The following is a 115,343-nucleotide window of genomic DNA, read 5'->3' as shown; positions in this document are numbered from 1 at the left end:
GGCGCTGTACTTCGCGAGCGTATATTTCACCATCTGGACGATGGCGCCCGTGTCGCCGCCGCCGTCGTGCTTGAGCGATCTCGTCGAGCCCGCGTCCCAGCAGTTCTGCCCCGTGGCCTCCGGGAAGATCATGATGAAGCCGCTGGTGTTCGCTATGGAAACCAGGCTCGACATCTCGCTGAACGTGCCCGGGCCAGTTCCCTGGCAATGATGGGGAGCGACGACGATGGGAGGCTTGGTCGCCAGCTCGTCAGGCACGTAAATATACATGTTGACGTAGCCGGGAAGGCCGTCCACCCCCCATTCGCCCTGGTTGACCTTTTGTAGCGATGCCCCGCGCGCAGGCGGCGCGGCGAGCAGCGCCAACGAGAGCGATGCGAGCCCGAGGACATGAATCTTGAATCGGTTCATCGGGCGGAAATGCTACACAACGCCAGCCTGGTACGCAAGCCGATATCGCCATGCCTCGGGCGTGGACTCGGGCCGTGCCAGACTCGGTTGAAGACCGCTTTAGAATTGACTCAAGAAGTTCCAGACTTCCTGGGGCATCCACGACGTGTTCTGCCCGGCGTCGTTCGGCGACGGAGTATGACCGCCGTCGTAATCGCACCAGCGGGTGGGATGGCCCGCGGAGCAGCCCTCGTAGTCAGAGCAGGCGTGGCCGCCTCTCGGCGCCTTGGCCAAGCTCTCCACCGTGCATCCATTCTGCTTGGCGAAGAAATCGCTGTTGGAGGTTTGTCCGGCGCCGCCGCTCTCCTGCTGACCGAGCGAAGACATGAAGGCGATCGGCTGACAGCTCGCGGGACGGGCGAGGCCGCCGCCGGAGTGGACCACGGCGGCGCGGAAGACGTTCGGGCGCGCACAGGCCAGCGTCCACGCCATGGCGCCGCCCTGGCTGAAGCCCTCGAGCTCGATGCGCGAGGTGTCGATGCAGAGATCGTCGGTGACCTGCTTGAGGATGTCGTCGACGAAGGTCACATCGTCGTCGGCTGACCAGAACCCGCCGACAGCGTCGGGCGCGATGAAGATGGTGCTCCCCTCGGAGAGCGACCAGAGCCCGAAGTACGAGGGCGCAACCTGGCCGCTGTTGCCCGTGGCCCCGTGGAAGGAGAGAATCAGCCGGTAGGGGTGGTCGCTATCGTAATCGTCGGGGGCGTGCAGGGTGTACTTGCGGCTCTTCCCGCCGCTCTGCACGGTGCCAGCGCCGTTCTGGATCGTGCGCGTCTTGCCGCACCCTGCGGACCTCATCACGTCGCCCCCATCCGTACCTCCGGCGCCGCCGGCCCCGGCAGCGCCTGCGCCGCCTGCGCCGCCCGCGCCGCCGGCGCCGCCCGTTCCAACCGAGCTCGATCCACCCGCGCCCCCGGTCGCCCCGCCGCTGCCAGCGGCATCGCCGCTGCTCGTGCTACCGGAAGCAGCGCCGCCGCCGGAGCCGCTCGAGGAGGTTTCTCCGGCGGCCGGTCCGTCAGCGTGGCCGTTGTCGCTACAGCCGAGGCTGAGAGCGGCGCAGAGGCCCAGGCCGCCCCAGACCGGTGGCCGCCAACGCGAGCGATGGTGAACGCGATCGGAGCTCACAGAGCCAACGCTGGACGACATGGGCGCTCTCCTCGTTGATATCCAAGCCACGGGATACGAACCAGGCGTGGCGCGGACGGGGGACTTCATGACGCCCTATCCACGGCAAGGCGAAAGAAGCTCCGGAGCGGCGAATGTGAGCGCTAACATGGCCGGCGTCAATCATAAATTTGGCGCGCGGCGACCGCCGCCGAGCGCGAGGTCCGCGTTCGGCGGGGTTTCATAAATTTGGCGCGCGGCGACCGCCGCCGAGCGCGAGGTCCGCGTTCGGCGGGGTTTCGCACACGGTCGCCGCGACCCTCGACACGAGCGCCGCGAACGCCGGCGCGCGCGGCGCTCCCCGCCGCGCGCGCCGGCGGGGCGCTCAGCAGATGTGGTAGAGCTCGGAGAAGTACGCCTGCGAGAACCGCGCGTCCACGAGGAGCCCGCTCGCGTTGAAGCACCGGACGCCGACGCGGATCGCGTCCGGATCCGCGGAGGGGTGCTCCCAGCCGACCACGTTGCAGTAGTCCGAGCCCGCCCCGACCGCGGTGGCGAGGGCCGCGCCGCGGGCGACCCCCGCGAGGCCGCCCATCTCCGGATACGTGATCTGGTAGCGCCCGGGCGAGATCCGGTGCACGGCGACGGTCTCGCTCCTGTCGTTGCACTCGGACGTGATGAGGTGGTACTGGTTCGCGGGCGTGTAGTCCGCCGTCGTCGGCTCGTTCGCCACCACGTAGCCGCCGCTCTCGTACGGGGCCTCGCGCGGCTCGCGGAGGTACCGGAGCGAGAAGCTCGTGTCCGCCGGCGCGCCGCCCTGGCCGAAGCAGAGCACATCGATGTTCGTGCTCCCGAACGGGCTCGACCAGGTGAGCGGCTTGCAGTACTCGGGGCCGCTGCCGACCGCCGTCACGAGCACGGAGCTCTCGACCGATCCGTTGCCGGCGAGCGTGATGGTGTAGCGGCCCGCGCTCGTCCGCGTGACGGACGCCGGCGCGCCCCACTGGTGCTCGCTCGAGAGCGCGCCGCCCGTCGGCCGGTTCATCAAGAGATAAGCGCCCGCGCTCGAGACCGCGGTGCCGCCCGCGAGGCGGGCATAGGAGACGACGAACGGAGAGCTCGTCGGCGCGCCGGCCGCCGTGTGGCAGCGGATGTGGACCTTGAGCGCCGTGTCGACGGTCTGCCACGAGGACACCTTGCACCGCTGACCCTCTCCGCCCGTCGAGTTCACCTGGACGTTGCCGCCGCTGCCGCCCAGGTCGTCGAACGTGACCGTATACACCCCGACCCCCGAGAGCGCGACGTGGTTCGCGCCGCCCGTCGAGTTGAACGACCTCGCCGAGAGCAGCCGAGTCCCGTCGAAGAAGGCCCAGCCGGAGGCGTCGCCCGAGCGCAGCGCCTCGTCGCTCGCATCGATGCGCTCGTCCATCGGCTCCTCCACGGGCGCCGCGACGCACGCGGGCGCCGCCGCCGCGAGGAGCAGCGCCAGAAGAGAACGGAACCCACGACGAAGCGACCCATTGTTCAGATTCGTGATCATCTCTCTCTCTCCCATCCTGCCATTGCGGCCGTCCGCGGCCGCACGACCTGACGACGGAGCTGCCCTGTCACCCACGAGCACCCCCGTCCGCCTTGCACGGGGGGTCGCAAGAGCAACGGGCATACCAGCGCGATGCAGCCGGCTTTTCGCGGCGCCGCGCCGCCCCGTGCGGCGCCGTTGCGCGAGGCGCCGCTCAACTGCGCGGGGGCCCGCTCAAGCGAGGTGCAGATCGCTGCCGCGGAGCAAGCGCAGCCGCGCGCGGCAAGGCAAGGAGCGGAGCGCCGGCCCGTCATCACACGTGAGGCGGTGCGGGCCATCACCACGCCTTCCTACGGTGTGGGCCATCACCACGTCTTGACGCAGTGCGGGAATCCCCGACCCGGCAACGTGACGCCCCGACAGCGTGACGCTGAGATGTAGAAAGGTTCACCGCTGTTGCATATCGGCCCCTCCGGAAATTGATCTTTCAAGGTGCGACGGGAATGTGCTAATAGACTGCTCATGCTTCGTTTCCCGCGCCCGGGGGTCGTCTCCGGGGCAGCGGGCGTTATCAACGTTACTTAGCCAGGAACCGGTCGCGCGTCGGCGTCTCACGCTCCGACCCCGCGACGCTCGTCACCTCTCTTCGCGCTGCGCCGGCTCGCGCCTGGACCCAGGCTGTCGGCCCCCTTGCGCCGCGACGAGATCGGGAGAGCGGCTCGCGAGGTGCTCTCTTGCTCCGGCGCGCCGCGTGCCCCTGGCTCTCCGGGAGGACGGGATGATGAAGAGCGCGCTTTGGGGGATGCTGACGGGCTCGGGCCTCCGGCTCGGGCTGTGCTTCGCGGCGGTGCAAGCGGCCGCGCTCGCGGGCTGCGTGGCGCCGTCGGACACGGGCGAAGGCGAGGCGATCGAGGGCGAGCTCACGGAAGAGCAGTCGTATGCGGCCTCCACGAGGCCGGTGGACGTGCACGGCAGGCTCCAGATCGTGGGCAAGGAGCTCCGGAACCAGAACAACGCGCCGGTCCAGCTGCGGGGCATGAGCCTGTTCTGGAGCCAGTGGGGCGGCTCGTTCTACAACGCGAGCGTCGTCAACTCGATCGCCGACAGCTGGGGGGCGACCGTGGTCCGCGCCGCGATGGGCGTCGAGTCGGGCGGGTACCTCACGAACCCGACGGCCGAGAAGAACCGGGTGAAGACCGTCGTCGACGCGGCGATCGCCCGGGGCATCTACGTGATCATCGACTGGCACGATCACAGCGCCCAGGACCACAAGGAGCAGGCCAAGGCCTTCTTCCGGGAGATGGCGCAGACCTACGGGAACCAGCCCAACGTCCTGTTCGAGATCTACAACGAGCCGGACAACGAGCCCTGGAGCACGATCAAGCCCTACGCGATCGAGGTGATCAACACGATCCGCAGCGCGGGCTCGAACAACGTGATCATCGTCGGCACGCCGACCTGGTCGCAGGACGTGGACATCGCCGCGAACGACCCGATCACCGGGTTCTCCAACATCGCTTACACGCTGCACTTCTACGCCAACACGCACAAGGAGAGCCTGCGCGCCAAGGCGAGGACGGCCATGGACAGGGGCCTCGCCCTGTTCGTGACCGAGTTCGGCACCTGCGACGCCTCCGGGAACACCGGGCTCAACCTCAACGAGTCCCAGACCTGGATCAACTTCCTGAACGCCAACAAGATCAGCTGGGCCAACTGGTCGCTGTTCGACAAGAACGAGACGGCCTCGGCGCTCACCCCCGGCGCCAGGACCACCGGCAACTGGCCGGACTCGGAGCTCACCGAGTCGGGCAAGTGGGTCAAGGCGAGGATGCTGGAAGGCACCGGCGGCTCGGGCAGCGGAAGCAGCAGCAGCACGAGCAGCAGCAGCAGCAGCGGGACCGGCGGCTCGGGCGGCAGCGGCGGCTCAGGCGGCGGGGGCGGCTCCGGCGGCGGCACCACGACCTCGGGGTTCCAGTTCACCGTGTCTCCGAACGTCAACCGGTGGTGGATCCAGGTGAAGGTCGTCGAGCCGGGGTACCGCATCACCGGCGTCACGGCGCGCGTGAACAGCACCACGCACAGGCTCGAGCCCCAGTCCTGGGGCGAGGGCGAGTACGCCATCAGCAAGGAGGTCCCCGCGGGCACGCGGGTCGTCTTCACGGCCACGGACAGCCGGGGCGTCGCCGCGAGCTTCACGTCGAACCCCTGGCCGTGACGCGCCGCGCGGCGGCGGTGCGCGCGGCCCTCTGAACAGGAAGGCCGGGGCCCTGGGCTCAGCGCCGGGCCGCCGGCGCGCGCCCGTCGAGCGGGCCGCCGACGACGACGCGCAGCTCGGCGAGCGCCGTCCGGTACTCGCGCACGAGCTTCAGGAGCTTGACCTGCGCGGCGGCGCGCCGCTCCTCCAGGCTGAGCGCGCGCACCGCGTCGATCTGGCGGCTCTCGAGGGCGCGCGCGACCTCGATCCCGGCGCGCTCGACGGCGGGGAGCGCGCGCGCCCGGAACTCCTCGACGAGCGCCCCCGCCGCGCGCGCCTCCCGGAGCCGATCGCGCACCTCGCGCGCGACCCGCTGGACCTCGGCGGCGAGCGTGCGCTGCGCCGCGATCGCGCCGGCGTCCGCGGCGGCGATCTCGCTCGAGCGCGTGTCGAAGAGCGGCAGCTCGAGCCCGGCCTCGAGGGTCCAGCCCAGCGGGTCGCGCGTGGCCGGCGAGAACTCGTAGCCGAACTCGATGAACGAGAGCCACGGCCAGCGCGTCGCGCGCGCCAGCGCGCCCTCCGCGCCGGCGCCGTCGATCTCGGCGGCCGCGAGCGCGATCTCCGGGCGGTTCCTCAGCGCGGCCTCGATCAGCGCCTCCTCGGACGCGAGGGCGACGAGCGGCGCGGACGCGACCGGCTCGCCCACGAGGCGCACCGGCGCGGCGGGGTCGACCCCGACGCGCTCGAGCAGCGCCGCGCGCGCGACCTCGCGGCGCGCGCGCGGCGCGGCGCCGTCCTCCTCGGCCACCGCGGCCGACAGCGCCGCCATCGCCTCGTCGACCGCGGTCCCCTGCGCCGCGCTGACCCGGGCCCGCTCCTGGTCCGCGAGGCGGCGGCGCGTCGCGGCGACCGCCTCGAGCGCCTCGATCTCGGCGTCGAGCAGCAGCACGTCGTCGAACAGCCAGCGGACCTCGGCCTCGAGCTCGAGCTCGGAGACGCGGGTCTCCGCGCGCGCCACGTCGACGTCCGCGCGCGCGACGTCCGCGGCCGCCCCGGCCTCGCCGGGCCGGGGAGGGCGGATGCGGACCCCCGCCGCGAGGCGCGGCTCGTGATCGAGCACCTGATCGAGCCGGAGCTGCGAGACGCGGATCTCCGGGTTCCGGTAGGTGCCCGCCGCGTCGGCGTCGACGCGCGCCCGGGCCGTGGCCTCGCGCGCGCGCATCATCGCGAGCGTCGCGCTCCGCTCCTTGGCCATGGCCACCGCCTCGTCCGCGCTGAGCTCGCGCGGCGCGGCGCGGCGCCCCGCCCCGAGGCCCGCGCCCCCGCGCGGCTCTGCCTGCGCCTCTGCCGCGCGCGCCTCGCGGTAGAGCGCGATCGCGCGCTCCGACCCCTCGAGCTGCGCGGGCGCCGCGCAGGCCGCGAGCGAGAGGCACGCGATCGACGGCCAGACCGGCGACCTCGCGCGCGGGAAGGCGGAGGCGGCGGAGGAGGAGGAGCGGCGGCGACGAACGGAGAAAACCTCAGCGATCTTCATGCCTGACGGATTCCGTGGAGAGCCCTCGGGGCGACGGCGGCGCCGCGGCGCGGGCTCAGCCCTGCCACGGCAGCTCGAGGAAGGAGGGCGCCTCGGCGCCGGCGTCGAACACGACGATCAGCTTGCCGGGGGACAGCGCGAGCGAGATGCCCTCCGGCTTCTGGCCGGGGAAGCGCCGCACGAGGCTCGGCGAGAGGACGCCGCCCTCGGGGCGCAGCACGTGGAAGAGCGACCCCGCGGCGCCGTCGGCGGTCGACGGGGTCGAGGCGATCGCCAGCGAGCCGTCCGGGAGGAAGCACAGATCGGAGATCCCCCCCGGCGTGGGCGCGCCGTTGAGCTCGACGTCGACGCGCGCGCGCGCCCACAGCGAGAGGCCGGCGCCCTCGAGCCGCCGCCCCTCGAGGAGCGCGCGGGGCGCGCCGAGCCTCCAGATGAGCGCGTTGCCCTCGGCGTCGAGCGGCGACTTCAGCCCGAAGTAGAGCGCGCCGTCCCGGTAGGCCATGCCCTCGATCTCGAGCGGGCGCGTGCCGCCCGGGAGCCCGAGCTCCGCGAGGGCCGCGGGGCCCGCCGCGTCGAGCAGCTCCGCGAGGTAGGCCTCGGCGTCGACGCGGAAGCCGCGGCCATCCTGCTTCAGCCGGAGCAGCGCGGTGCGCGCCTTCTTGCGCTTGCCCTTCGCGCTGTAGCCCTGCGACGAGAGCAGGTACACGTCGCCCCCGTCGCCGGCGGTAATCGACTCGATGTCCGCGAGCTCCTTGACGCCGAGCACCGGCACCGGCTCCGGATCGACGGCGCCGGCCGCCGACATCGCGAACAGCCAGGGCACGCCCTCGTCCTCCGCGTCCTTGTGGCCCGTGTCGTCGCTGACGAGGAGGTACCGCCCCTCCGTGGGCCGGGGCAGGATGCCGGACGGCTCGAAGCGCGACCGCTGCCGCAACGCCGCCGGCACCGTCATGCGGATCGCGTCGGCGGCCCCGGCCGGCGGCGCCGCCGCGGGCGCGCCCTGCGCCGCGGCGACGACCGGCGCGCCGGGGGCCGGCGGCGCGGGGGGCGGGGACGCCCCGCGCGTGAAGGCGACGTCGAACGCCTGGCCGGCGAGCAGCTCGACCGGGTGATCCAGCGCGATCGTCACCTCGCGGCCCCACACCGGCACGTTCAGGTCCGTCCAGCAGCGGAGCGGCAGCTGGCCCACCACCGGCCCGACCGTGACGGCCCGGCCCGTGAGCGGCGCGCCGTCCTGGCCGCGCGCCCAGATCGTCGCGACGTCGCCCGCCTCGACGTGGAGCGCCGCGCGCTCCGGGACGCAGGCGATGACCCGCCCGGGCGCGCTGGAGATCTCGACGATCGGGTCGCCCGCCACGGCGACGTCGCCCGGCCGCTTGCGCACCGCGGAGACGCGCCCGCCGTGCGCCGCGCGCAGCGTGTGCTGGGCGCGCTGCGCCTCGAGCTGCTCGATTTCCCGCCGCGTCACCGCGAGGTCCGCCTCGATCTTCGCCGTCTCCGGGCCCGCCTGCTGGAGGAGCCTCTTCCGGCGCTCCTCGGCCGCCGCGATCTGCGCGCGCAGGAGCTGGATGGTGCGGGGCTTCTCGGTCGCGATCGCCTCGACGCCCGCGCGCTGCACGTCGAGCGACCCCAGGGCGTCGTGGCTCGCCTGCTTGTCCTCGATGAGCTGCTTCACCCGGGAGACCTCGCTGGCGAGCACCTCGCCCTCGGCGCGCGCGCGGCGCTGCTCCTCGAGCTCGCGCGCGAGCTCGAGCTTCAGCTGCTCGACGCTCGCCTCGAGCTCCTGATCGATCCGCGCGTGCTCCGCGGGGATCATCGCCCGGAGGCGCGCCTCCTCGGCGCGCGCCACCGCGAGCTCCGCGTCGATCGCGCCGCTGTCGAGCGCGACGAGCACCTGACCCGGCGCCACCACGTCGCCGACGTCGACCTCGATCGAGGCCACCCGCCCGACCTCGACCGTGGCCACCATCTCGGTGTCGGCCTGCGCGAAGGCGAGGATGCCGTCGCTCGGGCTCGAGGAGCGGCTCAGCCACGCCGCGAGGCCGAGCGTGCCCAGCATCGTGAGCGCGGGGGTCGCGGAGGAGAGCGCGGATCGGATTCGCCAGAGATGCATGGCTAGAGGTCCAGCGTCGGCTCCTGGAGCATCAGACTCACGTCCTCGACTCCGGGGAGCGCTTGAAGGCTCGTCACGAGGCGCGCCCGGAGCTCCGGGTGGCGCACGCTGATCTGGTAAGCGTGCTCCATGACGGTGCCCTGCGCCGCCTCGCGCAGGGTGACGAGCGAGAAGGAGCCGCAGTGCTCGCGGAGGATGCCCGCGATCGCGCCGGCGAGCTCCGCGCCGGGCTGTCCGGCCGGCGCGACGAACCGGAGCAGCCCGTCGGGCTGCCGGCGCGACCCGTAGCCGGTGACGTGGAGCATGAGCGTCGCGCCCGCGAACATCGCCGCCCCCGCGATCGCCGCGCCGTAGGCCTGCGCGCCGCTCGCCATGCCGATGGCGAGCGAGGCGAAGACGAACACGACGTCGCGCGGATCGCGCATCGTGGTGCGGAACCGGATGGCGGTGACGCCGCCCGCGATCCCGATGCCGGCGGCGATGTTGTTGCCGACGGCGAGCATCAGCGTGCACGTGATGATGCTGCCGAGCGCCATGCTCTGGACGACGGTCCGCGAGTACGAGAGGCCGCGGAACGTGAGCATGTAGACGCCGGCGATGCCCTGCGTGAGCCCGAAGGCGACGAGGAGGGAGATGAGCGCCTTGCGCCACTCGACGGCCTCGCCGTGCGAGAGCATCGACAGCCACTCCGTCATAGCCGCGGCCCTCCCTCGATCCGGGCCGAGCGCGCGTCGGGCAGCATCAGCTGTGCGTTGACGCTGTAGCAGTACTTGGAGAACGAGCGCCGGACGAGCTCGAGGCGCCGCACGAGCGCCACCATCCACGCGGGCGGCCTGCGCTCGAACTTGAGCTCGAGGACGCAGACGGGCTCGTGCGTGTTCGTCTGGACCGGGTGGTCGACGGGGCGCCACCCGCGATCGGACGCCTCGAGATCCAGCGCCTCCTTGCGCTGGCAGACGACCCTCCGGTCGAACGTGACGCGCGCGTACTTGTCGAGCGTGCTCTCGTACGCCTCGCGCTCGTAGTCGACGAGCATCGTGGGCCGGAGATCGTGGCGGTGGACCGCGCCGATGAACTTCTCGGCGCCCTTGCGCACGCCCGGCGGGAGCCGCTCCAGCGCGGCGGGGTTGCCGCGCTCGACGAGCTCCCGCCACTCGTCCGCGGGCACGCAGGCGCGCGACTTGACGATGACATCCTGGACGCGGCGCTTCACCTCGAGGAACACGGGGCTCTTCTTGCCGGGGTAGGTGCGCGCCCGCACCTTGAAGCGGTCCCGCTGCTCCCGGGCGTTGGCCCAGTAGAGATCGTGCCCGCGCGTGTCAAAGTAGAGCGAGCGGATGCGGTACGAGCCGTCCTCGTTCGCGTACTTGTCCGCCCGGCCGACGGACCGCGCCGTGGCCCGGATCGCCGGGACGAGCCGCTCCGGCACCAGGTACTTGAACTCGTAGCGTTCGATGACGTCCAGGATGACGGTCTCCTCGATCGTCAGGGGTCAGGGGCTAGGCGCCCGGGTGGGTTGCGTCGCGCCGCTGCGTGCGTCGCGGATTTGTTACGGTATCCCCGCGATAATGACACAACCGCCGCCGAATGCCGCAAGCGGAATCCTGCGCAAGCTCTCGATATCTCCCCGGTATCCCCGCGCGTTGCATTCGAGTCGCAAAGCTACAGCGCGGTGGCTTTCGCGGCTCGGGCTCGCGGCGGCGCTGCTCGCCGCGGGCTGCCGGGGCTCGGGGCCGGGGCCGGCGAGGGCGGCGGCGGCGGCGGTGCGGACCTCGGGCTGCCCCCGCTGCGGCGGGGCCGCGCGGATCGGCGCGCTGCCGCGCGGCGATGCCGACGAGTGCTCCGGTGTGGTCGCCGGTGCGGTGCACCCGGGGACGCTGTACCTCCACAACGATTCCGGCGACCGCCCGCGTTTCTTTGCGATCGGGCTTGACGGCGCGCCGCGGGGCGAGATCGAGGTGGCGGGCGCGCGCGGGGTCGACTGGGAGGGCGCGGCGCGGGGCCCGTGCGGCGGGGGCGGGGGGAGCTGCCTCTTGTTCGGGGACATCGGCGACAACGACCGGGAGCGCGACCGCTACGCGCTCTACGAGGTGAGGGAGCCGGCGGCGCTCGGCGGCGCTCGGCGCGCGGTGGCGGCGGAGGTGATCTCGCTCGCGTACCCCGACGGGAGCCACAACGCGGAGACGCTGCTGGTTCACCCGGTCACCGGGGCGATCACCGTGGTGACGAAGGTGAAGAAGAAGAAGAAGGACAGCGCCGGGATCTACGAGCTCTCGACGCGGCCCGCCGCCGGCCAGACGGCGACGCTCGTCGGCGCGGGCTCGATCGCCGCGCCGGTCGGGAGCCGGTCGTTCACGGGCGGCGACGTGCGCGCCGACGGCGCCGGCGTGCTGCTCCGCACCTACTCGCACGTCTTCTTCTATCCGATGGCGCCCGACCAGACGGTCGCGCAGGCGCTGACCGGCCCGCCGTGCGACATGCCGGCGGCCGACGAGGATCAGGGGGAGGCGATCGCGTGGCTGCCCGGCGGGTGGGACTACGTGACGATCGGCGAAGGGGACGAGGCGCCGATCCACCGCGTCTCCTGCCAGGCGCCCTGAGCGCCGCCCGCGCGGGGCGCGCCCCTCAGTCGCCGCGCGCCGCGCCGCCGAGGAGGGCCTCCATGCCGCCGTCGGCCACCGCGCGATCCGGCGGATAGCACGGCATCGTCACGGGCTCCGCGCCGTTCCCGCCGGTCCCGTCGCCGCAACCCGCGCCCAGGGCGGAGACCTGAAGCGCGAGCAAGATACGATATGTCCTTCTCATGAGCCGCTCCTCGCGGGCGGCGACGATAGTCGTGACGTTCGCGCGTCGACGATCGACGTCGGCGCGCCGCGCGCGCAGGGCGTCAGTTCTCCTTGTCGCCTCTCGCCGCTCGCGTACCCTCGCGGGGATGCGGAGCTCTTTTCCCCTGGGCATCGCGCTCGCGACCCTCTTCCTCGGGTGCGCCGATCTCCTCGGGATCGAGGACGTGACCCGAGACCCCGGTCCGGGCGGCGGCGCCAGCGCGACCAGCGCCGGCGGCGGCGGCAGCGGCAGCGCGACGAGCGCCGCCGGCGGCGGCGGCGGGGGCGACGGAGGGCGGCTCGCGCCGTCGACGCCGGTCCCGCGGCTGCCGGTCCAGGATGGCCCGGTCGGCTCGATGCTCGTGCCCGACACCCGGAGGCCCACGTTCGTCTGGGAGCCGTCGGCGTCGCCCGCGGGGGAAAGCGTCGAGTACACCATCGAGCTCGGCGAAGATCCCTCGTTCTCCGCCCTCCTCGCGAGCGAGACGACGGCGGCGACACGCTGGCGGCCGGCCGCCGATCTGGAGGGCTCGGCGGAGCCTCCGGTGGGCAGCCGGGTCTACTGGCGGGTCCGCGCGTGCTCGGCCGGCGCCTGCTCCGAGCCGTCCGCGGTCCGATGGATCAACGTGGGACGGGGCCATCACGATCTCAACGGCGACGCCTTCGACGACATCCTCGTGGGCGCGCTCCACTACGCGATCCCGGAGTACATCCCTTGCGGGGCCGCCTACGTCTTCCTGGGCGGCGCGGGCGACAGCGTCGATCCGGCGCAGGATGGAGTCCTGGCCGGGGTGAACCCGAGGACCGGCGGCGCCATCGAGGCGGCGGGCTTCGGCGGCGCCGTGGCGACCGCGGACGTGAACGGCGATGGCTTCGCCGACGCCGTGGTCGCAGCCACGACGTACGCAGACAGCAAGGGGATGGTCCGCGTGATCCTCGGGAGCTCGTCCGAGCCGGCGACGTGGACCCTGGAGCCGGACATGTCGGGGAGCTTGCCGGGCGATGAGCGCAGGTTCGGCCACGCCCTGGCCTCCGGGGACATCAACGGAGACGGCTACGCAGATCTCGTGATCGGCGCGCCGGGAGGCGGCCCCGATCACATCGAGCCCGGCAGCGCGTATGTGTACCTGGGCGGCCCCGAGGCCCTCGACACGGGCGCTGACGCGATGTTCACGGGGGTGCAGAACGCGAGCGAGTTCGGCGCCTCGGTCGCCTCGGCGGACTTCAACGGAGATGGCTTTTCGGACATCGCCGTCGGGGCGCCTGGCAGCCAGCGCGTCTATGTCTATCTCGCCTCGGCCGGCGCGCTCGACACGGTGCCAGACGGCCTCCTCGTGGGCGAGGGCGAGCTCGGTCGCGCGGTGGGCGCGGGCGACGTCGACGGGGACGGCTTCGCCGATCTCCTCGTGGGAGACCCGATGAACAGCGCGGCCTTCCTGTTCCTCGGCGGGCCAGGGGAGGCGTTCGACACGACCGCCGACCTGGAGCTCCACGGCGAGGCGGCGTCCGATCGGTTCGGTCAGACGGTGTCGTCGAGCGGCGACCTCGACGGGGACGGCTTCGCGGAGATGCTGGTGGGCGCGCCGGAGGTCGGCCTCGGCGGCAAGGCGTACGTGTTCCGCGGCGGCGAGCGCCCCGACACGGAGCCCGACGCCGCGATGAACCCGCGGTTCGGGGGCACGGCGGAGACGAAGATCTCGCGCGCCGGCGACTTCAACCGCGATGGGCTCGGGGACGTGGTCGTGGCCTTCGGCGGCGGCAGGGAGGTGCTCGTCTATCTCGGCGGCAGCCTCGGCGACGCGGCGCAGGCCTCCCTGAAGGGCGCGGGCGGGATGAGCGAGGAGCGCTTCGGCGTGGCCGTGTCGCCGTAGCCCGGCGCGGACGGAGGCGCCGCCGCGCGGCGAGGCGCGGCTATCCGGCGCCCGCGGTGGGGGGCGCCTCGAACGGGCGCGGCGGCGCGGCGCTCTCGTCAGCGTCGCGCGCCGCGCGCCGCGCGCGCCGCTGCTCCTGGACGAGGTGCACCGCCTGGTCGAAGACGACCGCGACCAGGATGACGGCGCCGATGATGATGAACGTCCAGTTCGGGTCGAGGCGCCAGATGCGCCGGACGCCGTCGTCGCTGTAGCGGATCTGGAACATGTTGATGCCGTTGTCGATGACCCGCATGATGGCCGAGCCGATGAGGATCCCGAGCGCGCTGCCCTCGCCGCCGCGCAGGGAGCAGCCGCCGAGCACCACCGCGGCGATCGCGTAGAGCTCGTAGCCCATGCCGACCTGCTGGGACATCTGGCCGATGTAGGACGCGTAGCAGACGCCGGCGATGCCGCCCGTCGCCGACGAGATCACGTAGGTGAGGACCTCGACCCGGCTCACGTCGATGCCGGAGTACTCGGCGGCCTCGCGGTTGCCGCCGATCGCGACCATGTAGCGGCCGAGCACGGTGAAGTGCAGGACGTAGGCGCCGGCCGCGAGGACGGCGAGGAAGATGACGAGCGGGTAGGGGATCAGCGCGTCGCCGCCGACGCGCAGGAGCCCGCCGTTCGCGAGGCGGAGGAACGGCGAGTCGCCGAAGCTCAGCGTGCCGCCCTCGGCCACGGACTGCGACACGCCGCGGACGAGCAGCATGCCGCCGAGCGTGACGACGAACGGCTGCAGCTTGAGCCGCGTGACGAGGAGCCCCTGCGCGAGCCCCACCAGCACGGCGGCGGAGAGCGCGACCGGCACGCCGACCCAGAGCGGGTAGCCCAGGCACCCCATCCCGGACGACGAGAGCTTGGCGAGCAGGACGCCCGTGAGGCCGATGACCGAGCCGATCGACAGGTCGATGCCGCCGGTGATGATGACGAGCCCCATGCCCATGGCGAAGATGCCGAGCATCGAGATCTGCCGGGTGGTGTTGACGACGTTGGACTGCCCGAGGAAATCGGGGTTCGAGATCCAGAGCCCCGCGCACATCAGGACGAGCACGAGGCCCATGCCCAGCTCACGCTTCATTCGGTCTCCTCGCCTCCCGCGGCGCCCGCGCTCCCCGTCATCAGCGCGGCGATGCGCTCCTGGGTCAGCCCCTCGCGCGGGAGCACGCCCGTGATCCGCCGCTCGTGCATGACGACGACGCGATCGCTCATGCCGAGGATCTCCTCCATGTCGGAGCTGACCATCAAGAGGGTCATCCCCTCGTCGACCAGCGCGGCCATGTGCCGGTAGATCTCGGCCTTGGTGCCCACGTCGATGCCGCGCGTCGGCTCGTCCAGGATGAGCACGCGCGGGCGCATCGACAGCCATTTTCCGAGGACGACCTTCTGCTGGTTGCCGCCGGAGAGGTTCACCGCCCGCTGATCGAGCCCCTTCGCCTTGATGCGGAGCCGGCCCACCTCGTCCCGCGCGGCGCGGCGCTCGGCGTCGCGGCGGAGCCACCCGAAGCGGCTGAAGCGGGCGAGGCTCGGCAGCGACGTGTTCTCGACGAGGGTCATCGGGAGCACGAGCCCGCGCCGCTTGCGGTCCTCGGGCGCGAGGCACACGCCGCGGTCGATGGCGTCGCGCGTGGAGCGCGGCAGGTAGGGCGCTCCCGCGAGCGTCATCGCGCCGCCGAGCGCCCGGGTCGCCCCGAAGATCGCCTGCATCAGCTCGGTGCGCCCCGAGCCGACCAGCCCCGCGAACCCGAGGATCTCCCCGCGGAGCGCGGTGAAGCTCACGCCCGCGGGGGCGCCGGGCACGAGCAGCTCGCGCACCTCGAGCGCGGGCTCGCGCGGCGGGCGCTCGCGCTTCTCCGGGAAGTAGCGGCCGCTGAGCTCCCGCCCGACCATCATCGCGACGATCCTGTCGTGCGTCGCCTCGGCCCGCGGGACGTCGCCGACGTGCCTGCCGTCGCGCAGCACGGCGATGCGGTCGGCGAGGCGCAGCACGTCGTCCATGCGGTGGGAGATGTAGAGGATGCCGATCCCCTCGGCGCGGAGCTTCTCGACGATCGCGAAGAGCTCCCGCGACTCGGCCGCGGCGAGCGATGACGTCGGCTCGTCCATGAGGATGATGCGCGCGTTCACCGAGAGCGCCTTGGCGATCTCGACCATCTGCATCTGCCCCGCGGTGAGCGCCGAGACGGGCGTCGTCGGCGGCAGCGAGAGGCCGACGCGCCTCATCAGCGCCGCCGCCCCCGCGCAGAGCGCGTCGCGCCGGAGCGGGGCCAAGAGGCCGCTCGACCCCTCGTTGCCGAGGAAGATGTTCGCGGCGATGTCGAGGTTCGGCGCGAGCATCAGCTCCTGATGGATCAGCGCTACGCCGAGGCGCCTCCCGTCGCGCACCCCGCGCAGCGCGACGGGCGCGCCGTCGATGGCGATCTGCCCCTCGTCGGGGGCGAACGCCCCGCCGAGGATCTTCATGAGCGTGCTCTTGCCCGCGCCGTTCTCCCCGACGACCGCGAGCACCTCGCCGGCGCGCAGGGTGAGGGAGACGCCGGCGAGCGCGGTGACGCCCGGGAAGCGCTTGACGATCCCGCGCATCGCGAGCAGCGGGGGAGGGTCGGGGAGGGGGAGCGGAGCGGGGGCGAACGTCATGTGCGGGAGGGGGCTCGAGGGCGGCGGGGCCGCCGCTCGCGCCGCCGGGGTCGCGCTACCTCGTGACCGCGTCCTGGATGCCCTTGAGGCGCTGGGCCGCGTTGTCGACGGTGCTGTTCTGCGGCATCTTGACGTCGACTTGAATCTTGGCCTCCTGCTCGTACTTCTTGACGCCGGCGATCGCGATCTTCCAGAACTCGCTGGATCCGATCGTCACGAACGCGAGCTTGACGACATTGGCCGTGTCCGGGCTGCTCTTGCCGTCGCCGCTGACCGCGCCTCCGCCCCCCTGATCGCAGCCTGCGATCCACGCCATGGACAGCGCGGCGAGCGCCGCACACGCGAGCTTCCAGAGGTTCTGTTGAGGTTTCACGTCAGCTTTCCTCGGTTCGTCCGCGACAAGCACGCGTCGAGACGATGCAGCCGATCCGCGACATCGGTGATGCCCGGGAGCGATGCTAGCGACTCACCACGACGATGTCGCGCCTCGTGTGGACGACCCAGGCAGAAACTTCGGGCTCGCGTTCGGGCCTCGCGCGCGGTGCAGGGACGAGCCGTGCACGAGCCCGCCTGCCTTGCAGAACAAGCGATGATACACAGCCCTCGCTGTGCGGCGCATTACGGTACTTTCAGGCTGCACGTCACCTGCCTGTGCGGTCGCCGCTGACGATGTGTTCGCGCGGCGGCGACGTGGTGCGCGCGAGGCGCACCGGGGGCCCTGTCGGGGTGGCGCGGACACACCTGGAGGAATGGTGAGGGGGACGTCGAGGGCACACGGGGGCCGCGCGGGAACGGGCGCCGCCGCGGAAGTCATGGTTGGATTCGCCCGGGAGAGCCTCTAGAATCACGGGCCGTGTCATCACCCAAGCAGGCGCAGAGCGCTTCTTTGTTCCTCTGCGTGACGTTCTTTCCGAACGAGCGGCTGGCCACGGCGGTCTTGCGGCTGGTGTCCAGCTTCTGCGGCCAGGTGCTGGACGACGCGAATGTGAGCTCGCGGTTCTACATGGCCGCGCACGAGCTCGCGGAGAACATCACGAAGTACTCCACCGGGCCTCGCGTCACCCTCGAGCTCGCGCTGGAGGAGGACGAGCGCTCGCACGTCATGAAGATCCGCGCGCGGAACGAGGCGTCTCCCGAGAGCCTGCGCGAGGTCGAGCGGCGGCTCGTGGCGCTGAAGACCGCGAGCGACCCGGTGAAGCATTACGACGATCTCATCACGGAGACGGCGATGATCGACGGGATCTCGGGCCTCGGCCTCGCGCGCGTCCGGGCCGAGGGCGGGCTCGACATGGACTACACGATCGAGGGGAACGAGCTGACGATCATCGCGCACGCGCCGATCGAGCGATGGGGGGCGAGCGGGCAGGCCGGAGGTTGAGCCCGTCGCGCGCGGGCCGCTCCGTGCCCGACGCGCGGCGGCTCCGGGCCGCGCTCGCCAGCGGCGGATCGGCGAGCCACCGGGCAGGCGAGCCGACGCGCGCCGCGTGCTCGATCAGTGACAGGCTCTCTTGAGCCCGGCGTACATGACGTCTTGCTGGCAGAGGAGGTTGCAGCTGCCGACCGGGCCTGGATCCCCGCACTTGACCTCCTCCACCAGGTACACGTTGGATTCGTCCCGGCAGGGCCCGGGGCTCTCGCAGCGGATCGCGGGGATCTGCGGCTCCTCCCGGCCGCTGCAGTCATAATCGAAGCCGCCTCCGGGGCGGATGGGGGTGTCATAGAACGTGTTGGGCTGGTCGGGGTGGACCTGCGCGTGCTTGTCGTTGCAGTCGGTGCCGCCCTCGCACGCGATCGACGGATAGCCGTCGCCGTCCGCGTCGCAGTCGACCATCCCGCCGCCGCTCCCGCCGGAGCCCGACGTCGCCTCGCCGCGCCCGCCGGAGCCCGAGGCCGCCTCTCCCCCACCGCCGCCGCCGGAGGCCGCCGCGCCCCCGCCGCCCGCCGCGCCCCCGCCGCCGCCCGCCGCGCCCCCGCCGCCGCCCGCCGCGTCCGACGACGGGGCGGCGCCCGCGCCGCCGGAGCTCGAGCCCGCCGGCTCGGTGAAGACGACATCGGGAAAGCTGCACCCCGCGCTCAGCGCGGCAGTCGCGGCGGGCAGGGCGACGAGCGCGAGAGCTCGATGAAGCGAGGTCATCCCTGCATTGGAGGGCATGGCTCCCTCCCGCGTCAACGGTCCGCCGAGGTGCGCCGCGCGGCCGTCCGATCACTGCACTTGGGTATCGTGTGGAAGTGTCGTAGGCGCGCTGCTCGGGACGAGCCTCGCCACCGGCCGCGGCGCCTCTCGTCGCTCGCCCCGGACCGGTCCGGGCCGCGTCGACCTGAGGCGCGCAAATCTTGCGAGCTCAACAATTTCTCGAAGGGCGGAAAGCCGTGGCGCCATCCACGCTCTGTCGGCTGATGAGGCCGACGCATCGAGCCTTCGTCTCGATGGTTTTCAGGAGGTTTCATGGTTCCCGGCCCATCTTGCTCCAGCCCGACGTTGCGCTCTCGAAGCGAGTCTCCCGCCGCCACGACGCGGCGGTGGGCGCGCCGCGCCGCGCTCTTTGCGCTCGCGCTCCCCACGGTCTCCTGCGCGGCGGGTGATCCGATGGAGGGCGAGCCGGACGGCGTCGCCGAGGCCGTCGGCGCCGACGCTCAGGCGCTCACCTTCCCGATCGAGCCCCGCAAGTCCCTCGTCGTCACGGACACCGACATCGTGTCTGCGTTCACGTTGAAGGACGTGCTGCAGCAGCTCGTCGACCAGGCCGACGTCCCGGGCCTCACGCCGCTGCAGGTGTTTCGTCAGATGTTCGACACGTACCGGAAGGCCGGCGAGGGGCTCGCCCTCGGCCCGCACTGCGACGATGTCGTGCTCTCCAACCCTCCTCCGCCGACGGAGGGCATCTTCACCGAGAGCTTCGACGGGTCCATCAACGGCTTCCCGGTGATCTGCAGCCGGGCCGTCGGCCAAGAGGCGGACACCGACCCGTTCGCGGGGCTGCCGGAAGAGTCGCTCTACATGGCCACGACGCTCGTGAACCGCTTCGATCTCGCGGACCCGCTGGGGTCCGATTGCGGCGAGCACCGCATCGTGTTCGCGCGGCGGGGAGGGCACATCCAGCTGAACGGCGGAATGCGCAGCTTCATCATCTTCGAGTCCAGGCTGCCCAACCCGACCCCCAGCCTCGGCCGCGAGGGCTGCCGCCCCGTCGTCGAGTTCTGGCACGGCCTGTCGGATCCGGCGAAGAGCGTCGAGGACCGGACGGCCGCGCTGCTGGACTTCTATTTCGACGGCCTCCCCGGGTTCTCGCCCGTCATCCACATCGACCGGTTCAGCGCAGGCGGCGGGCAGATCCGCGTCAACGACTTCCTGCGACCTCCCCCCTTCGCGCAGGATGACTGGGCGCTCCGGGAGTTCAAGCTCTCGCGCGACTGCGCCGGCAGCGCTTGCCAGCTGCTCGTGGTGCCGCAGCACGTCGACGACAACCCGTCCGCGCTGCTCTTCGACCCCGCCTCGACCGATCCTCGCGCGGCGAGCTTCCAGTCGTGGTTCGTCGACAACGCGGTGGCGGCGCTCGCCTCGTCGGGCGACATCAACCGGTTCGACTATCCGACGCTCGTGCCGGCCTCCTTCGGCGCCGGGGAGGCCCTCCTGATCACCGAGCAGAACAACTACCGGAACGCCGTCGGCAGCGGACCCTCGGCGTTCAGGACCGCCATCCAGCAGAAGCTCACCGCCGTGGGCAGCCCGCTCTCGCCCGACCAGCTCCTCGCGCGCGCCCAGTCCATCTCCTGCTCCGGGTGCCACCTGGTCAAGAGCCAGGGCAGCGGCGCGAACAACGACGTCGGCCTCTCCTCGCCGATCCCCGACAACACCTTTATTTTCACCCACACCTCCGAGCAGACGGAGGAGATCCCCGGCGAGCCCGGCAGGACGCGCTTCGAGATCTCGAACCTGCTCGCCGAGGAGTTCATCCCGTTCCGCCAGCAGGTCATGAGCGACTTCCTCTTCGGCAATCCGGTCCTCGGGTTCGAGCGGTCCGGCCTGTGGACGTCGTCGCAGGCGCCGCTCTCGTTCGCCACGGGCTGGGTGACCGAGGGGATCCGGTCGCTCCGGGTCGGGACGCCGAACGCGTGGAGCCAGATCAAGAGCGCGCCGTTCAGCACGGCGGGGACGGCGCCGGTGGGCGACAAGCTGCGCCTCGACTTCTTCACGTCGGCCATCCAGCCCAATCCGTCGTGGGTCGGAACCCTTGTCGCGCTGATCTCGATCCCGTCCAAGGGCATCCACAACCAGTTCGTCGGGTCGGCCGGCCTCACCCCCCTCCCCAGGAACGCGTTCTCGCCCCTCACGTTCACGCTCGCCGCGCCCACCGTGGCCGCGCTGAACGCGTCGCCGAGCGACGTGTCGATCACGCTCGAGCTCTCCGTGAACCCCGGCTCGGGGCCCTACTACCTGGACAACCTCCGCTTCACGAACTGACCGCGGCCGTCGCGGCGCGCCGCCTCCAGCAGCGGCGCGGCGCGGGCGTGGCGCTTCTCGCGAGCGGCTCGCCCTGGTAGGGTGGCCGCTCACGAGGGAGCGCGCGGAACGGCGCCTCTCGCGCGAGAGGAGGAGCGGATGGCGGACTCACCGAGCGAGGCTCGGGTCACCGAGGTGGCCGATGGCATTTACCAGCTCCACACGCCGGTGGGGGAGGGCAGAGCTGCGTTCTCGTTCAACCAGTATCTCCTGGTCGACGACGCGCCGCTGCTCTTCCACACGGGCCCGCGCCGCCTCTTCCCGGCGGTGCGCGCGGCGATCGCGCGGGTGATGCCGGTCGAGCGGCTGCGCTACGTGGCGTTCTCCCACTGCGAGTCGGACGAGTGCGGCGCCATGAACGAGCTGCTCGACGCCGCCCCGCAGGCGGAGCCGGTGTGCGGTCGGATCGCCGCGATGGTCGACGGGGACATGTTCGACCGCGCGCCGCGGGCGCTCAAGGACGGCGAGGTCCTCGAGCTCGGCCGGCGCCGGGTGCGCTGGCTCGACGCGCCCCACCTGCCGCACGGCTGGGAGTGCGGCTACCTGTTCGAGGAGTCCACCGCCACGCTGCTCTGCGGCGATCTCTTCACGCAGCCGGGCGCCGACCACCCGGCGCTCACGCGCGACGACATCCTCGAGCCGAGCGAGGCCATGCGCCGGGCGATGGATTACTACGCGCACGGCCCCGACGCGCCCCGGCTCCTCGAGAAGCTCGCGGCCACGTCGCCCCGCGTGCTCGCCTGCATGCACGGCCGGGCGTACGAGGGGGACGGGGCCGCGCTGCTGCGCGCGCTCTCGCGGTCGCTCGACACGGCGATCTGAGCGGCGCGCCGAGGCGCTGACGCCGAGGCGTCACTCCTCGATCGGGAGATCGCCCACGGGGTCGAGCCTTGCGCGCCACAGCACGTTCAGCGGGCTGTACGAGCCTGCGGCGCCGAGCACGGCCTCCGGGGCCAGCGCCCTCGCCGCGCGCGCCGCGAGGAGCAGCGCGTCGGGTGTACCTGCCCAGAGGAGCGCGCGCGTGGGCGCTCGCTCGATCCGCGGATAGGCGCACCGCTCCACGGCCAGCAGCGGTCGCGCTGGATCGTCGAGCCCAGACACAACGAAGAACTCGGACACCTCATCGCTCGCCTCGGCCACGCGCGTGGCCCCGAGCTGATCGCTCAGCGCGACGGCGATGTCGGCGTCCACGACCACCGGGCTCTCGCAGCGCATCGCGAGCTCGTCGTACACCGCGAGCTTCTCGAGGAGCAAGGCAGGCGCGCATGCCCACGGCCTTTCGTCCCCGGTTTCCTGATGCACCGAGTACATGTGGCCTCGACGGTCCACGAAGAGGGGGTTGTACCGGTCGAGCCAGCCGCACAAGAAGCCCTCGATCTCCGTGTCCGCGAGGCGCTGCACGGGATGCTCCAGCGCGAGAGCGGCGGGCAGGTCGCCTCGACGGAGCCGGCTGGCCTCGAGCAGCACCCGCGGCGCGACGAACAAGCCCTCGACGCCGCCCCACGGTCCAGCGCCCACGACGCCGCCGAGAGCGGCCTCGACGCCTGCGGCGACCGCACGCCAGTCGGCGAGGCCACGCGCGTCGAGCTCAGCCTCGAGCTCGGCTGGCTGTGCGAGGCGCTTGACGCGCGAGACCCGCCGGCGAGCCAGATAGGCCTGCACGCGGGGGCTCCCGAGCTGGCGATCGACCGAGGTCGACCAGCCGACCTCTCCCCGGCTCGCGACCCTCACGTCCACGACCTCTCCGAACGCGAGCCTCGCTTCGACGACAGCATCTCCTCGCAGCTCGAGCCGGAGCAGCGCCTCACCGTCCCACGCGTCGCGAGGACGCTGCCGCGCGAAGGCGTCCCGCGGGTCCAGCGCGAGGGCGCGCGGCGCCGTCCCAGGGGGCTCGTCGCACGGCGGGGCGGCGACGTCTTCGCGCAGCGTGAGCGGGAGCTGCCGTTGCTCAGCCGCGTCGAGCAGCCGCGTCACGGCTTCGGTGCACAAGCAGTCGATGTCGGTATGGCGGAGCACCTCATCGACGATGGCCAGCGCTCCTTCGTGATATCCATGCCATTCCGCCGAAGCGTCGCACCCGAGCAGCGCGGCGAGCTCGGCTCCGACCGCGGCGTGGACGCGGAACCGATAAGCGGCGCGGGCCGCGCGATCTCGCCGCACGAGGCGCTCCAGCGCCGAGCCCAAGGAAGGCGCGAAGCGTACTGTCTTCGCGGCGTGGGTCGCGTCGACGCCGTGATTCGTCGGCCGGAGGCGGACTCCGCCGGCCGCCGCCGCGACGCACGGGTCAGGGGTCTCCTCGAAGCCTGAGATGCTGCATGAGCCGAGCCGGTAGCCGGCGAGCACGGGGAGCTCGGCCCCCCCCATCACCTCGAGGAGCGCCCGCACGAACCCCGTCGAATCGCGGTTCGCCTCACCCTCGGGATCGGCCACGGGGCGTCGCTGCGCCTCTCGCTGGAGATAGGATGCGATGGTGGGATCGATCATGGCGCAGCCCTGTGCTCCTAGGATTGCCTCGGCGGTGCGTTCGGGCTCTGGTCCTGCCGCTGCCATCGGCCCTGGTCGTCGTGTCCAAAGACCCCCGCGTCCGGGACCGACGCACTGGGATCGGCGCCTGCCCACCTCCGTCTGCGGGCAGCCTGGTCCTGTGCGCTCGGCCCGCTGCCCCGCGGCGCCTGCTGCGCCGCCTGGACGGCTGCTCGATACCGAGCCTGGTTGGCCTGCGCGCCCGCCGGGCCAGCCGCCGCGAGAGGCGAGTTCGCGTCCATGCCCTCGTAGGCGCCCACCGTGCCATCGCGGCGCGCTCCGGGTATCATGTTCGCCGGGGTGCCGTGGTTTCGAGGCGTCTCGGGCAATCCTCGGCCGTTCTGCACCTGCGCGCGCGGTGGACCCATGCCCGCCAGGGCGTGTAGCCGGGAGATCGTCTGAGAGCAGTTCGGGCAGGGGGAGCGCCTCTCATCGGACTGTGTCGCCCCATAGGAGCTCATTTCCCGGAGAGCGCTGCGGAGGTTGCGGGAACCTTCCGGCGTCGCTGGATCGCAGGCCTGACCAGTCCGGTTCTCGTATTCCCAAAGGTGCTCGCTGTACGCCCATGGATCTGCGCATTGATCCACTTCGAGCGGCTCCTCGCGCGCCCGGATCGGCAGGGCGGCCGCGACGGCCGGGTGCATCGGGCGACGCGGTCGTGCGGGACCATCATTCACGGAGACCGAGCCGTTGGCGCCAGAGGTGGTAACAATGGATCCTCCCTGGCTTGATGTCGCTCGCGAGCGCATCCTCGCCAGGCCATCGGGATCGTACGCCCAGGGCACCTCATTGTCAGCGTACGCGTAGGGCTGCAAGCTCGCTTCGAGGCCGAGCGGCTCGGGAGACAGGAACAATCCCGTCGACGGATCGTAGATACGGAAGCCGTTGTCAGCCAGTCCTAGCTCTGGATCGTAGATCTGTCCGGGCAGCCGCAGCTCCGTTTCGGCTCCGGCGGTAGGGGACAGCGCGCCGAGCTGGTTCGAGCGGAATCGCCCGAGAAGCTGGCCGGCAGCGGAGGCGACCCCGAGCGGAACGAGCCCGAACGCGTCGGGGATGAAGTACTCCCAGCTCCCCTCTTTCTCGAGCGACGATACGCGTTGAGCGATGGGCTCGTTTGCATCCGCCACGTAGAGATACTCGCGGATGATGGTGCCCTGCTCCGACTCCTCGAGCGACCCGAGCAGGCGCCGCTCGTCCCAGATATAGCGCGTGCGCGCGACGAGCGCGCCGTCGCGAAAGGCACGTTTGTCAACGCGCCGGGCGAAGGCATCGTGCGTCAGCTCGACGCGAAGGTCGCCGCTGCTGGCGCGCTGCAGCAGGCCAGCGGCGCTCCACGCGTAGGTCCATGTCGCCGCAGAATCGGACCCGCCCGTGGTGCGGCGGGTCAGGCGCCCACAATGATCGTACGTGTAAACGGCGTCGCCGTCCCGAACCAGCCGTCCACCCGGAGCGTACTCGCGCCGGGGATCCGGGCGGCCGAGATCATAGCGCTCTCCTGCGACGCCGAAGCCATAGCTCTCGACCGTGCCTTGTTGATCGCGGATTCGAGCGAGGCGACCTCGTGTGTCATAATCATACTCGGCGGTGCCGAGCTCGGCGTCGAACCGCGCGACGAGCGAGCCCCCGAGCGACCACTGGAAGCTCTGACGCAGCGCGTGGCCGCTCCCGAGATCGCCGTCGACCAGGGGCGGCTCTGCGGGTGAGCGCGCGGCGCGCGGGACGCCGCGCACCGAGAGCGCTTGCACGGTCCCCGCTCCGTCGTAGGTCCACTCGATGGCCCCGCCGTTCGGCAGCACCCTCGCAGCCTCGCGCCCGGCAGCATCGAACACGAAATCCACGGCGGGCGCTCGGTCGACGAGGACCTTCGACACGAAGCCGCGCTGGTCGCGGGCCACCTCGATGCGCCGGGCCGCCGAGCCCGGCAGCCCCTCCACGGCGGTGCCGGTACGGCGCCCGCGGGAGTCGTACTCGGCCTTGACCTTGAAGGTACGTCCGTCGAACCGGGTCGCCTGCTCGATGAGATTCCCTCGAACGTCGTAACGAAACTCAGAGACCACGTCGCCAGCGGTGGCCCGGACGATGCGACCCGGTTCGTCGTATTCGTAGGCCTCGTTCTCGTCGCTCGAGTGATGTCGCTCGATCAGCCGTCCGAGCGCGTCGTAGACGAAGTCCGTCCTGTCGTTCCATCCGCGATCGATCCGGACAGTCCGCCCCATTGGATCGTGGCGGTACGCGATGGCTCTGCCGTCGAACGTGTGCTCCGCCACGATCCGGCCTTCGCCCTGTCGCACGATCCGGTGCTCGTGTCCAGCCTCGTTGATCACGAGCACGAGATCTTGTTCCCGGTCGTATGCATATCGAACCGTCGCGCCGTCGGGGCGGACGACGCGGATCACCTGATGATAACCACCATAGACGAGCTCCGTGGCCCTGCCGTCCGCGTCGACGATGCGGGTGAGGTTGCCGTCCGCATCGTAGTCGTATCGAACGACGCCGCCCCCCGGGTGCCGTACGGAGCGGAGCCGGCCGCACTCGTCATGGAAGTAGCGCACCTCCGAGCCCGTTGTATCGACGTAGCCGAGCGGGCGCCCGAGATCATCATAGTAGATCCGGCGTGCGGTGCCGTCCGGCTCGTGGACCTCCGTGCGGTTTCCGTGCTGATCGTAGCGCATGTAGGTGAGGGCGCCGTCTGGTAGAGAGGCTTCGACGGGGAGACCTCGAGCGTCGCGTAGAACGGCGCTCACGATGCCCGCATCGTCGCTGACGACGGTGAGATTTCCGGCGTCGTCGCGCTCGTAGGCGATCGTCCTCCCGTCGGAGTACGTCGTCTCGGCGAGCAAGCCGCCGTCGTCGTGTATGAGCGACTGATGACAAGCGGAAGCGGACCCCCAAGCGCCAAGTCGACGACTGGGAGTGTGTAGACGCGACCCGTGATGGGGTCGACGGGATCGCCGGCGTGGGTTCCTCCGCCCCCTCCGTGCGCGGGATTCGGGCAGCCGCCGCCGCTTCCGGGTCCGCAAGCGCCCGCATTCTTGCCCCCGCCGTTCGCGCCGTTCCCTCCGTTCGATCCCTGGCCCCCGCCGCTGTTCCTCCCGGCGCCGCCGCCTTTCCCATTCCCCCCGCCGCTGCCGCCGCCGCCGCCCATCACGAAAACGCCGGGGTTCATCCCAGGGATCGCGGGTATGTTCGGTACGGGGGCGGTACGTGCCATGCGGTGATCATAGCAAGGTGGCAACGATCAACGGACCGCGTTCCGTTCTGCTCGACGCGGGGTCTTGGATGCGCGTCCGGCTTCGCTTGGCACCTGAAGACGGGAGCTCGGTCGGCCCTTGCGGACCCTGGCGACGCGAAACCGCTCGGTGGATTCCGCTCTGAACAAACCCGGGGCGCATCGGATGCGCTGGCCCGCGCACCCGATGAGTGCGGCGCCATGAACGAGCTGCTCGACGCCGCCCCGCAGGCGGAGCCGGTGTGCGGGCGGATCGCCGCGATGGTCGACGGGGACATGTTCGACCGCGCGCCGCGGGCGCTCAAGGACGGCGAGGTCCTCGAGCTCGGCCGGCGCCGGGTGCGCTGGCTCGACGCGCCCCACCTGCCGCACGGCTGGGAGTGCGGCTACCTGTTCGAGGAGTCCACCGCCACGCTGCTCTGCGGCGATCTCTTCACGCAGCCCGGCGCCGACCACCCGGCGCTCACGCGCGACGACATCCTCGAGCCGAGCGAGGCCATGCGCCGGGCGATGGATTACTACGCGCACGGCCCCGACACGCCCCGGCTCCTCGAGAAGCTCGCGGCCACGTCGCCCCGCGTGCTCGCCTGCATGCACGGGCGGGCGTACGAGGGGGACGGGGCCGCGCTGCTGCGCGCGCTCTCGCGGTCGCTCGACGCGGCGACCTGAGCGGCGCTCGGAGGCGCGCGCCAGGGCGCCCGCGCTCTCGGCACACCAACCCGGAGGGACACTGCAGCGCGGGATCTTCAGCAAAGCACTGCACGCACGCGCCTTCGTGGCATCGCCCCGCGCCGGAGGAAGGACAGGTGACATCCTCGAGCGTGAGATGCCGCGGCTCGTCGACCTCGCAGATGTCGAGGGTGCACTGGTTGCCGTCATCGTAGACGTCATAGGCCGGCACGCGGACCACGCGCCCTTCGGCCGTGCACTCCTCTTCCTTGCAGTCGCCGCGGAGCTGCGACGCGATCGGCCCTCGCCATATCTCCACCTCGCACGCGCCGTCCACGCACCGCCCCACGCCGCAGCGCGGATCGGGCGGGCCGGCGCACTGAGTGTCGCTCTCGCAGCCCCCGGGCGGCACGGGCACCCCGGAGCACTCCGCCGTGTTCTCCGCGCATTCGTCGCAGCGGCGGCACGCGAGGAAGCAGTCCGGCTCCTCCTCGCCGCGCGCGCAGCAGATGACCTTCCCCGGCTCGCCGCACTCGCAGTGTCCGTCGAGGCAGACGGTCCCCGGCACGTTCTGGTCGTCCGACTGACAATGGTCCGTGGTCGCGCAGGTTCCACCCTGATAGGCGCCCTCACCACAGGCAAAGAACGATGCTGAGCTGATGAGAAAGATGGAAGCTACGGCGCAATGCGCGATGGGCCTACCCATGCGTCAGTCCTCCGGCACGAGGCTGCGGCGCTGACACCCAGGCGGCCCCAATCCGCCGGGGTGTCGTCTGCCAGGTCGTCTCAGGCGCGCAGTATGCCGCGCTCGACCCGGGCGCGTCACGCAAGTTTTCGTCAGAACGCCGCGCGGGCGCGGAGGCTCTCGGTCCGATCGGCGCACCGCCGAACGAGAGATCCGATCAGAAGGCGCTGGTCAGCGTGAGTCCCCTCGCGGTCACCGAGATCTCGGCCGGGCCGCGCGGATAAACGATGTAGCCGAGCGTGGCGGCCAGCGCGGCGCCGCCCGTGATGAGGCCGGCGATGCCCACGCCCCGGTAGGCGCGCGCGTCGTCGTAGGCCGAGGCCGACTCCTGGCACATCGGCCGGGTCAGCCGGAAGCAACGCGTTCAGATCGGCTCGGGGTCGGGCTCTACCTGCGCCTTTCTCTTGGCGTTGGCCGTGCGAGCGCGCTGCTCGGCGCGGCGCATTTCATCGGCCGCGTCCTCGTACGGCGAGAGCAGCCGGTCGCGGAGGAGCGCGTGCGTCTCGTCCCTGTCGTCGTCGTACTCGGCGTGCACGTGGACCATGAGCGTGCCGTAGGCCTCGTGCCACGCCTCCACGGCCTTGATCGCCGGATCCGCGCTCTTCGCCTCGGTGACGCCGAGCTTCTGGCCGTACAGGTCGGTCCAGCGCCGCAGGCGGCCCGCCTCGGCCGAGAGCCCGAGCCGCTCCACCGCCGCCTTCACGTCCTTGCGCTCGAGCGCCTTGATCATCGCGCTCATGCGCACCCATTGCTGGGAGTAGACGAGCCGGACGAAATCGATGCCCGACGACAGCACCTCGGAGCGCACGAGCAGGGCGTCGCTGCGGCGCGCCGCCTCGTTGTCCGAGAGCGGCAGGATGCCGTCGTGATCGAACGCGCGCTCGACGCTATCGAGCTGACTGTTGAATGCGCCGATGCACCGGTCGGCGCCGCGGTCGATCTCCGTCATCGTGGCGTCGGTGCTCCCGAGCGCCTCGATGGCCCCGGTGGCCGCGATGACGGAGTGGACCACCGCGTCGACCTTGGCAGACAGCTTGATCTTCTTCGACTTCAACGCCTCCCGGTGAGCGGCGAGCTTGGTTCCTGCAATGATACACCCGCTCGGCGTGAGCCGGCGGGCGAGAAATGCGGAGTTGGCCATGAGGCCGAAGTAACGCGGCCTGTGTGCATCGACAAGCGCTCAGCAGGTATCCGGCGGGGCGCTGCGCGTCGAGATGAGGCGAAGCGAGGCGCGGCGGGTCCCCCCCACGCGGCGCTGCAGGTTTTGGCGCGTCCCCCCACGCGGCGCTGCAAGTTTTGGCGCGTCCCCCCACGCGGCGCTGCAAGTTTTGGCGCGTCCCCCCACGCGGCGCTGCAAGTTCTGGCGCGTCCCCCCACGCGGGCGTGGGCAGGGTTGCTCGTACAGCTGGACTGGATGAATCCTGCACGCGCGGGGCTGAGGCCCTGCGGCGATGCCAGCCAGGGTTGGCCTGCCCGTGGCGCGCGGGGCTCCGCTGGGCCGCTCGCCATGGCGCCGCACGACGCGGCTGGGCGCCGGCTCTCCGTGCGAGAGGCGGGGGATTCGTCTCTGGTCAGGGCCGCTATCTGATGAAACTCACGGTGATTGGCGGCGTCTAGCCACCGAACGGCGCTCCGGATCTGCCTTTCGCCGGCACGTAACGTCTCGTGACGGCGAACTGGGCTGCGGCGGCCCCGAAGCCGTACCCAGAGTCTTGCAGGACCGCCACCCAGCGGGCGGATCCGTCGGGCTCCACGTACACCTTGATGACAGCGGTGCCTCTGTCGATGGCGTTCTTGTCTGCCTCCTCGGGATAAGGACACGCCCACGCCGAGCTACCCGATAGAGGCTAACGCGCTGCTTCCAGTTGCACAGCACCCGGTATGGAGGCCGTCGTGGCCTCGCCTCTGACGAAGTGGACGGTGATCGGCGGCGTCGTGGCCACGATCGGTGCTCCAGATCGGTCCTTTCCGGGAGTGTAATCCTTCCTCATGGCGCACGCGGCTGCGGCCTGCCCAAAGCCGTTCCCGGGATCGTGCAGGACCGTTACCGAGCTGGCGGAGCCGTCAATTCCCACGGAAGCCTGGAGGACAACGCTCGCCGTGTCGATGCCGTTTTTGTCTGCCTCGTCGGGGAACGGACAGGCCCACCTGAAACGAGTCGATGGAGGCGGGCGGGCAGCTCCTTGTTGCGCGGCACCTGCCATGGGAGCGGAGCGGTCTTGGCCGGTCAGGTGGTCGGGGACGGGCTGCTGGCCGGCGGCGGCCGCCGCAGGTGCGCTGGCGAGCATGAACGGCCGTGCGTTGATGGGGGCGCACGCCTGGTGCGGATCGGTGTGAAACATCCAGTGGAGATAGACCTTGCCGCCCGGGGACACGAGCAGCTGCGGCGGCGCCTCGAAGGGGGCCGCGCGTCGCACGGCCTCGAGCGCGACCATGTCGAAGGCGACGGAGCCGCTGGATCTGGCGACGCCCAGCCGGGCCAGGCGGCCATCCCCCTGGTTCACGGCGATCTCGAGCAGCACGGCCATGTCCGCCTCGCCGCGGAGCTGCGGGTACGCCTCGCGCGCAGCCGCCAGCTCCTCCTCGTATACGGGATGGATGCGCTCGTGCATGGAGTTGATGTAGAGGGCGAAGGGGACGTGGCGGATCTTGCCGAGCGCGGCGAGGTTCCCGGCCCGGACCTCGGGGACGTACGCGTCGGAGAGCGCCTGTGCGGATCGCCATTTTTTAATGTTCTGCCGGTGACGGATGGCGGTGGGCGTCGCCGACGGTGGAACTTCGGAGCCGCAGGCTGTGAGCAGCAGGAACGCCGCCAGCTCGAGCATGTGGCAGTGTGCTCTAGGGGCTGTGTCTTCGCTCATCTTGGACTCGCGGCGTCGAGCATTCGGTCAAGCCATTCTGCGAATGTCGAAGGGGCCCGCTTAGGCTCCTGATTCTCTCCTTGTTCAGGATCGCAAAGTGCGATAGGCGGCTCGTGCATGGTTGTGTTTGGGCAGACGGTCGTCCCAGCGGGGTCTCGACCACGGTTACGTTGTCCAGTGCGTTGGCGGTATCGACGGAAGGGTTTATGCGTCGTATGTCGCGTAATGGATGATTCGCTCGCACTTTTCGTTGAGCGAAGCGTCTGGGCGGCTGCGGAACTCTTCGAGTATCTGATTGATGGTATCGACCTCTAGGAAGTACTCATAGCCGAGAGCTCTTACCTCCTCGGGAACGCGATAGTCCTCGGTAAGCCGAGACGCGCTTGCTTCTGAGTCGGGGTGCCATTCCGGCTTTACGAAGATTACGTCCTCCCGATTCAGCTGATCGATTTTGGCAATCAAGTCCAGTAGCTTCGCCATGTTAGAACTCCTTTCCCCACAGAAAGAACCCGCCTCGGCCCTCGGGATGCATTAGCTCGTAGAAGCCGCTTCCCGCCGTGTGCTGCGCACGTGGGACCAGCTGTACCACACCAGGCCTCTCGGGCACATGGTGCCATGTCCAACCGGACGGAGAGAGTCCCTGGGCGGCACCGGAAGCAGACGTGGGCACTTCGATGCTCAAGCCTCGCATGGCCTGGGTCAGTTCCGAGCTCGCCCGCATGTCGGAGAGGAGCGCTTGGTTTGCTGCCCTGAAGTGTGCCGGTCGAGTGCCAGCGCCGAGCTTGGGGAGGGTTGTCTCGTATGCGACCGAGTACGCCCTTACTCCCACGGGCGCGGCTCCCGCCGCAACCGCCGACCCCTCGGCCGCCGCTCCGAGTCCCTTGCCCATCCCGAAGACGGTGGCCGCCGCGAGGATCATCGCCTTGGTCCCCGCCGCGCCCGCCTCCCGATAGTCGCCTCCGTCGATCGCGAGGGCCGTATCCGCGGCGCCCAGCCCGATATGGTAGAGCGGGTTCACGGCGTTGAGCGCGCCGAAGAACCCATCCTGAGCGTAGCCCGCCCAGATCGCCCCGCCGAGCTCATAGCCGCCGTACATCCCAAACGTCAGCGCGTGCAGCGTCAGCGACCGTGCGATGCCGAGACCGAGGTCGCGCGTGCCCTCCGCGGCGCCCAGCAAGGCCTGGCTGACGAGGGTGCCCGGGCCGGCGGCGCCTGCGTGCTCCGGCGAGGCGGTCACCAAGTACGACGCGAAGCCCGACGAGGTTCCGGTCGTGCCCACATCGACAGGCGCCGACATCGCTCCGACGCCTGCGCCCGCGGTATCGGCGTCGGCGTCGGCGTCTACCCACACCACCCAATCCGGAGGCGCGACGACCTCTACGTCGATCGGTGGCAGGCCGAGCGCTTCTGAATCGAGCACCCCGGCCAGCGGCTGCGCCGCGGGAGCGTGAGCTTCCGGCGATACCCCCTGAAACCCGCTCGGATCCACGTGGTCGAGCGGGCTGTTGCGCACGTAGCTGTACGGGTTCCAGCTCTGACCCGAGAGCGGCGCTTGCACGATCGGGTCGGTCGTCAAGAACCGCCCGAGCCTCGGATCGTAGATGCGGCCCTTCATGTTGACGAGCCCGAGCTCGTCGTCACCCTCGTGCCCGGTGAAGCCCCGGGTCGTCTCGCTGGCGAACGACGCCGGCGTGGGCTTTCCCCACACGGGGTTTCTGCGCTGGCCGAACGGATCGTAGCTCCGCCGCTCGATCACGTCGCCGTCCTCGTCGGTGAGCGCATCGACCGAGCCGAGGTGATCGACGTGCACATACCGGGTGCCCGGCTCTTGCCCGCCGCGGGTCACGATCGCCACCACCCGCTCCGGCGAGCGCACGTAATACCGGTGCTCGGCCCTCCCGGTCGCCGCGTCGGTGACCCGCTCGACCAGGTCGCCGAAGTAGATCGTCTCCTCATCCGGCGTGGTCTTGCGGATCCGCTGCTGGTCGCCGTCGTAGCCGAACGAGACGGTCCTCGCGCCCTGCGTGATCGCCCTCGGCAGGTCGAACGGCGTGTAGCTCACCCGCACCCCGCCCGGGCGTGCGATCTGGTTGCCGACGGCGTCATAGCCGAAGCTGTCCGCGCCCGCGCCGGTGACGGCGTGCGGGTGCAGCGGGTCGTCGTACGAGAGCGTGCCGGCGTCCGGCGCGAAGGTGAGGTTTCCGTTCGGATCGTGGTCGTAGCGGAGCGCGCACGGCGCCGTGTCGCTCTCGACGTCGCTGAAGTACGCGCACGTCAGCCGCTCGAGCGCGTCGTACCGAAACCGCTCGTTCCGGTGCTGCGGCTGCAGCGCGTCGGTGCGCCGCGTGAGGCTGAGCCGGTCGTCATAGCCGTAGCCGAGGTCCTGCACCGCCGTCGCGCCGCTGCGGGTGACGACGCCCTTCAGCCGCTGCTTGTCCGCGTAGTAGCTCCGCTCGGTGACGGCGCCGTTGCCGAACGCCTCCTCGCGGTAGCGGCCGGCGCTGTCCACGTCGGTCAGCCGCCAGTAGGCAGAGCGCGTCGCGCTGTCGCGCACGGCGAGCACGTGGCCGTGCGCGTCGTGGTCGTGGGCCACCACGAACGGCGCCGCGCCGGCCGGGGTGGGGTAGGTGAGCGTCTCGACGCGGCCGAGCTCGTCGTAGTCGAGCCTGCTCTCCAGTGCCGCGCGCTCTCCGTCGATGCGGAGCGCCACCGTCTCGAGCTTGCCATGCTCGGTGTAGCCGTACGTCTTCTTCCCGTCGGGGCTCTCCAGCACGTGGAGCTTGCCGATGCCGTGCTCCGCGGTGTCCCAGGTCCAGGTGGTCGTGAGCCGCTCGGCGCCGTCCTCGTCCACGCGCGAGGTGGTGCGCCCCAGGCCATCGTAGCTGAACGTCGCCTCCCGCCCGCGCGCGTCGGTCGACAAGACCAGCTCGCCGAAGCCGTCGTTGGTGAAGACGGTCGTGCCCCGATCGGGATGGTCGAGCTGCCGCACGCGCCCGAGCGCGTCGCGCGCCGTCCGCGAGATTGCCCCGCCCGGATCGGTGACCGTGTACAGCGCCCCAAACGGGCCATGCTTGTACCGCGTGACCCCCATCGCCGCGTCGGTGACCGTCACCGGTCGTCCCAGCGGATCATGCTCGACCACGGTCACGTGACCGAGCGCATCGGTGACCTCGGCCCGCAGGCCGTCGTACTCGGTCTCCACGACTGCGCCCCACGGCGTGGTGTGCCGCACCTCGCGGCCTACCGTGTCGTGCTCGTAGACGTCGTAGAGGAGGTCGTCTTGCGGCGTGCCTTCGGTGACCGGCACCGAGCGCCGCGCGACGCGCTCGCCGCGTGCGTCGTACGCGATCTCTTGCATCAAGCGCCGCGGCTCGCCCGTGGAACCTTCCACGGAAGGTCCGTACCAGAACCACCGGATCGGGCGGCCGAGGCTGTCGACTTCGACCGTATCGTCGGCGCCGCCGGCCGTCGTGGTCCGCTGCACCACCCGCCAGGCGTCCCGGTCCGGGCCGCCGTCCTTGGTGCGCGACAGCGCGATCGCCGTCTGCGTGCCGTCGGGCCGTATCTCGAGTCCCAGGCGACCGAAGCCGTCGTGCCTCCACTCGGTCACGAGCCCGTTCGGATCCACCCGCTCGACGAGCACGCCGAGACCCTCATCGAACGTCACGCGCGTGGTGTGGTCGGCCGCGTTGACGTGCGTCTCGGGGAAGATCCCCTCGGCGTCGTACGTCGTGCTCCACGCCCGGTGATGGCCGAACGCATCGTCCGCCGTCACCCCGGTGACGTTGCCGAAGGCGTCCCGCGCGATCGCGACATTGAGCTTCGTGTCCGGGATGCCTTCGTCGCTGTCGATCGACTCGGTCTCGATCTCGCCGTAGATCGTGGTCGTGCGCGCGAGCAGGCGGCACTGCGAGAGGCCCGCGGCCGCGCTGCATTCCTTCTCGGCCTGGAGCTGGCCGAGCACCCACCGATCGGTGTCGTTTTTGAAGGTGCGCGTCGTCTCCAGCGTCAGGTCGACGCCGCGGGTCGAGACCTCCTCGGCGCGTACGTTGCCGAACGCGTCGAAGTCCGTCACCTTCGCCGCCGTATCGCGCAGGATCGCCGCCTCGCGCTCTCCGCCCGACGCGACCTGCTCGACGTACGCCTCCACCGGTGGCGCCTCACCGCTCTCGGGCGGATACACGCCCTGCGCTCGCCGGAGCCGGCGCTCGGTCGGGAGCGTGAAATAGCTCGCGCCGTCGTTCGTGGGCACCATCTCCCGCGTCACATCGAGGAACGAGAGCTCGATCTGCTCCGGCCTGGGCTGGTCTGGCAACCCCGGAGCCCAGCGCCACTCTCGCGCCACCTGCCCCGCGAACGGAAAGACCTCGAGATCCTCGTCGAACGTGACGTTGTCGTACCGCTCGGCCGTCGCGGCGCCGGTGTCGACCTCGACGACAACGCGCTCCCCGAACCCGAGAAAGCCCCGCCCGAGCCGGTGGTAGCGCCCGTCACGATAGCGCACGTCGAAGCGCCGCGGCCGGTCCGCGCCGTTGTTGAGCGCGTAGCCGCGGACGACCCGCCGCGGCCCCACCGCGCAGCGGCGCGGATAGTCGCAAGCGTTCGCCGCGTCGTCCCGCGACACGTAGAGCATGCTCTCCCGCTCCGGAGCTCCCTCGGCGATGTCGTTCGTGATCGAGGCGTCGGTGAGGTGGCCATACGCGATGCTCACGTTTGGCACGAAGCCCGCTTCGCTCGGTTCGTGCGCGTTCATCCCGTCCGAGACCGCGACGAGGAGATCCCGATCGGCCGCGAGGTTCTGGAAGACGTTGAACACGCCCCCGAGCGGCAAAACCACGTCCTGCGCCCCGTCGCCGTCGAGGTCCCCGATGCGCGGCCCGCGCGGATCGGCCAGCGTGACCGCCTCGCCGACCGCCGCCTCGAACGGGAGCCCCGGGTCGACGAGCGCGAACGTCGGCCCGTCGCGCGCGCCGGTGGCCTGGAGGATCGCCCAGGAGGGCAGCGCGAGCGATGAGCCCGGCAGCATGCCCGGCGGCACCGGCATGAGCAGATCCTGCAGGCCATCGCCGTCGTAGTCCAGCGGCGCCGCCAGCCGGAAGAACGCGTCCTGCGCGCCGAGGCTCTCGAGGACGCCCGCCGGGCTGAGGCTCTCGACCGCCGGCGCGTCGAAGGTCGGCCCCGTGTTGAGGGTCGTGCGGAGCCCGCCGTGGCTGAAGCCCGATTGCACCGCGTCGGGCAAGCCGTCGCCGTTCACGTCGAGGAACACGGTGCGGCCGCCGCGAGGCGGCTGAGGCAGCTCGGTATCGAACACCTCCCAGCTTCCATGGTGACGCCGGGTGAGCGCCCCGTACGTCGGCGCGGGGAGCATCGTGCCATCGCTGAACGTCAGCACGGTCGCCACGACCAGATCGACCTTGCCGTCGGCGTCGAGGTCGAGCGTCTGGATCTCCATGTCGCACGGAAACCCGTTGAGCGGCTCCAGCGACTCCCCGGTGACGTCGAACCCCGCAGGCGTGCCGTTCCGCTCGGGCTTCCAGCGGTGGACGGTCCACGTCGCCTCGAGCGGGTTCTGGGTCAGCGTGCGGCTGTGGTCGTCGCACTGGATCAGGTCGGGCACGCCGTCGCCGTCCACATCGGCGAGGTGAGCGGCGCCCTCGGGCATGCGCAATCCGGGCGGCGCGGGACGGACGCCGAGCGGAAAGGGCCTCCGGATGCCCGTGTCGTGGATCGCGAAGGTCAGGTCCGGCTGGGCCAGCAGCACAAGCCAGGTATTGCCGGTGTCATGGACGTCGTGAAGAAAGACGTCCGTCCGGCCATCCTGGTTGAAATCCAGGGCCGTCCCGAGCTCCGGCTGAAGGAGCTCGGGATCCGAGGACCCGTGTGGATCGGCGATCACGGCCCAGTCCTCGAGGAGCGCCAGGGTCGCGGGCGCGAAGGAGGCCGCCGAGCCGCTCGACCCGCGATTGCGCGCGGCGAGCCAGCCGGTGATGGGGTTCTCTGGCGTGCTGAGCCCCGCGACCACGTCCGGGACCACGAGGTCGTCGAGCCCATCGCCGTCGATGTCGAACAGCATCGGGCTCGCCTTCCGGGAGGTCGGCGCGGCGACGTCCGTCGCGATCCTCCGGAACCCGGCCTCGCCGCGGCTGTACTGAAACCGCGTCGGCGGCTTGCACACCCCGTCGCCCGCGCACTCCTCGACCTGCGTCAGGAGCGTTCGTTTCGTCGCCTCGCTGACCTCGTACGTGAGCCCGTAGCGCCGGACCAGCGCGTCGTCCGCGCCGAGCATCTGGATCTCGTCGAGCCGCAATGAGCGCTGGAGCGCCATGCCGCCTGCGTAGCGCGTGCGCACCTCGCCCGGCGCCTTCGCCTCGTACACGAACCGCACCGCCCGCGACGGCGCGAGCGCCGGCTCGCCCTCGAAGCTCGTGTAGCGGATCTCGTCGATCGCGTACTCCGCGGTGAAGCCCTCCTCGGCGTCCGCAGAGCAGTACTCATACGTCATGGCGTTGCCGCGGCCGTCGCGCGCCTTAGTCGCGAGCCACGCGCGCGCGGCGCCACCGAGCGCGAGCGGCTTGCCGCTGTCGCTCTTGCCGTACTCGATGACGAGCCCGGACGGCATCATCGCCTCGAAGAAGAGCGCCTCCGCCGGCGCATCGTAGTGCCCGACCACCTTGACCATCGTGTCGGGGAACGTCCGGTACTCGATCGTCCCTGCTGCTCGTGCCACCGGGACAAGCCGCTTGTCGTCGAGGCAGAGCGCATCCTCGGCGTCGTAGCGGACGCCCCGGATCTCCCCGTCCTGCGCCAGGTTCTTCGGACATCGCGTGATCGCGGACAACCCGGCAATGGAGAACCCCGCCCCGAGGACGCCCTCGCCGGCGCTGCTGTCGTACTGGAGCGCGAGCCGCGGCTCCAGGCCCGCCCGCCCCGGGACAGCGGTCAAAGGCATCACGTACACGGCCTCTCCGCTGCTCGTGACCGAGAACGTCCCGGCCATCGCGCCGGCAGAGACGGTCTTCACCCCTGGCGCGCGGCCGGCCCTCGGCGGAGCGCTCGTGTCGCGCGTCCTGCAGGCGATGGTGCCGTGATGACGGACCGGCGGGAGCTCGGGGCTGCACGAGCACCCCGCCTGCGCGAGCACGCAGCTCACGAACATGAAGAGCGGGATCAACGCTCGCAAAGCACGTTGCGGAACCGGCGCCATCGCGAACCTCCGTGGCCCGGAGGGGGGCATGGGCAGCAGTTCGCGTCAAGCGCCCGCCGGAGCGCTGAAGGAGCTTCCCGCAAGGGTTCGTGTCGAGCGCCAGCCGAGGCGACGGAGGAGCTTCCCATAACAAGGAGAAGCTCCTCGCTTGCAACGTCAGGTCGAGAACCCCCAGGGCCTCACCGCGCGGCGCACCGTCCTCGTCGTCTCGGCGCCCGAGTAGACGTGGGCGTGGACATGCCCCTGGTGGCGCGCGCACCACAGGCTCGCTCCGCCGGTCCGGTTGCGCTCCGCGAGGCAGTCGGGGCACGGCGGCTCGATCTCCGGAATACGCCACGAGTCGTCGTGGTGCTTGTCCCGGACCACGCACACGGGACACCCCGCGGTGCGCACCACGCGCTCGGCGACCGAGCCGAGCAGCACGCGCTTCACGCCGGTGCGCCCGTGCGTCCCCATCACGATGAGATCCGCGTCGACGTGCGCCGCGAGCCAGACGATCTCCCGGGCCGGATCGCCCGTGAGCAGGTGCGTGACCACGCGCTCGACGTGCGGGGGCCGCGGCGGCACGGCGAACTCGTTGGCGACGCTCGTCGCGAGCTCCTGGAGCCGGGCCGCGGCGTCCGCCGCGCTCGAGGTCTTGGCGAGGCCCTGCAAGCCCAGCATCTCCCGGCCGCTGTCCGCCACCGCCACGACGTGCACCTCGCCGCCGGTCTCCTCGGCGTTCGCCAGCCACAGCGCCCGGAGGAGCACGCCCCGGCTCGCCGGCGAGAGATCCACCGCCGCCAGAACGTTGAACGGCCTGGTTGTGGCCGATGTGCTCGAAGGATTCGATTCCATGGCTTCCTCCCGTGACATGTCCTTGTTGGCTCGCGACCGAGTCGCAACGAGCGTGCCTCTCGCCGCCCCGCGCGCGGTCGCGCTCGGCGCGGCGCCGGAAGAGCCCGGGACGCAGGCAATGCGCTTCGCCGCGCACCCGATGCGTGGACGAAAGGAGCGTCGAAGGGAGCGGCCGCGGCCGAGCCCGCGCCGGCGGCCCGGAGCGCTCAGCCAGCGGCCGAGCCCGCGCGCCGGCGGCCCAGAGCGCTCCGCCAGCGGCCGAGCCCCGCGCCGCCGGCCGGGAGCGCTCAGCCGGCGGCCGGGCCGGCCTTCCGCTGCGCGCTGTCGCAGACCCAGCGGACCACGCCCGGGATCACCCCCTGCGCGATCGCGCTCACGCGCGAGCCGACGTCGGGGTAGATCTCGAACCGCCCGCGCGCCATGCCGTCGGCCATGCTGCGCGCCACCGCGTCCGGCTCCAGCGTCTTCACGTTGCCCGCGATGGCCTTGGTCTCCGCGGGCTTGTACCGGTTCTCGAACGCGAGCTGCGGCGTGTCGGTGTCGGGCGGCATGCACACGCTCACCCGGACGCCGTGCGGCCACATCTCCGCGCGCAGCGCCTGCGAGAAGCCGATCAGCGCGAACTTGCTCGCGGCGTACGGCGTGTAGCCGTAGATGCCGATCACGCCCGCCAGCGACGAGACGTTGAGCACATGGCCGCTCCCGCGCGCCACCATCGCCGGCAGCACCGCCTTGCACAGGTGGACGGCGCCGAAGAAGTTCACGTCCATCATGCCGCGGAACTCCTCGACCGGCAGCTCGAGGAACCGCCCCGGCATCACGGCGCCCGCGTTGTTCACGAGGTGATCGATCGGGCGCTCGGCGAGCAGCGACTCCACGGCCCGCGCGACGTCCTCCGACCGGCTGACGTCGAGCTCCAGGACGTCGACGCGCGCCGACGGGTGCTCCCGCCGGATGCCCACCGCCGCCTCGTCGAGGAGGGCCCGGCGGCGCGCGACGAGCGTCACCGCCGCACCGTAGCCCGCCACGAGCCGCGCGAACGACAGGCCGATGCCGCTCGATCCGCCGGTCACGAGGACGCTCTTGCCCTGAAAGTAAGTTCGGGTGTCCATCGACGGCGGAACCTACCCCAGGAGAGCGCCAGGCGCGAGACGCTCGTGCACGCCCGCGCCAGGACGCCTCAGCGGGCGCGCCGCCGCCCCTTCAGCGCGTCCTTCAGCAGGCTCCCCGCGGCGGCGCCGATCGTCTCCGACCGAGCTTGTCGAGCTTCCTCTTTTGCTGCTTGGACAGCTTCGCCTTCATGCGCTTCAGGTCAGCACGCTGCATGCCATGCATTCGAGTCCAGGCCGCCATCACGAAAGCGATGCTCCGCCGCGACGCGCGCGACGCCGATAGGACGTTTTGCCCCGCTGTGGTGAAAATGCGGGTCAACCCAACGGCGCGCCGCCCCGCCAGGGCGACAGGGCAGCGCGCGCCGGACGAGCCCGCGGGGGCGAGCGCGCCTCCGGGGGAGCGCCCGCCTCCCGGGACCCGCGCGCGGGCGCACCACCCCGCACGGCACGGCGCGCGCCGCCCGTGCCCGGACGGGCCGCGTTTGCTACATTACAGTGTCTGCGGTCGCCGCCGCCGGCGTGTCGCCGTGCCCGGCCGCTCCGGGCGGACTCGCTGGCGATCGGCGCCGAGTTCGTCTACTCACGTTGTAAGCAAGCTCATGCGAGATCTCAGGTAACACGGGGAGCCGAGATGCGCGTGGGAGACGTCATCGACCGTCGCTTCCGGCTCGAGGGCCTCGCCAGCTCCGGCGGGATGGGCGACGTCTACCGCGCCATCGATCTGGCCGCGAACGAGCCGGTGGCGCTCAAGGTCCTGCAGCGCCGCGGGCTCCAGGAGGCGATCCGGTTCGCGCGCGAGGCCGAGGCGCTCGAGGCGCTCACCGCGCTGCGGCACCCGGGCATCGTGCGCTACGTCGCGCACGGCGCGACCGACACGGGGCAGCCCTACCTCGCCATGGAGTGGCTCGCCGGCGAGACGCTGACCGAGCGCCTCGCCAGGCGGTCGCTCTCCGTCCGCGAGACCCTCGCGCTCGCCTCCAGGGTCGCCTCGACGCTCGGCGTCGTCCACCGCGCCGGCATCGTCCACCGCGACCTCAAGCCGAGCAACCTGCTCCTCGTGGGCGGCGTCGTCGAGGGGGTCACCCTCATCGACTTCGGCGTGGTGCGCCTCGGCGCCATCGACCGGCACCTCACCATGCCGGGCACGATGCTCGGCACCCCGGGCTACATGGCGCCCGAGCAGGCCCGCAGCGAGCCGAACATCGACGCCCGCGCCGACGTGTTCTCGCTCGGCTGCGTGCTCTTCAAGTGCCTCACCGGGCGCTCGGCGTTCCAGGGCGCCGACGGGCTCTCGGTGCTCATCAAGGTCATCCTCGAGGACCCGCCGCGGCTCCGCGAGCTCCGCGGCGACATCCCCGAGGCGCTCGACGACCTCGTCGCGCGCATGCTCGCGAAGCCGCCGAACGAGCGGCCCAAGGACGGCGACGCGGTCGCGGCCGAGCTCCTTGAGCTCGACGACCTCGGCGCGGGCGCCGTGAGCAGCCGCCCGTCGAACACCCTGCGCGGCAGCGAGATCACCACGAACGAGCGCAAGATGATGTGCCTCGTGCTCGCCCGCGACGTGACCGGCGACGCCGAGGCGACGCGCTCCCAGGAGGAGGACCTGGAGCGCAGCAAGGCGCTCATCGCCGTGGCCGAGCGCTACCAGGGCGAGCTCGAGATCCTGGAGTCGCGCTCCCCGCTCATCGTGCTCTCCGCCAGCGGGGCGCCGACCGACCTCGCGGCCCAGGCCGCGCGCTGCGCGCTCGCCCTCAACGCGCTGCTCGGCTGCGTGCCCGTCGCGCTCGTGACCGGCCGCGCCGAGATCTCCTCGCGGCTGCCGGTCGGAGAGCTCATCGACCGCGCCGTCCACCTCCTGCCGCCGGCCCACGCCCCGGCCGGCGCGGACGCCGTCCGCATGGACGAGGTGACCGCGGGGCTGCTCGGCTCCCGGTTCGACATCACCCGCGACAAGGGCGGCCTCCGCCTGCACGGCGAGCGCGAGGCGCTCGCCACGACGCCGCCGCTGCTCGGCAGGCCGACGCCGTGCGTCGGGCGCGACCGCGAGCTCGCCCTGCTCGAGGCCGCGTTCGCGCACTGCGTCGACGAGTCGACGCCGAGCGCCGTGCTCGTGACCGCGCCCGCGGGCGCCGGCAAATCCCGCCTCCGCACCGAGCTGCTCCGCCGCCTCCGCGACCGCGGCGAGGAGATGGAAGTGTGGATCGGGCGCGGCGACCCCATGGGCGCCGGCTCGGCCTTCGCCCTGCTCGCGTCGGCGCTCCGGCGCGCGATCGGCCTGTTCGACGGCGAGCCGATCGAGGCGCGGCAGCACAAGATCCGCGCGCGCGTCGCGCGGCACGGCCGGGGCGAGTCCCCGCGCACCGCGGCGTTCCTCGGCGAGCTTATGGGCGTGCCGTTCCCCGACGGCGACAGCGTGCAGCTCATGGCGGCGCGGCGGAACCCCGTGCTGATGAGCGACCAGATCCGCCTCGCCTGGGAGGACCTCCTGCGCGCCGAGTGCTCGGCGCGGCCGGTGCTGCTCGTGCTCGAGGACCTGCACTGGGGCGACCTGCCGAGCGTGATGCTGGTCGACTCGGCGCTGCGCAACCTCGGCGATCAGCGGCTGATGGTGCTCGCGCTCGGCCGGCCCGAGGTGCGCGAGCTCTTCCCGAAGCTCTGGGCGGGGCGCGGCGTGCACGAGGTGCAGCTCTCGGGGCTGCCGCGCCGCGCGAGCGAGCGGCTGGTGCGCCAGGTGCTCGGCGAGGACGTCGCGCCGGAGCTGCTCACGATGATCGTCGACCGCGCCGACGGCAACGCGTTCTACCTGGAGGAGCAGCTCCGCGCGGTCGCCGACGGCAAGGGCGCCGACCTGCCCGAGACGGTGCTGGCGATGGTGCAGGCGCGCATCGAGGCGCTCGACATCGAGGCGCGGCGCGTGCTGCGGGCGGCGAGCATCTTCGGGCAGACGTTCTGGCAGGGCGGCGTCTCGGCGCTCGTGGGCGGGGCGCAGGTGGCGCCGAAGCTCGTCGAGCTGGAGCAGCGCGAGGTCATCGCGCGGCGCGGCGAGGGGAGCCTCCCCGGCGAGGTCGAGTACAGCTTCCAGCACGCGATCGTCCGGGAGGCGGCCTACGGGATGCTGACCGAGGGCGATCGGCGGCTCGGGCACCGGCTGGCGGGCGAGTGGCTCTCGCGCGCGGGCGCGGCGGACGCGATGGCGCTCGGCGAGCACTTCGAGCGCGGCGGCGAGCTGTCGCGGGCGGCGGCGGCCTACTGCCGCGCGGCCGAGCAGGCGCTCCGGGCGCAGGACCTCGCCGCCGCCGTCGAGCGCGCCGAGCGCGGGGTCGCGTGCGGCCCGACGGCGCAGACGCTGGGCGCGCTGCGCCTCGTGGAGGCCGAGGCGCACGTCTGGCGCGGGGAGCTCGCGCTCGCGGAGCAGCGCGGCGTCGAGGCGGTGGAGCGGCTGCCGGCCGGCTCGGCGCCGTGGTTCTCGGCGATCAAGCAGGTGGCGGTCGCCGCGGGCAAGCTCGGCGGCTTCGAGCGGGTGGAGCGCTGGATGGGCGTGGCGCAGGCCGCCGAGGCGGAGGCGGAGGGCGCGCTCGTGGAAAAGCACATGTGCCTCGTCGAGGGCGCGCTCCTGCTCGTGTTCGGGGGGCGCTACGCGTTCGCGGACGCGCTGATCGAGGCGGTCGAGGGCGACGGGACCGACCTCGCGGAGCGGGAGGTCGAGGTGGAGGCGCGGCTGCACGAGGTGCGGTCGATCCGGGCGCTCGTGAACGGCGACCCCGGCGCCTGCCTGAGGGGCCTGTCGTCGGCGCTCGCGGCGTTCGAGCGGGCGGGCGACCGCGGCAACGCCTGCGCCGTCCGCATGAACGTGGGCTACATGCACGCGGAGCTCGGGGATTTCGCGGGCGCGGAGGAGGTGCTGCGCAGCGCCCTCGCGGCCGCGGAGCGGATGGGGCTGCACGAGCTGGCCGCGGCGACGCTGAGCAACCTGGGGCACGTGCTCGGCTACCGGGGGCGCGTCGAGGAGGCGCAGCGGACCGCGCGGGAGGCGATCGCGCTGTCGCAGCGGCTCGGGGATCCGCGCCAGGAGGGGAGCGCGCGGACGTACCTCGCGCGGATCGCGCTGCTCGCCCGGGATTACGAGGCCGCGGAGCGGGAGGCGAGGACGGCGGCGGAGATCTTGCAGAGCGCTCCGCCGCTGCGCGCGGCGGCGGTGGCGGCGCGGGCGCGGGCGCTCCTCGGCCTCGGGAGGTACGACGAGGGGCTCTCGGCGGCGGGGGAGGCCTTCTCGATGCTGGAGGGGATCGGGGCGATCGAGGAGGGGGAGTCCGCGGTGCGCCTCGTCTACGCCGAGGCGCTGGAGGCGAACGGGATGGAGGCCGACTGCGCGGCGGTGATCGCGGCGGCGCGGGAGAGGCTCCTGGAGAGGGCGGGGAAGATCAGCGATCCGGTGTGGCGGGAGAGGTTCCTCACCGTGCCGGACAACCAGAAGACGCTCGCGATGGCGGAGCGGTGGGTGGGGTAGGCAAAGGTTCGCGTGCTCCTCGTGGAGCACCGCGAGGGAGGTGAGATTCGATATGACGAATGCGCTCGCCAAGTCGACGCGTCCTCGCCACCTGGTGGCGAAGCTCCTCGAGCAGCCGGATCTCGTGCGGCTCGTGCAGGGGCTGGAGGCGCCGGTCCTCACCCGGCTGATCCACCACATCGGCCTGGAGGACGCGGGGGAGATCGTCGCGCTCGCGACGACCGAGCAGCTCAAGGGGATCTTCGACGAGGACCTGTGGCGCAGCGAGCGCCCGGGCAAGGACGAGGCGTTCGACGCGGATCGGTTCGCCCTCTGGCTCGAGGTGATGCTCGAGGCCGGCGAGGCGTTCGCGGCGCGGAAGATCGCCGAGCTCGACGAGGATCTCGTCACGCTGGCGCTGTGCAAGCACGTCCTCGTGATCGACATCGACGGGCTCAGCGTGCAGATGTCGAGCTCGGAGCGCTCGGACGACGACGATCTCGTGGACAAGGCGCTCGAGAGCTGCCTGTACCAGGAGTTCGAGGAGTTCCGCATCATCGCCAAGGACCACCGGAGCTGGGATCCCATCCTCCAGGTCCTCGTCGAGCTCGACCGGGAGCACCACGCGCTCCTGCGGGCGCTGCTCGAGCGGTGCTGCGCCATCTCCACCGAGATCATCGAGGAGTCCGGCGGGCTCTACGACGTCCTCACCTCCGAGGAGATGCTGGAGTCCGACGTCGCCGCGGAGCGGGAGGACCGGCGCGAGCAAGAGGGGTTCGTCGCGCCGTCGGCGGCCGTGAGCTTCCTGAACCTGGCGCGGGTCACGCCGCTCGACGAGATCCTCGGGGCCCGGACGTACGATGCCGTCACGCGCGCGCATTTCCGGGCGGCGGCGGCGAAGGCGCGGCCCCCGGCCGCGGCGGCCCGGCGGCCGGTTTCCGGCGTGGAGAAGGGCGCGCCGGCCGCGGACGACCTCCAGAGCTTCCTCGAGGTGCTGCGCGAGGCGGACATCGTGCCTCCCGCGGCCGAGGCGCGGCTCCTCACGGCCGGCGCGCCGCGCGAGGGGGAAGACCTCCTGTTCACGTCGGCGATCCGCGAGGCGATGGCGCGCGACGCGGAGCTCTACGGGAAGCGGCTCCTGGAGCTGAGCTACCTCGTGAACGTCCTCATCTCCGGGTGCAGCCACGACGGCCGCGCGTTCCGGCCGTTCGAGGCGGCCGAGGCCGTGCTCTGCACCTGCAGCCTCGGGCTCGAGCGCCTCCTCGGAGAGCGCGCGGGGCGCAAGAAGCCGGGCGCGGACGAGCTCGCGTCGGCGATGACCGAGCACGACGCGGTGAAGATGTTCATGGCCGGGTGGCACCTCCTGCACCACGAGGTGGTGCTCTTCGCCGCCGGCGCGCTCCGGAAGGCGCTGGCCAGGCTGGTCGCCGACCAGCCCGACGGGCAGGCGGCCCGGGAGATCGAGCGCGTGGCCGCCGGGCTCGCGGCGGACGCCGACGCGGGCAAGCCGTGGCGCTCGCGCGGCAAGCTCGATCGGATCGAGCGCGCGCTCGGGGCCGAGGCGACGGCGACCTACCGCGCGCTCCTGGACGAGCTCCCGACGCTGCCCGACGGCGCGGTCGAGGGGGCGCAGGCGAGGGGCGCGCAGGGCTCGCGGTTCGTCTCGAGCGCCGCGCAGATCCGGGCCATCCAGGCGATGCTGGCGCGGCCGGAGGGGAGCGGGGCGAAGGCCGCCCCGCGCGCGGCCGGCGCCGCTGGGCGCGAGGCGAAGGCCGCCCCGCGCGCGGCCGGCGCCGCTGCGCCCGCCAAGGCGCGCAAGCGCGCGCAGCCCGGCGCGGGCCGCCGGAAGTAGCGGATCGGCCCCCGCAGCGCCGCCTCCCGGGCGGGGGAGGCGGCGCGCGATCACCCCTCGCGCGGGGGCGCCTCGGGCAGGCCGGCGTTCTTGCGGAGCGTGGCGATGAGGCGGTCCAGCGCCTCGCGGTAGCCCTTCTGGGCCGCGGCGATGCGCTCCTCCATCGTCGCGTCGATCTCCTTCACCTGGGTCGCGGACGAGTCGAGCATCGCCTTGCTGCGCCCGAGCTCCTCGATGCGCTCGTCCGACGCCTTCTTCTCCTCGTCGGTGCGCCGGCCCGAGGCCTGGAACGCGCGCTCCGCGGCCACGGCCTCGTCGATCGACGCCTTGATCGCCTCGATCTCCTCGAGCATCCGGCGGAGCCGGAGCTTGTGCTCGACCATGTCGACGTGGACGGTGTAGCTCGCGAAGCTCACGGCGTCGGCCTGCCGCTCGAGCGCCGCGGCGTTCTCCTTGCCGAGCGAGGCGCGGTGGCGCTCGATGGTGCGGTGCGCCTCGTTGCGATCGCGGACGTACTTCTCGAGCTGGCGCGCGACGCCCTCCTCGAGCGCGTGCGCGGTGGCGCCGGTGACGTCGGCGTCGCACCCCTTCTGCTTGACGACGTACTGCGCGGCGCCGCTCACCTTGCGGGTGAGGTCCTCCTGGTTCTCGTTGAAGAACTCCATGGCGCCGTTCACGACGCGCAGGCGCTCGACGTAGTCGTAGCTCTTGCCCGCCGCGTCCGCCTGCTCGATGACCTCGACGGCCACCTTCCAGTCCGGCTTCTTGAGCTCGCCCGGGTAGCCCTGGAACTGGCCCGTGGCGCGCTTCGCGAGGTCCTCGCGCTCGCTGAACGACGTGGCCGTGGCCTGGAGCTCGGCCGGGTAACGCTCGGCGTAGCCGCTCTGGTGGGCCGAGGAGGCGATCTCGGGCTCCGGCTTGGGGGCGCTGCAACCGAGCGCGAAGAGGTGGCCGGCCAGGAAGAGCGCGCCGGCGACGAGGCGAGGTCGGTTCATGGGCGCAGGCCTATAGCCCAACTCCGCCCCCGCCGGGCGCGCTCCGCGCAGCCCGCGCAGCGGCTCGGCGCGCGCGAGGTGCGACGCGTCATGTGGTGTGGGTCACGCATGGTCAGGTGTGTGTGCGCCGGGGCTCATCGCCGCACGTGATGCCATCACAGTTGTTGTCCAGGCCGTCGCCGCACACCTCCTCTGCTCACGGATGCACCGACGGAAGGTCGTCGCGGTAGTCCAGCGCTTGGTCACCCATCCAGATCGCAGTCCGATCACGATTTGTTGTGGACCAGCAGGCCCTCAGCAAAGTAATTCCGCTCCGGGCCATCGATCGTCAGGTTGAAGACATCCACCTTGCCGGCCGACGGCGCGGGGCGGTGCGCCGTCACGGAGAGCTCGCGGACGTCGGCCGAGCCGAGCCAGGCCAGGAGCCGAGTCCCTTCGCGCAGCGCGCCCGCGTCGACCCACGCGCCGCGCGCGGCGTCGTAGAAGGGGTGCTCGGCCGTCACGCCGGCGACGACCAGCTCCCCCGCGGCGACGTGGAGGAGCTCGGTGGCCCGCGCGCGGAGCACCCGCGCCACCCTGCGCACCACCGGCGCGCGCCGCTCGAGGCTCAGGCTGAAGACCTCGTCCCCGACGTCGAGATCCTCGATGCGCCGGAAGCCCCGCGGCGTCACGATCCGCGTGCCGCGCACGAAGCAGCTGTCCGATCCGCGCGCCGCCCCCGCCATCAACAGCCCGAGCCCCGCGATAGGCCGCCACATCGCTCTCATCGTCGTCCCTCCTTCAGGACGGCCGGACCCTACCCGTCGTCCGCCGGGGAGACGAGCCCCAAAGCAGAGGGTTGCGCGCCCCACATCCGCGCGCGCGCGCCGCGCGTCGCGCACCGCTGGACATCGCGCAGGACGCTGGAACTGCTTCCTTTTTCGCCGCGTCCTTGGCATCGTCGCGGCCCGCTCTGCGCGCACGGCGGCGCCCGAGGCGCGCGAGGGCGGTTGTTCTTCTTTTATCTCGGCATGGCGAGCGCCGGAGCCGATCACGGCGGCGTCGATCACCTTCGCGAGAGGATGTGCGGCATGGGAGCTTTGAAAGACAAGGTCGTCATCGTCACGGGCGCGAGCGCGGGCATCGGCAGGGAGACGGCCGTCGCGCTCGCGGCCGAGGGCGCGAAGGTCGTCGCGAGCGCGCGGCGCGAGGCGCAGGGGCGCGAGCTCGTGGCCGCCGTCAAGGACCGCGGCGGGGAGATCACCTGGGTCACCGCCGACATGCGCGTCGAGCGCGACATCGAGGCGCTCGTGGACGCCGCGGTCTCCACGTATGGCCGCCTCGACGGCAGCTTCAACAACGCGGGCTGCGCCCTGATCGCGCCGCTCGCCGAGACGACCAACGACGACTACGACTTCCTCATCGACACCAACCTTCGCGGCACCTTCTGGTGCATGAAGCACCAGATCAAGGCCATGCTCGCCGGCGGCGGGGGCTCCATCGTCAACTGCGCCTCGGTGGCCGCGTCGCGCTTTTACCCCGGGCTCGGCGTCTACAGCGCCTCCAAGGCGGGCGTCGTCGCGCTCACACGCAACGCCGCGGTCGAGTACGCGCAGAAGGGCATCCGCGTGAACGTGGTGAGCCCCGGCATCATCGAGTCGGAGATGTCCACGACCCACTTTCGCCTCGACCTGCCCCAGGGCCGCGCCTTCGCCTCGTCGCTCCACGCGATGAACCGCGTCGGCAAGCTCGAGGAGGTGGCCGCGACCGTCGCGTTCCTCCTCGGCGACAAGGCGTCGTTCATCACCGGCCAGGACCTCGCGGTCGACGGCGGCAGCCTCTCGGCGGCGTGGCCCGCGGGCTACGCGGGCGGGGGCTGAGCCGCGCCCAGCGCGCGCGCCGAGCCGCCGGCCGCCGCGGCCGATCGCCGCCGGGCGCGGGATGGCCTCGCTCGGCGCGGCCGGCGTGAGCGGCCGATCGCCGGCGCGCGGCGGCACCTCGCGTGCACGCAGCGGGTCGGAGCGCGCGTGTGCGGGGGATGCACGGCGCGCGGCGATGGAGGGGAACCATGGGGCGCGATGACGAGGAGCGGCCCGAGCCGCAGGCGCAGGGCAAGGGGCGCGTCGACGAGGTCGATCAGTCGAAGGGGATCTTCCGGCTCGACGGGCCGCATCCCAAGGATGCCGAGCTCCGCGCGCCGGGCACGCTCGGCGGCGGTCCTTACGAGGAGTCCGGGCGCGGCGGCCCTGCGGGCTCGCTCGAGCCGCGGGGCCCCAGCCCCGCGTCCGCGGGCGCGGCGGCCCCGCCGGAGGAGCCGCCGGCGCAGGACGGCGACGCGGCCGACGAGGCGCGGCCGGTGGCGGGCGCGCTGCCGCAGCACGAGGACCGGAGCGCCGAGGAGCGCAGGGCCGCCGGGCAGGGGTGACAAGGGGCCGGCGCGACCGCCGCGGGGCTCGGGTCCTTCGCCCGGCCGGACCAGGGGCGAGCGCGCCGGCGCCTCGCGCGCTCAGCGCGGGGCCGCGGCGCTCGCGACACCCAGGGCGACGTATTTGCTGAGGGTGCCGAGCACACCCATCTTGTCGCGGAAGTTCTTCATGAGCCGGTCGGGCAAGATCAGCTCGTCGAACAGGAAGCCGCCGAGCGCCGACAGCGCGCCCGTGAGCGGGTTGCTGCGCTTCCCGGTCGCGTCGAGCGCCTTCTCGTAGCCGATGCCCCAGGCGAGCAGGCCCCCGGCGAGCACCGCGACGCCGGCGGGCGTGACGACCGGATCGAACCGGTCGCTCGCGCGGCGCCCCCCGAGCCCGACGGCCGTGGCCATGGCGTTCATGGAGGCCCAGGGCGACCCGCGCTTGAGGGTCGACGCTGCCATCATCGTGCACATCGTCGCCGCCGTCAGCGCGGCGCCGGTCCGCAGCCCGCGCGTGACGATCTCGCTCATGCGGGCCCCCTGCTGAGGGCGCTGCGCCGCCGCGCGGGGCGCCTCGGGCGGCAGGGCCGTCGCCTCGGGGGGCAGGGCCGTCGCCTCGGGCGGCAGAGCGGTCGCCCGAGCAGGCGAAGACGCCGCCTCGGCCGGCACAGCCGTCTCGGGCGGCAGGGCGCTCGCCTCCGGCGGAAGTGCGGTTGTCTCGATACGGGGAGACATCCCCTCGGAGGGGGGGACCAGCGCCGCGGGCTGGTCGGCCTCCGTGCCCCCTTGTCGGCCTACATGGAGATAGTCCTCGCGACCATCATGGTAGGTGTAAGGGACCGGCTTGGGACCCTGGTGCTCCGGCTCCGGCGTTCCTGCGGCGCGTTCCGGGTTCATTCGATTCTCCATCTGACACCTTTCGACGATTTCTTCGAAACCTAGGATCCGCGGCGGGTGCCAACTCCGTGCCAGCGCCGCGTCAGCCAGTCCACGTGGCCAGGACACCGCCCCGAGCACGATCGACCCGGGCTGGCGCGGCCGCGCGGACGCGCTCCGTGCCGTCCCGCTGGCCCGGCCGATCCGCCCTCGTCCGCGCGCGCCCGTGGTTTGGCCCTCGCATGGTGCTGCGCCCAGGAGGTCCCCATGAGCACGGCGCGACCGCTCGATCTCGACGCTCCCACGAGGACATTGCGCGCGGTGAAGACGGCCGGTGTGCTCTTCGGGTTGGGGGCGGGCGGGCTGATCGATGGAATCCTGTTCCATCAGCTCCTGCAGTGGCACCACCTGATCTGCTTCAGCTGCCATCCGGGCGCGACCATCGACGACGTGCGGAGGAACATCTTCGCAGATGGCCTGTTCAGCGCTGTCGCATTCGGTCTCACCGTGGCAGGAGTCAGCAAGCTCTGGGGCGCGCTGCGCAGCGGCGGCGCCCTGCTGCCGGGGCGGATCCTCCCCGGCGCCGCCGCCGTGGGCTGGGGGCTGTTCAACCTGGTCGAGGGCGTGATCGATCATCACCTCCTCCAGATTCACCACGTCCGTCCAGGCCCAGGTCAGCTGGGTTGGGATCTCGCCTCCCTCGCGTCCGGGGGCTTGCTCGTGCTCGGCGGCCTGCGCCTGATGCGCGCGGCGCCGCGCGGCGCGGGCGCCGGGCTGTCAGCGGGATGAGGGGGCGCGGCGGGGCGAGGGCCGGCGCCGGGCGGTGGTCAACCTTGCCCAGGGAGAGTCCACATGAAGGCGGGAAGGCGGGAAGATCATGAATGTTTTCTTCCCGCCTTCCCGCCTTCATGTTCAAATTTGACCACTACCGCCGTGAGCGGCAGCGGCACGGCGAGCGTGGTCATCGGATCGCCCTCCGCGACGGCCGCGCCCGCGTCGCCCTCCGCGGCAGAGGTCATGTCGAGCGACGCCGTGGTCTCGCCCCCCGGGGCCGGCGCGGCCGCCTCGACCGAGCTGCCGAGCAGCTCGCCGCCCGGACACGCCAGCGCGAGGGACGGAGCGCTCGACGCGGGCTCGCTCGCGCGGCGCTCGGCCTTCATCATCGACGGGTCGAGCGCGGTGCCGCCCGTGAGCAGCGGGCGCATCGCCGCCAGCATGGCCGCGGCGCTCGGGTAGCGCGCCGAAGGATCCAGCGCGAGCGCGCCGTGGAGGACCGCCGCGACCTCGACCGGGACCCACGGGGCGACCTCGTGGAGCGGCAGCGGCGGCGTGCTGCAGATCGTGTAGACGAGCTTCCCGAGCGTGCCGACCTGCTGGTACGGGGCGTGGCCGGCGAGGGCGCAGTAGAGGGCGCTGGCGAGCGACCAGAGGTCGGTGCGGTGATCGACGTCGCGGCCGTTCTGCACCTGCTCGGGCGACATGTACAGCGGCGAGCCGAGCACGCTGCCGGTGTGCGTCAGCCCCGTCGTGTGCGCCACGGCCAGCGGATCGGCCAGGATCTTGGCGATGCCGAAATCGAGGATCTTGACCGTGAGCGACCCGTCCGGGCGCCTCGCCAGGAAGAGGTTCGCCGGCTTGATGTCGCGGTGGACGATGCGCGCCTCGTGCGCCTTGTGCAGGCCCGCGAGCGCCTGGGCGCCGATGCGCAGCACCACGTCGGGCGGGAGGGGCCCGACCGCGTCGATGCGCTGCTGGAGATCCTTCCCGTGGAGGCGCTCCATCGCGATGTACGAGGTGTCCGTCTCCGCGTCGGTGCCCGCGTCGAGCACCTGCACGATGTGCTCGCTGTCGATCGCGCTCGCCGCCCGCGCCTCGCGGCGAAGGCGCTTCACCCCCTCGCTGCCGGGCAGGAGGTGGCGCGTGCTCAGGACCTTGATCGCGACGCGCAGCTGCGTGGTCGTGTGCTCCGCCTCGTACACGGAGCCCATCCCCCCCTCGCCGAGGAGGCGCACGAGCTTGTATTTGCGGTCAATCGTCTGGCCGATCAATCGCAGTGCAGCCTAGCGAAGCGACCCTGGTGCGGCAACGACGTCTCCCGTGGACGGGCGCGCCGCCGGCGCGCTGGCGAGACACGCGCGAGACACGCGCGAGACACGTCAACAGCGCTCGCCCTCTCGCGCCGCGCGGCGCTCCGGAGGTCGGTCGCCGAGCCGGGGAGATGGGTCGCGGCGCGGCGCCGCGCTCCGCGCCATCACCGCTCCGCCCGCGCGGGGCCGCCCTCGCCCCACGCCATCTCCGCGAGGCGGTGCAGCAGGGACAGCGAGGGCGGCTGCGCGCCCGCCTCGCGCGGCGGGAACGCGCACGTCAGCTGGACCACGGCGAACGGCGCCCTCCTGGCGATGAGCAGCTCGCAGTGGCCGCTGAACGCCGCGGGGCTCCGGGGCCAGGCGAGGGGGGCGAGCGAGAGCCCGTCGGGGAGCTCGGCGAGCGCGCGCCCGAGGTCGTCGAGCTCCTCGGGCGCGAGGCGCCGCTCGCGCGGCTCGGCCGCGCCGCCGCCCGGGTGGAGCAGCGCGTGCCCGCTGGCCTGCGAGCGGAACGGGCCGTCGGAGGACGGCGAGAGCGAGAGCTCGACCTTGACCCAGCGGCGCCCGCCGCCGGCCGGCGCGATGCCTTCGAGGACGAGGAGCCAGTCCGGCGCCGGCCGGCGCGCCATCGCGCGCCTCGCCCAGCGCCGCAGCGCCTGGGGCTGCGCCCAGGGGAAGAGCCCCGCGTGCCACGCGCGGAACGCGAGCTCCTCGCGGTACGCCGCGCCCGGGAGCCACGATTTGGCGGCCCCGAGCGACTCCCACACCGCGAGCCCCGCCGCGAACGCCGGGCCCACGCTGATGCACTGGACCAGCCCGGGGATGCAGGCAGTCGCCGCGGCGAGCACGGCGCCCCCCGCCGCGGCCGACGCGACCAGCTGGACCGCCCCGAGCCCGAGCTCCCACGGATGGCTGCCCTGGCACAGCTGCCGCAGCTCGGCGGTCGTCAGCTCGCTCGGGTCGCGCACGTCGCAGGCCGCTCTGGTCATATCCCTCGTCGCCGCCCCGGGCTCGGCCCGCAGCCGAGCGCTCCCAGCATACCGCGATCCGGCGGCGCGCGCCGTCAATCTGCGTCGCCGCCGGGGACGTCAATCTGCGTCGCCGCCGGGGGCGGCGACGATGGGGCCGACCGCGGCCTTCGTCGCGCGCAGGTAGTCGCCGGGGGCGATGAGGATCTGGGTGCCCCGCACGCCGGCCGAGATGGAGACGACATCGAAGAGCTCGATCGTCTCGTCCGCGTAGACGGGATAGGCCTTCTTCGCGCCGAGCGCGGTGACCCCGCCGCGGATGTAGCCCGTGAGCGGCTGGACCTCCTTGAGGGGCACGGTGTCGACCTTCCGGTCTCCGGTGAGCCGCGCGATCGCCTTGAGGTCGAGCTGGGCGTTGCCCGGCACCACCGCGAAGCAGACGCCGTGGCGGTCGCCGCGCGCCACCAGCGTCTTCCACACCTGCTCCGGCGGCAGGCCGATCTTCCTGGCCACGGTGCTCGCGGTCAGGTCGCTCGGATCGACCTCGTAGGTGCGCAGCTCGTACGGGACGCCGAGGCTGTCGAGGATGCGCGCCGCGTTGGTCTTCATGCGGGGCATGCTATACGCGCCGACCGGGCCGATGACGACCGAGAAGAAGCTCCCCGAGGGCCGGCTGAACCGCTTCGTCCGCCTCGCGGGCCTCGGCGCCCGCGCGGGGGCGGCGCACCTCCTCGCGCGGCGGGGCGACGCCGCCGCGGACGCCGCGGCGCACGTCGCCGAGGTGCTGGGCACGATGCGCGGGCTCGCCGCGAAGGTCGGCCAGATGGCGAGCTACGTCGACGGCTTCATCCCCGAGCCGCAGCGCGAGGCGTACGAGGCCGCGCTGTGCTCCCTCCGCGCCGCCGCGCCGGCGTCCTCGCCCGCGGCCGTCCGCGCGGTGGTCGAGGAGGACCTCGGGGCCCGTGTCGACGAGCTCTTCGCGGCGTGGGACGACGCGCCGTTCGCGAGCGCTTCCATCGGCCAGGTGCACCGCGCGGCGCTCGCGGACGGGCGCGAGGTCGCCGTGAAGGTCCAGCACCCGGGGATCGACCGGGCGCTCGCGAGCGATCTGGAGAACGCCGGCATGATCCGGGCGATGGTGGGCGCGGTGGCGCCCAAGGCGCTCGACTCGAGGCGCGTGCTCGAGGAGGTCCGGGCGCGGTTCCTCGAGGAGCTCGACTACGCCCTCGAGGCGGAGCGACAGCGGTATTTCGCGGGCGTTCACCGGGGCGATCCGACGATTCACATCCCCGAGGTCATCGCGTCTCGCTCGTCGCGCCGCGTGCTCACGGCCGAGCTCGCGCGCGGCGCGACCCTGGAGGAGGCCGCGGCGCGCGACGAGCGCACCCGGCGCGCCCATGCCGAGGCGCTCTGGCGCTTCGTCTTCAAGGGCAACCTCGTCGGCGGGATGTTCAACGCGGATCCGCACCCGGGCAACTACCTCTTTCACGCGGACGGGCGGGTCACGTTCCTCGATTTCGGCTGCGTGGAGCCGCTCGACGGCGCGCGGCTCGAGCACGGGCGCGGGATGCACCTCGCGGCGCTGCGGAAGGACGAGGCGGCGTTCGCGCGGCACGCGGCGCTGATCCTGGGGACGCGGGGCGGGCGGTTCGAGGAGATGTCGCTCGCGTACACGCGGCGGTGCTTCGAGCCGCTGTTCCGCGCGCCGTTCCGCGTCACGCGGGCTTACGTGACGAGCCTGGTGGAGGGCGTGAAGGCGATCAAGGAGCAGATCCTGGTGAAGGACAGCGGGTTCGTGCAGCTGCCGCCGGGCATGGTGTTCTTGAACCGGCTCCAGTTCGGGTTTTACTCGGTGCTCGCGCGGCTGGACGTGGAGGTCGACTACGCCGCGGTCGAGCGGGCGTTCCTGCGGGAGGCGGGGCTGCTCGAGTAAGGCTGCGCGCGCGTGCGCGACCCGGCGCATGCGCGACCCGCTGGCGGGGGCGCGTCGGAGAGCGGCTCGACGGCTTCTGCCGGGAGCGGTCGGCGCTATAACGGGCGGCCGCGGCCCTTGATCGGGGCAGGCCTTGGAGGGTCACATGAACAGACTCGCTCATCGAAGGACAATCGCCGCGCTCGCCCTGCTCGCCGCCGCCGCTTGTGGCGGGTCGTCGGACGACGCGCCCGACGACGGGAGCGGCGGGACGACGGCGTCTGGCGCGGGCGGCGGGACGACAACGTCCGGCGCGGGCGGCGGGACGACGGCGTCTGGCGCGGGCGGCGGCACGACCGCCTCCAGCGGGACGACCGCGCCGGAGGGCGAGATCCTGGCGCTCGAGATCGTCGAATGGCACCAGGACGAATCGGCGCTGCGGGTCTCGTTGGTCCTCAGGAATCAGGGTACGTTGCCGCTGCCGGTGACGCCGGAGAGCTTCTCCGTGACGAGCTCGGATGGGTTCTCGCTCGGCTGGGTGCCCTTCCGATGGATCACGAATCCGTGCCCGGCGGTGAATCTGCCGTCCTCTGGCTCCTTGCGCTGCGAGATGGGCTTCAGCAAGAGCGCCGAGCAGGAGCCGGCGCGGCTGGTGTTCGCCGCGCTCGACGGGCGCCAGATCGAGACCCCGTTTCCGGCCGAGTCGCCCATCACGCCGGACAACATCTGCTCCCACTTCAGCTTCGAGGGTCGTTGCTACGAATGCACGACCGAGTGCAGGCTGTACGATTCCGTCTGCACCTCGGAGGAGGACTGGATCAACCTCGACAGGCTTCTCTTCTCTGCGGGGGCCGCTTGCACCGAAGGTGCTCCCCTCCTGAGCGAGGCCTGTTTCGACGGGCTGCTGACGTGCATACGGGACGGGTGCGTCGAGGACTGCGGGTTCCACCCCTGATCCACGAGGCGCCCGACCGCGGGAGCGCGCCTCGGCTCCCCGCCTGCCGGCAGCCGCGCGCGGCCATCCGCTCGACCCGCCCTCAGCCGCGCTGCCGGGCGAGCTGCTCGATGACCGCGATGAGCCGCTCCGGCTCGATCGGCTTGGCGAGGTACGCGGCGAACCCCGCCGAGAGCGCCCGCGTCCGGTCATCGTGGCGGGCGTACGCCGTGAGCAATGCGGCCGGAAGCGGCCGGTCGCCCCGCTCGCCCTCCAGCGCCCTCAGCCGGCGGAGCAGCTCGTAGCCGTCCATCCCCGGCATGCCCAGGTCGCTCAGCAGCACCTGCGGCCTCTCCGCGGGGCTCCCCGCCGGCTCCAGCGCGTCCAGCGCCGCCTGGGGCGACCCGACGGCCGTCACCTCGGCCCCCTGCGCCTCCAGCGTGCAGACCAGCACCTCCCGCGTGTCGCTGTCGTCCTCGACCAGGAGCACCCGGACCCCCGCCAGCGGCCGTGCGGGCGCGGCCGGTCCGACCTCGGCCGGCGCGGCGGCCCCCTCCCGCGGAGCCGCCGCGGCAGGCCGCCGCGGAGCCGCCGCGGCCGGCCAGGCGGCGCGGGATCCGGCGTCGCGGGGCACGGCGTCGGCCAGGGGGAGCGCCACCGTGAACACCGCGCCGAGCCCCTCCCCGCGGCTGTCCGCGGACAGCGTGCCGCCGTGCAGCTCGACGAGCTGGCGGCAGATGGCCAGCCCGAGCCCGAGCCCCCCGTGCCGGCGCTGCGTCGCCGCGTCGTGCTGCCGGAAGCGCTCGAAGACGTGCGGCAAGAGCTCGGGGCGGATGCCGCGGCCCGTGTCGGCGACCTCGATGCGGACCTCGCCGCCGTCGCGCCGGATCGAGAGCCGCACCTGGCCGCCCGGCGGGGTGAACTTGACGGCATTGCTCAGCAGGTTCCAGAGCACCTGCTGCATCCGCTCGGGATCGGCGCGCGCCCGGCCGAGCCCGGCAGCGAGCGCCACCTCGATCTGGATGCGCCTGGCCTCGGCCGCGGCGCGGACCACCTCGACGGCCGCCTCGGCGATCTGCGTCAGATCCACGTCCTGCAAGCTCAGCCGGAGCTTGCCCGAGGCCATCCGCGCCAGGTCGAGCAGGTCCTCGACGAGCCGCGACTGCGCGCGGGCGCTGCGCTCGATCGCGAGGAGCCCGCGCGCCACGTCCTGCGCGCTCGCCGGATTGCCGGTGAGCTGGTGGGTCCACAGCAAGATCGCGTTCAGCGGGGTGCGGAGCTCGTGGGACACGTTCGCGAGGAACTCGTCCTTGACCCGCGATGCGTCCTCCGCCTGCTGCCGCGCCGTCTCCGCGGCCTGGCGCGAGGCCCGCTCGCGCTCGACGAGGTCGCGGACCTCGAGCTGCCGCCGGCGCGCGCGGAGCGCTGCCTGGACGGCCGTCACCAGGGTCAGCTCCCGGACCGGCCGCTCCAGGACCGTCAGGTTGCCGGCCGAGCGCAGCGCCGCGACGGCCTGCGCGCTGCGGAGCGCGAGCGGCTCCGCGCCGGCCAGCAGCAGGACGGGCAGATCCGACCACGAGGGCTGCGCGGCCAGCGCCGCGAGCAGGGCCGACACGGCCGCCGCCGAGAGCGCCTCCTCGGTCAGCAACGCGGCGCCGGCGCCGTCCAGCAGGCCTCTCGCGAGCTCGTCCACGTGGCCGCACGGGGCGGCCTCGATCCCGGTCCGGCCGAGGACCTGGCACAGCAGCGGGGTGTCCCGCCCGACCGGCGCCAGCACGAGGACGCGCTCGCCGCAGGTCGGGGCGCCGCCGTCACCCACCGCCGCCGTCCTCCTCGCCGAGCGCCTGGCGCCCGCCGCCGCCTCGGCGCCGATCCCGGTCGGTCGGCACCGGACTCCCGCTGAGGATGCTTTGCAGGTGCCTCAGCGGCTCCGCCCCGACATGCACGCCCCCGGGGCTGATGCTGAGCTCCCGGATCGTCGTGTCGTGCTCGCCCTGGCGCTTTTTGACGGCCGTCAGGCACCGGCGGATGCGCCCGTCGGACTCGAACATTTGCAGGACGATGATCGAGTCCGACAGATAGCTGACGTCCACCGGCTGTCTGGACCCGATGCCCATCAACCACTCATGGGACGTGACCAGGATCGTGAGCACCCCGCTGCGGTTCAGGAAATTGAGCAGCTCGTACATCTGCACCGGGAGCATCGACGTGTCCGCCATCGCATTGAAATACCCCATGAGGCTGTCGATCACGATGAGCCTGGCCCTGCGGTCTTCCACGGCCGCGCGGACCTTGTGCGCGAACTCGCCCGGGGTGATCTCGGCCGTCCTGACCTGCTCGATGGTCAGCCGGCCGCTGTCCAGATGGGAGTGGAGGTCGAGCCCCACGTTCGTCGACCGCGCCTTGAACGTCTCCGGGCGCTCCTCGAGGAGGAAGATGGCGCCGCCCACGCCCTCCCGGGCGGCCGCATTGGCGTAGACCGAGGCGAGCGTGCTCTTGCCGGAGCCGGCCGGACCGATGAGCAGGCAGGTGGTGCCGTGCTCCAGCCCGCCTCCGAGCAGGTCGTCGAGCGGCCCGAGGCCGCTTCGAATCTGCCGGAACTCGTCGTACTCGTTGGCGTGGCGCATCCCGAGGCGCGGATAAACCACGATCCCGCCCGTCTGGATCCGGAAATCATGGTATCCGCCCTGGAACGGGACGCTGCGCACCTTGAGCACGCGGAGGCGCCGGCGGACGTCGCCGTAGTCCGGCGCCCTCTGCTCCAGGTGAATCACGCCGCCAGCCAGGCTGTAGAACTCGGTACTGCCGTGGCTGTCCAGCTCCGGCTCCAACGGCCCTTCGCCGACGAACAGCGCCGTGCACCCGTACCCGGCCAGGAACTGCCGGAGCGCCACGATTTCTCGGTGGAACCGCGACGTGCTGCCCGCCAGCAGGCCGAGCACGCCGATCGAGTCGAGCACGACGCGGCGAGGCCGGGCGTCCTCGACCGCCTGGCGCAGCCTCCGGGTGAGCTCGCCCAGCTCGACCTCGGCCGTGTGCAGCACCGTCTGCTCCAGGGCGAGCTGATCTGCGATATCGCCCAGCGACAGGTCGTGCACGGCCACGCCCTCCAGCGACCACCCGTGCGAGCGAGCGATCGCCTCGAGCCCTTCCTTGGTCTGGGCGAGCGTGATGTACAGGCCGCTCTCGCCGGCCCTCTCGCCGGCGAGCAGGAATTGCAGCACGAGCGTGGTCTTGCCGGTCCCGGAGCCGCCCTGGACGAGGTGCACCTCTCCGCGCGGGAAACCGCCTCTCAGGATCTCGTCCAGACCGTCGACACCCGAGCTCGCCTGTCCATCGCGGAGCTCGGTTGGATGGTTCGGTTGGCGCCCCATCCGGGCAATATGGTTGCTTTCTGGTGCGTGTCCCACGGGCACGGGGCAGGTGGGCCCGGGAGGTCGCTTCAGCGCGGGCGTCGGTCGTGGAAGAGGAGCATCTCGATCGTGCCGGCCTCGCGGAGCCACGGCTGGTCGTGCGGGCCCGGCAGGACGCGGAGCGCGTGGGGGATCGATCGCTTCGCGAGCTGCGCGGCGAGGGCGGCGTTCGCGTCGTGGAACGGGTCGCCCTTGCTGGTGAGCAGGTGGAGATCGCGCGGGCCGGTGGCGGCGACGGCCCTGGCGAGCCGGTCGGCGTAGGCGGGGGCGCGGTGGGCGCTGATGGCGGACTGCACGCCGCCCCAGGCGCCGAAGAGCTCGGGCCGGCGGAGGAAGACCTCGATCCCGACGAAGCCGCCGAGGGAGCAGCCGTCGAGCGAGGTGCGGGCCGCGTCGTCGAACACGGGCGCCTCGGCGCGGGCGCGGGGCAGGACCACCTCCGCGAGCCAGCGCGCGTAGCCGTCGAGCGCCGCGGAGGGGTTCGGGGCCTTGTGGACGTTGGGCGTGTACGGGCACGCGATCGCCAGGCCCCGGAACGGCCGCACCGCGAGGGCGGCGTTGACCTCGGCGAGCCGCGCGTCGGTCCAGTCCTTGCGGCGCGACGTGCGCCCGAGCGGCGGGCGGCGGAGCCGCTCGTAGGAGGACCCGAGGCCGTAGCGCTCGAGCCACGCGAAGGCGCCGAGGCGCTCGTCGCCGGTCTCGCCGAGGCCGTGGAGGAGCACGAGCAGCGGCGCGCGCTCGCCCGGGGCGAGGTGCCTCGGGACGAGCAGCGTGAACCGCCGGCCGAGGGCGCGATCGCCGGGGACCTGGAGGTCGCGGACGTCGAAGGCCGGCGGGGCGGAGGGCGCCGGCGGCGGCGGCGCGGCGGAAGGGGCGCCGGCCGGGTCGGCGAGGGCGGCGCGCGGGGCGAGGGCGGCGGCGCAGAGGGCGAGGAAGGGGCGCCGGGGGAGGAGCATGGGGGGAGTGTCGCAGCTCGGCTGCCCCGGGCCAGCTTGTCGGGGCTCCACGGGGATCTCGAGGGTCTCCGGCGGCTGACAGGAAATGACCGAGGCGCGCCGACGGGGTGGACGCGGCGGGCGCCGAGCGGGTACATCGGGGCGCCCATGGCCACGACGCACGACGCGACCGACGAGACGCACGACGAGGTGGGGCAGGCGCGCCCCGTTCGCCCCGAGGACCAGGACCCGAAGCTGTGGAGGGGCCAGGGGTGGACGGCGCGGGTCATCAAGAACGAGGACGACGACGGGTGGGCCGTCGAGATGACGTGCGACGGCCAGAGCGAGCCCTCGCTGGTGGGGCCGTGGACCATGGGGCGCGACAAGAAGAACCCGAAGCCGCTCGACGCGAGCGCGTTCGCCACCCTCGTGAAGACGGCGAACGAGGTGCTGGCGCGGCACGTCCAGCAGCGCCGGGCGCAGCTCCACCGGAACGTGACGGTGGCGGTCGAGGGCGGCGCGCGGGTGCGGGTGGACCTCGACGTGGTGCCCGACGAGGACGACCCCCACGCGATCCTCACCGTGCACGACGCCGCGGGGGAGGTCGTGTCGCGGTCGCGGGTGCCCGCCGACTTCAAGCTCACCACCGAGAGCGCGCGCAGGTGGCTCGAAGGGGGCGTTCCCGAGGCGTGACGGGCGCGCAGCCGGTCATGCGCCCCATCGCCGGTCACGCGCCCTTCGAGGTCGCGGCGCTACGGCCGCGAACGAGCGGGCCGCCGAGCCCCGCGCTCAGCCGGAATGGCCCGGCGTCCAGGCCGGCGGATCGCTCGCCGGGAACGACTCGTCCGACGCCTCGTCCTCGGGCTCGACCGGCGCGTCCGGCGCCTCGCGCGGCGAGAGCGCGCCCCCGCGGTCGACCGGCGTCTCCGGAATCCGCTCCCCGCGCGCCTCCTCCTCCGTCTCCGTCTCCGTCTCCGTCGGCTCGGGGCCGGCCGCGGCGCCCTCGGGCGCTTCCGGCTGTCGCTTCACCGCCGTCTCCTCGCTCGCTTCCATGCGTCCCTCCGCCGCTGCCGTGCCCTCCTCGACAGCTGGAGCTGCCGAGGCGCGCCGCAAGGGGATCCCCGGCGAGATCGAGGCCGCTCTCTCTCGCCCCCGGCGCTCGCCTCGCCCTCGCTCAGAGCGCCGGCTGAGCCCCCACGAACCGCTCGATCACCGCCTTGCGCAGCAGCTTCGGCGGCAGGATCCCCTGGGCGAGCACGAAATCGTGGAATCGCTGTGCGTCGAAGCGAGGGCCCATCCTGGACTCGACCTCTGCCCGGAGCTCCATCAGCCGGGTGAACCCGTAGAAATACGACGTGGCCTGCCCCGGCGCGCGGAACGTGTAGCGCTCCACCTCGGACTGCGCGAACGGCGCCGACAGCACCACGTCCTTCTCCAGGAAGGCGCGCGCGGCCGCGGGCGTGATCTTGCCGGCCTGGAGCTCCGGGTCCAGGAAGGCGCGCGCGGCCCGCAGCAGGCGGTATTGCAGCGAGACGAGCTGACCCTCGGGCGGCATGAACGGGAGCACGATGGCCTCGGCGTAGAGGCCCCACCCCTCCACGTTGGCGCTGTTGTCCGCGAACATCGCCCGGGCGATCGAGACGCCCCGCTCGACCAGCGAGGCGAACTGGAGCTCGTGCCCGGGGCGCGCCTCGTGGGCGGTGAGCGTCCACGAGGCCGCGGCGTGGGTGAAATCGTCGACCTTCCGCAGCCCGTCCGCGGCGCCGGGCGGCGCCGGGAGGCTCAGCGGCAGCACGAACTCCCCTTGTTCGCCCTGGTTGTCGAGCAGCCGCGGCGGCCGCATGTGCGGCGCGGGCGTCTCGGCGCTCTCCGCGGCGGTGCCGAGCCGGATGCGCGCCGGCCGCTCGGGCAGGGTGACGAGGCGCTCTTTCCGGATGATGGCCTCGATCTGGGCGAGCCGCTCCTTGTAATGCGGCAAGATCGCCTCGCCCACCAGCTGCTCCTGCTTCAGGGCGCGGATCACGTCGCGGTAATCCGCGCTCGGCAGCTTGCGCGCGGCGGCGACCGACACCGAGAGCTTCTGCATCTGCGCCTTCAGATCGTCGAAGGCGGCGTGGGCCAGGGACGCGAGCTCGGCGGGCGGGAGATCGACGCCATACGACTCGAGCGCGAACGTATAGAGCGGCGGCGGCAGGGCGAAGCCGACCCGCGCCCGGGGGAGCACGTCGGCGCGCAGCGCGGCGTCGTATGCCTCGAGCTGGCGGTTCAGCGCGGCGAGCGGCTCCTCGTGGCCGCTGATCGCGTATTTCCGGAAGAGCTCGCCGATGCCCTCTCGCACGCGGGCGTTCGTGGCGAGGTGTCGCTCGATCTCCATCCTGGACGGGGCGAGCAAGCCGGGTTTCCCGAGGTCCTGGGTGAGCCTGGCCCTGGCCTGCTCGGCGATGGGCGCGTGGCCCCCCTCCAGGCCTGCGTAGCGCCGGAGCCGCGTGAGGGCCATGGCCCGCCGCGCCGGCGGGTTCCGGTCGTCGAGCAGGACCGAGATGCCCGTGAACACGAGCCCCGTCACGTGCACGTACGAGACCCGGTGCTTCTCGTCGAGCTCCGAGCCGCGCACCGCGCGGTCTCCGGCGTCCAGCAGGATCTGCAGATCTTCGGCGACCGCCGGGTCCTTCTCGGCCTCTCGCCGCTTCTGGAGCTCGACGATGGCCGCGCGGTAGGCCGCGCGCTCCCGCGCGTCGACCCCCGGCGAGAGATCGGTGACCTCCCCGTCCGCGCGCTCGATCCCCGCCGCGCCGGCGTGCTCCGGCGAGAACCGCGCCAGCACGTCGAGGAGCACCTGCGCGTGCTCGTTGCTGCGCTGGACCCACGCCGGGGTGCGCGGGCCGGCCGCGGGCGCGGCGGGCGGCGCCGCCTTCGCGCTCGCGGCCGCCGGGGGCGCCGGCGAGGGCAGGGGAGCCGGCGCGGCGGCGGGTGGCGGCGTTTCGCGGGCGCACGCGGCCACGAGCAGGGAAACGAGGGCGAAGGGGCGGAGGGCGCGCAGGGCCATATCGCACCTCTGGCACAGGCGCGGCCGCGAGCCAATCACGACGAAGCCACATGAAGGCGGGAAGGCGGGAAGATCATGAATCTTTCTCCCCGCTTCCCGCCTTCATGTTCAAACCCGGCAACCACCCGCCGATGTGCTCAGCGGCGGCGGCGCCAGCGCAGGAGCCCGAGCGCGATCAGGCCTGCGACGGTGGCGATCGTCGGGTCTTCTGCGGCCCCGACGCGGCAGCCGCAACCCGACGAAGAGGCGTCGGACGCGTCCGCGCCGCCGCTGCCGCCGTCGCCGCTCGCGCCGGCGCCGCCGTCGCCGGCGCTGCCGCCGGAGGACGCGGCGCTGCCGCCGTCGCCGGAGCCGCCGCTGCTCACGCTGCTCGATGCAGCAGCGCCGCCCTCGCCGGACTCGCCGCCTGCGCCGCCGGACCCGGTGGGCTCACCCTCGCGCGGGAGGATCGTGACGGTCGCGCAGTGGTGATAGAAGCAGCCGCCCGGGTTGTTGATCCCGTGGTTCGACATGAACTCGCTGACCTGCAGCGTGCAGTTCTCGCAGGTCAGATCGTCGGGGAGCTTGATCTCGACGGTCTGCTCGCCCGTGAACGCCGACGTGTGGACGAGCAGCCCGTCCGCCACGAGGGGGAGCTGCGGATCGGTCTCGATGACGGTGGAGCCGCACGGCGTGGCGCCGGGGGTCACCTCCGGATCCGGGGGGAGGGACTCCGCGTTCTCCGCGATCGACACGCGGTAATGGCCCGGGTGGAATATCGTCTCGTCGATCCTGAGTTTGATCGTCTGACCCTGGACATACGTGGTCACCTCGCCGGTCAGCGCGATCGGGTTCCCGGGGTCCGCCTGGCCGCAGGGCGCGCTCTTCTGCGGGTCGCCGAGGTCGCTCTGCTCCGAGTAGCAAGCGGGCTCGAGCAGGGCGAAGTGGGCGTGGGCCACGGCCGGGTCGATGGCGGCGAGGGCCGCCGCGGCGAGGGTCGCTGCCGCGGGCGCGCGCCACGGCGCCTTGGGTCTCATTCGTGATGTTCGCATCGCAATTCTCTAGGTCAGGAGGTGGTCTCGCGGCCGCGCCCGTGGAGACTCGTTGGCTCTCCTCCGGGGGCGTCGCGGGCGGCTACTCTCCACCACCGCTTGTCCGCCGCCAAGCCCGAACTCGCCGCGGCGACGACACCCGAGCTCGCGATCGCCGCGGCGACGACAACCAAGCTCGAACTCGCCGCTGTCAGCGGTCGCCGGACCGCGGCGGCGCGCTTCCCGGGTCGACGGGCGCCCCGCGCCGGCCTCGGCGCGGCAGCGCCGGCGCCAGCCGCTCGCCGTCGATCCGGAGGCCGCCGTGGCGCGCCGTCGACCACGTCGCGGGCGCCGGACGGCTCGATGGGATCGACCGACGGCGCCGCCTTCCTTCGCGCACGGGCTGGCGCGCGCCCCGGGCCGGCCGGGCGCGCTGCTCGGGCTCGGCTCCTCGCCGCCACACGACGCAGCGATGTCACCGGACTGCCTTCATGTCCTCCGCGGCGCTGTGGTCGATTCTCGTTTCGTGTGGGCGTGAGCGCGAGGTGCGCGCCCGGCATCTCTCGACTGCCGATCTGCAGATCAGGCCACGCGCCGGATTGTCAGTCGTGTGGACCCGGCGTAGCGTGGTGCTCCTTGCAGTTCCTCCAACATCGAGGGCGTCATGAGTAACCCGTCCCTGCCTCAAAACGACTCTCCCGCGGAGCAGCAGCAGCGCAAGAGCGAGCTCGCTCGGGCCCAGCAGACGTACGTCTACAACCACGACACCCGTCTATCGCCCCTCGGGGTGGCCCAGAGCGTTCCGAACGGACAGGGGTTTGCCCCCATCCTGGTGGGATCGGCGGCGCTCGTCATCCTCGATCTCGTCGGCAACGTGGTGGCGAAGGCGTCCAAGCTGGTGGGCTCCGACGGCTCGCTCCGCAGCCCGAAGGGCGCCCCGCTGGACGACGCGACGAGCGCCAGGATCCAGGGCGTCCTCCACGATCTCAAGCAACGCCATCGGGAGCTCACCCTGACGCTGACGCCGCTCCATGGCGAGCCCGAGCGCGCCCCCGCGCCGCCGCCGCGAGCGCCGGCGGCCGCGCTGGTCGAGGGGTTCGCGCAGAAGTTCGTCACGACGGCCGAGAACCGCGCCCTGGAGAGCGCCCTCGGCGCGACGAACTATCCCACCAAGAAGGTGGGCGATATCATCAAATCGCTGCTGGATACGCTGCTGAGCGCGGCGGGGAAGCTCCTGCTCGATCTGGTCGGGATGTATGGGCAGGCGACCAGCGTGTACGACTACGTCTCGGAGTTTCAGACGTTCCGCCTGCCCGAGATCGCGAGCGCCTACCAGGACGACTCGATCTTCGCCTGGATGCGGGTGGCGGGGCCGAACCCGCTCGTCCTCAAGCGCGTCGCGTCGCCCGGCGCGAGCTTCCCCGTGACCGACGCACAGTATCGCTCGGTGATGGGCGAGGGCGACTCCCTGGCGAGCGCGGGCAAGGAGGGGCGCCTCTACCTGGCCGACTACGAGGTGCTCTCGCAGCTCGTGCCCGGGACCGCGCCGGATCAGCAGAAGTACGTCGAGGCGCCGCTCGCGCTCTTCGCGGTGCCCGCCGCGGGCGCGCCGAGCCGCCTGCTCCGCCCGGTGGCCATCCAGTGCGCGCAGACGCCGGGCGCGGCGAGCCCGATCTTCACCCCTTCGGACGGCGTGGCGTGGGAGGTGGCGAAGCTCCACGTGCAGGTCGCCGACGGGAACTTCCATGAATTGATCTCGCACCTCGGGCAGACCCACCTCGTCTTGGAGGCGTTCGCGATGGCCACCCCGCGGCAGCTCGCCCCCGAGCACCCGGTCAACGTCCTGCTCACGCCGCATTTCCAGGGCACCCTGGCGATCAACAACGCCGCCGAGGCCGACCTCATCGCCCCGGGAGGCCCGGTGGACAACCTGCTCGCCGGGACGATCGCGTCGTCCACCCAGCTCGCGGTCGACGCCGTGCTGAGCTACAGCGTCAATCAGCAGTTCCTCCCGGTGGCGCTCGCGCACCGCGGCGTCGACGACCCGAGCGCCCTGCCGAGCTACCCCTACCGCGACGACGCGATGCTGCTCTGGGGCGCGATCCATACGTGGGTGTCGCGATACCTCGCGATCTATTACACGAGCGACGCAGCCGTGCTGGGCGACTACGAGCTGCAAAACTGGATCGCCGAGCTGTCCTCCCCTTCGGGATGCGGCCTGAAAGACATCGGCGAGGACGGGGCGATCCGCACCGTCGCTTACCTGGCGGACCTCTTGACGCACGTGATCTTCACCGCCAGCGCCCAGCACGCGGCCGTGAACTTCCCGCAAAGCTCCCTCATGAGCTTCACCCCGGCGCTCCCGCTCGCCGCCTACGCCCCGGCGCCGAGCATCACCGCGGGCCTGCCGTCCTCGGAGATCTTCCAGCACCTGCCGCCCCTGCAGCAGGCGCTGCTCCAGATCAACGTGATGATGCTCCTCGGCGGCGTCTACTACTCGCGGCTCGGCGACTACGATCGGAACATCCCGGGCGTCTATTTCACCGACGCGCGGGTCCGCGAGCCCCTCCAGGCGTTCCAGCGCGAGCTGATGGAGATCGAGGCGACCATCGGCAAGCGCAACCTCCAGCGCGTCCCGTACGTCGTCCTCCTGCCGTCGCAGATACCGCAGAGCATCAACATCTGACGCTGTCGCGGCGAGGCGGCGCCGCCGTCCGGGCAGGAAGGCGGGAGGAAGGTCCCGATACGGCGGCTCGGCGGGGAGACCGGCTCCGCCGGACACCGCCGCTCGCCCGCCCTGGACCCTTGCCGGTGGGGATCGCCTCGCCCATGTTCCCGCGCGCAGGATCGCATCGCGCTGCCGAGCCCGGGGGGCCGCGGCCGCCTCTCCGCGTCGCCACCTCGTCGAGAGAACATGGACGCATCCATCCCTGGAGTCCCAGCGCCGGGCGAGATCCTCGCGGACAAGTATCGAGTCGAGCGCGTGCTCGGGCGCGGCGGCAATGGGCGTGGTCCTCGCCGCGGAGCACCTGGCGCTCCGGCAGCCGGTCGCGCTGAAGCTCTTGCTCCCGAGCTGCATGCAGTCGGCCAGCGCCGTGGAGCGCTTCCTGCGCGAGGCCCGCGCGGCCGCGTCGCTCCAGGGCAGGCACGTGGTGCGCGTGCTCGACGCAGGGCTGCTCGACGCGGGCACGCCCTACCTGGTGATGGAGCGCTTGACGGGGCACGATCTCCGCGAGGTGCTCCGCCAGCGCGACCACCTCCCGATCGACGAGGCCGTCGACCTCGTTTTGCAGGCCTGTGAGGCGATCGCCGAGGCGCACGCGCGCGGGATCGTCCACCGCGACCTCAAGCCGGCGAACCTGTTCCTGGCGAGGGACGAGCGCGGGGTCGCGCTCATCAAGGTGCTCGATTTCGGCCTCTCGAAATGCGCCGCGGACGACGAGGCCTGGAGCCTCACGAGCCCGAACCTGATCGCGGGCTCGATCCCGTACATGGCGCCCGAGCAGGCGCTCGGCCTGAAGTGGGCAGACGCGCGCGCCGACATCTGGGCGCTCGGCGTGATCCTCTACGAGCTCATCACCGGGCGCCGCCCCTTCGAGGCCGGCCGGACGCCGGAGAGCCTGCTCGTGAGCCACGACGCCCCGCCGGCGGCCGTCAGCGCGTGGGGCATCGACGCGCCGGCGGGGCTCGAGGGCGCGATCCTGCGCTGTCTGGAGAAGGACCGGCTCCTGCGCCCGCAGACGGTCGCCGAGCTGGCCCAGGCGATCGCGCCGTTCGGGACGCTGGCGGCCCGCGCCTCGCTCGAGCGCATCCGCCGCTGCTCGGCGCCGCGCGACCGCTGCTCGCCGTCGCTCGCGCCGACCGAGCCGCTCTCGCCGGCGCGAGGGGACCGGTCGCGCCCCCGCGACGAGGGCGCCACGGCGCGGCTGCCGTCGCACGCGAGCGCCGCGCAGCGGACGGCGTCCGACGCGCCGCCGGGCGCGCACCGGTCGGTGAGCCCGGTCGTCACCTCGGCCGCCGGCGCGGGGGCGCCGGGCCCGCGGCTCACCGCGGACGCGAGCGCGTTCGCGCCCGCGCGGCCTCGGCGGGGATCCTCGGCGATCCTGGCCTTCGCGGTGGCCGCCGCCGCCGCGCTCGCCTGGGCGCTCTCGCGCATGGCGCCGCCGCAGCCGACGCCCGCCGAGATCGCCCCGGAGCGGCTCGAGAGCTTCGCGCCGCTGCCCACGGGGCCCACGACGCCGCTGGACCCGGCCGCCGCAGCGCAGATCAGGCTCGGCCGCATGCTCTTTCAGGACCCGCGCCTGTCCGGGCACCGCGACGTCGCCTGCACCTCGTGCCACCCGCTCGACACCTGGGGCGTGGATCGCAGGAAGCTATCGCGGGGGAGCGAGGGCCGCGAGCCGCCGCGGAACACGCTGAGCATCTACAACATCGCCGGCTATTTCGCGTTCTTGTGGGATGGCCGGCAGGACAACCTCGTCGATCAGGCCAAGGAGGTGCTCCTGTCCCGGAACGCGATGGCGTCGACGCCCGAGGGCATCGAGGCGGCGCTGCGCTCGTCCGAGGGATACGCGCGGGCGTTCGCGCTCGCGTTTCCCGAGCAGCGCGACGCCGTGACGTTCCACAACGTCGCGCAGGCGCTCGCGGCCTTCGAGGCCACGCTGTTCACGAGGAGCCGGTGGGACGCCTTCCTCGAGGGCGAAAAGACCGCGCTGAGCGGCGAGGAGAAGGCGGGGTTCAACGCGTTCGTCGACACCGGCTGCATCTCCTGCCACTTCGGGCCCGACATCGGCGCGACGATGTACCAGAAGGCCGGGCTCGTGAAGCCGTGGCCCAACACGAAGGACAGGGGCCGCTACGAGATCACGCGGCGCGGGGTCGACTGGATGGTCTTCCGTGTGCCCAGCCTGCGCAACGTGGCCCAGACAGGGCCCTATTTCCATGACGGCTCGGTCTCCTCGCTGGAGGAGGCCGTGAGGATGATGGCGAGACACCAGCTCGGGAAGGAGCTGCGCGACAGGGAGGTTTACCTCATCGTCCGCTGGCTCGGGAGCCTGACCGGCGAGATCCCCCGCGCCGACATCGATCTCGACGAGGCGTCTCGCGCGATCGTGACGAACGCGACGAGCCGCGCGGCGCCGTGAGCCCCGGCGCCCCGGGGGGCTCGGCCTCGCCGGAAGCGCCGGAATCAGGCGTCATCGGGCGTGATCGCGCGTCACGCGCGATCGAGGAACGTCACCTCGCCGGTCTCCAGGGCGTACTCGGCGCCGACGATCCGCATGCCCTCCTCGGCGCACAGCCGCTCGAGCAGGCGGCTGCCGTGCCGGAGGTGATCGCACGAGTTGCGCACGTTGGCGCGGACCGCCTCGCGCATCAGGAAATCCTTGGGAGCGTGGCGGCCGGCGACGTTCACCACCGTCTGCACCGGGGCGCGGCAGCGCTCGACGATATCGCGGATGTTGTCGGTGAGGACGCCGCCGCTCTCCTCCTGGAGCAGCTCGCCCAGCGTGGCCTTGATGGCCCCGCAGCGCGAGTGGCCCATCACCACGGCGAGGCGCGTCCCGAAGGCGGCGGCGGCGAACTCCACGCTGCCGATCAGCGAAGGCGCCACCACGTTGCCCGCCACCCGGATGACGAACAGGTCGCCGAGCCCCTGGTCGAAGATGAGCTCGGCCGGCACCCGCGAGTCCGAGCAGGAGAGGATGATGGCGAAGGGCCGCTGCCCGTCCACGAGCGCGGCCCGCGCCCGCTGGCCCAGCCCCACGTGCTCGCTGCGGGCGTCGTCCACGAAGCGCCGGTTGCCCTCGATCAGCCGCTCCAGCGCCTGACCGGCGGACATGGGGGGTAGGGCGGGCGGGGGGTCGGTGATGCTCATGACGGCCGGACACCGTGGTGGAGCGCGCGGCGGGCGTCAATGGGCTGTCGCCCGCCGTGGTGCGCGCATGCATGAGAATCGGCCTCCGAGCGACCTGGTCACCACCGACGCCGCGCTCGGGCCCAGCGCCGGGGCGCGGCCCGCGCGGGGATCACCTCCCCGCGCCGCGCCGCCGCCGCGCCGCGAGCGCCGCGACGGCGGCCGCCGCCCCGAGCGCGCCCAGCGGAGCGCGCGGCGCTCCCCCCGGGATCGCGCACCCGCACCCCTCCTCCGGCGGCGCCGGCTCCCTCGCCGGATCGACCACCACGCTCACCTGGTCGGCCGCCTCCAGGATCCCGTCGCTGACCTTCACCTCGAACGCGAGCGTCGTCGCCGCGGCCACCTCGGGCGCCACGAAGGTCGCCCGCGCGCCGTCGCCCAGGAGCTCGACCGCCGGCCCCGCCGTCTGCGTCCAGGAGAACGTCAGCTCGTCCTCTTCGGGATCCGAGCTCCCCGACGCGTCGAGCGTCACCAGCTCTCCGACCGCGACCGCCTGATCCGCCCCGGCGTCGGCCGCCGGCCCTCGCTGGCAAGAGGCCGTGTCCTCGATGAGCGTCGCGAACGGCTTGTTCTTCACGCCCGCAAACCCGACGTCGTCGAGCTCCCAGCCGGTGTCGCCCGCGGCCTCGTCGGTGCCGACCCGGAACCGCACCCGCACCGTCTTTCCGGCGAACGCGGTCCCCAGATCGACCGACACCCTGTCGAGCTCGGGCCACGACGGGCTCTCGCCGACGAACGCCCTCCGCCTCGCCAGCGGATTGCCCGACTCGCTCGTGATCCTCCCGCCGTAGCCCGGATCCGCGGTCTTCGCGACGTCGACCCACGTCTCGCCGCCGTCGGCGCTGATCTCGATCACCGCGCCGTCCCAGAACGTGCCGTCGCTCGCCTCGAACTGGTGCCGGTGCGCGAACGTCAGCACGAAGCGCTCGGTCTCGCTGACCTCCAGGGGCGGCGACACCAGCGCCGCGTCGGACAGCGTCCCGAGATCGACGCCGCGCCACACGCGGTTCGGCGCGGTCCCCTCGGCGCGCGACCACACGAGCTCGCCGGAGAGCCCCTCGACGGTCCACGTCGTGCTCTGCGTCTCCACGCCGTCGACCGCCGACGACCCGGGGACCTCATCGTAGTTCACGCGGCGCACCAGGGCCTCGACCCGGGTCGGCGTGCACGCCTCGGCGCTCTTCAGCGTCAGGTTGAGCTTCAGGTCCTCGGCGGGCTTCATGTTCCGGTCGAGCTTCACCGGCACGGCCGCGGTCCCGGTCGCGAACGGCGCGATGTCGCCGAACGACACGCGCGCGCCGTCCGGGAAGGTCACCCCGCCGCCCGGCCCCTCGATCGACGCCACCGCGCCGGTCAGGGGCGCCGCGCCGCGATTGACGATCTCGATCGTGACCGTGCCGGACTCCTCGGCGTCGAGCAGCCCGTCGCGGTCGCAGGAGCCGGCGCTGTCGTCGAGCTCCGCGCGGACCAGCGCGATCTCGGGCTGGACCTTGAAGCTCTCGACCACGCCGGAGAGGCCCTGCGCGTCGACGCGCGGCGACACGGCGCACGTGCCGGCCCCGCGCCGGGCGAACGCCTCCGCCATCGCGCGGAAGTCGCCCTGATCGCTGGCGAGCGCGGCGGCCAGCACCGCGTCGCGCTGCTCGGTGTAGGTCGGGTTGGCGGGGGCGAGCTTCATGCCGGCCACCACGTAATCGCTCATCCGCCGCCGGGTCTGCTCGAACGCGCGCGGCGGGGTCAGGCCGCCGCCGTGCCGGATCAGCGCGACATAGGCCTCGAACATCATGGCCGCCCAGACCTCTCCGGCGTTGTGCACCTCGGAGTTCTGCGGAGCGGAGACGTTGAGCGGGTGGTCGGGGAGGCGCTCGTCGTCCGAGATGTGGCGGAACGTCAGCCCGTTCTTGGATAAATCGACGGAGTAGGGCGCGCGGCGGATGCCGAAGTAGCTGTCGCCGAGCGCCGCGCTCCCGTAGCTCGAGAGCGGGTAAGCGCCGTCGAGGTCGTCGCCCTCGCGCAGCGCCATGTGCAGCGCGATGAAATCCCCCCACCCCTCGCTCTGCGCGCCGCACATCTGGGTGCTGCACGCGACTTGACGGAGGTGGATGTAATGGCCCCACTCGTGCGCAACGATGGTGTTGTCGATCGTCCCGTCGCGCTCCACGCTGGGCTCTCGGGTCATCGTGACCCTGAGCGGCGCCTGCGCCCCGGCGAGCGCCGCCTTGAGCGCGCTGCCGTCCTCCAGCGAGACGCTCTGGGCGGGCGTCGTCACCTCGGGGTCGTCGCCGGCGAGCCGCGGGGCCCCGTCGCTCTCGCGGTTGTTGGCGATGATGACGCCGACCGCGCCGGCCTCCTGCGCGTTGCGCGCCTTCTCTGCGAAGGCGCACCCGCCGCGGTCGACGAGGGCGACCTTGCCGGCCACGTCGCTCGTGATCGGCCCGCACGCGTCGCCCCGGGGCGCGACGTCGTCCTCGCCGAGGGCGAGCTCGCCGGTCACCTCGTAGCGCTGCGGGCCGAACATGGCGGTGTTCGACGCGTAATTGGCGTTCTGCGGCGTGACGCTGAGCGACCGCAGATCCGGCCCGGTCCACAGGTACATCTGCATCCGCGGCGACGCGCCGTCGTACGTCGCGTCCATGTTCGCGTTGTCGCGGCTGCCGCCGGTCGCGTCGTCCTGCGCCTCGGCGAGGAACGGGTCCCCGTCGAGGCCGCCCCTGCCGAGGTTGTCGCGCTGGGCGTTGCCCGCGGCCTCGGTGAAGCCGGAGTCGTAATACCAGTCGTGGAGCCAGTTCGTGACGTAGAAGACCTGGGTGACGGCCGCCATGATCTGCTCGGGCGCGGCGAGCGGCTCGGCGCGCAGATCGTAGGTGTAGTCGAACGCGCCCGGCCCCGAGAGCTCCGCGCGCGTATCGCCGCTGGAGAACCCGTCGGGCGCGTTGTGATCCGCGTAGGCGTCGACGTTGTTGCCGCGGGTCGAGGTCGCGTCGGCCGGCAGCCACGGGTCGGCCCGGCCGTCCGGGTTCGTGTTGAAGCCCTCGATGGAGATGAGGCTCGGCGCGATGAACCGCGGGAGATGGCCGTCGGGCCGCCCGGTCGGGTGCGGCGACATGTCCGCGAGGGGCCCGCCGAGCGGGGTGTGCTTGTCGTCGTCCTCGGCCCAGACCCGGTAATCGAAGGTCGCGGCGTGGGAGAGGTTTTCCCGGTAGAGATACCGCCCGTCGCTGGCCCCGAACACCCACGCTGTCGCGTCGGAGCTCGTGCGCTCGGCGTCGCCCGAGACGAGCTCGACGAAGTAGCCGGGCACGACCCGGTCGGGCAGCGGAAACAGCACCTTCCTGACCCGCGCCGGCTGCGCGAAGCGCAGGCTCCCGGCGCGCTGGCGCGCGTGCGCGGTGTCCGCGAGGTCGAAGAGCCGATATCCACCCTTCGCCTCGCCGAGGTCGCGGAGGTCGGCCGTCTTGATGTCGATGCGGTGCGCGTCGCGCACGGCGCGGACGACCGCCTGGGCCGGCGCGCCGGCGAACGCGCGGCTGCGCTTCGAGCCGGGCCGGAGGGAGCCGGCGCCGGGCGGCAGCGCGACGGCCGACGCGTGCAGGTTGCCGCCGAGGGCGACGAGCGTGAGGTCGCGCTTCATGAGCACCTTGAGCTCGCTGCGGAAGACCGGGATCCCGTCGACGTCCTGGCCCAGCGTCACGAGGATGCCGCCGCGCCCGGTGTCGTGGACGTGGCGCACCACGGCCGTGTCGAGCGCGGCCTGCGGCAGGTGGTAGAGGCGCGCGTACCGCTGCACGTACCAGCGGGCGGCGGCCTCGGCCGTGCTGTGGGTGGCGGCCGGCGGGCGGTGCTCCGGCGAGGTCGCCCACACGAACGTCGGCACGCCGCGCTGCGGGTCGGTCGACGCGACGACGGCGCCCGGCGCGTCGTCGCTGGCGACGCGCGCCACGCCGGGGGGCAGCGCCGGCGGCTCCCTGAAATAGGCATCGTGATTCGGGCGCTCCCGCGCGTGGGCGAGGGGACCGGCGAGCAGCGCGAACGACAGCGCGGTGTACCGAACTGAAACCTTCATGTTCCTCGATTCTCCGATTCCGAGGGAACGACGCCTGTTGGCCACGCGCGCGACGGCCGCGCGCTGCGTCCCGGGCGCCTCGCGCCCACCCGTCGAATCCGCGACGCGGGGCACCCTAGCCGCAGCCTGCGTGCAGGGGAAGCGCGACCGCTCGCGCCCTGTCCGGCGTCGTAAGGCGCCTCTCATGCGATCTCACCGCGGCGCTTGTCAGGGCGCGAGTCCGGCGGCTCCGAACCCGACATGGAATAAAGAGGATACCGTCGCGCTCCACTCCATGAATCCATGAATCCATGAATTGCGCTGTTGGGATCGCTTCCCGCGCCGCGGGGCGCATCGGCCGCGCGCGTGCGTACTCGACCGACCTGGGCAGGAGCGAGGGCTGTCGCGCCCGCCGCCTCCGCCGGCGTCGGGCCGGGTGGGATCTGGGGAGCGATGGCTCAGGAGGCCCCTGATCATGCGGTGCGTCGTCGCTGCGCGGGCTCATGCGTCGGCCGTGCGACACGGGCTCGTGCGGCGTCGGCCGCGTAGCCACGGGCTCGTGCAGCGAGGACTCGAGCGTGAAGGCGGTTACGCGGTCATGCGCGCCGCGGCGCGCCTCAGCGGCGCGCGCGCGGCGAGCCAGCCCACGTACGCCCCTGCGGTATGACAAAGCGCTGACATGCCGCGCGGGCCGCGGAGACTATTCTCATAAAAGCCAACGTGATCCACGCCTTGCACGTCGAGACCAAGCTCGTCTCCGAAGAGCTCTGCGCTCTTCTGCGTCAGGTCGATCCCGCGGTCTTCGTCTTCCGGGACGAGCCCGAGGTGCGCGCCCGGGTCGATCGGGTGGTGTTGCGGCTCCGGGAGCTCGTCGTCGCCGCCGAGCGCGACGACGCCGGGGGCGCGCTCGATCGGCTCCGCGACCGCCTCCGCGCGCTGCTCGCGGCGGTCGAGCGCGCGACCCCGTCCGGGACGCCCTCGCCCAAGGCGGCGTGGATCGCGTTCCAGCGCGAGGTCCAGCCTGCCTACGAGTCGTTGCTGCTGACGCTGCGCGGGGTCGTCGCGGCGCCGCCGAGCGTCCGGCCGACGAACCATGCGCGCAGCCTGTGGCACGTGGGCTCGGGGCTGGCGGTGCTCGGGCTGATCCAGCTCCTGCCCGAGCGCGGCTGGCTCGTGGCCGTGAGCGGCGCGTTCGCGGCGGCGGCGTGGTCGATGGAGATCGCGCGCCGGGTGAGCGAGCGGGTCAACGATCGGCTGATGCGGATGTTCCGGCTCGTGGCGCACCCGCACGAGCGGTACCGGGTGAACTCGTCGACCTGGTACATGACGGCGCTGCTCCTGCTGGCGCTGTTCGGGACGCGGCTGAGCCAGTCGCTCGCCGTGGTGGTGCTCGCGGTGGCCGACCCCGCGGCGGCGCTCATCGGCCGGCGCTTCGGCCGCACGCGGCTGCGCGACGGCCGCTCGCTCGAGGGGACGCTCGCCTTCTTCGCGGCCGGCGCGCTGAGCTCCCTCGCGGTGATGTGGGCGCTCGGCCCCGCGTCGCTCTCCTCGCGGCTCCTCCTGGCCGCCGTTGCCGGCCTGGCCGGGGCGGCCACCGAGCTGTTCTCGTCGCGGATGGACGACAACTTCACGATCCCGGTCGCCGTGGCGGCCGCGGTGACCGTCGCCGGCGCGGGCTGAGCTCAGGGCGCCTCGCCGCCGATCTCGACCGCGAGGTGGGCGAGGTACTGCCTCATGAACTCCGCCCGTCGCGCCCCCTCGCGACGCCCGGCGGCCGTCCTCAGGCTCTCGGCGGTCTTGAACAGCTTCACATGGAAGTGGTCGATCGCGTTCTCGCGGTCGTTCCACGGCCGCCGTTCGGCGAACGGATCCTGGGGATCGTAGAACCGCACCCCGAGCAGCCCGCCCACGGCGAAGCAGCGGGCGATCCCGATGGCCCCCAGCCCGTCGAGCCGGTCCGCGTCCTGGACGACCCTGGCCTCGAGGGTCCTCGGCTCGATGCCCGCGCTGTAGCTGTGGGCCTCGATGGCGTGGGCGATGTCCGCGAGGAAGGCCTCGGGGTACGCGACGCTCCGGAGGAAGCGCAGCGCCTCCTCGGCGGAGAGCCGCGAGGCCTGGGAGCGCCTGGGATCGTTCTTGGGGACGTTCACGAGGTCGTGCAGCCAGGCCGCGGGGACGACGACCTCCAGCCTGGCCCCTTCGTCCGCCGCGAGGGCCTTGGCCGTGGCGACCACGCGCGTGAAATGCGCCAGATCGTGGGCCGGATCCTTGCCGAGATCGGTCTGCTCGAGCTTCTTCGCGAAGAGCGCTTCCCAGTCCCTCATCCCTCGCCTCTTACTCACCGAGGCGAGCGCGAGCAACATCGACGGGAAGAGCGAGGGCCCTTCGAGGCTCGCACAGCGACTCCGTGTCAGGACGGCATCTTGCTCCGATGATGAAGGATGGGCTGCGTCCGGTTCATCAGCTTGAGGCGATGGCCGCGCGGGCGAAGCCTGGGCCCCCCGGGGCGTAGAGGATCTGCCCCTTAAGCTCAAGGCCCGTCGCGCGCGGGCCGCCGCGCGCGACCGGTCGGCGGCGCGTCAGGCCGTCGGGTGCGCCTCGGCGCCCGCGCCGCGGGGAGGCGCGGCCGCGAGCTGGTTGATCTGCACGTGCTGGCTCGGGACGGGCAGCCCCAGCTTCCCGAGCTCCTCGCGGATGACCTTGTTGGTGGCGAAGAAGACGTCGCCGTAAGCGCTGCTGTTGCAGAAGGGCCGGACGGCCAGCACGGGCCCGGAGAGGTTGAGCTCCAGGATCTCGACGACGGGCGCGGGCTCGCTGACCACGTTGGGGATGAGCGGGAGGCGCGCCTTCAGCCGGGCGATCGCCGCCTCGTGATCCGCGCCGTGCGCGAGCTGCGCCGTGCAATCGACGCGGCGGAACGGGTTCGCGCTGAAGTTCTGGATCGTGTCGCTGAAGATCTTGGCGTTGCCCACGATGGTGCGGACGTTGTCCCCCGTATCCAGGGCGGTCGCGAAGAGCCCGATCGAGTGGACTGCGCCCGTCACGCCCCCGGCCGTCACGACGTCGCCGGTCTTGAAGGGGCGCAGGAGGATCATGAAGATGCCCGCCGCGAGGTTCGAGAGGAGCCCGGACCACGCCATGCCGATGGCGATGCCGACCGCGGCGAGCAAGCTGGCGAAGGTGGTCGTCTCGACGCCGAAGACGCTGAGCACCGCGATGACGAGCAGGATGTTCAGCAGCACGGACACCGCCGACTCCAGATAATGCGCCAGCGTGACGTCGAGCTTCTTCAGCGCGGAGCTGCGCTGCATGACCGAGAGGACCGCCCGGATGATCATCCGGCCGATGACCCAGACCAGGATCGCGCCCACGATCTTCGTGCCGACGCTCACCCCGAGCGCGACCCCCATGTCCATGTATCGCTGAACTCTCTCGTCCATCTCAAGCCTCCTGGCGACGTGCGCGCCGCTCGCGGGGCGCCCTGTGCAAGGCGCGTGCGCGCCTCGTCGTGATAGAGCTTCCCCCGGCGGGCAGCTCTATCACGCCACGAGGCCGGTCCGCGAGAGGGGCGGCAGAGATCTTCGAGCATCAGCCCTGCGGCCTGCACACCTCAGCGGGCCGCAGGGCCGGCGAGCGCCCGCGCCTCGAGGCGCCGGCGCGCCCTCCTCGCGCGCCGGCGCCCGCAGGTCCTGCCGGGCCCGCGCACGGTCGCTCGCGTCTGCGGTCAGGATGCCGAGATCGGCGCCACGGACCCGCTGGGCCCTACGTCGCCTGCGACTCCACGTCGGCGCAGCAGCGGAAGCCGACCTCGTAGCCGTAGTCGTCTTCCTTGTGAAAGGTCGTCATCGGGCGGCACTGGCTCCGGATCGGACCCCACCACCCGCCCTTGAGACCGCTGCGGTAGGGGGCCTTCTGATCGGTGCGCACCACCCACTCGTTGACGTTGCCGTTCAGATCGAAGACGCCTGCCCACGAGGCGCACTCCGCGCGCGAGCCGGCCGGCTCGCGGCCGTCCAGCCGCGAGAGCTCGGCGGCGCATCGCTCGTTCTGCATGCAGGCCTCGTGGTGGAGCAGCCGCTGCGAGTGGTCCGGAAAGCGGTATTCCCGGTCCTGATTGCACGTCTCGGCGTTCCGCTCGTAGCCGTAGACGTAAGGCAGCGCCTCGGGGCCCTCGCAGGCGAAGTTGAACTCGGCCTCGGTGCACAGCCGCTTGCCCTGCGCCTCGCAGAGATCGGCGGCCTGCTCCCACGAGGTCAGGGTGCGCGGCAGCTCGCCCGGGACGTTCGGGTACTCGTACCGGTCCATGCAGAACGAGAGGCTCTCGTTCTTCTTCGCGACGCACCGCGACGGCTCGCGGAAACGCAGGCACCGGGCGGCCACGCCCGGCTCGCCGTGGCGCTTCGTCCACTCGGGGTGGTATTCGAGGCATTCTTGCACCACCGCGGGGCAATACTCGCCTTCCACCCGCACCATACCGCCGGGGCAGCCCTCGGTCCTTCCGGGCAGGGTGACCGGCGCCTCGATCGCCGGGATTTCGTCCGTCGTGGGCCCGTCGAGCGGCCCGTCGCTCTCCATCTCCGGGGACGCGACCAGCGGGGGTTCGGACTGCGGGGGTTCGGACGGCGGAAGCTCGGACTGCGGGGGTTCGGACATCCCCCCGGCCCCGGAAAGCTCGCGAATCTCGCCGTTTCGAGCGTCCCTTCCCTCGGTGTCCGGGTGACTGCTGCAGCCAGAGGCCGCAACGCCAAGCAGTGTCAGTAGTACCGTGATGCCCTGGGTTCGCACAATGACCTCTTCCCACGTTTGCCTACATCAGCGCACATGCGTGGGCCAAGACTTGTACCGAGCTCGCCTTGTTCGTCCCGCGAGCCTCGGGAGCCGGGTGGAGAGATTGCAAAATCCCGGCCTACTGCCGTGCCCGGCGGTTCGCGGGCCACGCGGCTGCGCGGCCCGTCGTCGACCCGCGGTGTGGCCGCCAGGACGGCCCGGATGGCCGCCCGGACGGCCGGGATGGCCGGCCAGCGCGCGGCCATCTCGGCACACCGTCTTGCGCGCGACGTGCGCGCCCTACGTCAGTTTTGCGGGGTTGGGTGGCCGCGGCCGTGTCGCCGCGCCCACGGTCGGTCTGCGGTCCTCGGGCGGCGCGAGCGGCGGCGCCGCGCCGGGACGATCATCGACGCTCGCCGCGCGCCGGGACGGGGCCCGCCGGGCGGCCAGTGCCCGCCCCGGGGCGGCGGCCGGCGGTCCCCCGGAATGCCCGCGGGCGAGCGCTCAGCGTCGGCGCCGTCGCGAGGCCAGCGCGCCGAGCACGCCGAGGAGCATGACCCCCCCGAGATCGGCCGAGCGGCCGTTCGTCGAGCACGAGCACCCGGAGTCGCTGCCGGACTCCCCGTCGTCGCCCGTCGGCGTGTCGTCGGGCGACGAGCCTCCGCCGCCACCGCCGCTGCCCGAGGCGCTGCTCGAGGCGACCGACGAGCTCGCCGTCGCGCTCGTGGTCGATGCGCCGCCGGCCGAGGAGGTCGACGTGCTGCTCGCGCTCGCGCCGCCGTCGCCGCCGCCTTCGCCGCCGCCACCGTCGTCGCCCCCGTCGACGCCGGCGCACTCGGTGGAGCACTCCGCCGAGCACTCGCCGCAGATGCACTCGATGATACGGACGTAGATGCTGGCGCCCTCCGCATGATCGTCCACGCAGCGCTGCGCGCACGCGTCGTCCACGCACTCGGAGTAACAGCCGGCGAATTCGCGGCACGGGCGCGACGCGCCGCACGCGTCGTACCGCGCCCTGCACACGCCCGTGAGCGAGTCGTTGGAGCAGCTGTTGCACTCGCTGCCGCCGCCGCTCGTGGCGCTCGCGGAGCTCGCGGCCGCGGTCCCGCCGATGGGGTACAGGGCGCACACGCCATCGATGTCGTCGTCCTCGAGGGAGCGGATCGACGCGCCTGCGACGTAGTACGCGGTCATCGTCGAGCCCCGCGCGTCGGAGTGGCCGAGGCCCAGGAAGTGTCCCTCTTCGTGCGTGGCGATCGACTGCGTGTCGACACATCCGTCGTTGCCGGTGTCGTTCCAGCAGAACCCGACGTTGTTGAAGACCATGTCGGCGTCCACGATGGCGTTGCCGAAACCCCAGGCCGGCGTCGTGACGCCGATGACCGAGTTGACGTCGCCGAGCGATGCCGGCCAGGAGTCGCTGATCCAGTGGAACACGCTCTTGCCGTCTCTGTGGTCGTAACGATCGTTGGTGTCGCCGAGGAGGGTGACCCCCCACTCCGTACACCCCACGCTCGACCACGCCTCGAACCCGGCCTGGATCCGGGAGACGGCGATGCCGGCGATCGGGCCCGGGATCGTCGACTGATTGATGTAGTAGCCGACGGGCAGCTGGCCCCAGCGGGGGGTGCTGGGGTCGAGCGGCGTCCACGCGGCGGCCTCGCCAGCGGCGGCGAGGGACGAGAGGGCGCCGAGGGCGGCGGCGAGGGCGACGCGGCGCCTCACCTCACTTCACTCCCGCGAGGCGGACCACGTCCGTCATGAGGCTCTCGACGGGCTCGACCTCCTCGGCGGGCGCCTGCGTGGGCACCAGCGCGCCGCCGTTCCGCCGGACGAGGTGCAGCCCCTCGAGGCTGCGCCGCGCCAGGCCCTTCGTGTCCACGTGATAGACGGACATCGCGAGCGCCGTGAAGTGCCATCGCCCCTTGTCGCCGGGGCGCAGGAAGACCACCGCGTCCTCGCCCTGCGAGAGGCTGGCGTCGCCGAGCACGCGCTGCGTCTTGCCGTTGTAGGTCCCGCCGATCTGCTCCAGCACGATCACCTTCGGACCGCCGTTGCCCGCGCCGCTCTTGAGCGGCTGAATGACCTTGAGCTCGGTGCGGGTCACGATCGATCTCCCGTCGTCGGACTCCGTCGTGTAGGACTTGCCGACGGTCACGCGCGCGACGGTCGCCGACTTGCGCACGAGCTCCTCGCGCGAGAGCAGGACGGCCGTCGTCGCGTCGGCGGGCGCGCCGAGGCAGAGCAGAGCGGCGGCAGCGGACAGGGAGAGCATTGCATTCACGCTTCTCTTCATGTCGATGACTCCTTAAGACCCTCTGTTCTATCCTGAAGCGCGCGCGGCGGCTATACGGGAATCAGGACGGAGCTCGTGCTCTCCGTGCTGCTGTGCAGTACATCTGTCGTGGAGACGGAACATCGCGCGATTGGATGGCGTCATGCCGTCGTTTGCGCCTGTCATCGCGCCCGTCATCGTGCCCGTCATCGTGCAGTTGCTCACCCCTCGTTGGGGGTGGGCCGAAATTTGTGCGGTGCCTGTGACGAGCAGCTCGTCCTCGAGGGCGAGCTCGTCATGTCGCTGCGCGACGGGAGGGAGATCTTCATCGCGCCCGGGAGCAGCGCGGGCCGCGCTTCGTCGGGCCCGCGGCCGGGCAGCCCTAGGGCGCGAGCGACAGGCCGCGCACGTAGTCGGCGAGCGCCCGCTCCGCGCTGGCCACCGCCTCCCGCGCGCCCGGGAGCTTCGCCGATACCGCGGCGATCCGGTCTTCCTGCTCGCTCAGCGCCCTGAGGTACCGCTCCTGGAGCGCGCTCCCCGCGGGCACGACCTTGAGGTTCTCGCGCACGCGCTCCTGCTCGCCGCGCAGCGCCGCGAGCTCGGCCTCCAGCGCCGAGAGCGCGCGCCGCTGGGCTTCGACCGCCGCCCTGAGCTCCGCGATCCGCGCGAACACGGCGCGCAGCGCCTCGGGGATCTCGCGCGAGGACAGGTACACCTCGATCTGCTCGCTGGTGAGGCTCGTGAGCGCGATCGTGTGCGAGACGGGGTGCTCCAGCGCGACCGTGAGCCGCGCCGTCTCGCCCGCGGCCACCTCCCGCCGGATGCGGTAACGGTCGCGCGTCGTCTCGACGCCCTCCTTGGGCTCGGCGAGCTCCCAGCCGGCGAGGCGCGGGTGCTCGATGAGCACGACGCGCGGCTCGCGCGCGGCGCCTACGATCGTGTAGACCGTCACCTTGCGGGCGGTCCGGACGAGCTCCAGCACGCCGCCCTGGATCCGCGCGCGGGAGATCGCCTCCTCGGCCCGCTCCTCGCGGTCGATGCGCACCTTCAGGTCCACGGCGAAGCTCACGAGCCGCGACTCGCCCGGCGGCAGCGCCGCGAGCCGGGCGTCGCCCACGTAGGTGACGACCCCCCCGGCGGAGCGCTCGTAGACCGTCATCGCGCCGGGCGGCAGGCTCGTGTCGCCGTCGTTCCGCAGCCGCACCGAGGCGAGCGGCCGATGCGCGCTCGCCTCCCGCTGGTAGAGCCCCACGCGCTCCGCCGGGATCTCGCGATCGACGATCGGGAGGAGCGCCGTCTGCCCGCTCGCGATCGTGAGGGGCGCCGGGAAGTGGAAGACGACCTGCGTCGCCGCCTCCTTGCGCTCCGGCGCGCGATCCTGGGCCTTCTCCTCGACCACGCCCTTCTCGGCGGGCGCGGGGCCCCCGGCGGGGCCCGCGAGGCCTTGATAGCCCGCGTGCCGCGCCGCCCTGGCCGCGAGCGCCGCGGCGCCATCGTCGAGGCGCGGCAACACGCGCTCGGCGACGTCGACGGGCACCTCCGGGCGGGACACGTAGTAGATCTCGTAGAGCGCCTGGCGGAACGTCACCGGGTTGCCCGACACCAGGGTGAAATCCACGTTCTCCCAGTCGCCGCCGCTCTGGTTCTCCACGATGGCCCACCCGGAGAGCGCGCCGGTCTTGGCCTGCGCGTCCTCTGGCACGGTGAGCCGATACGAGGTCTTCCAGAGCGGCACCTCGATGACGTAGGCCACCCGGACCACCCGCTCGCCCTCGCCGGCCGTGCGCACGACGAGCTCGCGGCGGTTGCGCTGGCGCCGGCTCGAGAGCCCGAGCAGCGCCGCGCTGACCTGCTGCCGCAGCCGCTCCTCGGCGAGCTCCACGCTCTCGAGCTCCTCCAGGACGACCTGCCTCAGCGCGCCGCGTGACATCAGCGCGAGCCAGTGCCGGTTCTCCGAGCCGCCGCCCGGCAGCGCCACCTGCGCCGCCGTGACCGCGACGATCCGCCCGGCGACGATCCCCTCGGGCCCGCGGGTCCGCACCTCGGCGCCGCGCAGGGCGTTCAGCAGGGCGGCCTCGGACTCCAGCGCTCCCTCGTCGAACGGGAGCTCGCGGAACAGGTCGCGCAGCGGCTCCCTCCCGGGAAGCGTGATGTTCCCGGTCACGCCGCGATCGTCATAGACGACGATGCTCTTCAGGACATCGTCGACCTGATCGAGCCGCACCTCGAGCCGGAGCTCGGCGTCGCCGCGCACGCGCGCCTCGTACTCGAAATAGCCGACGCCGCCGGTCGAGAGCACGACCCGGCGCAGCGAGAGCGCGCCCGCCGCGGTCCCAGGCCGGGCGACACCGGTCGCGTCGGCCGCCAGCGTCGCTGTCGTCCACGAGTGATGATCCATCGTCGCCTCCCCCGGCCGAGGCGTGCGATGGCCCCGCCGTGGAGGTTCATAACGCCCCTCTCCAGGGCGTCAACGACGGACGAAGGGGGGAGTTCGCGCGCCGCCCCCGGCGCCCATCAACCGCGGCCGGAGGCCTCGATCCGCTTCACCACGGCGAGCGCCTCCTCGACGTGCCTCGCCGCGCGGAGCTGGGAAGAAAAGACATGTCGAACGACCCCCTCGCGATCGATGACGAACGTCACGCGGCCCGGGAGGAGCCCCAAGAGCGGCTTGACGCCGTAGCGCGCCGCGATCTGCCCGCCGGGGTCGCTGAGCAGCGTCATGGGCAGGCGGTGCTTCTGCGCGAACTGCTCGTGGGATCCCTCCGAGTCGGCGCTCACCCCGATGACCTCGGCGCCGGCCTCCGCGAACGCGTCGTAACGATCGCGGAAAGCGCACGACTCCGCGGTGCATATCGGGGTGTCGTCCTTGGGGTAGAAAAAGAGGACGACGGCCTTCTTGCCCCGAAAATCCGAGAGCTTCACCGCCTCTCGCTTCTGCGACTGCAGGGTGAAGTCAGGGGCGATCTCACCGACGGACAGGGTGGCGGAGCCGAGCATGGCGGTCCTCTACCCGATGCGCCGCGCCGCGTCCAAGGCCGCGAGGCCGCGCGGAGACCCGCCGGCGGCGCGCGCGGCGGCGGCTCCTCGCTCCGGAGCTTCTTCGTGATCTCCCGGCAGGCGCCCGGTCGGGGGGACTCGGCGTCTCCCCGGGGACCGTGCCCGCGCCGGCCCCCGCCCCGGAGAGATCGAGCGGGCGGCGGCCCCGAAGGCGCGCAGCGCGCGCCGGCGGGTCGCCGCGCCGCGCCGCGGGCGGCCGATGGGCTACCCTGGGCGCCCCATGGCCACCACGTTCGCTGCGCTCATCTTTCGACCCGCCGAGATCCCGGACCGCGCGCTGTCCCAGGGCTTTGCCGTGGCGCTCGGCGGCTGGGCCGTCGCCGCGCCGCGCCTGTTCGTCGCGCCGCTCCCGGGCGTGCCCGGCTACGCCGCCGCGTTCTACTCGAGCGGCGAGCCCGCGGGCGGCGGCGACGAGCTCGACCACCTCGTCGAGCTCTTCGAGGACGAGCTCTCCCCGCCCGTCGCCGTGCTCGACGCGGCCGAAGGGCTCGGCCACGCGGGCGCGACGATCTTCGCGCTCGTGTTCTCGGAGGAGGTCGTCCACGACGACGGCTGGCGCTTCGAGGCGAGCGGGTTCGTCCGCCACTTCGTGCGGGAAGGGGAGGACGGTCTCGAGGCCGGCGTGGAGACGCCCGACCGGAGCGACCTCGTCGCCGTCGAGGTCGACCTGCCGGAGACCGCGACCGCCCAGGAGGAGCGCGACGCGACGGATCGCGCGATCCGGCCGCACCGCGGCTCCACGTTCCTCGCGGCCGAGCTGGGGGCACCGGTGCTCGGCGCGCTCATGGGCGGCCTCTTCGCGCCCGAGCGCCGGGTCGCCGTGCACCTCGTCGAGCCGGGGCCGGGATCGATCGCCGCGGAGGTGAAGCGGCTCAACCGGGTGCTCCGGCGCGAGGACGGCCGCGGCGCGAAGGCGGAGCCCCCGCCGCCCGTCCGTGGCGTCGCCCCGCCGGCGACGTACGCGGCGTTCGCGCGCGCCTACGACTGGGCCGATCCGGCGGATCCGGAGGATCTCTACCGGGAGCTCGCGATCGGCGCCGTCGAGGGCACGCTGCGCTTCCTGCGCGAGGACGAGCTCCGCGGCCACGAGCGCGAGGCCGGCTGGGACGCGGCGGCGGCGCGGCAGCTCTACCCGATCGCGCGGCTCTCGGGTTCGGCGCTCGGCGGCGGCGCGGCCCAGCGGGCGATCCTCGCGCTCGGCGCCGACGGCGACGCGCTCTGGGTCGTCCGCGGCGGCACGAGCGCGGCGCCCGCCGGTCCGACGTTCGGCGAGCTCCTGCGCTACCTCGCGCTGGGCTGGTCGCGCCGGAGCGACGCGGAGGAAGACCTCATCGGGGCGCTGATGCTGCGCGCGCGCCTCAGGTCCCTCGGGGGCTGAGCCGATACGCGGGCGGCTGGGCGTCCGGCATTGAACGGTCGAACAGGACGGTGGGAGAACGATGTCGTCGCCGACTCACCACCTCCCGCTGAGGCGCTTCGCGACGCGCGTTTCCATTCAATGGATAGGTCGTGCGTCTGAGCCCGCTTCCCCGGGCGTGGGGCGCTTTGCCACGCGAATTTCTATTGAAACGATGGTGAGGATCGCCGCGCCCCGCGCCGGCGGCGTGGGGCGCCTCGGTGCGTGTGCTCGCGCCGATCAGAGATAGGTGTCGTACGCTTGGCGCCCGGTGATGGCGGGGCGGACCGGGTACATGCTGGGGTCGTCAAGGACCATGTGGAGCACGCCCACGTCCCGTTCGCCGTGGGCGAATACGCTCACGAGGATCCCGCCCTGCTTGACGCCCTTTTCGTAGCGTTCCGCCCAGTGCTTCGGGACGCCTGCGGAGATGAGGATCTCGCGCAGTCCGCCGGTGATCCCGGCGCCGACCGCGGTCGCCACCACGGCGGCGAGCGGGCCCGCCACCACGAATCCGAGGTCGGGAACCACGGCGCTCATGGCGATGGCGGCGCCGAACGTGTGCGCCGGCGGGGTTCCGTCCGGAACCCTGAAGCACCTGTGGCGCGTGGCGTCGGTCATCAGCAGGCTGACGTCCTGTCGCGTGTAGCCGCAGTCGATGATGCGTTCCGCCGCGGCTTCCGCCTCGTCGCGCGTTTGCACCAGGCCAATTACGAGCTTCGCCATGAGAGACCTCCTTCGCGTGAGCGCGTCCCCGCTCCGGGCCCCCGCGACGGATACCGCACGGACCATGCCAATTCGGAATTCTCACGCAGCCGTGCGATTGCTTCGATATTTGCCGCCCCTGGACCCTGGCCGAGCGAGGCGGGATGTCGCACTGGGCCCGCCGTGCCTCGCCTTCTGATGGCAACTTTCGCCTGCGTAGCGCGGTATTCCAACTTTGAAAGCGAACGGCGCGAGAAGGCCGTGACAGGAGGTCTCGTCCGGTCGGTCCGGCCGCACGCGCCGGCGTTCGCGGAACGCCTGGGGCGGCTGGAGCGCGGCAGCGCGGAGGTCGCCTCAGAAGCCGATCGTGTCCTCGAGCGGCGCGGGCGGCGGCTTCGTCGCCGCCGGGCGGCCCGTGGTCGCGGCCCGGCCGCGGCCGTCCGCGGCGCCGCGCGGCGCTGCGGTCGCGCCCGGCTTCCCGGCCGCGCTCGCGCCGGTCCGGGGTCCTGCCGCGCCCGGCTGGGACGGCTCGGTGCCCGCCGCGGCCGGCTGAGCGCCCGCCGCGGCCGGCTGAGCGCCCGCCGCGGCCGGCTGGGCCGCCTGAGCGCCCGCCGCGGCCTCGGCCGTGTCCGCCTTCGCGGGCTCGACCGCGGCCTCCGCCGCGGGGTCCGCCGGCGCGATCTGCCCCGGCGCCACGGCGCCCCCCTGCGCAGCGGGCCCAGCCGGCTGCGCTGCGCCCGACGCCGCCTGCCGGGGCGCCGGGTCGGCCGAGGGCGAAGGCTCCTCCACGCTGGACGACGGCCTAGCCACCAGGAACACGACCACCGACAGGGCCGCCCCCGCGGCGAGCGCCCCCGCCAGGATGGCCGGCGCCCATTTGCGGGGCCCGTCCATCCCCGAGGTCGCCATGCCGGCGAGCGTCCGCCCCGGCGTGCCCGTGCTCGACAGCCGCGCGCCCGGCGCCGACGACGGCGTGCCGGTCGTCGAGAGCCGCGCGCCCGGCGGAGGCGGCACCGGCGCCGGCGCCCCGAACAGCACCGGCTGCGACCCGCTCCCGGGCGCGCCCCCGTGGCTCGCCCGGTCCCCGCTGGACGACGGCTCGCTCGTGAACGGCGTGCGCGCGAGGCCGAGGACCGCGTGCTCCAGCGCCTCCGCCATCTGCCGCGCCGACGCGAAGCGCGCCGCCGGATCGAGCGCCAGCGCCCGCTTCATCCAGGCGTCGATCGCCGGCGAGAGCTCCGGCCGGATCGCGCTCGGCGGCGTGAAGATCCCGGTGTGGAGCACGACCGACAGCGCGCCCAGCGTCTCGCCCCGGAACGGCACCTGCCCGGTGAGCGCGTGGTAGGCGACCACCGCGAGACCCCAGAGATCCGCGCGGAAGTCGACGTGCTTCGCGCTGAGCAGCTGCTCGGGGCTCATGTAGAGCGGCGTGCCGAGCATGCTCCCGGTCGACGTCATGCCGAGATCGCCCTGCGGCGCGCCCTGGACCCGCTTCGCCACCCCGAAATCGACCACCTTCACGAAGAGCTCGCCCTCGACGTCGAGCAGGAAGATGTTGTCCGGCTTGATATCGCGGTGGACGATCCCGAGCTGGTGCGCCCGCCCGAGCGCCTTCGCCGTCTGCGCCACGATCGCCGCGACCTCGACCGGCGGCAGCGCGCCCAGCCGCTGCATGCGGCTCTTCAGGTCCTCCCCCTCGAGCAGCTCCATCACGATGTACGGCACGCCGTCCGGCGTGACCCCGTGATCGAAGACCTGCGCGACGTGCGGGCTCTTGATCTGCGCGGCCGCCATCGCCTCCCGCCGGAAGCGCTCGACGAAGCCGCTCTGGTCCGCGTAGGCCGGCGACATGAACTTCACCGCCACCTGCGTCCCGAGCGCGAGGTGATCGGCCACCCACACGCTCCCCATCGCCCCCTTGCCGAGCTCCCGCGCCAGCCTGAGCGTGCTCGTCACCTGCTGTCCGGGGTTCATCGGGGGGTGCCTCTCCAATCCGCCGAGCCGCCGACCCGAGAAGGCGTCCTGTGCGCGAAGCGCGGTCCTCCGGGCGTCTACGCGCACAGCGTACAACAAACACCCCGAACCGTCACCACCGAGCGCGTAGGCCGCGGACGTGGCAGGTGCTCTCGGATAAGCTCTCGCCATATGCGCGAGGGCACGCTGGTCGCAGGCCGGTTCGAGGTGCACCGCCTTGCCGGCGCCGGCGGGATGGGCACGGTCTACCGGGCGACCGACCAGCTCACCGGCCGGGCCGTGGCGCTCAAGGTCGCGCCCCCGGAGCTCGCGGCCCGCTTCCGGCGCGAGGCGCGCCTGCTCGAGGCCGTGCAGCACCCGCTCATCGTCCAGCACATCGCCCACGGCACGAGCGACGACGGCGCCCTGTGGCTCGCGATGGAGTGGCTCGACGGCGTCACGCTCGACGCGCGCCTCGGCGAGGGGCCGCTCCCCGTCGCCGACGCGCTGCTCGTCGCGCACCAGATCGCCGACGCGCTCGCCGCCGTGCACGCGCTCGGGATCACCCACCGCGACCTCAAGCCGAGCAACGTGCTCCTCCGCGACGGCAGGGTCGACGGCGTGGTCCTGCTCGACTTCGGCGTCGCGCGGGCGGCGGCGTCGACCACCCTCGTCACGGAGGCCAGCTCGCTCGTCGGCTCGCTCGGCTACGTCGCGCCCGAGCAGGCGCGCGGCGACGCCGAGGTCGACGCGCGCGCCGACGTCTTCGCGCTCGGGGTGCTGCTCTTCGAGAGCCTCGCCGGGCAGCGCCCCTTCGCGGCCGACGACCCGCTCGCCGAGATGTGCCGCATCCTCCTCGAGGAGGCGCCGCGCCTCGCCGATCGGCGCCCCGACGTGCCGCCGGCCATCGACGAGCTCGTCGCGCGCCTCCTGGCGAAGGACCCGTCCGCCCGCCCCGCGGACGGCCGCGCGGCCGCGGCCGCGCTCGCGGAGACGCGCGCCCTGCTCGCGCACGCGCCCGGCGAGGGCGGGGACGGCGCGCCGGCGTCGGTCACGGGCGACGAGCGGCGGCTCATCAGCGTCGTCCTCGTCGACCTGGGCGCGGCGGACCCCGAGCCGGCGAGCGATCGCGGCGTCGAGCGCGTCGTCGCGGACGTCGCCGAGGCGTTCGGCGGCGATCGGGTGCGGCTCGCGGGCGGCACGCGGATGGTGCTCCTGTCCTCGCAGACCGACGAGGCGTTCACCGGCCGCGGCGGCTCGGGCACGATGGTCGCCTTCGACCTCGCGGCGCGCGCCGCGCAGTGCGCCCTCGCGATGAAGGCGCGCCTGCCCGGGCGCCCGGTCGCGCTCGCCACCGGCCGGGCGCAGGTCGGCGAGCGCCTGCCCGCGGGCGACGTGATCGACCGCGCGGTCGCCCGGCTGCGCGAGGCCGGGGCCGACGTGCGCATCGACGAGGTCACGGCGGGGCTCGCGGCCCCGCGCTTCGAGGTGATCGGCGACGGCCCCTCGTTCCTGCTGAAGGGCGAGCGCGACGGCACGGAGCCGGAGCGCACGCTGCTCGGGCGCGTCACCGCGTTCGTCGGGCGCGACCGCGAGCTCGCGATGCTGCGCGGCCTCTACGAGCAGAGCGCCGACGAGCCCGTGGCGCGCGCCGCGCTGGTGCTCGGCGAGGCGGGCATCGGCAAGACGCGCCTGCGCTGCGAGCTCGTCCGCGCGGTGCGCGAGGCCGACGCGCGCGCGTCGGTCTACGTGGCCCGCGGCGACCCGATCGGCGCGGGGGCGCCGTTCGGCATGCTGGGCGAGATCGTCCTCGCGGCCGCGGGCTGCCTCCCCGGCGAGGCGATCGAGGCGCGGCGCGGCAAGATCCGCGAGCACGTGGCGCGCGCCGTGCCGGCCGCGGAGGCGCGGCGCATCGCGTTCTTCCTCGGCGAGATCGCGGGCACGCCGTTCGACGATCCGGATCCCGAGCTCGACGGCGCGCGGGGGGACGCGGTCTTCCTGGGCGAGCAGGCGCGCCGCGCCGTGCTCGACTGGCTCGCCGCGCGGTGCGCCGAGGGGCCGGTGGTGGCGGTGCTCGAGGACATGCACTGGAGCGATCACGCCTCGGTGTCGGTGCTGGACGAGGCGCTCCTCTCGCTCGCGGATCGCCCGCTGCTCGTGCTCGGCTTCGCGCGCCACAGCGTGATGGAGACGTTCCCCGGGCTGTGGGCGGCGCGCGGCGTGCAGCACATCAAGCTCGGCGCGCTGAGCCCGCGGGCGGCCGAGCGGCTCGTCCGCAGCGTGTTCGGCGACGAGCTCGCGCCGTCCGAGGTGGCGCGGCTGGTCGAGCACGCGGACGGCCACCCGTTCTTCCTCGAGGAGCTGATGCGCGCGCGGGCCGAGGGCCGGAGCGACCTGCCGCCCACGGTGGTGGCGCTGATGCACACGCGGATCGAGGCGCTGCCGGCCGAGGCGAGGCGCACGCTGCGCGCGGCGAGCCTGTTCGGCGGGAGCTTCTGGCCCGACGGGGTGCGGCAGCTGCTCGGCGCCGGCACGTCGGCCGAGGCGCTCGATCGCTGGTTGAAGGGCCTGCTCTCGGAGGAGCTCGTCGCCCGGCGGGGCGTGTCGCGCTACCCGGGGCACGAGGAGCTCACGTTCCGCCACGCCCTCGTGCGCGACGCCGCCTACGGGATGCTCACCGACGGCGATCGCGCCGCCGGCCACCGCGCGGCCGCGCGGTGGCTGCGCTCGGTGGGCGAGACCGACGAGCGGGTCCTTGCCGAGCACGTCGAGCTGGGCGGCGAGCCCGAGCGCGAAGCCGGCGAGGCGCTCGCCCGTGGCCCGGCGTGAGGGCGGCAGGGAAGCAGGGAACCAGAGAAGCAGAGAAAAACGCGCAACGCGCGACAAGGCATCACGCGACGGCGGCGCGTAACGTAAAATGGTCGGGTTGATGGATTTCCATTGACGTGATACCTGGCCGTCCAGAGTATCGAGCATGGAGTCGTCTGGTCTGGGCACTGTCGGTCCCTACGAGCTGCTGCTGCAGCTGGCCGTGGGCGGCATGGCCGAGGTCTTCATCGCCCGTCGCGCCCGCGCGGCGGGCCCGGGCGGCGAGGGACCGGGCGGCGCGGCTGCCCCGCGCGAGCCGCTCGTCGCGGTGAAGCGAATTCGCGCCGATCTGCGGTCCGAATCGGGGTACGCGGCGATGCTCTTCGACGAGGCGGGCATCGCGTCGCGCATCGCGAGCCCGAATTTCGTGCCGATCCTCGATTGCGGTCTCGACGAGGGGGGCGCGCCCTACATCGTGATGGAGCTCGTGGTGGGGGTGACCCTGAAGCACCTCACGCGGCCGCCGGAGATGATCGAGATCGGCGACGCGCTCGAGCTCATCGCGCAGGCGGCCGACGGGCTGCACGCGGCGCACGAGGCGCGCGACAGCTCGGGGGAGCTGCTCCAGGTGATCCACCGGGACATCTCGCCGTCGAACGTCCTCGTCGGCGTGGACGGGCGGGCGTCCATCTGCGATCTCGGGCTCGCGTACGCCCTGCGCCGCACGACGCGGACGAAGACCGGGACGGTGAAGGGGAAGCTGAGCTACCTCTCGCCCGAGCAGGCGCACGCGCGGCCGCTGGATCGGCGCTCGGACGTGTTCTCCCTCGGGGTCGTGGCGTGGGAGGTGCTGGCGGGCAGGCGGCTGTTCATCGGCAGCAGCATGCTGTCGATCCTGCACGCCGTGCTGGAGCGCGAGGTGCCGCCGCTCTCGAGCGAGCGCGAGGGCGTGGGGCCGGCGGTCACGGCCGCCGTGGCGCGTGCGGTCGAGCGCGATCGCGACGCGCGCTGGCCGACCGCGGCGGATTTCGCGCGGGCGCTGCGCGAGGCGGCCGAGCGCGAGGGGCACGCGGCGTCGGGCGCGGCCATCGGCGCGCGGGTCGCCGAGATCCTCCCGGAGCCGCTGCGGCCGCTGCCGCCGTACTACGGGCCGGGCGGGCCGGTCGTCCCGCCGGAGATCGTCGCCACGCTGCGCTCGATGCACGAGGCGGGGGTGGTCGGCGAGGGGGACTCCAGCGGCCTCCTGATGCCGCGGGGGCGCTCGCGCCGCTGAGCGACGCGTACGCAGGGGCGCGCGCCCGCCCGGGAGGATAGGATGTCCGGGGATGGAGCCCGTCTTCTTCCTGATGATCATCTCGGGAATCGCGGGGCTCGCGAGGTGCTTCGCGGGGGCGCGAGGGGAGGCGAGGCGGGCAGCCGAGGTCCGCTGGCGGCTCGCCCGGCCCATCTGGCAGCGCGCCGCGGCCCTCGTCGGGGGGCAGTTCAGGTCGGGCCCGAGCCAGTCGGGCGACCCGCGGATGCAGATCTCCGTCGTGCTCGAGAACGTCGCGCTGCTCGTCGACCACGACATCGATCACGACGACGTGCTCGCCGTGCGGTACCGCACGCGCATCACGAGCACCGCGCGGAACCCGTCGGGCCTCAGGCTCCGCGTCCACGAGCAGCGGCTCGGCGGCGCAAGCGGCGGGGCCTTCCGGGCGAGGCGGGTGGACGTCGGCGATCGGGCAGAGGACGGCGCGTTCGTCGTGAAGGCGAGCAGCGCGACGCTCGCGCGCTGGTGGCTCACCCCGGAGCTGCGCGCGGCGCTCCGAGCGGCCACGGACTACCAGGTCACGCTCGAGTCGCACCGGCTCACCGCGGTCCGCGCCGGGCTGGAGGACGACGCCGAGAAGCTCGCGAGCGCCATCCGCGCCGCCGCGCTCCTCGCCGGCCGCGGGCGGGCGCTGACGAAGGAGCTGCGGGCGCTGGCGCACGAGCTCGGCGGGCGCCTCTCGCCCGGCGCCGGCTCCATCTCGTCCGAGGGCGAGGTGACCATCGAGCTCGAGCACCGCGGCCGGCGCGTGACCGTCGAGTTCGGGCGGGACGGGAAGAAGGGCCCGTTCGGCACCCAGGTGCGCGCCGCCCGCGCCGCGTCCCCCTCGGAGCGGTTTGCCGCGAGGCGCCGGGCCAGGCGCGCCGCGGCGAAGGGGGCGCCACGCCCGCGCGGCGACGAGCCCTTTCCCATCGCTTACGAGGTGCAGGCCGAGGCGCCGGACCGGCTGGCGCGGCGCCTCGGCGACGAGCTGCAGCGCGAGATCGTCGCGCTGCGCCCGGCGGCGATCCTGGGCGACGAGGCCGCCGTCACGGTGGTGCTCGGCGAGCTCGAGACGGGGCGCGACCGGATCGAGCGCGCCATCGCCATCGTCGCCGCGCTCGCGGCGCCCGGCCCGCACGGGCCCTACCGCTGATCGCGCCGAGCCGCCGTGTCGCCGCGAGGCCGGTATGACGGCGCGCGGCGGCGGCGCTCACGTCGTCGGCCGCCGCCGGCCGGGGCGTGGTAGATCGTGGGCCTGCAGCATGCAGGCTCACGTCGAACTCCCGGCGCCTCCTCCGGCCGCGCCCTCCCCGGGGCAGGCCGCATGAGCGCGGCGCGCGACGAGCCGACCACGCTGGTCCGCACCCAGCGGCGCGCCGGCTCGGGCGCCGAGCCGCGGTCGTTCCTGTTCCTCGTCTTGCAGTGCCAGCGGCCGCTGGACGCGCCCGCGCGGCTCCCGCTCGACGGGGTCGACGAGGTGCGGTTCGGGCGGGGCCCGGTGCGCTCGATCGACCGGCGGACCGAGGGGGAGCGGGCGCTGCTCGACGTGCGCCTCGAGGACGGCTGGGTGTCGTCGCGGCACGCGCGGATCACGCGCGAGGGCGGCCGGCTGCGCCTGGAGGATCTCGGCTCGACGAACGGCACCTTCGTGAACGGCGTGCCGCAGCGGAGCGCGCTCCTCTCCGAAGGGGACCTGATCGAGCTCGGGCATACGTTCTTTCTGTTCCGCGAGGTCGCCGCGCCCGGCGAGGCGCTCTGCGAGGCGGCGTCGGCGCCGGATCAGCCGTTCGGGCTCGCCACCTTCGCGCCCGCGCTTGTCGAGCGCTTCGCCGCGCTCCGGGCCGTCGCGCCGGCGAACATCCCGATCGTCCTGCAGGGCGAGAGCGGCACCGGCAAGGAGGTCGTCTCGCGCGCCATCCACGCGCTCTCGGGCCGGCCCGGCCCGTTCGTCGCCATCAACTGCGGCGCGCTGCCCGCGAGCCTCATCGAGTCCGAGCTGTTCGGCCACAAGAAGGGCGCCTTCTCGGGCGCCGCCGAGGACCGGCCGGGCCTCATCCGCGCCGCCGACCGGGGCACGCTCTTCCTCGACGAGATCGGCGACCTGCCCGCGGCGTCGCAGACCGCATTCCTGCGCGTGCTCCAGGAGTCGGAGGTCGTCGCCGTCGGCGCGACGCGCCCGGTGAAGGTCGACCTGCGCGTGGTGGTGGCCACGCACCGCGACCTCCCGGCCATGGTGGAGCGCGGCGACTTCCGCGGCGATCTCTTCGCGCGCCTGTCGGGCTTCGTGCTCGAGCTGCCGCCCCTGCGAAGGCGCCGGGAGGACCTCGGCCTGCTGATCGCCGCCCTGCTCCGCCGCGCCGCCCCGGACCGGGCCGGGGAGATCTCCCTGAGCTGCGAGGCGGCGCGCGTGCTCCTCCTGCGCGAGTGGCGGCTCAACGTCCGAGAGCTGGAGAAGTGCCTGGCGACCGCGATCGTGCTCGCGGGCAGCGGCAGGGTGGAGCTCGGTCACCTGCCGCCGCCCGTCGTCGTCTCGCGCAGCAGCCTCCCACCCGAGGCCTCGAGGCCCGAGGCCCCGCCGAGCGAGCGGCCGCGGCCCGCCGCGGAGGACGGGGCGCGGCGCGAGGCGCTGATCCGCCTCCTCCGCGAGCACCGGGGCAACATCAGCGCGGTGGCGAGGGCGATGGGCAAGGGGCGGACGCAGATCCACCGCTGGATCGCGCGCTACGGCATCGAGCCCGCGGACTACCGGGACGGCTGAGCGCTTTACGGCGCGTCCTCCGCTGAAGGGCAGAGCGGCGCGTTGACGTACAGCGCGCCGGAGACCATCCGCGCAAACGGGGATTCCCGGATGACGTCCGACGGGTGGTTGAGATAGACCGTGATCGGATGGCGCCAGATGCCCCCGAGGACGCCCTTGCACTGCTGGAAATCGCCGTCGCCCTCCACGCGCCCCCCGTCGGCGACGGAGCACTGGTCGAGCGGCGGGCAGTCCGTGAAGGAATGCGCATCGCCGCAGGCGCCGACCGAGGTCGCGACGCAGTCCTTGTCCTCCCCGGCGCCGGCGCAGAGGCGGGCCTCCGCGTAGGCAGCTTGCTCGGTCCAGTATTCGCCCGTGCAGGCGAAGGCGTGTCGAAACACGGACTCTCCGGAGCCCGGAGCGCCATGGAACTCGCCGTCTTCCGTCACCTCGTTCATCCCTTCCTCGAGCCGGTGATGGAGCGGTTTGTTCCCCCAGAAGCTCCCGTAGAACGCGCCCTCGCGCCAGCGGAAGACGCGCGCCTCCGGCGCGGGGTACTCCGCGGGCTTGAACGACGCCTCGATGATGGAGACGGCGCCCGGCGGCGGCGGTGGAGTCGGCTGCACGTGGCTCGTGACGCTGAAGCGCTTGTGGTTCTGGAGCGCCGCGCTCAGGACCTTCCCCAGCCCCGGGGCGCCGCCGCCGCTCGTCCGCGGGCCGTTCATGACGCTGAAATGGCCGCTGGCAGGGCAGCGGAAATGGAGCGCCGGCTCGCTGCGGCCGCTGCAGCGCACCTCGCTCGGCTCGATATGATCGGGTGAGCCGCTGTCGCAGCCGCGGATGCCGCTGCAGACGCGGACCACCGTGTCGCCTTGGGGCAGCCCCGCGGCGCTCGACGGGTCGGCCTCGCAGTCGCCCAGGGGCTCGCCGCCGACGCCGATGTACACGTACGAGCCCGGGGTGCAGGTCCCGATGTGCCCGGGCGTCCAGCCGCAATCGCGCGACGCGCCGGAGGTCTCTGTCGTGCACCGCGCGAAGCTCGGGATGGGGTCGCCGTCCTCCGTGACGGTCACCACGCGCACGGACGGCGCCGGCGTGAGGAGCTCCGGCCGATCCTCCTGAAACGCCTGGCCTCGCATCGAGAGGGTCACATGGCGGCCCAGGGCGTTCACCCGCGACAGCATGCACGCCGTGAGGAGCTGCCGGCACTTCGCCCCGATCCCGCCCTCGGCCCACTGAGGGCATATCCCGATCTCGCCGGGAAACGTGGTTTCCTCGCCGGTCGACGTGTCGGTGTACGAGACGCTCTGTCCCTCCTCCAGGGCGCAGGAGACGAGATAGCGCATCACCTCGCGCGTGGGCTCGTGGCGCAGCTGGAAGCGGAGCTCGGGCTCGCCACCCTCGTCGGCGTAGCTCTCGGTCGCGAGCGGGACGGTCACCATGACCGGGTTGGCCCGGACGTTCGTGATCAGCGCGTTGCGGGTGAGCGCCGCGGCGGAGAGGCCGTTGCCGTACACGCCCTGCACCGCGTCCAGCCACGTCGACAGCAGATCGCCGGCCGGCCCGGTGGTGGCCGGCCCGGTGGTGGCCGGCCCGGTGGTGGACGACCCGGTGGTGGACGACCCGGTGCCGGCCGCCCGCACGGAGACCGGCGGCGCGTCGAAGGAGGCTGCGCCGTCGCCGACGACGCAGCCCGCGCCGGCGCCGGCGATCGAGAGCCCGAGACAGAACACGAACAACCCAGGAGTCCGGTAGATCTTCACGCGGTCAGGTTCCTTTCTGCGCTCGGGCAAGCCGGCCGACCGGTTCACGCGCCGACGTCCGCCCTCAGCGCGAGGAGCGCGCGCTCGAGCTCGTCGAAGCGCCGCTCCCAGAACCCCGCCGAGATCGACCTCGCCTCCTCCAGGAACACGCGCGCCTCGCCGGCGGCGCCCGCCCGGAGGGCCGAGAGGACCGCGCCGTGCAACGCCTCGGCGTGCTCATGAAGGATCGCGGTGCGCCGCGCCTCCTCCACGAGCGCGCGCCACGCCGCTGCATCGAACCGACCGGCTGCCCGGTCGTCCAGGGTCTGTTGCACCAGGCATGCCAGCGTCCGGGCACAGGGGGTGAGCTCGGCTTCGGGGAGGCTCGCGCGGGCCTCGGCCAGGTGCCGGGCCGCCTCCTCGTGCGCGCCGCGGGCGAGCTGGATGCGGGCGAGGAGCAGGGCGTCGTCCGGCGAAGGGCGCTGGTTGACGTAGCGCCGCTGGAGGTCGAGGCACCGGCGCGCCAGGGGGAGGGCCTCGTCGAGCGCGCCCATCCAGTAGCGCAGCTCGGACAGGTTCAGCGTGGCCATGCGCTCGAGCTGGGCGTGGCCGAGCTCGCGAGCGAGGCGGACCGCCTCCCGCTGGTCCTCGAGCGCGCGGCTTTCGTCGCGCCGCTTCACCGACATGAAGAGCCGGTTGATGTACGCCGTGCAGAGGTGGAAGACGTCGCCGGCGCGCAGGCAGGCCAGGGCGACGGCCTCGCCGTGGCGCTCGGCCTCGTCGAGGCGGCCGGCCACCGAGAGCGCGCCGACGAGCAAGAGCCGCGCGATGACGTGCGCCTCGTGGTCGCCGAGGGCAAGCGCGCCGCGGGCGGCCCGCTCCAGCTTGGGGATCCCGTCGTCGACGCGCTGGCCGCGGCAGTCCGAGCGGCCGCTCGCGAGCAGGCAGCGCGCGTCGAGGCGCGCGTCCCCGAGGCCCGCGCAGAGCTCCGCCGCGCGCGCCGCCGCCGCCGCCGAGGCGGGGAAGTCCTCGAGCCAGTCGAGCGCGGTCGCCTCCTCGAGCAGGAGCTCGGCCGCGCGGCCGCGGTCGCCGGCGGCCTCGGCGAGCGCCCGCGCGGCGCGCAGATCGGCGAGCGACTCGCCGAAGCGCTGCAGGCGGTAGCGCGCCCGGCCGCGGCCCGCGAGCGCCCGGCCGCGGGCCGCGGCGTCGCCGCCGTCGAAGAGGCGCAGGGCCGCGGTGAAGCGCTGCTCGGCCTCGACGACGTCGTGCCGGGCGAGCGCCTCCTCCGCGAGCGCGGCGTGCGCCGCCGCCGCGGCGGCCGCCTCGCCCGCGGCCGCGGCGTGGCGGGCGATCCGGGCGCGCGACCCCGCGGCGGGCGGCGCGCCGGCGAGGCGCCGGAGGACGGCGGCGTGCAGCGCGCGGCGGCGGGCGGGCGGGATGCGCGCCTCGACGGCCTCGCGTAGGAGCGGGTGCCGGAAGGCGTACCGCGGCGGCGACGCCGGCAGCGCGACGAGCACGCCGGCCCGCGCGAGGCGCGCGAGGCCGACGCCCGGGTCCAGCGCGCCGGCCGCCGGGGGCGCGCCCGGGGCGTCGAGGGCGGCCTCGAGCTCGGCCGGGGAGAGGTCGTCGCCGAGGACCGCCGCGCGCTCGAGCAGGTCCACGAGCGGCGGCGGCAGCGCCGCGATCGCGCGCGCGGCCAGGAGCTCGCCGAGCGGCGCGGCGGAGAGCGAGAGCAGCTCGTCCGGCGCGAGGGTCCAGCCCTCGCCGCCCCGGGCGCGCCGGATCGCGCCGCCGACGCGCAGGGCGCAGGCGACCTCCACGAGATCGCGCGGGACGCCGCGCGAGAGCGCGCGCAGGTGATCGAGCACGGCGCGCGGGACGAACTCCACCGGCCGCAGGCGGTCCTGGAGCACCGCGCCCGCGGCCTCGGCGTCGAGGGGCCCGAGGTCGAGCGCGAGGCGGCGGGCGGCGCGCTCGCCCAGCCCCGGGCGGAGCGACGCGATCGTGGGCCGGGCCGCGAGCACGATCGCGAGGCGCGCCGGGCTGCCCTCCGCGGTGGCCAGCTCGAGCGCGTCGAGCGCGGCCGCGTCCGCGCGGTCGGCGTCGTCGAGCAGCAGCGCGAGCGGCGCGGCGGCGGCGAGGGCGGCAGCGAGCGCCCGGGCCTCGGCGTGGCGGCGTGCGCCCGCCGCCTCCAGCAGGGGCGCGGCCGCGGGATCCCGGCCGTCGAGCCGCCCGAAGGCGAGCCCAACGGCCGGCCACGCGCGGGCGGCCTCCGGCGCGCCCAGGCGGCGGGCGAGCGCCGCGCCGACGGTCGCGTCGAGCACGCCGCCTTCCGGGAGGCCGAGGGCCGCCCGGAGGAGCGCGGCGAGGGTCGCGCCGCGCTCGGCCGCCTCCGGCCCCGGCGCGGCGGCGGCGTGCACGATCGCGCCGCCCTGGCGGAGCGCGGCCGCGAGCGCGCCGAGGAAGCGGGTCTTGCCGTGTCCCTCCGCGCCGAGCACGGTGACGAGCGCCGGCCCGCCGCCGGCGAGCGCCTCGGTCGCGGCGGCGAGGGCCGCGGCGAGCGCGGCGTCGCGGCCGCGCAGGGCCGTCTCGGCGGGCTCGCCGGGGGGCGCGTCGCGCGGGCCTGCGGGTGGATCGTGACCGTCGGCGGGCGCGTCGCGCGGGCCCTCCGCGAGCGCGCCCTGCGCTTCGGCCGTGAGCAGCGCCGGCGCCGCGGCGCCCGCGCTCTCCGGGCGGGCCCGATGCGCCTCGGCGCTCCACGCCTCGGTGTCCTCCAGCGCGGCGCCCGCGAGCGTGGTGCCGTGCGTGCCTTCGCGCACCCGGAGCGGCGCCAGGTGGACCACGAGGGGCGGCGTCGCCAGGCCGGCGGCGGCGAGGCGCGCGGCCGCGCGCACCGCCGCGCGCACCCCCTCGCCGGGGTCCGCGGCGGCGGGGAAGGCGAGCACCGTGTGCTCCCCGCGAAAGCGCGCCAGGAGGCCGCCTTCCGCGCGCGCGACGTCGGCGGCGAGCGCGCCGGCGCGCTCGCGCGTGCGCAGGGCGAGCAGCGCCACGGGCCGGCGCTGGCCGGGGGCGGGCGCTTGCGCGCCGGCGCTCTCGTCCGGCGCGCCGGCGCTCTCGGCCAGCGCGCCGGACGGCGCCGCGCGCCCGCCGTGCGGCGCCGCGCGCGCCTCCAGCGCCGCCGCGAGCGCGCGGGCCACGTCGCCCGCGCGGGCCGGGCGGGCCTCGGGGTCTTTCGCCAGGCAGCGGAGGACGGCCTCGTCGGCGGCCGGCGGGAGCCGCGCGAACGACGACGGCGGAGCCGGCCGGCGCGCCACGTGGGCCTGCCGCACCTCCGCCGGCTCGCCCACGAACGGCGGCCGGCCGGTGAGCAGCTCGAAGATCACCGCGCCGAGGGCATAGACGTCCGCCCGCGGGCCCACGCCGCCCGCGCCGAGGCACTGCTCCGGCGCCATGTACGTCGCCGTCCCGAGGATCGCGCCGGTGCGCGTCAGGTCCGGGCCAAGCGCGCCCTCCGCGCCCTCGGCGTCGTCCGCGCCGCGCGCCGGCGCCGCGAGGCCGAAGTCGATCAGCGCGACCTCGCCCCCGGGCCGCAGCCACACGTTCTCGGGCTTGAGATCGCGGTGCACGAGGCCCGCGTCGTGCACCGCGTCGAGGGCCGCCGCGATCGCGCGCGCGAGCCCGGCCGCCTCCTCGGGCGGCATCGCGCCCGCGCCCGGCAGGTCCGCGAGGCGCGACGCGAGCGAGCTGCCCGCGAGCCGCTCCAGCGCGAGGAACGGGCGCAGGTCGGCGGCGCGGCCGCGGCCGAGCAGCGCGGGCGCCGCCGGCGGCGCGAGGCGGGCGAGCGCCGCGGCCTCGCGCGCGATCCGGCCGTCGTCCTGCAGCCGCGCCACCTTGAGCGCCACGGCGCGGCCGTCGCCCTCGCGCGTCGCCGCGTAGACGCGCGCGAACCCGCCCTGCCCGAGCATCTGTTCGACGCGGAACCCGGGGACCTGCGGGGGCGGCTCCGGATCGACCGCCTCGGCGGCGGCGCGCGTCGGCGGCCTCGCCAGCGGATGCCCCGGGCACGCCGCGCCGGCCCGCGCGGGGAGGCGGCGATGGCACTCGGGGCAGCGCATGGGGCGCGAGTATACTGGGGTAGGTTGCCGTGCTGACGCCTGCCGAGCTCGCCCTTGAACCCGAAGCGACCGCCGTCATCTCCGGCCGTCCGGAGGAGCTGCAGACGACCGTCGCCGGCGGCGCGCTCCCCGCGGGCGCGGTGGTCGGGGGCTACCTGCTCGACGAGGTGCGCCTCGCCGGCGGCTTCGGCGTCGTGCACCGCGCCTGGCCGATCGGGGGCGGCGCGGCGGTCGCGCTGAAGGTGCTCCACCGGGAGCTGTCGCTCTTGCCGGCGATGCTCCGGCGCTTCCAGCAGGAGGCCGAGGTGCTCGCGCGGCTCAGGCACCCGTCGATCGTCGAGGTCCGCGGCGTGGGCGCGCTCGACGACGGCCGGCCGTACATCGCGATGGAGTGGGTCGACGGCCGGACCCTCGCGGCCGAGCTGCGCGCGCGGGGCGCCCTCTCTCCGGCCGAGGCGGTCGCGCTGCTCGAGGAGGTCTGCGGCGCGCTCGTGGCCGCGCACGCGATCGGCGTCGTGCACCGCGACGTGAAGGCCCAGAACGTCATGATCCGCCCTGCCGTCGGCGGGGGCGGCGCGCGCGGCGTCAAGCTCGTCGATTTCGGCATCGCCAAGCTCCTCCACCCGGCGCCCGGCGCGCGGGGCGAGCGGAGCAGCAGCGTGATCCTCGGCACGCCGCTCACGATGGCGCCGGAGCAGATCCTCGGCGGCGCGGTGGACGCGCGCACGGACATCTACGCCATCGGCCTGCTCGCGTACCAGCTCGTGACGGCCGAGCTGCCGTTCCAGGGCGCCGATGCGGTCGAGACCGAGGAGATGCACCTGCGCGCGCCGCCGCCCCGCCCGAGCGAGCGCGCGCCGGTGTCGGCCGCGTTCGACGCCGTGGTGCGCCGCTGCCTCGCGAAGGAGCCGGCGGACCGGTACGCGAGCGTCTCCGAGCTGCTCGCGGCCCTGCGCGGGGCGGTCGCCGGGCCGGGCCTCGGCGGCTCCGGGGCCGCGTCCGGCGGCGTCGACGGGCCGAGCGCCGCGTTGCTCGTCGAGGCCCGGCTGGCCGCGCCGGACGACGCCGGCGACGACGCGCTCGCCGACGTGGAGCGCCTGCTCCAGGCCGCGCGGGCGGCGCTCTTGCGGGTCGGGGCGACGCTCGTGGTCGAGAGCGCGGATGCGCTGCTCGCGACGCTGCCCGCGCCGTACGAGCGCGCGCCGGATCGGGCGCTCGGTTGGGTCCTCGAGCTCTGGGCGGCGCTCGGCGCGCGGGCCGGCGCGAGCCCCGAGGTCCTCCCGCGCCTCTTGCTGCACGCGGCCGCGCCGGAGGCGCTGCGCCGCTGGGCGCCGGGGCCGACCGGGGCGGGCGTGTTCGTGACCGACGCCTTCGCCGGGGGGCTCGCCGAGGCGCGCGAGCGCCCGCCCCTTCCGGCCGCGGGCGGCGGGCTGCGCCGGGTATCGCCCTGAGCGGCGTCGCCTGGGGCGGCGTTGCGTGCGCGGTGGCCGCCCCGCGCGGCTTCGCGGGCGCGGCGTCGTCCTGACCGCCGCGGGGTGGTGACGGAGCCCGCTGTCACATCGTCCCTGCCACAAGGGGTGTGACAGGGGACGGTGTGACAGCGGCGATGTGACAGGGGGACAGCCCGCGTGCGGCAGAACGGACGCCAGCGCGGCGCTGCCGTGTCGCAGCGCGGCGAGGGTCGCGGGGGCTCGTGCGCGCGTCGTCTCGCAGGTCTTCGGCGTCCGGAGACATCAAAGAGGCTCGCGGTGGCTGCCTCGTGGCTTTCAGCGGATGCCGCGGCGTCGCGTCCCCCGCGCGTTGGCAAGGCGCTTGCGATGGCGCCCCGCCGCGAGGCGCCGCCGCGACCGGGCCATCCTGGCCCGCCGGGCGGACGGGCGCCTCGGCCTCGACAACTCGATAGCTGAGGAGACATCGTCATGCGCATCGCTCGCTCTGCATTCGCGCTCTTCGCCCTGTCCGCCGCCGGCTGCGCCGTCGATGCGGCTGCCCCGGATCTCGCGGTGGATGCCCCGCCCCTCGCGGAGAGCTGGACCGTCAGCACCACCGCCTCGATCGATCTCTGGAGCTCGGGCCTGAACGCCAACCTCTCGGACTGGAGGCATATCCACTGTTACGAAGATCATGGTGAAGGATATATGTTGACTGGCATCAACGTGCATCAGGAGGACATCGCCGATCCTGACGAGTTCGTCGCCAGGATGACCGGCGAGTGCCGGGAGTTCGACCTCACGGATCCCGCGCTTCCGCGGACGGGCGGGTTCGCGACGAGCAACATCTTCCAGGCCCCTCTCTTCCGCACCGGGGTGTTCCAGCTCGAGGTCACGAACAACAACTATCCGATCGGCCTGGATCTCAAGGTGGATGGTAACGACGACTACGTGAAGGACGTGCGCATCGTGTACGCTCCCAAGAACCTGGCCCAGACGGCCCTCAACCTCGCCGCGACTTCTCGCACGAGCTGGGCGTTCGGGTACGCCGGGAGCAAGGTGAGCCTGAGCTGCCCGGCCCAGAGTGTCATGACGGGTCTGGCGCTCCGGTTCGACGAGGTCGAGGGGAAGATCCGGACGCTGAAGATCCACTGCAGAGATCTGCAGCCCTGAGCGGCCCGGCGTCCGGCGCGTCCGCCGGGGTCTCGGCGTCCGGCGGCGCCGGCTCGGCGCGGGGGTTATCTTTTATGGCCGGATGATGCATCATCCAGAGAAATTGCCGCGGGGGTGAGCCGAGATCCCGCGGCGGCATCGGCCGGACGACATCGCTGGACTGGAAGGCAGGACAGGACGACATGACGACCCTTTTGCGCCCCGAGGACGCGCACGAGCGCCTGCGCCGCGCCGGGCTCGCGACCCGGATCGACGCCGCGGCCTTCGCGGCCGCGTGCGACGCGGAGCGCGCCGGCGCGCCGCTCGACGCCGAGATCGCGCTCTCGGCCCTCGCGTCGATCTACGGCGCGCGCGGCCCCTCGGAGGCGAGCGCCCCCGACGGCGCGTTCGTGGTGGACGAGCGCGCCGCGTCCGACCCGAAGGTCCTCGCGGCCGTGTGGCTCGCCTTCGAGCGGTGGCTCGAGCGCGCGATCCCCGTCTCGGTCGCGACCGACCTCGACGAGCTCGTCTCGTACGCGGGCGACCTGTGCTTTCTCCGCCGGCACGCGGGCGCCGCGGGGGAGGCGCCCTCTCTCTTCTCCATCGACGGGTGGCGGCCGCGCGACGACACGCCCTTCACGCTCTATGCGCTGCGGCGGGACGGCGAGCCGCTCTATGCGCTCGGCGTGCCGGTCGAGTTCCATGTTCATCCGGACACCGAGGCTGCGGCCGCCGGCATCTTCCGCGTCGATGGCCTCACGGACAGCTACCGCGAGCACGCCCCGGCGTGCGAGGTATGCCGCGAGGCGCTCCGGAGCGCCGCCGCGCGGGGTGTCCTGCCGGACGAGTTCCGGCCGCTCCTCGGCTGAGCCGGCGACCGGCCGCGCGCCGTCAGGGCGGCGCGCCGTCAGGGCGGCGCGCCGTCAGGGCGGCGCGCCGTCAGGGCGGCGCGCCGTCAGGGATCTGCGCCCCGCCGTTCCAGGAGGCGCGCCGTCGCGGCCTGCGCCGCGTGGACCGCCCGCCCGGCGGCGCGGAGGGCCTCCTCCACGCTGCCTCGCGCGCCGGCGGCCCCCGTCCCTTCCCACAGGAGCGCCCCGGCGAGCGCCGCCCCGAGCGCCGCCGCGGCGCCGGCCGCCGCGAGGCGCAGGCGCCGCGGCCGCGCCTGCGACGCAGCGCGCGACGTCGCGGGCGCGCCGGCCGCGGCCGCGAAGGCGGCGATCATCGCCTCGACGCTGGGGAACCGCTCCGACGGGGCGATCGCGAACGCCCGCGCGAACCACGCCTCCAGCGCGGGCGGCGCCTCCGGGCACAGCGTGGTCACCGGGGGGCGCGCGCCGACGAGGATGGCGGCGAGCACGGCGGCCAGGTTGCGGCCCGGGAACGGCTGCTGGCCGGTCAGCGCCTCGTGCGCGACGACCGCGAGCGACCACAGGTCGAGCTGCGGGCCCGCCTGCCCGTCGCACGTGTGCTCCGGGCTCAGGTACGCGGGCGTGCCGAGCACCACCCCGTCCGCGGTCCGGCGGCGGAAGTCGGTCGGCCGATCCTGGCCGACCCACTTGGCGATCCCGAAATCGGTGATCTTGGTGCAGGGGTGCCCGTCGCTCCCCTCGACGAGCAGGATGTTCGACGGCTTGATGTCCCGGTGCACGATGCCGAGCCCGTGCGCCACCGACAGCGCCTCTCCGAGCTGCCGCAAGAGCGCCGCGAGCTCGACGGCCGGCACCTTTCCCCGCTCGTCCAGCAGCTGCCGCAGCGACCTGCCGCGCACGTAGTCCATGACGAGGTACGGGCCTGCCGCCGGGTCTTCCCCAGCGTCGTGCACGGCGACGACGCCGCCGGTCTTCTGGCCGAGCCGCGCCGCGACCCGCGCCTCCAGGCGGAACCGCTCGATCGCGTCGAGGTTCCGGCCGCTCCGCGCGACCACGAGGAACTTCAGCGCGACATCGGCGCGCCGGACGCTGTCGTGCGCGCGCCAGACCTCGCCCATGGCGCCGCGCCCGAGCGGGTGCTCGAGCCGGTAACGCCCGCCGACGAGGCGGCCCCGCAGCCGCCCGGCGCGGCGCGAGGAGGCAGGGCGGGAGTCTGCGGGTCGATCAGCGAGCGCGGCCGCGGCGCGCGCGCCGTCTCTTCTCTGGGAATCGGGCTGGGGATCGAACGAGGATGGCTGGAACACGATCGAGCACCTCCGTGCCGCCTCTGTGTCTCAGACACGTCGGTGCTCCTCTCGGGCGACGCGCTGGGGCCAGGGACCGGGGCATGCCCAGAGCGTACCGCGAAGTTGGGACTCAGGGAATGCCGGACAGCGCGCCTCCCGCGGAGCGCCGACTGCCGACTTGCGCTCACAGGGACCTACGATGGCGCTCGACGTCGGTGTCTGCGCTCCGACGAGCGGCCCGGCCCCTGGGAGCCTGCCGTTCATCGAACGGATCCACAGAAGGTGTGAAGTCACGAAGCGGGGTTGACCCGCCTCCCCGTCTTCGCACGTTCCTGCTCGCGCCGGGCGCGGGAGGCTCCCCCCTTGTGCGAGCGCCCGGCCTGGGTGCGCGGGCGCGCGTAGGGAGGCGTGGCTTCGCGCAAGGCGGAGATGACGAGCTCTCGGAAGCAGCGCGCGCCCGCGTCCTCGTGGGTCCTCTCGTGCCAGACGAGCTGGAGCCTCAACGAGAACCCCGGCATCGGCGGCTCGATGATCGCGAGCGGGGCGAGGCGGGCGAGCGCCTCGGCCAGGCGGCGAGGCATCCCGGCGATGAGATCGGTATTCGCGGCGGCGACCGCGGCGGCGGAGAAGCTCGGGACCGTCATGGCGATCTCGCGGTGCAGCCCGTGCGCCGCGAGCTGCTCTCGGGCGGCCCGGTTGCCGATGCCGCCTCGCCCGAGCGCGACGTGGATGTCGATGTGGCGCATCGCATTGAACGCCTCGCGCGTCATCGGGCCGCGGGCGCACGGGTGGCCGCGGCGGACCACGAAGACGCTGTCCTGCTCGTAGAGGTCCGCGGCGTGGTGGCCGGGCGGGAGCGGGTGAGCAGGCGCGATCGCCGCGTCGATGTCGCCGCCGGCGAGCCCCCCGGCCGCCTCGAGGTGGTCGACGCTCGCGACGCGGAGGACCGCGCGCGGCATCTCCGCCGCGAAGGCCCGCGCGATGGCCGGCAGGCTGCATATCTGATCCAGGTCGGAGCACGCGATCGCGAACGCGCGCGAGGTCGTCTTCGGGTCGAACGCGCGCTCGCCCTCGATCGCGCCGGCGAGCTCGCCGAACGCCGCCCGGAGCCGCGGAATCATCTGCTGCGCGCGGGGCGTCGCGACCAGACCGCGGCCGCTCCGAACGACGAGCGGGTCGCCGAGCTGCGCGCGCAGCCGCGCGAGCGAGTTGCTCACGGCCGACGGTGTGACGTGGAGCCGCCGCGCCGCGCGCGCCGCGCTCCGCTCCTCGAGCACCGCGTGGAGGACGAGCAGGAGGTTGAGATCGAGCGCCGGTAAGTTCACGAATCGTGACGATTAGCATCACGAACCATCACTGGCAATGAATGCCTGTCACACGCATGCTGGCCCGGACATCGAGCCCGCGCGGCGCGACCGGCGGGCAGGTGGAGGTGGCGAGATGACCGAGATGACCAAGCGAGGCGTGCGGCGGGCGATCGTGATCGGCGGAGGCATCGCGGGCCCGGTGCTCGGGATGTTCCTGCGGCGCATCGGCGTGGAGGTGACGATCTTCGAGGCGCGCGAGGCGCCTGCGGAGCAGGAGGGCGCCTTCCTGGGCATCGCTCCGAACGGGATGAACGTGCTCTCGGAGCTCGGCCTCGCGGGCGCGGTGGAGGCGCTCGGCGCGCCGTGCGCGGGCCTCCGGTTCGAGAACGCGCGCGGCCGGCGCGTCGGGGTGATCGATCAGCGGGAGGCGCCGCGCCGCTTCGGCGCGGCGCTCGTCATGACCCGGCGCGGGGCGCTGCACGGCGCGCTCGCGGAGGAGGCGGCCAGGCGCGGCGTCGCGATCCGGTACGGCGCGCGGCTCGAGGACGTGGACGCCTCGGATCCGCGCGAGGTCGTCGCGCGCTTCGGCGGCGGCGGCGAGGCGCGCGGCGACGTGCTCATCGGGTGCGACGGGTTCCGCTCGCGCACGCGGGCGCGGGCGCTGCCCGGCGCGCCCGAGCCGCGCTACACCGGGCTCATCGACTTCGGCGGCTTCGCGCGTTGCCCCGGCGCGCCGATCGAGCCTGGGTGGAATGTGATGGTGTTCGGCCGACGCGCGTTCTTCGGCGCGTTCGCGGCGCCCGGCGGCGAGGTGTGGTGGTTCCACAACAGCGGGGAGCCCGCTCCGGCGCATGGCGACGCCGCGCCGCCGGAGTCGCTCCGCGAGCGCATCCTCGCGCTGCACCAGGGCGATCCGGGCTGGATCGCGGACGTGGTGCGCGCGACCCCGGAGGTCCTCGGGCCGTGGTCGCTGCACGACATCCTGACGATGCCGCGCTGGCACGCCGGCCGGGTTTGCCTGATCGGGGACGCGGCGCACGCGGCGACCCCGCACGCCGGCCAGGGCGCCTCGCTCGCCATGGAGGACGGGATGCTCCTCGCGAGGTGTCTCCGGGACGAGCCCGACCCGGAGCAGGCGTTCGCGGCGTTCGAGCGCCTCCGGCGGCCGCGCGTCGAGGCGATCGTCCGGCAGGCGCGCCGGAACGGCAGCCGCAAGGCCGTCTCCGGGCCGGTGGCGGAGTGGCTCCGCGACCGGGCGCTGCCGCTGTTCCTGCGGATCGGCGCGGCCGCTCAGCAGCGCGCGTACGCGTACCGGATCGACTGGGAGGAGCGGGTCTAGCTCGCTCCGCCGCTCAGGCGGTGGTGGCCCAATTGGCCCCGGAGCGATTCACATCAAGGCGGGAAGGCAGGAAGATCATTGGTCTGTTCTTCCCGCCTTCCCGCCTTCCCGCCTTCATGTTCAAATCCGGCCACCGCCGCTCAGGCAGGCGCCGAGGGCGTCGGCGAGGACATCTGTACACGGTCAGCGCGGCGAGGCCCTCGACCTTCGTGCCGTGTCAGAGCGGCAGTGGCGCGACCGCGGGCGCGCGTCGGATCAACGCGCCACGCAGATGCCGGCGCAGTCGGCGCTGCCGGTGGCCGTATCGCAGTCGTCGCTCGGATCGTCGACGCACTCGAGTCCGTCGGGGCAGGAGAAGCCCGCGATGCCGCCGCACATGATGGGCTTGGGCTCGACGCAGACGCCGGCGCAGTCGGCGCCGCCGCGCTCGGGGTCGCAGTCGTCGGTCGGGTCGTCGACGCACTCGAGCCCGTCGGGGCAGGGGAGGCCCGCGAAGCCGCCGCACATGGCGGGCTTCGGCTCGACGCAGACGCCGGCGCAGTCGGCGCCGCCGTGCTCCGGGTCGCAGTCGTCGGTCGGGTCGTCGACGCACTCGAGCCCGTCGGGGCAGGGGAGGCCCGCGAAGCCGCCGCACATGGCGGGCTTCGGCTCGACGCAGACGCCGGCGCAGTCGGCGCCGCCGTGCTCGGGGTCGCAGTCGTCGGTCGGGTCGTCGACGCACTCGAGCCCGTCGGGGCAGGGGAAGCCCGCGAAGCCGCCGCACATCACGGGCTTCGGCTCGACGCAGACACCGATGCAGTCAGCGCCGCCGTGCTCCGGGTCGCAGTCGTCGGTCGGGTCGTCGACGCACTCGAGCCCGTCGGGACAGCTGGTCCCGAGGAAGCCGCCGCACTCCTGCGTCGTTTGCGGATCCTGCGACTCCCCGACGTCGCCGTCGCCCTCCGCCTTGCAGCCGACGAGTCCAATCACCATGAGCAAGAAAGCCAATCCTGTGTGGCGCATCAGAACCTCCGCGTCGTGCTTGTTCGATCCCTCATGCGACCGCCGGATCGGCGATCGCGCGGCAGCCTGGCGCGCAGGCGCCGCCAGGGGAGGACACCCCTGACGCCGCCATCCAGGCCACCTTCAGGGCTTCTGTCTCTGCTCCCCGAGGCGCGTCCTTCGGGGAGCGGCGCTCCATCGTCGCGCCTGTCTCCGCCTGTCTCCGCCTTGAGCAGCCTCCGTGCCAGCGAGATTTGGCACAGCGAGCGCGCAAATCGCGGCCTGCCGCCGGGGGGGACATCGCGGCCGTGCTGTCTCACGAGTGTCTCGAAGTGTCTCACGTGTGCCAACGGTGAGACAGTCGGCTCGCGCGCCGCGCACGGAGGCGACGGCGCCACGGCCGGAGGACGCCTCCGCTTGCGCGCGAGCGTCCGGGCTGCAACGCTGCGCGCCTCTTGCAAGGAGGTCCTCTGTGGTGAGCTTGTTCGAGCCCTTTCGCTTGAAGGACGTCACGCTGCGCAACCGCGTCGTCGTCTCCCCCATGTGCCAGTATTCCTCCGTGAACGGCCATGCGACCGACTGGCACCTTGTGCATCTGGGCTCGATGGCGAGAGGTGGAGTCGGCCTCGCCATCGCCGAAGCCACGGCGGTGTCCCCGGAGGGCCGTATCAGCCCGCGAGACGCCGGGCTGTGGGAAGACGGTCAGATCGAGCCGCTCAGGCGGATCGTCGCGTTCGTCAAGGAGCAGGGCGCGGTGCCGGGCATCCAGCTCGCGCACGCGGGGAGGAAGGCGAGCGCCAACCGGCCGTGGGAGGGCGACGATCACCTCACGAAAGAAGAAGGCGCCTGGGAGACGCTGGCGCCCTCGGCGAAGCCGTTCGGCGCGTACCTCCCCCAGGTGCCCAGGGAGATGTCGAAGGCAGACATCGACCGCGTGAAGGGCGCCTTCGTCGCCGCCGCGCGTCGGGCCCTCGAGGCAGGCTACGAGTGGCTCGAGCTGCACTTCGCGCACGGCTACCTGGCGCACAGCTTCTACTCGCCGCTCTCGAACGCGCGCACCGACGAGTACGGCGGGACGTTCGAGAACCGGATCCGCTTCCTGACCGAGACGTTCGAGGCGGTGCGGAGCGCCTGGCCGGAGCGCCTGCCGCTCACCGTCCGGCTCTCGATCACCGACTGGGTGGACGGCGGGGTCACGATCGAGGAGTCGATCGAGCTGACGAAGCGGCTCAAGGCGTCCGGCCTCGATTTGCTCGACGCGAGCCACGGGTTCGTGGTCCCCGATGTCTCCAAGATCCCCTGGGGCCCCGGCTTCCTGCTCCCGTACGCCGGACGCCTCCGCAAGGAGGCGGGCCTGCCGGTCGCGGCGGGGTGGTTCATCAACGAGCCGGAGCAGGCCGAGGCGGCCCTGAAGGAGGGCCAGGCGGACCTCATCGTGCTGGCCCACGCCCTGCTCGACGACCCGCACTGGGCCTACCACGCAGCGAAGAAGCTGGGCGTGGAGCAGCCGAGCCGCGTCCTCCCGCCGCCGTACGGCCACTGGCTCAAGCGCTGAGGGCGCCGGCCGGCGCGCCATGACCCCTTGAACCGGGCCCGCGCACCCATCACGTTGCGCGGCCCGACCATGCCAGGCGACCCCCAGCCCGTCACCCCCGGAGCGCCGGAGGCGCCGTTCGCGACGCGGGCGGCGCTCCTGTCCTGGCTCGCGCGCCACGCCATCGCGCACGTCGCCCGGCTGAACCTCGAGGCGGCGGCCCCGCGCGTCGATCCCGCCCTCTGGCCCGAGCTGCGGATCCTCGGCGCGCGGCGGCGCCTCATCGACCTCGCGAGCGGCGACGAGCTCGCGCGCTCGCTCGAGTGGCTGCCGCCCTCGCGCCTCCGCGACGCGCTGCCGCCCGCCGTCCTCGGCTTCCTCGAGGACGAGCGCGCCGCCGCCGCGCTGGCGCGCGCCGCGGTCCCCGCGCTGCTCCGGGCGCCCGACGAGCCGCGGGCCCAGCCGGCGCACGCCCTCCTCTGCGCCCTGCGCGCCCGCGTCCCCGACGCCGTGGCCCCGCGCCCCGAGCGGGCGCTCCGGGCCGCCCCGCTGCGCTTCGACGCGGCGCTGCCCGGCTTCCGGCTCGACGACCCGCTGCCCTACGAATCGCAGCGCGTGGGCGCCGGCTTCGTCCGCCCCGAGGCGCGGCTGACCCTCGCCCCCGGCGCGCCCCGCGCCGAGTGCGGCTGCGGCGCGGCCGACTGCGTGCACGTGCTCGCGGCCATCGACGCGGCGCTGCTCTGGCTCCGCCAGCCCCCGGGCGAGGCCTTCTTCCAGGCGCTCGACGAGCTCGGGCGCCCCCCCTGGGAGCGCACCCTGCTGGCGCTCGACCGCGCGTTCGACGAGGGCCCCGGCGCGCGCGCCGGCGTCGAGCTCGTCTTCCGGCTCGACGTCGTCGAGGGCGCCGGCGTCGCGGTCGCCCCCTGGATCCACCGCGTGGGCAAGAAGGGCCAGCGCGGCGCCGGCGCGCGGATCGGCAAGAAGCGCCTCCTCCTCGAGCACGGCGCCAAGCTCTCCGCCGACGACGCCCGCATCGCGGCGCTCCTGCCCGACGGCGACGCGTTCGCCTCGCGGGCGCTGCTCGACGCGCTCATCGGCCACCCGCGCCTCGTCCTCGGCGAGGCGCCCGACGTCGCGGTGCGCATCGAGCGCACGCCGGTGGGCCTCGTGGCCGAGGAGCGCCACGGCGCCGTGCGGGTGAGCGCCGGCGTCGAGGGCACCGCGCTGCCCCCTCCGCTGCTCGATCGCGTCCGCCGCGCCCGGCCCGAGGAGGTGCTGTTCCTCTGGGACTGGGACCAGGGCGCGCGCCGGCTCACGCTGCTCGACGTCAAGGCCGAGGTCCGGTCGCTCCTCGACGTGCTCCTGCGCGAGGGCAACGTCTTCCCGCCCGAGAGCCACGCCGCCCTGCTCGCCGCGCTCGCGCGGTGGGCGCAGCGCGTGCCCGTCGCCATGCCGCGCAGCGTGATGGGCGAGTCGGTCCCGCCCGCGCTGCTCCCGGTGCTGCGCCTCACGGCCCAGCCCCGCGGCGCGGTCGAGGTGGAGCTGCGCATCCGGCCGCTGGCCGATGGCCCGGCCCTCGCGCCGGGCGCGGGCGCCCGCGACGTGCACGTGCGGCGCGGGGAGAAGGCGCTGCACGCGGTGCGCGACCTCGCCCAGGAAGAGGGCTTCGCCGCCGCGCTCGCGGCCGAGCTCCCGCTCGCCGGGGCCGAGCCGATCGAGGATCGCCGCTTCCACTACCGCTTCGCCAGCGCGCACGGCGCGCTCGACCTGCTCGCGGCCTGCGCGGCGCGCGACCCGCCGCCGGAGCTCGAGTGGGTGGGCGCGCCGCTCCGCGCCGTGGCGAGCCGCGGCCCCCAGGCGCTCAAGATCGTCCTCGAGCGGCGGCGCGAGTGGTTCGGCGTCCTCGGCGGCCTGAGCGTCGGGGGCGAGCGCGTGGAGCTCGCGCGGCTGCTCGATGCGGCGCGGCGCGGCGAGCGTTACGTGCAGGTCGAGGCGCAGACCTACGTGGAGCTGGGCGAGGCGCTGCGCGCCCACCTCGAGCGCCTGTCGGACCATGTCCACGAGACCCGGCACGGCCTCGCGGTGGGCCCCTCGGCCGCCGGGGTGCTGTGGGAGCTCGAGCGGGCCGGCGCCGCGCTCGACGGGGACGGCGCCTACCGGCGGCTCGCCGAGCGCGTCGCGGCCGCCGGCGAGCTTTGCCCGGCCGTCCCACCGGCGCTCGGGACCGAGCTCCGCCCGTACCAGGTCGACGGTTACCGCTGGCTCGTGCGGCTCGCGGCCTGGGGGGCCGGGGGCGTGCTCGCCGACGACATGGGCCTCGGCAAGACCGTGCAGGCGCTGGCCGTCCTGCTCGAGCGCGCCGAGCGCGGGCCGGCGCTCGTCCTCGCCCCGACGTCGGTGGCCTTCAACTGGCGGGACGAGGCGCAGCGCTTCGCGCCCTCGCTGCGCCTCACGCTCTACGCGGACGAGGCCGATCGCGACGGCGCGCTCGCGCGGCTCGGCCCGGGCGACGTGCTGGTGCTCAGCTACGGCCTGCTCGTGCGCGACGCCGCGCGCCTCTCGGCCCGGCGCTTCGCCACGGTCGTCTTCGACGAGGCCCAGAGCCTGAAGAACGCGACCACCCTGCGCGCGCGCGCCGCGCGGGCGCTCCAGGCGGACTTCACGATCGCGCTCTCCGGCACGCCGCTCGAGAACCACCTCGGCGAGCTCTGGAGCCTGTTCACGATCGTCTTTCCCGGCCTCCTGGGCAGCTGGGACTCGTTCCGCGATCGTTACGCCGCGCCGATCGAGCGGCACGGCGATCCTGCCGCGGCGCCCGCGCTCGCGCGCGTGCTCGCCCCCTTCCTCCTGCGGCGGACCAAGGCGCAGGTGGAGGCCGAGCTCCCGGCGCGCACCGAGGTGCGCGTGCCGGTCGTCCTCTCGGGCGCCGAGTGGCAGCTGTACGAGGACGCGCGGCTCGCGGCGCTGTCCGATCTCGAGACGCGCCGGTCGGTCCGTCGGGAGCAGCAGCGGCGCGTCGAGGTGCTCGCGGCGCTCACGCGGCTGCGGCTGCTCGCCTCGCACCCGCGGCTCTACGACGAGCGCTCGGCGCTCGCCTCGTCCAAGCTCGCGCGCTTCCTCGAGCTCGTCGAGGAGCTGCGGGCGGAGGGGCAGCGCGCGCTCGTCTTCAGCCAGTTCACCTCGCACCTCGCGCTGGTGCGCGAGGCGCTCGAGGCGCGCGGCGTCGCGTACGTCTACCTCGACGGCGAGACGCCGCGGCGGGCGCGGGGCGAGCGGGTGCGCGAGTTCCAGGAGGGGGCGGCGCCGCTCTTCCTGATCTCGCTCAAGGCGGGCGGGTTCGGCATCAACCTCACGGCGGCCACCAACGTGATCCACCTCGACCCCTGGTGGAACCCCGCGGTCGAGGATCAGGCCTCGGATCGCGCGCACCGGCTGGGCCAGCGCCGGCCGGTCACCATCTACCGCCTGGTGGCGCTCGGGACGATCGAGGAGCAGATGCTGTCGCTGCACGAGCAGAAGCGCTCGCTCGCGGCCCAGGTCCTCGGCGGCAAGGACGCCGCGGGCAAGCTCTCGACGCAGGAGCTCCTGGGGCTGCTCTCGGCGCGGCTCCGGGGGCTGGACGGCGGCGAGGGCGGCGAGGGGGAGGGCGCCGTCGCGCTCGACGGGGATCCCGGCGCCGGGGCGCCGGCGCCCGTCTGAGGGGCGCTACGTCGCCCAGAGCACGGCGAGCTCCAGCTCGATCGCCTCGAACGGCGCGGCGCGGACGCGCGCGG

General features: G+C 73.3%; 80 protein-coding genes and 2 pseudogenes (2 of these 82 running past the window's edge). 30 read left to right on the top strand and 52 right to left on the bottom strand.

Annotation, left to right across the window (positions count from 1 at the left end; translation table 11 throughout):
- The 3 genes from WMF33_RS27940 to WMF33_RS27930 all read right to left on the bottom strand — a co-directional run.
- Nucleotides 1-411, bottom strand: the 5' portion of a protein-coding gene (locus WMF33_RS27940) for an extracellular catalytic domain type 1 short-chain-length polyhydroxyalkanoate depolymerase (protein WP_437331483.1). It extends 939 nt beyond the left edge of the window; the window shows 411 of its 1,350 coding nt (coding positions 1-411); its start codon is at nt 409-411; its stop codon lies off the left edge, out of view.
- A 99-nt stretch (nt 412-510) separates the two neighbouring features.
- Nucleotides 511-1,251 (bottom strand): alpha/beta hydrolase family esterase, encoded by a 741-nt coding sequence (locus tag WMF33_RS27935; protein WP_437331482.1) that lies wholly within the window; start codon nt 1,249-1,251, stop codon nt 511-513.
- A 688-nt stretch (nt 1,252-1,939) separates the two neighbouring features.
- Nucleotides 1,940-3,094, bottom strand: a complete 1,155-nt coding sequence (locus tag WMF33_RS27930; protein WP_437331481.1) for a hypothetical protein — start codon at nt 3,092-3,094, stop codon at nt 1,940-1,942.
- A 760-nt stretch (nt 3,095-3,854) separates the two neighbouring features.
- Here WMF33_RS27930 and WMF33_RS27925 point away from each other — a divergent pair.
- A complete protein-coding gene (locus WMF33_RS27925; RefSeq protein WP_437331480.1) occupies nt 3,855-5,288 on the top strand; it encodes a glycoside hydrolase family 5 protein in 1,434 nt (477 codons plus the stop codon).
- Between the two features lie 58 nt (nt 5,289-5,346).
- Here WMF33_RS27925 and WMF33_RS27920 read toward each other — a convergent pair whose 3' ends face one another.
- Genes WMF33_RS27920 through WMF33_RS27905 form a run of 4 tightly spaced genes read right to left on the bottom strand, consistent with a single transcriptional unit; the run spans nt 5,347 to nt 10,370 of the window.
- On the bottom strand, nt 5,347-6,801 hold the full coding sequence (locus WMF33_RS27920) for a TolC family protein (RefSeq protein WP_437331479.1): 1,455 nt from the start codon (nt 6,799-6,801) through the stop codon (nt 5,347-5,349).
- A 55-nt stretch (nt 6,802-6,856) separates the two neighbouring features.
- A complete protein-coding gene (locus WMF33_RS27915; RefSeq protein WP_437331478.1) occupies nt 6,857-8,914 on the bottom strand; it encodes an HlyD family secretion protein in 2,058 nt (685 codons plus the stop codon).
- Nucleotides 8,915-8,916: 2 nt separating this feature from the next.
- Nucleotides 8,917-9,609 (bottom strand): DUF4956 domain-containing protein, encoded by a 693-nt coding sequence (locus WMF33_RS27910; RefSeq protein WP_437331477.1) that lies wholly within the window; start codon nt 9,607-9,609, stop codon nt 8,917-8,919.
- Nucleotides 9,606-10,370, bottom strand: coding sequence for a polyphosphate polymerase domain-containing protein (locus WMF33_RS27905; RefSeq protein ID WP_437339524.1), 765 nt, complete (start codon nt 10,368-10,370; stop codon nt 9,606-9,608). The genes WMF33_RS27910 and WMF33_RS27905 overlap by 4 nt, the downstream gene beginning before the upstream one ends.
- Nucleotides 10,371-10,557: 187 nt before the next feature.
- Here WMF33_RS27905 and WMF33_RS27900 point away from each other — a divergent pair, with 187 nt between their 5' ends.
- Entirely contained in the window at nt 10,558-11,514 is a 957-nt protein-coding gene (locus WMF33_RS27900; RefSeq protein WP_437331476.1) for a hypothetical protein, read from the top strand.
- Nucleotides 11,515-11,539: 25 nt separating this feature from the next.
- Here WMF33_RS27900 and WMF33_RS27895 read toward each other — a convergent pair whose 3' ends face one another.
- A complete protein-coding gene (locus WMF33_RS27895; RefSeq protein ID WP_437331475.1) occupies nt 11,540-11,719 on the bottom strand; it encodes a hypothetical protein in 180 nt (59 codons plus the stop codon).
- Nucleotides 11,720-11,846: 127 nt separating this feature from the next.
- Here WMF33_RS27895 and WMF33_RS27890 point away from each other — a divergent pair, with 127 nt between their 5' ends.
- Nucleotides 11,847-13,610 (top strand): FG-GAP-like repeat-containing protein, encoded by a 1,764-nt coding sequence (locus WMF33_RS27890; RefSeq protein ID WP_437331474.1) that lies wholly within the window; start codon nt 11,847-11,849, stop codon nt 13,608-13,610.
- A 40-nt stretch (nt 13,611-13,650) separates the two neighbouring features.
- On the opposite strand, the gene WMF33_RS27885 is transcribed toward WMF33_RS27890, so the two are convergent.
- From WMF33_RS27885 to WMF33_RS27875, 3 genes are read right to left on the bottom strand one after another with little or no spacing between them, the layout of a single operon-like run.
- The gene (locus WMF33_RS27885) at nt 13,651-14,733 is read right to left on the bottom strand and encodes an ABC transporter permease (RefSeq protein WP_437331473.1); all 1,083 of its coding nucleotides are present in this window, start codon (nt 14,731-14,733) and stop codon (nt 13,651-13,653) included.
- Nucleotides 14,730-16,289, bottom strand: coding sequence for a sugar ABC transporter ATP-binding protein (locus WMF33_RS27880; protein WP_437331472.1), 1,560 nt, complete (start codon nt 16,287-16,289; stop codon nt 14,730-14,732). Before WMF33_RS27880 ends, WMF33_RS27885 begins: the two co-directional genes overlap by 4 nt.
- Nucleotides 16,290-16,344: 55 nt before the next feature.
- Nucleotides 16,345-16,662: a hypothetical protein gene (locus tag WMF33_RS27875; RefSeq protein ID WP_437331471.1), complete on the bottom strand. Its 318-nt coding sequence runs from the start codon at nt 16,660-16,662 to the stop codon at nt 16,345-16,347.
- 480 nt (nt 16,663-17,142) lie between these two features.
- On the opposite strand from WMF33_RS27875, the gene WMF33_RS27870 reads away from it, so the two are divergent.
- Nucleotides 17,143-17,667: a hypothetical protein gene (locus WMF33_RS27870; RefSeq protein WP_437331470.1), complete on the top strand. Its 525-nt coding sequence runs from the start codon at nt 17,143-17,145 to the stop codon at nt 17,665-17,667.
- 114 nt (nt 17,668-17,781) lie between these two features.
- Here WMF33_RS27870 and WMF33_RS27865 read toward each other — a convergent pair whose 3' ends face one another.
- Nucleotides 17,782-18,441 carry a hypothetical protein gene (locus WMF33_RS27865; RefSeq protein WP_437331469.1) on the bottom strand — a complete coding sequence of 220 codons (660 nt, stop codon included), beginning with the start codon at nt 18,439-18,441 and terminating at the stop codon, nt 17,782-17,784.
- Nucleotides 18,442-18,876: 435 nt separating this feature from the next.
- On the opposite strand from WMF33_RS27865, the gene WMF33_RS27860 reads away from it, so the two are divergent.
- The gene (locus WMF33_RS27860) at nt 18,877-20,751 is read left to right on the top strand and encodes a hypothetical protein (protein WP_437331468.1); all 1,875 of its coding nucleotides are present in this window, start codon (nt 18,877-18,879) and stop codon (nt 20,749-20,751) included.
- A gap of 138 nt (nt 20,752-20,889) precedes the next feature.
- Entirely contained in the window at nt 20,890-21,612 is a 723-nt protein-coding gene (locus tag WMF33_RS27855; protein ID WP_437331467.1) for an MBL fold metallo-hydrolase, read from the top strand.
- 30 nt (nt 21,613-21,642) lie between these two features.
- Here the strand turns inward: WMF33_RS27855 and WMF33_RS27850 are convergent, their stop codons facing one another.
- Genes WMF33_RS27850 through WMF33_RS27840 form a run of 3 tightly spaced genes read right to left on the bottom strand, consistent with a single transcriptional unit; the run spans nt 21,643 to nt 26,458 of the window.
- Nucleotides 21,643-23,274 (bottom strand): hypothetical protein, encoded by a 1,632-nt coding sequence (locus tag WMF33_RS27850; RefSeq protein WP_437331466.1) that lies wholly within the window; start codon nt 23,272-23,274, stop codon nt 21,643-21,645.
- A 17-nt stretch (nt 23,275-23,291) separates the two neighbouring features.
- Nucleotides 23,292-26,153 carry an RHS repeat-associated core domain-containing protein gene (locus WMF33_RS27845; RefSeq protein ID WP_437331465.1) on the bottom strand — a complete coding sequence of 954 codons (2,862 nt, stop codon included), beginning with the start codon at nt 26,151-26,153 and terminating at the stop codon, nt 23,292-23,294.
- Nucleotides 26,054-26,458, bottom strand: coding sequence for a DUF6531 domain-containing protein (locus WMF33_RS27840; protein ID WP_437339523.1), 405 nt, complete (start codon nt 26,456-26,458; stop codon nt 26,054-26,056). Before WMF33_RS27840 ends, WMF33_RS27845 begins: the two co-directional genes overlap by 100 nt.
- A gap of 270 nt (nt 26,459-26,728) precedes the next feature.
- On the opposite strand from WMF33_RS27840, the pseudogene WMF33_RS27835 reads away from it, so the two are divergent.
- Nucleotides 26,729-27,211, top strand: a pseudogene (locus WMF33_RS27835) (MBL fold metallo-hydrolase); the annotation flags it as partial.
- Between the two features lie 383 nt (nt 27,212-27,594).
- On the top strand, nt 27,595-27,798 hold the full coding sequence (locus tag WMF33_RS27830; RefSeq protein WP_437331464.1) for a hypothetical protein: 204 nt from the start codon (nt 27,595-27,597) through the stop codon (nt 27,796-27,798).
- A 315-nt stretch (nt 27,799-28,113) separates the two neighbouring features.
- Here the strand turns inward: WMF33_RS27830 and WMF33_RS27825 are convergent, their stop codons facing one another.
- The 8 genes and pseudogenes from WMF33_RS27825 to WMF33_RS27790 all read right to left on the bottom strand — a co-directional run bounded on the left by WMF33_RS27825 (nt 28,114) and on the right by WMF33_RS27790 (nt 39,970).
- The gene (locus WMF33_RS27825; RefSeq protein ID WP_437331463.1) at nt 28,114-28,293 is read right to left on the bottom strand and encodes a hypothetical protein; all 180 of its coding nucleotides are present in this window, start codon (nt 28,291-28,293) and stop codon (nt 28,114-28,116) included.
- 27 nt (nt 28,294-28,320) lie between these two features.
- A complete protein-coding gene (locus tag WMF33_RS27820) occupies nt 28,321-29,097 on the bottom strand; it encodes a phosphoenolpyruvate--protein phosphotransferase (protein ID WP_437331462.1) in 777 nt (258 codons plus the stop codon).
- Nucleotides 29,098-29,569: 472 nt separating this feature from the next.
- A pseudogene (locus WMF33_RS27815) lies at nt 29,570-29,761 on the bottom strand (energy transducer TonB); the annotation flags it as partial.
- 42 nt (nt 29,762-29,803) lie between these two features.
- Nucleotides 29,804-30,781, bottom strand: a complete 978-nt coding sequence (locus WMF33_RS27810) for a TonB family protein (RefSeq protein WP_437331461.1) — start codon at nt 30,779-30,781, stop codon at nt 29,804-29,806.
- Between the two features lie 240 nt (nt 30,782-31,021).
- Nucleotides 31,022-31,297, bottom strand: coding sequence for a DUF7716 domain-containing protein (locus WMF33_RS27805; RefSeq protein ID WP_437331460.1), 276 nt, complete (start codon nt 31,295-31,297; stop codon nt 31,022-31,024).
- A 1-nt stretch (nt 31,298) separates the two neighbouring features.
- The gene (locus tag WMF33_RS27800; protein ID WP_437331459.1) at nt 31,299-38,021 is read right to left on the bottom strand and encodes an RHS repeat-associated core domain-containing protein; all 6,723 of its coding nucleotides are present in this window, start codon (nt 38,019-38,021) and stop codon (nt 31,299-31,301) included.
- A gap of 156 nt (nt 38,022-38,177) precedes the next feature.
- A complete protein-coding gene (locus WMF33_RS27795; protein ID WP_437331458.1) occupies nt 38,178-38,858 on the bottom strand; it encodes a universal stress protein in 681 nt (226 codons plus the stop codon).
- Nucleotides 38,859-39,145: 287 nt separating this feature from the next.
- Nucleotides 39,146-39,970, bottom strand: coding sequence for an SDR family oxidoreductase (locus WMF33_RS27790; RefSeq protein ID WP_061628221.1), 825 nt, complete (start codon nt 39,968-39,970; stop codon nt 39,146-39,148).
- 631 nt (nt 39,971-40,601) lie between these two features.
- Between WMF33_RS27790 and WMF33_RS27785 the strand changes: the two genes are divergently transcribed.
- Both WMF33_RS27785 and WMF33_RS27780 read left to right on the top strand, forming a co-directional pair.
- Nucleotides 40,602-44,477 carry a serine/threonine-protein kinase gene (locus tag WMF33_RS27785; RefSeq protein ID WP_437331457.1) on the top strand — a complete coding sequence of 1,292 codons (3,876 nt, stop codon included), beginning with the start codon at nt 40,602-40,604 and terminating at the stop codon, nt 44,475-44,477.
- 52 nt (nt 44,478-44,529) lie between these two features.
- Nucleotides 44,530-46,308: a DUF6178 family protein gene (locus tag WMF33_RS27780; RefSeq protein WP_437331456.1), complete on the top strand. Its 1,779-nt coding sequence runs from the start codon at nt 44,530-44,532 to the stop codon at nt 46,306-46,308.
- 50 nt (nt 46,309-46,358) lie between these two features.
- Here the strand turns inward: WMF33_RS27780 and WMF33_RS27775 are convergent, their stop codons facing one another.
- On the bottom strand, nt 46,359-47,303 hold the full coding sequence (locus WMF33_RS27775; protein ID WP_437331455.1) for a hypothetical protein: 945 nt from the start codon (nt 47,301-47,303) through the stop codon (nt 46,359-46,361).
- Between the two features lie 266 nt (nt 47,304-47,569).
- Nucleotides 47,570-48,070, bottom strand: a complete 501-nt coding sequence (locus WMF33_RS27770) for a polymorphic toxin-type HINT domain-containing protein (protein WP_437331454.1) — start codon at nt 48,068-48,070, stop codon at nt 47,570-47,572.
- Between the two features lie 303 nt (nt 48,071-48,373).
- Here WMF33_RS27770 and WMF33_RS27765 point away from each other — a divergent pair, with 303 nt between their 5' ends.
- Together WMF33_RS27765 and WMF33_RS27760 are read left to right on the top strand one after the other, a co-directional pair.
- On the top strand, nt 48,374-49,162 hold the full coding sequence (locus WMF33_RS27765; protein ID WP_437331453.1) for an SDR family NAD(P)-dependent oxidoreductase: 789 nt from the start codon (nt 48,374-48,376) through the stop codon (nt 49,160-49,162).
- Between the two features lie 188 nt (nt 49,163-49,350).
- A complete protein-coding gene (locus tag WMF33_RS27760) occupies nt 49,351-49,707 on the top strand; it encodes a hypothetical protein (protein ID WP_437331452.1) in 357 nt (118 codons plus the stop codon).
- Nucleotides 49,708-49,788: 81 nt separating this feature from the next.
- Here the strand turns inward: WMF33_RS27760 and WMF33_RS27755 are convergent, their stop codons facing one another.
- On the bottom strand, nt 49,789-50,586 hold the full coding sequence (locus tag WMF33_RS27755) for a hypothetical protein (RefSeq protein ID WP_437331451.1): 798 nt from the start codon (nt 50,584-50,586) through the stop codon (nt 49,789-49,791).
- 246 nt (nt 50,587-50,832) lie between these two features.
- Between WMF33_RS27755 and WMF33_RS27750 the strand changes: the two genes are divergently transcribed.
- Nucleotides 50,833-51,354, top strand: a complete 522-nt coding sequence (locus WMF33_RS27750; protein ID WP_437331450.1) for a DUF2243 domain-containing protein — start codon at nt 50,833-50,835, stop codon at nt 51,352-51,354.
- An 86-nt stretch (nt 51,355-51,440) separates the two neighbouring features.
- On the opposite strand, the gene WMF33_RS27745 is transcribed toward WMF33_RS27750, so the two are convergent.
- From WMF33_RS27745 to ybaK, 3 genes are all read right to left on the bottom strand, one after another.
- On the bottom strand, nt 51,441-52,613 hold the full coding sequence (locus WMF33_RS27745) for a serine/threonine-protein kinase (protein WP_437331449.1): 1,173 nt from the start codon (nt 52,611-52,613) through the stop codon (nt 51,441-51,443).
- Between the two features lie 203 nt (nt 52,614-52,816).
- The gene (locus tag WMF33_RS27740; protein WP_437331448.1) at nt 52,817-53,638 is read right to left on the bottom strand and encodes a hypothetical protein; all 822 of its coding nucleotides are present in this window, start codon (nt 53,636-53,638) and stop codon (nt 52,817-52,819) included.
- Between the two features lie 99 nt (nt 53,639-53,737).
- Nucleotides 53,738-54,226: a Cys-tRNA(Pro) deacylase gene (gene ybaK, locus WMF33_RS27735; protein ID WP_437331447.1), complete on the bottom strand. Its 489-nt coding sequence runs from the start codon at nt 54,224-54,226 to the stop codon at nt 53,738-53,740.
- A 31-nt stretch (nt 54,227-54,257) separates the two neighbouring features.
- Between ybaK and WMF33_RS27730 the strand changes: the two genes are divergently transcribed.
- Entirely contained in the window at nt 54,258-55,550 is a 1,293-nt protein-coding gene (locus WMF33_RS27730) for an ABC1 kinase family protein (protein WP_437331446.1), read from the top strand.
- Between the two features lie 145 nt (nt 55,551-55,695).
- On the top strand, nt 55,696-56,484 hold the full coding sequence (locus tag WMF33_RS27725; RefSeq protein WP_437331445.1) for a hypothetical protein: 789 nt from the start codon (nt 55,696-55,698) through the stop codon (nt 56,482-56,484).
- Between the two features lie 82 nt (nt 56,485-56,566).
- Here WMF33_RS27725 and WMF33_RS27720 read toward each other — a convergent pair whose 3' ends face one another.
- The 3 genes from WMF33_RS27720 to WMF33_RS27710 all read right to left on the bottom strand — a co-directional run bounded on the left by WMF33_RS27720 (nt 56,567) and on the right by WMF33_RS27710 (nt 60,832).
- On the bottom strand, nt 56,567-58,282 hold the full coding sequence (locus WMF33_RS27720; RefSeq protein WP_437331444.1) for an ATP-binding protein: 1,716 nt from the start codon (nt 58,280-58,282) through the stop codon (nt 56,567-56,569).
- Nucleotides 58,275-59,837, bottom strand: a complete 1,563-nt coding sequence (locus tag WMF33_RS27715; protein ID WP_437331443.1) for an ATPase domain-containing protein — start codon at nt 59,835-59,837, stop codon at nt 58,275-58,277. Before WMF33_RS27715 ends, WMF33_RS27720 begins: the two co-directional genes overlap by 8 nt.
- Before the next feature lie 68 nt (nt 59,838-59,905).
- Complete coding sequence (locus tag WMF33_RS27710) at nt 59,906-60,832, bottom strand: hypothetical protein (protein WP_437331442.1); 927 nt, start codon at nt 60,830-60,832, stop codon at nt 59,906-59,908.
- A gap of 147 nt (nt 60,833-60,979) precedes the next feature.
- Here WMF33_RS27710 and WMF33_RS27705 point away from each other — a divergent pair, with 147 nt between their 5' ends.
- Nucleotides 60,980-61,504 (top strand): hypothetical protein, encoded by a 525-nt coding sequence (locus WMF33_RS27705; protein WP_020737493.1) that lies wholly within the window; start codon nt 60,980-60,982, stop codon nt 61,502-61,504.
- Between the two features lie 96 nt (nt 61,505-61,600).
- Here the strand turns inward: WMF33_RS27705 and WMF33_RS27700 are convergent, their stop codons facing one another.
- The 3 genes from WMF33_RS27700 to WMF33_RS27690 form a co-directional block, all read right to left on the bottom strand.
- The gene (locus WMF33_RS27700) at nt 61,601-61,864 is read right to left on the bottom strand and encodes a hypothetical protein (protein WP_437331441.1); all 264 of its coding nucleotides are present in this window, start codon (nt 61,862-61,864) and stop codon (nt 61,601-61,603) included.
- Nucleotides 61,865-61,985: 121 nt separating this feature from the next.
- Nucleotides 61,986-63,857 (bottom strand): DUF885 domain-containing protein, encoded by a 1,872-nt coding sequence (locus WMF33_RS27695; protein WP_437331440.1) that lies wholly within the window; start codon nt 63,855-63,857, stop codon nt 61,986-61,988.
- A 137-nt stretch (nt 63,858-63,994) separates the two neighbouring features.
- Nucleotides 63,995-64,888, bottom strand: coding sequence for an SCE4755 family polysaccharide monooxygenase-like protein (locus tag WMF33_RS27690; RefSeq protein ID WP_437331439.1), 894 nt, complete (start codon nt 64,886-64,888; stop codon nt 63,995-63,997).
- Nucleotides 64,889-65,531: 643 nt separating this feature from the next.
- Between WMF33_RS27690 and WMF33_RS27685 the strand changes: the two genes are divergently transcribed.
- Both WMF33_RS27685 and WMF33_RS27680 read left to right on the top strand, forming a co-directional pair.
- Nucleotides 65,532-67,553 (top strand): lipoxygenase family protein, encoded by a 2,022-nt coding sequence (locus WMF33_RS27685; RefSeq protein WP_437331438.1) that lies wholly within the window; start codon nt 65,532-65,534, stop codon nt 67,551-67,553.
- Between the two features lie 316 nt (nt 67,554-67,869).
- Nucleotides 67,870-70,011 (top strand): cytochrome c peroxidase, encoded by a 2,142-nt coding sequence (locus WMF33_RS27680; protein WP_437331437.1) that lies wholly within the window; start codon nt 67,870-67,872, stop codon nt 70,009-70,011.
- Nucleotides 70,012-70,082: 71 nt separating this feature from the next.
- Here WMF33_RS27680 and WMF33_RS27675 read toward each other — a convergent pair whose 3' ends face one another.
- Nucleotides 70,083-70,742 carry a carbonic anhydrase gene (locus tag WMF33_RS27675; RefSeq protein WP_437331436.1) on the bottom strand — a complete coding sequence of 220 codons (660 nt, stop codon included), beginning with the start codon at nt 70,740-70,742 and terminating at the stop codon, nt 70,083-70,085.
- Nucleotides 70,743-70,893: 151 nt separating this feature from the next.
- Nucleotides 70,894-74,844, bottom strand: a complete 3,951-nt coding sequence (locus WMF33_RS27670) for a M36 family metallopeptidase (RefSeq protein ID WP_437331435.1) — start codon at nt 74,842-74,844, stop codon at nt 70,894-70,896.
- Nucleotides 74,845-75,543: 699 nt separating this feature from the next.
- Here WMF33_RS27670 and WMF33_RS27665 point away from each other — a divergent pair.
- A complete protein-coding gene (locus tag WMF33_RS27665) occupies nt 75,544-76,503 on the top strand; it encodes a diacylglycerol/polyprenol kinase family protein (protein WP_437331434.1) in 960 nt (319 codons plus the stop codon).
- A gap of 2 nt (nt 76,504-76,505) precedes the next feature.
- Here the strand turns inward: WMF33_RS27665 and WMF33_RS27660 are convergent, their stop codons facing one another.
- The 7 genes from WMF33_RS27660 to WMF33_RS27630 all read right to left on the bottom strand — a co-directional run bounded on the left by WMF33_RS27660 (nt 76,506) and on the right by WMF33_RS27630 (nt 84,862).
- Nucleotides 76,506-77,147, bottom strand: a complete 642-nt coding sequence (locus WMF33_RS27660) for an HD domain-containing protein (RefSeq protein WP_061622278.1) — start codon at nt 77,145-77,147, stop codon at nt 76,506-76,508.
- A 255-nt stretch (nt 77,148-77,402) separates the two neighbouring features.
- The gene (locus WMF33_RS27655; protein ID WP_437331433.1) at nt 77,403-78,263 is read right to left on the bottom strand and encodes a mechanosensitive ion channel family protein; all 861 of its coding nucleotides are present in this window, start codon (nt 78,261-78,263) and stop codon (nt 77,403-77,405) included.
- A gap of 322 nt (nt 78,264-78,585) precedes the next feature.
- Complete coding sequence (locus WMF33_RS27650) at nt 78,586-79,476, bottom strand: SUMF1/EgtB/PvdO family nonheme iron enzyme (RefSeq protein ID WP_437331432.1); 891 nt, start codon at nt 79,474-79,476, stop codon at nt 78,586-78,588.
- A 618-nt stretch (nt 79,477-80,094) separates the two neighbouring features.
- Entirely contained in the window at nt 80,095-81,315 is a 1,221-nt protein-coding gene (locus WMF33_RS27645; RefSeq protein ID WP_437331431.1) for a matrixin family metalloprotease, read from the bottom strand.
- Between the two features lies 1 nt (nt 81,316).
- A complete protein-coding gene (locus WMF33_RS27640) occupies nt 81,317-81,886 on the bottom strand; it encodes a hypothetical protein (protein WP_437331430.1) in 570 nt (189 codons plus the stop codon).
- A 361-nt stretch (nt 81,887-82,247) separates the two neighbouring features.
- Entirely contained in the window at nt 82,248-84,263 is a 2,016-nt protein-coding gene (locus WMF33_RS27635) for a DUF4139 domain-containing protein (protein WP_437331429.1), read from the bottom strand.
- Between the two features lie 116 nt (nt 84,264-84,379).
- Complete coding sequence (locus tag WMF33_RS27630; RefSeq protein WP_437331428.1) at nt 84,380-84,862, bottom strand: peroxiredoxin; 483 nt, start codon at nt 84,860-84,862, stop codon at nt 84,380-84,382.
- A 280-nt stretch (nt 84,863-85,142) separates the two neighbouring features.
- Between WMF33_RS27630 and WMF33_RS27625 the strand changes: the two genes are divergently transcribed.
- Entirely contained in the window at nt 85,143-86,300 is a 1,158-nt protein-coding gene (locus WMF33_RS27625; RefSeq protein ID WP_437331427.1) for a hypothetical protein, read from the top strand.
- A 258-nt stretch (nt 86,301-86,558) separates the two neighbouring features.
- On the opposite strand, the gene WMF33_RS27620 is transcribed toward WMF33_RS27625, so the two are convergent.
- Together WMF33_RS27620 and WMF33_RS27615 are read right to left on the bottom strand one after the other, a co-directional pair.
- Nucleotides 86,559-87,044, bottom strand: coding sequence for a hypothetical protein (locus WMF33_RS27620; protein WP_437312710.1), 486 nt, complete (start codon nt 87,042-87,044; stop codon nt 86,559-86,561).
- Between the two features lie 333 nt (nt 87,045-87,377).
- Nucleotides 87,378-88,997 (bottom strand): serine/threonine-protein kinase, encoded by a 1,620-nt coding sequence (locus WMF33_RS27615; protein ID WP_437331426.1) that lies wholly within the window; start codon nt 88,995-88,997, stop codon nt 87,378-87,380.
- Nucleotides 88,998-89,168: 171 nt separating this feature from the next.
- On the opposite strand from WMF33_RS27615, the gene WMF33_RS27610 reads away from it, so the two are divergent.
- The 4 genes from WMF33_RS27610 (at nt 89,169) to WMF33_RS27595 (ending at nt 95,836) form a co-directional block, all read left to right on the top strand.
- Nucleotides 89,169-91,805, top strand: a complete 2,637-nt coding sequence (locus tag WMF33_RS27610) for a protein kinase domain-containing protein (protein WP_437331425.1) — start codon at nt 89,169-89,171, stop codon at nt 91,803-91,805.
- 145 nt (nt 91,806-91,950) lie between these two features.
- On the top strand, nt 91,951-93,057 hold the full coding sequence (locus WMF33_RS27605; protein WP_437331424.1) for a serine/threonine-protein kinase: 1,107 nt from the start codon (nt 91,951-91,953) through the stop codon (nt 93,055-93,057).
- A 52-nt stretch (nt 93,058-93,109) separates the two neighbouring features.
- Entirely contained in the window at nt 93,110-94,231 is a 1,122-nt protein-coding gene (locus tag WMF33_RS27600; protein ID WP_437331423.1) for a hypothetical protein, read from the top strand.
- 171 nt (nt 94,232-94,402) lie between these two features.
- Nucleotides 94,403-95,836 (top strand): sigma 54-interacting transcriptional regulator, encoded by a 1,434-nt coding sequence (locus WMF33_RS27595; RefSeq protein ID WP_437331422.1) that lies wholly within the window; start codon nt 94,403-94,405, stop codon nt 95,834-95,836.
- Nucleotides 95,837-95,841: 5 nt separating this feature from the next.
- Here WMF33_RS27595 and WMF33_RS27590 read toward each other — a convergent pair whose 3' ends face one another.
- Nucleotides 95,842-97,578, bottom strand: coding sequence for a hypothetical protein (locus WMF33_RS27590; protein ID WP_437331421.1), 1,737 nt, complete (start codon nt 97,576-97,578; stop codon nt 95,842-95,844).
- 44 nt (nt 97,579-97,622) lie between these two features.
- The gene (locus tag WMF33_RS27585; RefSeq protein ID WP_437331420.1) at nt 97,623-101,672 is read right to left on the bottom strand and encodes a protein kinase domain-containing protein; all 4,050 of its coding nucleotides are present in this window, start codon (nt 101,670-101,672) and stop codon (nt 97,623-97,625) included.
- Between the two features lie 29 nt (nt 101,673-101,701).
- Between WMF33_RS27585 and WMF33_RS27580 the strand changes: the two genes are divergently transcribed.
- The 3 genes from WMF33_RS27580 to WMF33_RS27570 all read left to right on the top strand — a co-directional run bounded on the left by WMF33_RS27580 (nt 101,702) and on the right by WMF33_RS27570 (nt 105,123).
- On the top strand, nt 101,702-103,123 hold the full coding sequence (locus WMF33_RS27580; protein ID WP_437331419.1) for a serine/threonine-protein kinase: 1,422 nt from the start codon (nt 101,702-101,704) through the stop codon (nt 103,121-103,123).
- A 468-nt stretch (nt 103,124-103,591) separates the two neighbouring features.
- Complete coding sequence (locus WMF33_RS27575; protein WP_437331418.1) at nt 103,592-104,275, top strand: hypothetical protein; 684 nt, start codon at nt 103,592-103,594, stop codon at nt 104,273-104,275.
- 182 nt (nt 104,276-104,457) lie between these two features.
- A complete protein-coding gene (locus tag WMF33_RS27570) occupies nt 104,458-105,123 on the top strand; it encodes a hypothetical protein (protein WP_437331417.1) in 666 nt (221 codons plus the stop codon).
- An 86-nt stretch (nt 105,124-105,209) separates the two neighbouring features.
- Here WMF33_RS27570 and WMF33_RS27565 read toward each other — a convergent pair whose 3' ends face one another.
- On the bottom strand, nt 105,210-106,427 hold the full coding sequence (locus tag WMF33_RS27565; RefSeq protein ID WP_437331416.1) for a serine/threonine-protein kinase: 1,218 nt from the start codon (nt 106,425-106,427) through the stop codon (nt 105,210-105,212).
- A 272-nt stretch (nt 106,428-106,699) separates the two neighbouring features.
- A complete protein-coding gene (locus WMF33_RS27560) occupies nt 106,700-107,734 on the bottom strand; it encodes a LysR substrate-binding domain-containing protein (RefSeq protein ID WP_437331415.1) in 1,035 nt (344 codons plus the stop codon).
- A gap of 115 nt (nt 107,735-107,849) precedes the next feature.
- On the opposite strand from WMF33_RS27560, the gene WMF33_RS27555 reads away from it, so the two are divergent.
- Complete coding sequence (locus WMF33_RS27555) at nt 107,850-109,055, top strand: FAD-dependent oxidoreductase (protein WP_437331414.1); 1,206 nt, start codon at nt 107,850-107,852, stop codon at nt 109,053-109,055.
- Nucleotides 109,056-109,310: 255 nt separating this feature from the next.
- On the opposite strand, the gene WMF33_RS27550 is transcribed toward WMF33_RS27555, so the two are convergent.
- Nucleotides 109,311-110,027, bottom strand: coding sequence for a hypothetical protein (locus tag WMF33_RS27550; protein ID WP_437331413.1), 717 nt, complete (start codon nt 110,025-110,027; stop codon nt 109,311-109,313).
- A 481-nt stretch (nt 110,028-110,508) separates the two neighbouring features.
- Between WMF33_RS27550 and WMF33_RS27545 the strand changes: the two genes are divergently transcribed.
- Complete coding sequence (locus tag WMF33_RS27545) at nt 110,509-111,591, top strand: NADH:flavin oxidoreductase/NADH oxidase (RefSeq protein WP_061626606.1); 1,083 nt, start codon at nt 110,509-110,511, stop codon at nt 111,589-111,591.
- 69 nt (nt 111,592-111,660) lie between these two features.
- Nucleotides 111,661-115,269, top strand: coding sequence for a DEAD/DEAH box helicase (locus WMF33_RS27540; protein ID WP_437331412.1), 3,609 nt, complete (start codon nt 111,661-111,663; stop codon nt 115,267-115,269).
- 6 nt (nt 115,270-115,275) lie between these two features.
- Here the strand turns inward: WMF33_RS27540 and WMF33_RS27535 are convergent, their stop codons facing one another.
- Nucleotides 115,276-115,343, bottom strand: the end of a protein-coding gene (locus tag WMF33_RS27535) for a Uma2 family endonuclease (RefSeq protein ID WP_437331411.1). It continues 523 nt past the right edge of the window; 68 of the gene's 591 nt are visible here — the last part of the coding sequence; the start codon falls outside the window, past its right edge; it ends in the stop codon at nt 115,276-115,278.

The organism is Sorangium sp. So ce394, assembly GCF_051474665.1.
In the GTDB taxonomy this organism is placed as follows: domain Bacteria; phylum Myxococcota_A; class Polyangia; order Polyangiales; family Polyangiaceae; genus Sorangium; species Sorangium cellulosum_D.
Note: the sequence above shows the minus strand (reverse complement) of the source record. Positions and strands in the feature narration are given on the sequence as shown.

Excerpts from the sequence above, each read along its gene's own strand:
- WMF33_RS27550 (WP_437331413.1), bottom strand. The coding sequence starts at position 110,027 with ATGGTGATTGGACTCGTCGGCTGCAAGGCGGAGGGCGACGGCGACGTC.
- WMF33_RS27785 (WP_437331457.1), top strand. The coding sequence starts at position 40,602 with ATGCGCGTGGGAGACGTCATCGACCGTCGCTTCCGGCTCGAGGGCCTC.
- ybaK (WP_437331447.1), bottom strand. The coding sequence starts at position 54,226 with ATGAAGACCAACGCGGCGCGCATCCTCGACAGCCTCGGCGTCCCGTAC.
- WMF33_RS27705 (WP_020737493.1), top strand. The coding sequence starts at position 60,980 with ATGGCCACGACGCACGACGCGACCGACGAGACGCACGACGAGGTGGGG.
- WMF33_RS27675 (WP_437331436.1), bottom strand. The coding sequence starts at position 70,742 with ATGAGCATCACCGACCCCCCGCCCGCCCTACCCCCCATGTCCGCCGGT.
- WMF33_RS27895 (WP_437331475.1), bottom strand. The coding sequence starts at position 11,719 with ATGAGAAGGACATATCGTATCTTGCTCGCGCTTCAGGTCTCCGCCCTG.
- WMF33_RS27760 (WP_437331452.1), top strand. The coding sequence starts at position 49,351 with ATGGGGCGCGATGACGAGGAGCGGCCCGAGCCGCAGGCGCAGGGCAAG.
- WMF33_RS27625 (WP_437331427.1), top strand. The coding sequence starts at position 85,143 with ATGGCCACCACGTTCGCTGCGCTCATCTTTCGACCCGCCGAGATCCCG.
- WMF33_RS27570 (WP_437331417.1), top strand. The coding sequence starts at position 104,458 with ATGACGACCCTTTTGCGCCCCGAGGACGCGCACGAGCGCCTGCGCCGC.
- WMF33_RS27860 (WP_437331468.1), top strand. The coding sequence starts at position 18,877 with ATGGAGGGCGAGCCGGACGGCGTCGCCGAGGCCGTCGGCGCCGACGCT.
- WMF33_RS27765 (WP_437331453.1), top strand. The coding sequence starts at position 48,374 with ATGGGAGCTTTGAAAGACAAGGTCGTCATCGTCACGGGCGCGAGCGCG.
- WMF33_RS27920 (WP_437331479.1), bottom strand. The coding sequence starts at position 6,801 with ATGAAGATCGCTGAGGTTTTCTCCGTTCGTCGCCGCCGCTCCTCCTCC.
- WMF33_RS27885 (WP_437331473.1), bottom strand. The coding sequence starts at position 14,733 with ATGAAGCGTGAGCTGGGCATGGGCCTCGTGCTCGTCCTGATGTGCGCG.
- WMF33_RS27795 (WP_437331458.1), bottom strand. The coding sequence starts at position 38,858 with ATGGAATCGAATCCTTCGAGCACATCGGCCACAACCAGGCCGTTCAAC.
- WMF33_RS27740 (WP_437331448.1), bottom strand. The coding sequence starts at position 53,638 with ATGACCAGAGCGGCCTGCGACGTGCGCGACCCGAGCGAGCTGACGACC.
- WMF33_RS27930 (WP_437331481.1), bottom strand. The coding sequence starts at position 3,094 with ATGATCACGAATCTGAACAATGGGTCGCTTCGTCGTGGGTTCCGTTCT.
- WMF33_RS27855 (WP_437331467.1), top strand. The coding sequence starts at position 20,890 with ATGGCGGACTCACCGAGCGAGGCTCGGGTCACCGAGGTGGCCGATGGC.
- WMF33_RS27730 (WP_437331446.1), top strand. The coding sequence starts at position 54,258 with ATGACGACCGAGAAGAAGCTCCCCGAGGGCCGGCTGAACCGCTTCGTC.
- WMF33_RS27700 (WP_437331441.1), bottom strand. The coding sequence starts at position 61,864 with ATGGAAGCGAGCGAGGAGACGGCGGTGAAGCGACAGCCGGAAGCGCCC.
- WMF33_RS27680 (WP_437331437.1), top strand. The coding sequence starts at position 67,870 with ATGGGCGTGGTCCTCGCCGCGGAGCACCTGGCGCTCCGGCAGCCGGTC.
- WMF33_RS27840 (WP_437339523.1), bottom strand. The coding sequence starts at position 26,458 with ATGGGCGGCGGCGGCGGCAGCGGCGGGGGGAATGGGAAAGGCGGCGGC.
- WMF33_RS27755 (WP_437331451.1), bottom strand. The coding sequence starts at position 50,586 with ATGAACCCGGAACGCGCCGCAGGAACGCCGGAGCCGGAGCACCAGGGT.
- WMF33_RS27575 (WP_437331418.1), top strand. The coding sequence starts at position 103,592 with ATGCGCATCGCTCGCTCTGCATTCGCGCTCTTCGCCCTGTCCGCCGCC.
- WMF33_RS27865 (WP_437331469.1), bottom strand. The coding sequence starts at position 18,441 with ATGCCCTCCAATGCAGGGATGACCTCGCTTCATCGAGCTCTCGCGCTC.
- WMF33_RS27670 (WP_437331435.1), bottom strand. The coding sequence starts at position 74,844 with ATGAAGGTTTCAGTTCGGTACACCGCGCTGTCGTTCGCGCTGCTCGCC.
- WMF33_RS27635 (WP_437331429.1), bottom strand. The coding sequence starts at position 84,263 with ATGGATCATCACTCGTGGACGACAGCGACGCTGGCGGCCGACGCGACC.
- WMF33_RS27770 (WP_437331454.1), bottom strand. The coding sequence starts at position 48,070 with ATGAGAGCGATGTGGCGGCCTATCGCGGGGCTCGGGCTGTTGATGGCG.
- WMF33_RS27710 (WP_437331442.1), bottom strand. The coding sequence starts at position 60,832 with ATGCTCCTCCCCCGGCGCCCCTTCCTCGCCCTCTGCGCCGCCGCCCTC.
- WMF33_RS27825 (WP_437331463.1), bottom strand. The coding sequence starts at position 28,293 with ATGTGCCAGGAGTCGGCCTCGGCCTACGACGACGCGCGCGCCTACCGG.
- WMF33_RS27610 (WP_437331425.1), top strand. The coding sequence starts at position 89,169 with ATGCGCGAGGGCACGCTGGTCGCAGGCCGGTTCGAGGTGCACCGCCTT.
- WMF33_RS27600 (WP_437331423.1), top strand. The coding sequence starts at position 93,110 with ATGGAGCCCGTCTTCTTCCTGATGATCATCTCGGGAATCGCGGGGCTC.
- WMF33_RS27715 (WP_437331443.1), bottom strand. The coding sequence starts at position 59,837 with ATGGGGCGCCAACCGAACCATCCAACCGAGCTCCGCGATGGACAGGCG.
- WMF33_RS27810 (WP_437331461.1), bottom strand. The coding sequence starts at position 30,781 with ATGCTCGAGCTGGCGGCGTTCCTGCTGCTCACAGCCTGCGGCTCCGAA.
- WMF33_RS27595 (WP_437331422.1), top strand. The coding sequence starts at position 94,403 with ATGAGCGCGGCGCGCGACGAGCCGACCACGCTGGTCCGCACCCAGCGG.
- WMF33_RS27805 (WP_437331460.1), bottom strand. The coding sequence starts at position 31,297 with ATGGCGAAGCTACTGGACTTGATTGCCAAAATCGATCAGCTGAATCGG.
- WMF33_RS27655 (WP_437331433.1), bottom strand. The coding sequence starts at position 78,263 with ATGGACGAGAGAGTTCAGCGATACATGGACATGGGGGTCGCGCTCGGG.
- WMF33_RS27790 (WP_061628221.1), bottom strand. The coding sequence starts at position 39,970 with ATGGACACCCGAACTTACTTTCAGGGCAAGAGCGTCCTCGTGACCGGC.
- WMF33_RS27880 (WP_437331472.1), bottom strand. The coding sequence starts at position 16,289 with ATGACGTTCGCCCCCGCTCCGCTCCCCCTCCCCGACCCTCCCCCGCTG.
- WMF33_RS27925 (WP_437331480.1), top strand. The coding sequence starts at position 3,855 with ATGAAGAGCGCGCTTTGGGGGATGCTGACGGGCTCGGGCCTCCGGCTC.
- WMF33_RS27695 (WP_437331440.1), bottom strand. The coding sequence starts at position 63,857 with ATGGCCCTGCGCGCCCTCCGCCCCTTCGCCCTCGTTTCCCTGCTCGTG.
- WMF33_RS27780 (WP_437331456.1), top strand. The coding sequence starts at position 44,530 with ATGACGAATGCGCTCGCCAAGTCGACGCGTCCTCGCCACCTGGTGGCG.
- WMF33_RS27690 (WP_437331439.1), bottom strand. The coding sequence starts at position 64,888 with ATGCGAACATCACGAATGAGACCCAAGGCGCCGTGGCGCGCGCCCGCG.
- WMF33_RS27615 (WP_437331426.1), bottom strand. The coding sequence starts at position 88,997 with ATGAACCCCGGACAGCAGGTGACGAGCACGCTCAGGCTGGCGCGGGAG.
- WMF33_RS27630 (WP_437331428.1), bottom strand. The coding sequence starts at position 84,862 with ATGCTCGGCTCCGCCACCCTGTCCGTCGGTGAGATCGCCCCTGACTTC.
- WMF33_RS27820 (WP_437331462.1), bottom strand. The coding sequence starts at position 29,097 with ATGGCCAACTCCGCATTTCTCGCCCGCCGGCTCACGCCGAGCGGGTGT.
- WMF33_RS27640 (WP_437331430.1), bottom strand. The coding sequence starts at position 81,886 with ATGAAGAGAAGCGTGAATGCAATGCTCTCCCTGTCCGCTGCCGCCGCT.
- WMF33_RS27555 (WP_437331414.1), top strand. The coding sequence starts at position 107,850 with ATGACCGAGATGACCAAGCGAGGCGTGCGGCGGGCGATCGTGATCGGC.
- WMF33_RS27650 (WP_437331432.1), bottom strand. The coding sequence starts at position 79,476 with ATGTCCGAACCCCCGCAGTCCGAGCTTCCGCCGTCCGAACCCCCGCAG.
- WMF33_RS27585 (WP_437331420.1), bottom strand. The coding sequence starts at position 101,672 with ATGCGCTGCCCCGAGTGCCATCGCCGCCTCCCCGCGCGGGCCGGCGCG.
- WMF33_RS27685 (WP_437331438.1), top strand. The coding sequence starts at position 65,532 with ATGAGTAACCCGTCCCTGCCTCAAAACGACTCTCCCGCGGAGCAGCAG.
- WMF33_RS27750 (WP_437331450.1), top strand. The coding sequence starts at position 50,833 with ATGAGCACGGCGCGACCGCTCGATCTCGACGCTCCCACGAGGACATTG.
- WMF33_RS27915 (WP_437331478.1), bottom strand. The coding sequence starts at position 8,914 with ATGCATCTCTGGCGAATCCGATCCGCGCTCTCCTCCGCGACCCCCGCG.
- WMF33_RS27800 (WP_437331459.1), bottom strand. The coding sequence starts at position 38,021 with ATGGCGCCGGTTCCGCAACGTGCTTTGCGAGCGTTGATCCCGCTCTTC.
- WMF33_RS27775 (WP_437331455.1), bottom strand. The coding sequence starts at position 47,303 with ATGAACCGACCTCGCCTCGTCGCCGGCGCGCTCTTCCTGGCCGGCCAC.
- WMF33_RS27725 (WP_437331445.1), top strand. The coding sequence starts at position 55,696 with ATGAACAGACTCGCTCATCGAAGGACAATCGCCGCGCTCGCCCTGCTC.
- WMF33_RS27890 (WP_437331474.1), top strand. The coding sequence starts at position 11,847 with ATGCGGAGCTCTTTTCCCCTGGGCATCGCGCTCGCGACCCTCTTCCTC.
- WMF33_RS27605 (WP_437331424.1), top strand. The coding sequence starts at position 91,951 with ATGGAGTCGTCTGGTCTGGGCACTGTCGGTCCCTACGAGCTGCTGCTG.
- WMF33_RS27660 (WP_061622278.1), bottom strand. The coding sequence starts at position 77,147 with ATGAGGGACTGGGAAGCGCTCTTCGCGAAGAAGCTCGAGCAGACCGAT.
- WMF33_RS27850 (WP_437331466.1), bottom strand. The coding sequence starts at position 23,274 with ATGATCGATCCCACCATCGCATCCTATCTCCAGCGAGAGGCGCAGCGA.
- WMF33_RS27540 (WP_437331412.1), top strand. The coding sequence starts at position 111,661 with ATGCCAGGCGACCCCCAGCCCGTCACCCCCGGAGCGCCGGAGGCGCCG.
- WMF33_RS27910 (WP_437331477.1), bottom strand. The coding sequence starts at position 9,609 with ATGACGGAGTGGCTGTCGATGCTCTCGCACGGCGAGGCCGTCGAGTGG.
- WMF33_RS27620 (WP_437312710.1), bottom strand. The coding sequence starts at position 87,044 with ATGGCGAAGCTCGTAATTGGCCTGGTGCAAACGCGCGACGAGGCGGAA.